Here is a 115,343-nt window from a genome sequence, read left to right on the forward strand (position 1 = left end):
ACATCATCAGGCCCTCGGCCTCGAGCCGGCGGAACTCCGGCCAGGTGGCCCAGTCACCCACGAGGTTTGAGTTGGCCAGCAGCACCCGCGGAGCCCACGGGTTGGTGCGGAAGATGCCGACAGGCTTGCCCGACTGCACCAGCAGGGTCTCGTCGTCCTCGAGGTCCTCAAGGGAGCGCACGATGGCGTCGTAGGCCTCCCAGCTGCGGGCGGCCCGGCCGGTCCCGCCGTACACCACGAGGTCCTCGGGGCGTTCGGCGACCTCGGGGTCGAGATTGTTCATCAGCATCCGCAGAGGAGCCTCGGTCTGCCAGCTCTTGGCCGTCCGGGCCGTGCCGCGTGCGGCCCGGATCTGCCGGGACGGATCGGAGGTGGTAGCGCGGGGAGTCGGGGCAGTGGCCTCGGGTGTGCTCATGCTGATTCTCCTTCAGGGGTTGCTGAGGTGACGGGCAGGATGGCTGCGGCCTCGCGGGCCACATGCATCCCGATCCCCGCGGATTCGTTTTCACTAATGCGGTAGCTGGGCACGACGACGCTGAGCGCCGCGGCGATGCGCCCTCCGGCGCGGACGGGGGCGGCGATGGCGGTGACATCGGCTTCGACGCCGTCGCGCACCACGACGTATCCCGTGGAGGGCGTCGCGCCCGAAAGGACGGCGCCGACCGCCGTCCCCTCAAGGGGGATACTGCGGCCGACCCAGCTCGCGTGGCGCACCGAGTGGGTCCCTTCGCGCACGGCGAGGTAGACTCCGTGGCCGTCGTGGGAGGGCACGCTGAGGTAGGCCGATTCCCCGGTCAGGCCCACCAGCCGGTCAAGGGCCCCCTCGGCGAGGGAGACCAGGGATTCGGAGCTCAGCGCCTGGGCGCCCAGCTGGACGACCCGCAGCCCCGGCCGGTAGCCGCCGGCGCCGTCCCGGCGGACGAAGCCCGTGGATTCGAGGGTGCGCAGGAGCCGCAGCGCCGTCGAGGCGGAAAGGCCTGCGTCCCGGGCGGCCTCGGCCAGGGTGACCGTGCCCCGCTCGCACACCGCGCCCAGGAGCAGCAGCGCCCGCTCCACTGAGCGGGTTGAGGTATCTGCCACGCGTATCCCCTTGCGTCTCGGTCGGATTTGTATTTCACTTATTGAAACCCCATTTTCACTCAATGGCAATAGTCCGGTGGAACCCCGGAGGCCATGCGAAGCGAGGCTCCCCATGACTGCAGAGCACACAGCCCCGGGCACCACCGGCACCCTTCCGGCCGTCCCGGCACCCGGGTCCGCCGCCGGCAGCGGCGGCGGACCCATCCGGATCGGCACCGGCCCCCTCGCTCCGGCCGAGGTGGTGGCGATCGCCCGCCACGGCGCGCAGGTGGAGCTCGGCGGGGACGCCCTCGAGGCGATGGCCGCCTCCCGCCGGGTCGTGGATCAGCTCGCCGGGGACACCACCCCCCACTACGGAGTCTCGACCGGTTTCGGAGCCCTGGCCACGAAGCACATCCCGCCCGCCCAGCGCACCCAGCTCCAGCGCAGCCTGATCCGCAGCCACGCGGCTTCCTCGGGGGCGGAAGTGGACCGTGAGGTGGTGCGCGGGCTGATGCTCGGGCGGCTCTCGACCATGGCCACGGGCCGCACCGGCGTCCGGCCGGTGGTCGCCGAGACCTACGCGGCGATGCTCAACGCCGGAATCACCCCGGTGATCGGCGAGTACGGCTCCCTCGGGTGCTCCGGAGACCTCGCCCCGCTCTCCCACGTGGCACTGGCCCTCATGGGTGAGGGCACGGTGCGCACCTCCGACGGCTCCACCGCCTCCGCCGCGGATGCCCTGGCGGCCGCCGGCATCGCTCCGGTCGAGCTGCGCGAAAAGGAGGGACTGGCGCTGATCAACGGCACCGACGGCATGCTCGGCATGCTGGTGCTGGCCGCCGAGGACCTCCACCGGCTGCTGAAGACGGCCGACCTCGCCGCCGCCATGAGCGTCGAGGGGCTCCTGTGCACTGACGCCGTCTTCGCCGCCGACCTGCACGAGCTGCGCCCGCACCCCGGACAGCACGACTCCGCCGCGAACATCCGTGCCCTCCTCAAGGATTCCCCGCTCATCGCCGCGGAGCTGACCGCCGAGACCGGACGCCACCGCTTCACCCGGGTCCAGGACGCTTACTCGCTGCGGTGCGCCCCGCAGGTCCATGGGGCGGCCAGGGCCACCCTCGCCCACGGCAACTCGGTGGCGGCCATCGAACTCGGTTCGGCCATCGACAACCCGGTGATCACCCCCGACGGCAGGATCGAATCCAACGGCAACTTCCACGGCGCCCCCGTCGGCTACGTGCTCGACTTCCTCGCCATCGCCGTCGCCGACGTCGCTTCGATGAGTGAACGCCGCACCGACCGGTTCCTCGACAAGGCACGCAACCACGGCCTCAACCCCTTCCTGGCCGACGATCCGGGGGTCGATTCGGGGCACATGATCGCCCAGTACACCTCGGCCGGGATTGTCTCGGAACTCAAGCGGCTCGCCAACCCGGCCTCGGTCGACTCCATTCCGTCCTCCGCCATGCAGGAGGACCACGTGTCCATGGGCTGGGCGGCCGGACTGAAGCTGCGCCGCTCCCTCGACGGGCTGACCCGGGTCCTCGCCATCGAGATCCTCACCGCTGCCCGGGCCCTCGATATGCGGGACGGCGGCCTCGCCACGGCGCGCAGCTCGGAGCCCATCACCGCGGTGCGCCGGGTGCTGCGCGCGCACATCCAGGGCCCGGGCACCGACCGGTACCTCGCGCCGGAGATCGAGGCCGCCCGGGTGCTTGTCGACAACGGCTCGGTGATTGCCGCCGCCGAGGATACCCTCGGGGTCGTACTGCTGTAGATCCAGGAAATGGCCGCGCGCGGGGGTTTGTTAGGGTTGGCTTACCAACCTCTTCCGGAAGTGAGCCGTACCCCCATGAGCGCACCCGCCATTCGAAAGCCCCGCCCCCAGGTGGTGCTCAGTGTCCTCGAGACGATTCGGCTCAGCCCGCACATGGTCCGTGTCGTCGCCGGCGGCGAGGCCTTTCCCAAGCTCCTCGAGAACGAGCACACCGACCGGTACGTCAAGCTGCTCTTCGCACGGCCGGAACTCGGGCTCGTTCCCCCCTATGACCTCGAGGCCCTCGCGGAGCAGCTTCCGCCCGGAGACCTGCCCATCAAACGGACCTACACGGTGCGGTGGATGGACCGGGAACGGCAGCTGCTCGCGATCGACTTCGTGGTCCACGGCGACGAAGGAATCGCCGGCCCGTGGGCTGCCGGCGCCCGGCCCGGGGACCCGCTCGTGCTGATGGGCCCGTCGGGCGCGTGGACGCCGAGGCCCGACGCCGGCTGGTATCTCTTCGCCGGGGACGAGGCCGCCCTTCCCGCCATCTCCGCAGGCCTTGAAGCGCTCCCGGAGGACGCCACCGGCACCGCCTGGCTCGAGGTGGACGACGAGGCGGATGTCCTCCCGCTTCAGGCCCCGGCCGGCGTCGAGCTCCGCTGGCTGTTCCGGCGCGGCCGGCCGGCCGGCACGACGACGCTGCTCGCCGACGCCGTCGCCTCCGCGCAGTGGCCCGGGGGCCGGGTCGAGGCGTTCGTCCACGGCGAGCGGGGGGCCATGAAGGCGCTGCGCGATGTCCTGTTCGGCCAGCGCGGGCTCGAACGCGCACAGGTCTCCCTCTCCGGCTACTGGGCCTACGGCCGGGCCGAGGACCGGTTCCAGGCCGAGAAACGGGAGCCGATCGGCAAGATCCTCGACTGACCGCGGGCCCGGCTGCCGGGCCAGCGGGGCTCACCGCCCGGCCGGCGGCCCAGCCGCGGGCCGCCCGGCCGTCCAGATCAGCGGCCCGCGGGGATCCCATCGGCACGGCCGGTCGTCGGACCGGTGCGGCGCATCAGCAGGTCCATGACAGGCTCGGCGATCCGGGCCAGGATCGGTCCGAGGATCGCCATGATCAGCACGTACGTCGTCGCCAGCGCTGCAATCTCCGGGACCACAGCACCCGAGGCCACAGCAAGCCCGGCAATGACAATCGAGAACTCGCCGCGGGCCACCAGCGCGGCCCCGGCCCGCGCCCGGCCGCGGGGCTTGATCCCCTGGCGGGCCGCGGCCCACCAGCCGGTGGCGATCTTGGTGGCGGCCGTGACCACTGCGAGCACCACGGCCCAGCCCAGGACGGGCGGGATGGACGCCGGATCGGTGTTCAGGCCGAAGACCACGAAGAAGATCGCAGCGAAAAGGTCCCGCAGCGGTTCAAGCACCCGGGACGCGTTCTCCGCCGTCGCGCCGGAGATCGCGATGCCCAGCAGGAAGGCGCCCACGGCGGCCGAGACCTGAAGGGTCGAGGCGAGCCCTGCCACCAGCAGCGCGGCCCCGATGAGCGTCAGCAGGAACACCTCGCGGTCCTTGCTGTCCACGATGGCCGAGACCACGTTGCCCCAGCGCAGGGCGACGACCAGGACGAGCGTCACCACGACGAGGGAGACGCCCACGGCCTGGAAACCTCCGACGAAGCTGAGCCCGGCGAGCACCGCCGTCAGCACCGGCAGGTAGATGGCCATGGCGAGGTCCTCGAACACGAGGATCGCCAGCACCGTCGGGGTTTCCCTGTTGCCCAGGCGCCCGAGGTCGGAGATCACCTTCGCGGCGATGCCCGATGAGGAGATATAGGTGACCCCCGCCATGACCAGGGCGCCGACGGGCCCCCAGCCGAGCAGGAGCGCGACGGCAGCGCCGGGAAGGGAGTTCAGGACAATATCGAGGATGCCGGCCATCCAGGACTGCCGCATCCCGGTGACGAGTTCCTTGGCCGAATACTCGAGGCCCAGCATCAGCAGCAGGAGCACGACTCCGATCTCGCTGGCCACCTCACTGAAGCGTTCGAGGCCCTCAAGTTCGAGGAACCCGCCCTGGCCGAAGAAGAGCCCCCCGACCAGGTACAGCGGGATCGGCGACAGTCCAAAACGTCCGGCCAGGCGGCCAAGGGCGCCAAGGCACAACAGGACAGCGCCGAGTTCAATCAGCGTTACTGCGGTTGTGTGCACCGATCAGCCGTGCCGGAGAATCTTCGCGGCGGTGTCCAAACCTTCGGAGGTGCCGACAACGACCAGGAGGTCGCCGGCGGCGAGGACGAAATCCGGAGTCGGCGAGGCCTGGACCTCACCGGAGCTGAGCACCGCCACCACCGACGCGCCCGACCTCGAGCGCATGCGCGTCTCGCCGAGGGAACGTCCGTCGAAGGGAGAGCCACGCTCCACCAGGAACTGGCGGGTGGTCACCCCGGGCAGGTCGCGGTGTTCCTCGGTCAGCCGGGCCACGAGGTGCCGTGCGCCCAGCAGGTTCCCGATCGTCGCGGCCTCATCGGGGGTCAGGGGGATCGAGGCGACACAGGCGTCGGGGTCGTTGGCCGCCGAGATAATGAGGTCAAGGCTCCCCTCGCGGTGCGCAACGATGCCGATCCGGCGGCCTGACGAGGTTTCGATATCCCTGCGGACCCCGATCCCGGGCAGTGGGACTTCATCAACGTTCATTCCACAATCCTATGCCTGTCCCGCGGTGCCGCTGCCGACCCCTCGAACGGGCTGCTCCGCGCGGACTGCGGCGGAACCTCCAGGTGCAGCCCGAGGCGGATCATCGGCCGGAGGATGCGGCGGCGGGGGCGAGTTCTGCCGCGGCCTGCGTGTCCCCCGGCTCCTGCCCGCTCAGCTGCGCCGCGGCGAGCTCGGCGATGGCCGAGGACGTCTGGAAGCCGTAGCCGCCCTGGCCCGCCAGCCAGAAGAAGCCTTCGGCGTCCGGATCGAAGCCGACGATCGGGATCCCGCTGGGCGGGGAGGTCCGAAGCCCGGTCCACGACCGGAGGACTCCGGTGATGCCGAGGGTGGTGAGTGTGTTGAGCCGGATGATCAGCGCCTCGACGTCCCCGGGGTTGGGGCGGGCGTCCTCGGCGGCGCTGGGCACGCTCTCGCACGGCGAGATCAGGACGCCCGCGTCATCGCGGCGGAAGTAGAAGGAGTCATCGGCGGAGGCGACCATCGGTGTGCCCGGGACCGGCTGCGACCCGACCCGGACGACGGCGGCGGTGCGCCGGTAGGGCACCAGGTTCCGGGGTGCCGCCCCGCACAGCTCCGCGAGCCGGTCGGCCCAGGCACCGGCGGCGTTGACCACCACGCCTGCATCGATCTCCTGTTCTCCTGCCCGCACGCGCCACCGGCTCCCGCCGCGCTCGGCGGCCGTGACCCGGGCGCCGGTCAGGATCGCAGCCCCGGACGCCGCTGCCACCGCCCGGTGGTGTTCGAGCAGCGCGTCGGTGTCGGTGCCGACGCAGGTGGTGTCGAGCCCGGCCGCCTCAAAGGTATCCGGAAGCAGCTGCGGACACAGCCGAAGGGCCTCGGAGTGGGTCACCCGGCGCATCGAGCCGGCAGCCCTTGCCGCGACGTCGGCCTCGCTGCCGATCAGCAGGTAGCTCCGCGGCGTGGTGAGCACGAGGCGGGTCCGCTCCTGCACTCCGGCAAGGAGGCCGAGGGTGCGGGCGGTGAGCCGGCGCACCACCGGCGGGCCGTAGCTGGGGTTCAGCTGCCGGGCGGACCGTGACGACGTGTGGTACCCGAGGGTCGGTTCGGCCTCGACGAGTGCCACTGTCGGGCCCCCGCGGGACGCGAGTTCCGAGGCCAGCGACAGGCCGGCGATGCCGCCGCCGACAATGAGGACATCGCAGCTAAGGTTCATGGCGCCATCGTAGGCACATCCGCTGCGCCGGGCACGGTGGGTCCGCCAGGTGTCAGGCAGGACCTGACGCCGGGCGCTTCAGTTCCGGTGGGCCCGGCCGGGCCCTCAGGGGTCCCGGCCGGAACGCGCCGCCCTTCGGGACCCTAGCCGGCTGCGGTTTCGGAGCGGGCTGCGACGAACGCCCGGACGCAGGCCTCGATGTCCTCGCTGCTGTGCGCGGCGGAGAGCTGGACGCGGATGCGCGCGGCGCCCTTGGGCACCACCGGGTAGCTGAAGGCGGTGACGAAGACCCCGTGGGCCAGCATGGCGTCGGCGGTCTTCGCCGCGAGGACCGCGTCGCCGAACATCACCGGGATGATCGCGTGCTCGCCCTCGAGCAGCTCGAAGCCCTCCTCCGTCATCCGGCGGCGGAAGTGGGCCGCGTTTTCGACGAGGGTGGCGCGCAGCTCGGCGCTGTTCTGGACCAGGTCCAGGGCGGTCAGGGTCGCGGCCACGATCGAGGGTGCCAGGGAGTTCGAGAACAGGTAGGGCCGGGCGCGCTGACGGAGTACCTCGACGATCTCGCGGCGGGCGGCGACGTAGCCGCCCGACGCCCCGCCCAGGGCCTTGCCGAACGTTCCGGTGTAGATGTCGACGCGGTCCCCGACACCTGCGTGTTCGGGGGTGCCGGCGCCGGTCGGGCCCATGAAGCCGACGGCGTGCGAGTCATCGACCATGACCATCGCGTCGTACCGGTCGGCAAGGTCGCAGATGGCTTTGAGCGGGGCGAGGTAGCCGTCCATCGAGAAGATCCCGTCGGTGACGATCAGGCGGCGCCGTGCCGAGGACGCCTCCTTGAGCTTCGCCTCGAGGTCGGCCATGTCCCGGTTGGCGTACCGGAAGCGCTGTGCCTTGCTCAGGCGGATGCCGTCGATGATCGAGGCGTGGTTCAGCGCATCGGAGATGACGGCGTCCTCCGCCGAGAGCAGGGATTCGAAGACTCCCCCGTTGGCGTCGAAGCAGGAGGAGAAGAGGATGGTGTCGTCGGTTCCGAGGAACTGCGACACCCGCCGCTCCAGCTCAAGGTGGAGATCCTGGGTGCCGCAGATGAAGCGCACCGAGGCCATGCCGAACCCGCGCTCGTCGAGGGCGCTCTTCGCGGCCTCGATGATCTGCGGGTGGTCCGCAAGGCCCAGGTAGTTGTTGGCGCAGAAGTTCAGGACCTCGGCGGACCCTCCGGTGCGCAGCCCGGCCCGGATGTGGCTTGACTGGGGCGAGGAGATGGTGCGCTCGTGCTTGAACAGCCCCGCGCTGCGGATCTCCTCAAGCTCACCGGTGAGCTGGTCGCGGATGGAGGTGTACATGTCGCTGCTCCTTGAAGGATGGGACGGCTGGAGGTGGAACGGCTGGGGTTGGCGGGGACCGCGGAGGTCCGGGAGGCGCCGGAGGTTAGAGGGAGGTCCAGTCGAGGACCACCTTGCCGCTTGCTCCGCGGCGCGCGGTGTCGAAGCCTGCCTGCCACTGCGACGCCGGCAGGGTGTCGGTGACAATGTCCGCAACCGCCTCCCGCAGGACGGGGTTGGACTGAAGCATTGCACTCATGGCGTGCCAGGTCTCGAACATTTCGCGGCCGTAGATGCCCTTGATCGTCAGCATGTGGGTGACGACCTTGGCCCAGTCGATGGTGATGGGCGCGGACGGCAGGCCGAGCATGGCGATGCGCCCTCCATGGGTCATGTTGTCGATCATTTCGGGGAGGGCGGAGGCGTGTCCCGACATTTCCATGCCGATGTCGAAGCCCTCCTTCATCCCGAGTTCCTTCTGCGCTTCGCTGATGCGCATGCGGCTGACGTCGATGGCCATGTCGGCCCCGACGGCGCGGGCGAGCTCAAGGCGCGGCGCTGCGATGTCGGTGATGGCGATCTTCCTCGCCCCGGCATGGCGGGCGACGGCGACGGCCATGAGTCCGATCGGGCCCGCCCCGGTGATGAGGACGTCCTCGCCGACCAGCGGGAAGCTCAGGGCCGTGTGGACGGCGTTGCCGAAGGGGTCGAAGACGGCCCCGAGCTCGGGGGTGATTTCGTCGTGGTGCACCCAGACGTTCGTTTCGGGGAGAACGACGTACTCGGCGAAGGCGCCGTCGCGCTGGACGCCCACGCTTGAGGTGCGGATGCACATCTGGCGCCGCCCGGCGCGGCAGTTCCGGCAGATGCCGCAGACGATGTGCCCCTCGCCGGAGACCCGGTCGCCGATCTTCACGTCGCGGACGCCGCCGCCGAGTTCGACCACCTCGCCGTAGAACTCATGGCCGGGGATCAGTGGGGCATTGATCATGCCCTGCGCCCAGGAGTCCCAGGACTCGATGTGGAGATCGGTTCCGCAGATCCCGGTGGTCATGACCCGGATCTTCACTTCTCCGAGGCCCACCGTCGGCTCGGGACGGTCGACCAGTTCGAACCCGGGATGCGCCCCGGACTTGTACAGCGCCTTCACTCCATCTTCCTTCCGCGCCAATTCCGCACAGCCGGCTGGATCCGCCGGCGGCGAGCTGGTGCAACTCGGGTGGCTGTTGTGACAACCACCGCAAGATTATCAGTGGTCACCGGCCCCGAGGCGGGCCGCCGGTGGCGGCGGCCTCCCGGAAAGCCGACTGCCCACCGACAGGGTGCTGTCGGTGGGCAGTCGCCGGTGCACAGGGACGCCGTGCGTCAGCCTTCGACGCCCAGGCGCTGCAGGATCAGCTCGCGCACCCGGCCGGCGTCGGCCTGGCCGCGGGTGGCCTTCATGACGCCGCCCACGATGGCGCCCACGGCCTGGACCTTGCCGCCGCGGATCTTCTCCGCGACGTCCGGCTGGGCCGCCAGGGCGCCGTCGATGGCCTCGAGGAGGGGGCCGTCGTCGGAGACAACCGCGAGGCCGCGCGCCTCAACGACCTCGGCCGGGGTGCCCTCGCCGGCCAGGACGCCGTCGAGCACCTCGCGGGAGAGCTTGTCGTTGATCTTGCCCGATTCGATCAGTGCGTTCAGTTCGACGATCAGCTCGGGGGTGACGCCCAGTTCGGCGGGCTCGACGTCGGCGATCTTGGCGCGGCGGGAAATCTCGCCCATCCACCACTTGCGGGCGACGGCGGGGCTGACGCCGGCGGCGACGGTGTCCTCGACCGAGGACATCACGCCGGCGTTGACGACGTCGCGGAACTCGGCGTCGGAGTAGCCCCAGTCGGCCTGAAGGCGCTTGCGGCGCTCGGCGGGCGGTTCGGGCAGCTCCGAGCGCAGCTTCTCGATCCACGCGTCGTTGGTGACGACGGGAACCAGGTCCGGCTCCGGGAAGTACCGGTAGTCGTCGGCGTCGGACTTGGGCCTGCCGGCGGTGGTGGAGCGGGTGTCCTCGTGCCAGTGGCGGGTCTCCTGCACGATCACCGCACCGGAGTCCAGGACCGCGGCGTGCCGCTGGATCTCATAGGTCACCGCGTGCTCGACCGACCGCAGGGAGTTCACGTTCTTGGTCTCGGTGCGGGTCCCCAGGGTGGTGCTGCCCTTGGGCATCAGGGAGACGTTCGCGTCGCAGCGCACGTTGCCGCGCTCCATGCGGGCGTCGGAGACCCCGAGGTTCTTGACGATCTCCCGGATGGCGGCCACGTACGCCTTCGCCAGCTCCGGTGCGCGCCGGCCCGCGCCCAGGATGGGCTTGGTGACGATCTCCACCAGCGGCACGCCCGCCCGGTTGTAGTCGACGAGGGAGAACTCGGCGCCCTGGATGCGGCCGGTGGCCCCGCCCATGTGGGTCAGCTTCCCGGCGTCCTCCTCCATGTGCGCCCGCTCGATCTCCACGGTGAACACGGTGCCGTCGGCCAGTTCGATGTCGATCGCGCCGTCGTAGGCGATCGGCTCGTCGTACTGGGAGGTCTGGAAGTTCTTCGGGGTGTCCGGGTAGAAGTAGTTCTTCCGGGCGAAGTGGCTGCGCTCGGCGATCTTGCAGCCCAGGGCCAGCCCGATCTTGATCGAGGACTCCACGGCGACGCGGTTGACCACCGGAAGCACCCCGGGCAGGCCGAGGTCCACCGGGGTGATGTTGGTGTTCGGGGTGTCCCCGAAGCCGTTGGGGGCCGAAGAGAACATCTTGGTCCGAGTGTTCAGCTCGACGTGCACCTCGAAGCCGAGCGCCGGATCGTACTTCTCCATGGCCTCGTCGAAGGACAGGACCTCGTCGTGTACAGCAGTCATTACTTCACTCCCGCAATCTCGGGGGCCTGCGCGAGCAGCGGTCCGCCCCACTTGTCTTCAAGCAGTGATTCGAGCACGGCGCCGACCCGGTAGAGCCGGGCGTCCTGGCGCGCAGGGGCCAGCAGCTGGATGCCGACCGGCAGGTTGTCCTCGTCGGCGAGCCCGTTGGGCAGGGACAGCCCCGGGATGCCGGCCATGTTCGCGGGGATGGTGGCGACGTCGTTGAGGTACATCGCCAGCGGATCGTCGAGCTTCTCGCCCAGGCGGAACGCCGTGGTGGGCGCCGTCGGGGAGATCAGGACGTCGGCCTGGGTGAAGGCGGCGTTGAAGTCGCGCTGGATCAGGGTGCGCACCTTCTGGGCGGAACCGTAGTAGGCGTCGTAGTAGCCGGCGCTCAGGGCGTAGGTGCCCAGGATGATGCGGCGCTTGACCTCGTCGCCGAAGCCGGCGGCGCGGGTGGCGCCCATGACGCGCTCGATCGTCGGGGCACCCTCGGGCACCACGCGCAGCCCGAAGCGCACGCCGTCGTACTTGGCGAGGTTGCTCGAGGCCTCCGAGGGCATGATCAGGTAGTAGGCGCCCAGGGCGTACTTGAAGTTCGGGCAGGAGACCTCGACGATCTCGGCGCCGGCGCCGCGGAGCAGCTCAAGGGATTCCGCGAAGCGGTTCAGGACGCCGGTCTGGTAGCCCTCGCCCGAGAGTTCCTTGATGACGCCGACCCGCAGGCCCTTCACCTCGCCGCGCCGGGCGGCCTCGACGAGGGCGCCGACGGGGTCGGTGAGGGAGGTGGAGTCGTGCGGGTCATGGCCGCCGATGACCTCGTGCAGCAGCGCGGAGTCGAGCACAGTGCGCGAGACCGGGCCGATCTGGTCCAGGGAGGACGCCATGGCGATCGCACCGTAGCGCGAGACGCCGCCGTAGGTCGGCTTGACGCCGACGGTGCCGGTGACGGCGCCGGGCTGGCGGATCGAGCCGCCGGTATCGGTGCCCAGGGCCAGCGGCGCCTCGAAGGCGGCGACGGCGGCGGCGGAGCCTCCGCCGGAGCCGCCCGGGATGCGGTCGAGGTCCCAGGGGTTGCGGGTGGGCCCGTACGCTGAGTGCTCGGTGGAGGAACCCATGGCGAACTCGTCGAGGTTGGTCTTGCCCAGGATCGGCATCCGCGCCTCGCGCAGCCGGCGGATCACCGTGGCGTCGTAGGGGCTGTGCCAGCCCTCGAGGATTTTCGAACCGGCCGTGGTGGGCTGGCCCTTGGTGACGATGAGGTCCTTGACCGCGATCGGCACACCGGCCAGCGGGTGCAGGGTGTCGCCGTCGGCCCGGGCCTTGTCGACCTCGGCGGCCACGAGGAGCGCCTCCTCGGTGTTGACGTGGAGGAACGCGTTGATCGAGCCGTCCACGGCGGCGATCCGGTCGAGGTGCGCCTGCGTGGCGTCGACGGCGGAGACCTCGCGCGACTGCAGCTTCTGCGCGAGCGCGGCGGCGCTCAGTCGGATGATTTCACTCATTGGGTTACTCCCCGTCCAGGATTGCAGGGACCCGAAAGCGTCCGTCGGCGTTGTCGGGGGCGCCGGCGAGGGCCTCCTCGTTGCTGAGCGTCTCCCCCGCGACGTCGTCGCGGTAGACGTTGCTCAGCGGAATCGGGTGGCTGGTGGCGGGGACGTCGTCGCCGGCCACCTCGCTGACGCTCTTGATCGAATCCACGATGACGGCCAGCTCGCCGGCCATGCGGTCGAGTTCCTCGGAACTCATGTCGATGTGCGCCAGCCGCGCCAGATGCGCGACGTCCTCACGGTTAATCTCAGCCATGGATCTCCCCTGGAAGTGGATGGGTGTCTGCCTCTAGTCTACGGGCGGACAGGGCCTGGGCGGGCACCGCGGAAGCCGCCCGAAGGGCTCTCAGGAGACCGGCCCTAGAGCTCCAGGCGGAAGACCCAGAGCAGGATGTCTTCGTTGGGCACGAGCCAGTCGCGCTCGGGGACGCGGTGGAAGCCCATGGACTCGTAGAGCCGGTGCGCGCGCACCATGTTGGATCCGCTGGTGAGGCTGACGGCGTTGATGCCGGGCAGGGTCCGGGCGTGGGCGATGATCGCCTCGACCATGGCCCGGCCGATGCCGCCGCGCTGCACGGCGGGGTCGACGGCGAGCATGCGGAACTCGAGCTCCCCGGCGATGGCGATGTCGGTGTACCGCTGCCCTTCGAAGGTCAGCGCCACCGAGCCCACCACCCGGCCGTCGCGCTCGGCGACCCAGATCTGGGCGTGCTCGGCCCGGTGGGCGACGTCCGAGAGCACCGCCATGTAGGGGTGGTCCTCGTCGGCGAAGTAGCCGGCCTCGAGGTAGGCCGTGCGGGTGATGCGCGCCACCTCGTCGTAGTCGCTGGGCAGGACCGGGCGGATCGAGAGGGTGTCGGCGGGGCGGGAGGAGTCGGTGCGTGCGGTTTCCACGGTGTCCTTCATCGAGAATAAAAAGTCGATTTTACTCCCGGCGCCACTGCACCACGCCGGACCGCGGTGTGTTTTCAGGCACGGTCCCCGGCCCGGCGTGTCTGGAATTCAGTTACGTTGACTTAGCCTGTGACGGAGATTACTTTCACTCTATGGGCCGTGGCAGATTCCGATGCCGCCGCCTTCGCCGCGATGGAGGGGACAGCAAGTGAGAAAGCTCAAGCGTTCAATGGCCGTGACTGCAGTGGCAGCACTGGCGCTGACAGCATGTGGAAACGGCGGCGGTTCCGACGCCGAGGGCGAGACGCTCAGCGTCTGGATCATGGAGGGGACAAATCCCGACGCCGAAAGCTTCTTCGAGGGAGTGAAATCCGAGTTCAAGGAAGAAACCGGCGCCACCCTCGAGGTGCAGTTCGTTCAATGGGCCGAGGCCCACGACAAGTTCGTCACGTCCATCGCCGGGAACACGACCCCGGACGTCGCCGAAACTGGAAGCACGTGGACCGCGGAGTTCGCCGAAGCCGGCGCCCTGGCCCCGCTCGACGAGCAGATCGAGAAGGCCGGGCTGAAGGACGACCTCGTCGAAGGCCTGGTGGAAGCCGGCACCCTCGAGGACAGTCTCTACGGCATGCCGTGGTACGCCGGAGTCCGCTCCGTCGTGTACCGCACGGACATCTTCGAAAAGCACGGCCTGACCCCTCCCACCTCGTGGGACGAGCTGCGCGAGGCCGGCCTTGCCCTGAAGGAGGCCGAGCCCGAGATGACGGCGTTCGCCGTTCCCGGAGACTCCGCCTACCTGGCCTACCCCTTCATCTGGGGGGCGGGTGCCGAGCTCGCCGAACAGGAGGGCGATACCTGGTCCTCCGGCCTTGACTCCCCCGAAGCCCGTGAGGGCGTGAAGTTCTACACCGACCTCGCCCTGAAGGACGGCCTGTCCTCCGCCGGGGCCACCACCTGGAACGAGAAGGACGTGCTCGACAACTTCGTCAAGGGCAACCTCTCAATGGCCACCATGGGGTCCTGGGCGATGCCGGCGATCCTTGAGCAGAACCCCGACCTCGAGGGCAAGATCGGCGCCTTCCCGATTCCCGGCCCCGAGTCCGGCTACAGCCCCTCCTTCCTGGGCGGCTCCCACCTGAGCGTGTTCGAGGGATCCGAGAAGCAGGAACTGGCCTGGAAGTTCGTCGAGATGATGACCACCGGTGAGACGGCGGCCGAGTGGGCCGAACAGACCAACTACTTCCCCGGCCAGGCCTCCCTGCTCGAGGAAGCGGCCAAGTCCGACGACCCGCTGGTCAAGCCGTTCGCCACCCAGATGGTCGAAGCCGGAACCTCGGTTCCCGTCGCTCCGGGCTGGGGCGCCGTGGAAGCGAAGAAGACGGTTCCGGCGATGATCCAGTCAATCCTCTCGGGCGACAAGAGCGTCGACCAGGCGACCGAGGACGCCGCCACCGAGATCGAAGAACTGCTGAACGGAAAGTAGTTCTTTGACCACCCCCACCAAGGCTGGAGCCGCACGCCCGGCACCGCGTGCGGCCACCGGCCCGACCCCGCCCCAGCGCCGCCGGCCGGGCAGGCTGCGCCTGTCAACGGTCCGGCCGTGGCTGCTCCTGGCCCCTGCCCTCGCGGTGCTCGCCGTGCTGCTGCTCTGGCCGCTCGCCCGGGTTGTGCTCATCTCCTTCCAGGACTACGGGCTGCGCGAAATCGTCAGCGGACGCTCGAACTACATCGGCTTCGCCAACTACGCCGAGGTCTTCGCGGACCCGGCCCTCTGGACGGTCGTCCTTCCCAACACCGTGGGATTCGCGGTGGCCGCCGTGGGCGGAACCGTGATCCTCGGCACCCTGGTGGCCCTGCTGCTGGCCAGCCTGGACCGCCTCTGGCGCACCGTCGTCAGCAGCGCCGTCATGGTGGCGTGGGCGATGCCCGCCGTGACCGGCACCTATGTGTGGATCTGGATCTTCGACGCCGACCGCGGCATCGTCAGCCAGTTCCTGCAGGGCGTGGGCCTGCTTGATGAGCCGCACAACTGGTTCACCGACCGCTGGTCCTTCTACGCCGTGGTCCTGGTCAACATCATTCACCACGGGTTCCCCTTCGTGGCGATCACCGTGCTGGCCGGCCTGCTCGGGGTCTCCAAGGAGATGCTCGAGGCGGCAACCGTCGACGGCGCCGGCGCCGTCCGCCGCTTCTTTTCGATCACCTTCCCCACCCTTCGGCCCGTCTTCGCGGTCGTGGTGATCCTCTCCACCATCTGGGACTTCAAGGTGTTCGCGCAGATCTACCTCCAGCCCGGCGGATCGGGCTCGAACCGTTCCGTGTTCAACCTCGGCGTGTGGTCCTACGTGGAGTCGTTCGCCCAGAACCGGTACGGGTTCGGCTCGGCCATCGCCGTCCTGCTCACCGTGCTGCTGCTGGCCATCAGCGTCGTCTACGTCCGCACGCTGTTCAAGGAGGAAAAGTGAAAGCACCGTCGGCACCCTCGACGCCGGACGCCGTGCGCATCCCGGCCCGCCGGCCACGCAGCCGCCGGGCACGGTGGCTGCTCGCCTGGAAGGCGGCCGCCGTCGCTGCACTGCTGCTGTTCACCCTCTTCCCGACCTACTGGATGATCAGCAGCGCCTTCGACGGGCGCGCCACGGGCGGGGCCCAGTCGCTGTTCCCGGCCGAGCCGACGCTTGAGAACTTCAGCTACGTTCTCTCCGAGGCGGGCTTTGGCACCTTCCTGCGCAACTCCGCCATCGTGGCGGTGTCAACGGTGGTGCTCTCCGGGATCCTCGCCCTCTTCGCCGCCGTCGCCGTCGCCCGGTTCCGGTTCCGGTTCCGCACCGGCATCCTCATGCTGATCCTGATCATCCAGATGGTGCCGCTGGAGGCCCTGGTCATCCCCCTGTTCATCCAGGTACGGGACCTGCAGCTGCTCAACTCCTTCCTGGGCCTGATCATCGTCTACGTGGCGTTCTCCCTCCCCTTCGCCATCTGGATGCTCCGCGGCTTCGTGGCGGCGGTGCCCGTTGAGCTCGAGGAGGCCGCGTACATCGACGGCGCCAGTTGGGGGCGCATGTTCTGGTCGGTGCTGCTGCCCCTGGTCGCGCCCGGGCTCGTGGCCACCAGCGTGTTCGCCTTCATCATCGCGTGGAACGAGTTCATCTTCGCCCTGACCTTCATGGACAGCCCCTCCACCTACACGGTCGCCGTGGGCCTCCAGCAGTTCTTCGGGGAGAACTCCAACGAGTGGGGCTACGTGATGGCCGGCTCGACCCTGATCACCCTGCCGGTGATGATCTTCTTCATCCTCGTGCAGCGCCGGCTCAGCGGCGGACTGGTGTCCGGGGCGGTGAAGGGGTGAACGCCGCCGACCGCCTCCGCCTGGTCAACAGCGTCATCCTTCCCGGGTTCTTGGGCACTGCCCTGCCCGCCTGGCTGGAGGAGGCGCTGCGGAACGGGCTGGGCGGCGTCGTGTACTTCAGCCAGAACATCGACCCGGGTTCACCGGGCGCGGTGGGCCGGCTCTCGGAGGCGGTCCTGGCCGCCAACCCGGACGCGGTCATCGGCATCGACGAGGAGGGCGGCAATGTGACCCGCCTTCAGTCCGCCGCCGGCTCCGGCATCCCCGGCGCCGCCGTCCTCGGTGTCCTGGACGACACCGGGCTGACCGAGGACGCCGGCCGCGACATCGGCGTCCTCGCGCGCGCCGCCGGGGTGAACCTGGTGCTGGCTCCGGTAGCGGATGTGAACACCAATCCGCTCAACCCCATCATCGGGGTGCGGTCCTTCGGGGCCGACACCGCCCGCGTCTCCGCGCACACGGCGGCGTTGGTCCGCGGCCTGCAGTCAGCCGGCGTCGGGGCCTGCGCCAAGCACTTCCCCGGCCACGGCGACACCAGCACCGACTCCCACCTCGAACTGCCGCGGGTGGAGCTGAGCCTCGAGGAGATGCGCCGGGACCACCTTCCGCCCTTCGCCGCCGCGGTGGAGCAGGGTGTGGCTGCGGTGATGAGCGCCCACATCGTGATCCCGGAGCTCGGCGAACTGCCTGCGACCCTCAACCCCGCCGCCGTCGCCCTGCTTAGGGAACTCGGCCACGACGGGCTCCTGGTCACCGACGCCCTCGACATGGCGGCGGTCCGGGCCGGTGTCGGCTCCGGCCCCGGCGCGGTGCTGGCGCTGAAGGCCGGGGCCGACCTGCTGTGCGTCGGCAATCCGTCGAACCTCGGCCCCAAGGCCGGCAGCACCTCGGACGAGGACGACTACCTCGAGGTGCGTGACGCGCTCCTGGCCGCCCTCGACGACGGCACCCTGACACCCGCCTCCATCGAGGCGGCCTCCCGGCGCATCCGGCGCTTCGCGGAGGCGGCGCGGCGAGCCCGCGCCGGGGCACCGGATTCGACCGGCGCTCCCACGCCCTCCGGGCGGGACTGGGTGGAGGCCGCAGGGCGCGCTCTCACCGGCGTCTTGCCGTCCTGGTCGCGGAACGGTAAGACGGCGGACCCGGTCCAGCTCCTGGACGGGCGAGGCCGAGCCAATATCGCCGCGGGCCCGCTCAGCGACGTGTTTTCCGCGGCCCTCGCCCGGCGCACCGCCGTCCGGCGGTCTGCCCTTCCGGACCCGGCCGGGACAGCGGACCTCATCGGCTCGCTCGGCCTGACGCCAGAGAGCCGGGTGGTGGTGCTGACCGACGATCTCTCCCCCGGCGGCGTGCAACTCGCGGCTGCCCGGGCGGTTCACTCCCTGCTGCCCGGGGCGGCCTGGGTCCACACCGGAACCGTGCCGGCCGGCGGACAGGACCTCCCGGCCGTTTACACCCACGGCACCTCGCGGGCCAGCGCCGAGGCGCTCGCGGCCCGGCTGCTCGGCTGAGGGCGGGCGCCCACCTCCCACGGGGATCCCACCGCCGAAACTGCAGCTCACCACGCTTCCCCGCGTCGAAAGGGTGGTGAGCTGCCAACTCGCTAGGGATCGGTAGCCCCGCGCATCCGCCGAAACTGCAGCTCACCACGCTTCCATCCGCCCGAAGCGGGGTGTGCCGCACACTCGACGTCTAGTCTTCGGCCGGCTCCAGGGGCACGTGCACGGCGTCGGCGGCCGGATCACCCGCGCTTTGACCTTCTGCTTCCTGACCTTCTGCTTCCTGACCTTCTGCTTCCGGGCCATCTGCTTCCGGGCCATCTGCTTCCGGGCCACCCGCACCCGGACCGCCGGCGTCCTGAGCACCCGCGTCGGCGCCGGGCAGGCCCGCGGGACCCTCGGCCAGCAGCCGGTCGAAGCCCTCCTCGTCCAGCACCGGAACGCCCAGCTGTTCGGCCTTGTCCAGCTTGGTGCCGGCGTTCTCCCCGGCGACCACATAGCTCGTGTTCTTCGACACCGACCCCGAGGCCTTGCCGCCGCGCGTGATGATCGCCTCCTTCGCCTCGTCCCGGTTGTACCGCTCCAGGGAACCGGTGACGACGACGGTGAGGCCCTCGAGGGTGCGCGGCACCGACTCGTCCTGCTCGTCCTCCATGCGCACCCCCGCCGCGGCCCAGGAATCGACGATCTCGCGGTGCCAGTCCTCCTCGAACCACTCCTTCAGCGCGGCCGCGATGGTCGGGCCGACGCCGTCGACGTGGGCCAGCTCCTCCTCGCTCGCGGCGCGGATGCGGTCCATCGACCCGAAGGCCGTGGCGAGCGCCCGCGAGGCGGTGGGCCCGACGTGCCGGATGGACAGGGCCACGAGGACCCGCCACAGCGGCTGCTTCTTCGCCTTTTCGAGCTCCACGAACAGCTTGCGGGTGGTGACGCTGGGCTCGGAGGGTTTCTTCGCCGTTCCCTTGGAGTAGAAGTAGGGAACGAGTTCGCGTCCCACCACCTCCCCCTTGACCTTCTTGTCCCTCTCGATCTTCACATCGGCGAGCATCTCCGGGGTCAGGTCGAAGATCTGTGCCTCGGTGGTGATCGGCGGCACCGCCGGCTCGGCGGGCCGGGTCAGGGCGATGGCCGCCTCCCAGCCGAGGGCCTCGATGTCGAACGCTCCACGGCCGGCGAGGTGGAAGACGCGCTCGCGCAGCTGCGAGGGGCAGGACCGGGCGTTGGGGCAGCGGATGTCGACGTCGCCCTCCTTCGCCGGCTGCAGGGGCGTGCCGCAGGAGGGGCACTCCGTGGGCATGACAAAGTCCCGGACCGGCGGGTCTTGGCTGTCGCGCAGCGCGATGACCGGCCCGACGATCTCGGGGATGACGTCACCGGCCTTGCGCAGGACCACGATGTCGCCGATCTTCACGCCCTTGGCCTTGACCACCTCCTGGTTGTGGAGGGTGGCCATGCTGACCGTCGAGCCGGCCACCTTGACCGGTTCCATCAGCCCGAAGGGCGTCACCCGCCCGGTCCGGCCGACGTTGACGAGAATGTCGAGCAGCTTGGTGTTGACCTCCTCGGGCGGGTACTTGTAGGCGACGCACCACCGGGGCACCCGCGAGGTGTGCCCGAGGGCCCGCTGCAGGGCGAAGCTGTCGACCTTCACCACGATCCCGTCGATCTCGTGGCGCAGCGAGTGCCGCTTGTCGCCGTAGCGTTCGATGAACCCGACGATCGCTTCCTCGTCGTCGAGCACCTCGGAATAGGGCGAGACCGGCAGGCCCCAGCGGCGCAGCAGCTCGTAGGTCTCGGACTGGGCTTCGGCGGCGAGGCCGGTGCGCGCACCGATGCCGTGCATGTAGGCGTCGAGGGGGCGCTCGGCCGTCAGGGCCGGGTCCTTCTGCCGCAGGGATCCGGCGGCGGCGTTCCGCGGGTTGGCGAAGGGTGCCTTGCCGGCGGCGACCATGCGCTCGTTGAGCGCGGCGAAGTCCTTGGAGGGGATGAACACCTCGCCGCGGACCTCGACCTCTTCGGGGACGTCGTCCCCGGTGAGCTGCCGCGGGATGGAGGCGATGGTGAGCACGTTGTGGGTGATGTCCTCACCGGTGACGCCGTCCCCGCGGGTGGCCGCACGCACCAGTTCCCCGTTGCGGTAGAGCAGGTTAACGGCCAGGCCGTCGATCTTCAGCTCGGTAAGCCAGCGGACGCTGCTGCCCGGGCTGCGCTGCTCGGTGCCGGCCAGGGCGCGCCGGAGCCAGACGGTGAGCTCCTCGAGCGAGAAGACGTCCTCGATGCTGTACATGCGCTGGAGGTGCTCGACGGGCGCGAAGGCCGAGGAGACGTCCCCGCCGACCTCCTGGGTCGGGGAGTCGTTGGCGACCAGCTCGGGGTGCAGGGCCTCGATGGTTTCGAGCCGGCGGAACAGTTCGTCGAACTCGGCGTCGGAGACGGTCGGGGCGTTCTCCTGGTAGTACGCGTACCGGTGAGCCCGGATGGTGTCGGCAAGGTTCCGGTATTCCTCGCGGAGGTCCTCGCTGGGAGTGCCGTCCGCGGGGCCGGAGGTGCTGAGAGCGTGTTCTGTTCCTGAGGTCACCGTCCCATCTTGCCCTAAGGCCGCCGGGCGTTCTAGCACGCCTCAGGGCGCCGCCGGGACTCCCGTGGCGTCGATGACGATGACCGAGACGTTATCCCGCGCACCGGAGCGCAGGGTGGCCTCGATGAGGGTGTCGGCCGCCTCCTGGGGGTCCGCGACGGTGGCGAGGATCCCATAGATCTCCTCGTCGGTCAGTTCACCGCTGAGCCCGTCGGAGCACACGAGGATCCGGTCCCCCTCCTCCACCGGCAGCAGCCAGAAGTCAGGCTCGGCGTCGTCGCCCGTGCCCAGGGCGCGGGTGACCACATGCCGGCGCGGGTGGGTGCGGGCCTGTTCCTCGGTGATCTGCCCGGTGTCGACCAGCTCCTGGACCTCGGAGTGGTCGACGGTGATCTGGCCGAACTGTCCCTGGCTCAGGCGGTAGGTGCGCGAGTCTCCAACATTGAAGAACAGCCAGTGGGGGGTGCCGGCCGCCTCGACGAGCACCACGCCGCTGAGGGTGGTGCCGGCGCGCCCGCTGGTCTCCTGCCGGATGCGGGCGTCGGCCTCCTGCACCAGCTCGTCAAGGTCCTCCGCCGTGAGCCGGGGCAGCCGGGTGCCGGCGACCGCGCTCATGCCGAGGGTCTGCACGCACAGGCCGCTGGCCACCTCCCCCGCCTCGTGGCCGCCCATTCCATCGGCGACGGCGAAGATCGGGTCCGCCGCGATCAGCGAATCCTCGTTGTTGTCACGGCGCAGCCCGGTGTGCGTGGCGTACCCGCACACTACCCGCAGGCCCTGGCCGGCGTCCGCAGGAACCTCGATCGAACCGCTCATCGAGCCGCCCCGGCCAGGATCCGACCGGTGCGGGGAGCGGGGAGCGGGTTCCTGCCTGCGGGGATGTTCAGCTGGTCGGTCATCTGTCCATTCTGCACTGGAGTGCGGTAGGCCACCAGCGGCGGCTGTGCCGGGCGCCGTCGTGCGGTCGGGCGGGGGCTCAGTCGAGCACCAGCCCGCTGCCGGTCCCCCGCGCCAGGGTCACCGGGTGGACCTCCCCGAAACCGCGCACGGTGCGTGCCTGCTGCGGAATCAGGACGAACTTCTCATTGCCGCTGAGCGTGGCGGCGGTGGTGGCGTCGATCAGCACCGTGCCGGGCTCGGCCAGGGCGGTCAGGCGCGCGGCGAGGTTCACCGTCGGGCCGTAGATATCCCCAAGCCGGGACAGGATCCTCCCCCAGACCATCGAGACCCGGGCCGAGGGCAGCAGGTCGTCCTCGGTGAAGGCCTTGGCTAGGGCCAGGGAGATCTCGGCGCCGGCCTCGGGCGATTCGGCGATGTAAAGGACTTCATCGCCGATGGTCTTCACCAGCCGCCCGCCGCCGACCGAGATGATCTCGGCGCACTTGTTCTCAAACCGCTGCACCAGCTGGGCGAGGGTGCGCTCGTTCATCTGCCGGGACAGGCTGGTGTAGGACACCAGGTCCGCGAAGCCAACGGCGCGCGCCAGCGGCAGGGGTGCGTCGTCCTCGTGGCCGTCCCGGCCCTCCTCGCTCGCCCGCAGGCCCGACTCGGCCCGCAGTGCCAGGCGCTGGACGGCGGCGTTCATCTGGCGCCGCCACGCGTACACCAGCATCTTCTCGAGGGGCTCGATCAGGTCGGGGAGCTCCGAGACGAGCGCCTTGCGGGCGACGGCGTCGGGGATGCCGCGCTGGACGACCATCTCCTCGACGATGGCCTCGATCTGCCACACCACCATGCGGTCGGTCATCTGGCCGACCGCCCGGGTGATAGAGATGGCGGCGTCCTCGGTGAGCTGTTCCTGCCGGACCAGCTCGATGATGGTCGTCAGCGCTTCCTTGTCCTTCTCGGTGAACGCGACATCCTCGTCCCCGATGTTGGGGAAGCCCATGGCCCGCCAGAGCTTGCGGGCCGACAGGAGGGAGACCCCGGCGCGGGCGGCCACCTCGCGCCGGCGCAGGGTGCGTTCCGCCCCGAGGAGTTCAATCTCCAGCGCCCGGATCGCTTCGCGGTGCGGGTCGGCGGTGGCGGGCGCGGGGGCAGGCACGGGCGCGCGTGCGGGAACAGGGTCCGGGCGTTCGCCGGGGTGCCCGTTTGATCCCGGCAGTTCCTGCGGCTGCCACACGGCCTTGGGCGGCGGGGGCACGGCGGCGTCGGGACGGCTTGCGGTGGTCATACCGTCCCCCTCCAGGCCCCGCCGGGGCCCTCCTGCCGCGCTTCCGGGGGCGCGGGCTGACCCTGGTCCGGCCACTGGTCCGGCCACTGGTCCGGGCCGGGCTGACCCATCATGGCACGGCCATTGAAGAGTGCCGACTGCGGGAGCTGTCCGATCGCTTCGGCGACGTGGTCCCGGAACACGGTGGCGCAGGGCACGTCGCGGTAGCTGACCGAGCGGCCGAGACCCAGGTCAAGGGTGAGCGTTCCGCTGCCGAAAGGCCGCTGCACCAGGGACTGTGTCACGCCCACCTGGTGGACGGCGGCCAGCGGCACTTCGTACAGGCTGCGCCGGGTCATCCCGCGGCGGTGGATGAGCCGCTGGGTGGTGAGGATATAGCGGCCGGCCAGCCAGCGCAGCAGCGGACGGAGGAACATCCTCAGCAGCAGCAGGGCGCCGCCGACGGCCGCCACCGTGACGAGCAGGGGCTGCCACTGCTGCAGGTCCGGCGGCAGCGCGGCGCGGCTGAGCCAGCCCAGGGCGTAGCCGCCGGCGGTGAGTACGGCCAGGGCGCCAATCGACGGCCAGACAAGGCTCCGCGGCGTCGCCCTAGTCCGGGTGAGGACCTGCTCGCCGGGGGCGAGTTTCACCTTCATCGCAACGGCCCCGGGGCGGTGCGCCCGCCGGGGGCCTGCGCGGCGGCCGGGACGTTCCCGCCCGGGCCGCGCGGCGGCCGTCCGGCTCTGGCTGCCGCCGTCATCCGGCGTCCTGACCCGCGGGCCGCAGGTGCACAATGTCGCCGACGGAGACGGTGTGCCGCCCGCCGTCGTCGTCGCGCATCACGAGACCGCCTCGCTCATCGAGCATCAGCGCGTGGCCGGTCAGTTCGCGGCCGCCGGGAAGCTCCGCCCGGACGGCCCGGCCCAGGGTGTGCATGCGCCCGGAGACCGCGCCGGCGAGGGTGCTCCCGTCGGCGAAGGGAGCGGAGGCGTCGCCGTCGACGGCGCAGAAGGCCGCGTAGCGGGCGGCGAAAGTGCGCAGGAAGGACTTCAGGAGGATATTGCGGTCCGTGGTGCCCGCATACTCAAGGAGCAGGGAGGTGGCGGTGGGCACCGGCAGTTCCGAATCGGTGAGGCTGACATTGAGCCCGACCCCCACCACCAGGGCCGGCGGCGAGCCGTTGGCTCCGGGAACGAACCGTGCGAGCACCCCGGCCAGCTTGCGGGAATCGACGATGACATCGTTGGGCCACTTCAGCTGCGGGCTCACCTTGGTGCGGTCCTCGACGCTCTCGGCCAGGGCCAGGGCGGCGAGCAGCGAGAGCCAGGAGTAGCTCTCCGTTGGGAGGGGCCGGCCGCCGGCGTTGACGGGCCGCAGCAGCAGGCTCACAATCAGGGAGGACCGCTCGGGGGCCACCCAGCTGCGGCCGAGCCGCCCGCGCCCGGCGCGCTGCATCTCCGCCGTCAGCACCGAAAGGTCCGGCCACTGCGCGGGTTCCAGTTCGGCCAGCCCGGCCAGATCGTCGTTGGTGGAGCCGGTCTCCTGCACCAGCTCCAAGCGCGCATACGGTCCGGCCGGCGCGCACAGGGCCACCGACAGCGCCGCCGCGTCCAAACCGGGTCGCTCCAGGTTTGAGTAGCGGTTGGTCATGCCTCCGATTCTACCCAGCCGGGCAGCCCCCACCGGCTCACAGGAAAATGTCCTGGACGAGCCGGTCCTCCGGTGCGCCCAGGCTGTAGGGGGTGAAATCGCTCACTCCCTCCTCCCGGAGCACCTCCTCGTCGGTGAAAAAGTTGCCGGTGCAGCTGCGTGAGCTGCGCGAAAGCACCGCGTGCGCCGCGTCGGCGACGATCTCCGGGCGGCGGGCGGCCTGCACCAGGGTGCCGCCGCCTGGCATATTGCGGATCGCCGCGGTGTCGATCAGGGTCTTCGGCCACAGGGAGTTCACGGCGATGCCCTCCCCGCGCAGTTCCTCCGCCAGGCCGAGCGTGGTCAGGCTCATCCCGTACTTGGCCAGAGTGTAGGCGAGGTGGGCGCCGGCCCACTTCGGGTCAAGGTTCAGCGGCGGCGAGAGGGTCAGGATGTGCGGGTTGTCGGAGCGGCGCAGCGCGTCGAGCGAAAACTTGCTGAGCATAAAGGTGCCGCGGACGTTGACGTCGGCCATCAGGTCGTAGCGCTTCATGTCGACCTCGGGGGTGCGCGAGAGGTCGATGGCCGAAGCGTTGTTGATGACGGCGTCGATCCGGCCGAAGCGCTCGAGCGCGGCGTCGACAGCGCCGCGCACGTCCTCGTCGCGGCGGACGTCACCGACGAGGGGCAGGGCCGTTCCCCCGGCCTCCTCGATAAGGCGCGCGGCGCTGGAGACGGTTCCCTCAAGCTTCGGGTGCGGCTCGCCGGTCTTGGCCAGGAGCACGATATTCGCTCCGTCCCCGGCGGCGCGCAGGGCGATTGCCAGGCCGATGCCCCGGCTCCCGCCCGACATCAAAAGGGTGCGCCCGCGCAGGGGGGCCTCCGGCGGGTCTGCGGCCGTCGTCGGGACTGGATTCTCTGCTGCGTTGCTGGCGGTCATGCGGCAAGAATACGCAGGCGGGAGCGCCGCAACGCCTTCGACGCACCGAATGTTACCGACCGGTAACCCAAGGGGTCGGACTAACTGTTCGCGCCGGAACCTGTAGGAGTCCTACAGTCGGAGGGGCCCCTTGGCTCACTAGACTGGGACGGTCGCTCGTTTTTTTGGAGGATTCCTCACAAGGAGCCCTCCGGAGGCGGCAGCGCCAGACGCCCGCCCTACCCCCTGCACTCGGAGATTCAATGAAGCAAGACGTGGAACCCGACCTCAAGACGACCGCCGGCAAGCTCGCCGATTTCCGTCGCCGGCAGAGCCAGTCGCTGCTGCCTTCCGGCCCCGAGGCCGTCGAACGCCAGCACGCCCGCGGCAAGAACACCGCCCGCGAGCGCATCGACCTCCTCGTCGATCCCGGGTCCTTCGTCGAGTTCGACGCCCTGGCCGTCCACCGCTCGAACGCGTTCGGCATGGACAAGAAGCGGCCCCTCGGGGACGGCGTGGTCTCCGGCTACGCCACCGTCGACGGGCGCCTCATCGGGATCTACAGCCAGGACTTCACCGTTTTCGGCGGCTCCCTCAGCCAGGTCAACGGCGAAAAGATCGTCAAGGTCCAGGAGTTCGCGCTGCGCAACGGCTGCCCGGTGGTGGGCATCAACGACGGCGGCGGGGCCCGCATCCAGGAGGGCGTCGCCTCCCTGGCCATGTTCGCCGACATCTTCCGCAACAACGTCCATGCGTCCGGCGTCGTGCCGCAGATCTCCCTGATCCTCGGACCGTGCGCGGGCGGGGCCGCCTACTCGCCGGCCCTGACCGACTACGTGGTGATGGTGGACAAGACCTCCCACATGTTCATCACCGGCCCGGACGTCATCAAGACCGTGACCGGCGAGGACGTCGATATGGAGACCCTCGGCGGCGCACGCCAGCACAACACCACCACCGGCACCTCGACCTACCTCGCGGCCGACGAACAGGACGCCGTCGGCTTCGTGCGGGAACTGCTCGACTACCTCCCCTCGAACAACCTCGCCGAGGCCCCGCTCGGGGAATTCACCGAGATGCTCGAGACGACGCTCGAGGACGAGGCGCTCGACACGCTGATCCCGGACTCCGCGAACCAGCCCTACGACATGCACGCCGTCATCGCCGCGATCGTCGACGACGGCCACTTCCTGGAGATGCAGGCGCTCTACGCGCCGAACGTGCTCATCGGGTACGCCCGGGTGGAGGGCCACACCATCGGCATCGTCGCCAACCAGCCGATGCAGTTCGCCGGGACCCTCGACATCAACGCCTCAGAGAAGGCCGCCCGCTTCGTGCGCCACTGCGACGCCTTCAACATCCCCATCCTGACCCTCGTCGACGTGCCGGGGTTCCTGCCCGGCAAGGACCAGGAGTTCAACGGCATCATCCGCCGCGGCGCGAAGCTGCTCTACGCCTACGCCGAGGCGACCGTGCCCAAGGTAACGGTGATCACGCGCAAGGCCTACGGCGGGGCATACATCGTGATGGGATCCAAGAAGCTCGGCGCGGACCTCAACCTGGCCTGGCCGACGGCGCAGATCGGCGTCATGGGCGCCCAGGGCGCCGTGAACATCCTCTACCGCGGCCACCTGAAGTCCGTCGCGGAGGCCGGCGGCGACGTCGAGGCGGCACGCGCCGAGGTCGTCGCACAGTACGAGGAGGAGCTGCTCAACCCCTACCAGGCGGCACAGCTTGGCTATGTCGACGCCGTCATCGCCCCCTCCGACACCCGGGTACAGGTGGTGCGGGCGCTGCGGGCGCTGCGTGACAAGCGGGCCACCCTGCCCGCCAAGAAGCACGGGAACATCCCGCTGTGAGCACCGGCGCCCCGGAGGAGGAACCCCTGCTGCGCGTGGTGGCGGGGAACCCCACGGACGAGGAAGTGGCCGCGCTGACCGCCGTCGTCCTGGCCATGGCGGACTCAGCGGAGTTCAACGACCGGCGCCACCCGGGCCGGGCGTGGCTGCGCCGGACCCTGCTGCGCCTGCACCCGCTGCCCGGGCCAGGCTCCTGGCGGCGCAGCGGCAGGTAGGCCTGGGGCACGCCGCTGCGTACCTGCCCACTGTCCGCCGCGGGTCGCTCCCGCCGGGTCGCTCCCACCTCCGGCGGTGCCCGTCGCCAGGCCCGGGTCGCCGCGCCGGTCGCAGCCGCGGTCCGGTGCCCGCCGGCCGGCGCGGGCCGGTCAGCGCGGGTCGGTGACGGTTCCGAGAAACAGGGGCAGGCCGGTGGCTTCGTGGAGCACGGCGTAGAGGAACGGCCGATCGATCTCGAGCACCAGTTCCGGATCAACCGGTGCCGAGGTGACCATCAGGTCGAACTGGGTCACCGCCGCGGCGACCGTCCCCTTCTCCCCCACGGTGATCGAGGCGGCCTGCGCCGCCGCCGCGACGGCCGCGTCGGGCTGGATTGCGGAAAGGTCAGGTGCGCTGCCAAGGGTTTCCCGCAGGCCGAGCCTGCGCAGCAGCGGCAGCAGGTCGAAGGCGCTGTCGGACTCCCAGCGCGGCAGGCCAAGCCCCAGGAAGACCTCACCGGCCTCCTCCATCACCCCTGAGACCTCAAGCAGCGCCTCCTCCGAGCACGCAGGCAGCGCGGGCCCGGCGCCGGCGCCGGACCCCGCGTCGCCGTCGGCGAGCACGATCCGCAGCACGAAACCCTCGGTGTAGGGGACGTCGACCGCCACCCACCGGGGCCCGGCGGCGTACCGGGCCGGGGTGCGGGTGTGCATTCGATCAACCGCCACGGTGGTGCCGTCGGGCAGCCGGAAGTCCTCGGGGCAGGTGCCGGACGGGTCGAAGGGCTCCGCCCAGGCGGCCGCGAAGTACGCGGTGTTGAGCAGCGACAGGGTCGTATCCGGATTGTACTCAAGGGGCGCCTCCGTCATGCGCCCGCCGGTGGCCTCCGACACCCAGCGGTTCAGCACCGCCTCCGTTGCGGGATCGGCGAAGTCAACGGGATACACGCCGGCGCCGGAATGGCGGGCCAGCGTCGCCAGGAAGGCGTCCCCGGTGGGCGTCCGCCGGTCCACGAATACGCCGTTGGCCAGGTGCAGCACCGGGACGGCCGGCGGCTCCTGGGCGTTCACCGCCCCGGGATCGCCGTCGTACGGCGCGAGCCGGGCCAGCAGGGCCTCGAGGGCCGTGTCGCCGCCCTCCGCCGGCAGACCGAGGACGCCGTCGAGTTCGGCGGCCGTAGTGGAGCCGGCCCCGGCCCGCAGCATCAGCAGGGCGCACAGGGCACTGACCGGGCTCGTGACGGGGTTCTTTCCGGGCGCTCCGGCCAGCAGCGCCGCGCCGAGCCGGTAGGCACTCCGGCGCAGGGCCTCGGAAACCGGCTCCGGCCGGTCATCCCATCCAGGGCGCCGGTCCTGAGCCAGGTCCTGTCTCTGTCCCGGGTCCTGTCTCCGTCTCTGTCCCGGGTCCTGTCTCTGTCTCTGTCCCGGGTCCGGGTCCTGGTCCTGGTCCTGGTCCTGGTCCTGAAAATTCCTCCGCGGGTCCCCCGCCGCCGTATTCATGCCCTCACCCTAGGTGCCCGGCGGAAGGGAAGGGGCTTTTCGCGCGCCGCCGCGCTGGGGCGCCGGACCTGCCGCGGATATTTCGGCCGAACCGTAGCCCGGGGCAACGGACGGCGCTAGGCTCGGGCTGTGACCAACGAGACTCCCCCTGCCTCCACCCCTTCCACCCCGTCCTCCGGCTCCGGCGCCGACGGTGCCGCCCGGCAGCCAACGGCCATTGACGCCGTCGCGGAGACCTACACCGCCACCCTGACCCGGTTAGACCCCGGATTCGCCACGGTCCTCGGCGTGCCCGGCCGGGAGACCGAGTTCCGGGACTACTCCCCCGCCGGCATCGAAGCCTTCGCCGAAGCGGCCCGCTCCGCCCTGGCCGACCTCTCCGGACTCGAGCCGGTCGACGACGTCGACGCCGTCACCCTCGACGCGATGCGCGAACGCCTCGGGCTTGAACTTGAGATCCATGAGACCGGGGCGAACCTCTCCGAGCTCAACAACCTCGAAAGCCCCGCCCAGAGCATCCGGGCCATCTTCGACCTCATGCCGACGGCCACGGAAGAGCACTGGACGCACATCGCCGGCCGCCTGTCGAACGTCACCGCCGCCCTCTCGGGCTACATCACCTCCCTGCGCCGCGGACGGGAGCTGGGCCTGGTCGCCGCCGCCCGCCAGATCGGCATCGTCATCGAGCAGGTCACCCGGTACGCCGAGGACGGCGGCTTCTTCGACAGCTTCGCCGCCGGCGCGGCGACGGACGACGGGCCGGTGACCGGGCCGCTCGCCGCCGAGCTGCGCAACGGAGCCGAGGCCGCCCGCCGGGCCTACCGCGGGCTCGCCGCGTTCCTTCAGGAGGAGCTGCTGCCCGGCGCCCCCACCAAGGACGCCGTCGGCCGTGAACGCTACGCCCTGATGTCGCGCCTGTTCCTCGGGTCAGCCGTAGACCTCGAGGAGACGTACCGGTGGGGCGTCGAGGAACTCGACCGCATCATCGCCGAGCAGGAGGCGGTCGCCTCGGAGATCCAGCCCGGCGCCTCCATCGCGGAGGCCATCGCGGTCCTCGACGCCGATCCGGCCCGCCAGCTCCACGGCACCGACGCGCTGCGCGAGTGGATGCAGGAACTGTCCGACGGCGCGGTGCAGGCCCTCGCCGGCGTGCACTTCGACATCCCCGAGATCATGCGCACCCTCGAATGCCGGATCGCCCCCACCCACGAGGGCGGCATCTACTACACCGGCCCGAGCGACGATTTCTCCCGGCCCGGACGCATGTGGTGGTCCGTGCCCGAAGGCGAGGACTCCTTCACCACCTGGAAGGAGACGACGACCGTCTACCACGAAGGCGTCCCGGGCCACCACCTCCAGGTCGCCACCGCCGTCTACCAGCGGCGGCTGCTGAACTCCTGGCGGCGCAACGCCGTCTGGGTCTCCGGGCAGGGCGAGGGATGGGCGCTGTACGCCGAACGCCTGATGCAGGAGCTCGGCTTCCTCGACGATCCGGGTGACCGCCTCGGGATGCTCGACGCCCAGCGGATGCGTGCCGCCCGGGTGGTCTTCGACATCGGCGTCCACCTCGAACTCGAGGTGCCGCAGCGGTGGGGCTCGGGCACCTGGACCCCGGAGAAGGGCTACGAGTTCCTCCGCAGCAACATCGCCATCAGCGAGGGGCAGCTGAACTTCGAGTTCAACCGGTACCTCGGCTGGCCCGGACAGGCCCCCTCCTACAAGGTGGGGCAGCGGCTCTGGGAGCAGATCCGCGACGAGGTCAAGGAACGCGAGGGCGCGGCCTTCGACCTGCGGGCCTTCCACACCCGCGCGCTCAACCTCGGCTCGGTGGGGCTGGACACGCTCCGCCGGGCGCTGCTGAGCTAATACTCCGGGGCGGGCCTCCGCCCGCCCCGGTTCCCGGCCGGCCCGCCGCCTGCATAGGGTAGGGAGATGACTCCGCACCTCATCCTCGCCTCGGCCTCCCCCGCCCGCACCAAGCTCCTTCGGGAGGCCGGCATCCGGCACACCCCCCTCGTCTCGGACGTCGACGAGGCCGCCGTCGCGGCCGGGTACGGTGAGCTCGACGCCTACGACACCTCCCTGCTGCTCGCGCGGGCCAAGGCCGAAGCGGTCGCCTCCCTGCCCGAGGCCGGGGACGCCCTCGTGGTGGGGTGCGACTCCATCTTCGAATTCGACGGTGAGGCGCACGGAAAGCCGTACGAGCCCGACGTCGCCCGCGCCCGGATCCGGCGCATGAGCGGGTCCTCCGGGGTGCTTCACACCGGGCACTGGCTGGTCGACAACCGGGAGGACGGTTCCGGTGCGACCATCGGCGGAGTCAACTCCGCCACCGTCCACTTCGGGGTGATGTCCGAGCAGGAGGTGGACGCCTACGTCGCCAGCGGAGAGCCCCTTCACTGCGCCGGGTCCTTCACCATCGACGGGCTGGGCGGGGCCTTCATCGAACGGATCGAGGGCGATCCGCACACCGTGGTCGGGCTGAGCATCTCCACGCTCCGCGCCCTGCTGGCCTCGGCGGGCGTCCCGGTGACCGACCTGTGGGAATCTTCGGACCCCGCCTGAGCGATTTGTAGGACCCCTACAAAGGAAGGGCCGGCAACACGCAACGACGGCACCGTTTATGGGCGGAATCAACAATTAGACGCTAGGCTCCGATCAGACCCGAAGGAGCATTCCACCCCATGAGCACACCACCGCCAGGCGCTGTCCCCGCGCCCCTGCCGCCCGCCGCCACCCCCGACGCCGTGTCCACCTCGGTGACGAAGGTGCTCGTCGCGAACCGCGGCGAAATCGCCGTCCGCGTCATCCGGGCCGCACGCGATGAGGGCATCGCCTCGGTCGCTGTGTACGCGGATTCGGACCGGGAAGCCCTCCACGTGCGCCTCGCCGATGAGGCCTTCGCCCTGGGCGGCACCACCGCCGCCGAGTCCTACCTGGTGATGGACCGCATCCTCGATGCCGCCCGGCGCAGCGGCGCCGACGCCATCCACCCCGGCTACGGTTTCCTCTCCGAGAACGCCGACTTCGCCCGGCGCGTGCAGGAGGCCGGACTGACCTGGATCGGCCCGTCCCCGGACGCCATCTCCAAGCTCGGCGACAAGGTGCAGGCCCGCCACATCGCGGACAGGGTCGGCGCCCCGCTGGTCCCCGGCACGAAGGACCCCGTCGCCTCCGTCCAGGAGGTACTCGACTTCGCCGACGAGTTCGGCCTGCCCATCGCCATCAAGGCCGCCTTCGGCGGCGGTGGCCGCGGCATTAAGGTGGTGCGCGAACGGGAGGAGATCCCCGAGCTGTACGATTCGGCGGTCCGCGAGGCGACGGCCGCCTTCGGGCGCGGCGAGTGCTTCGTCGAGCGCTTCCTCGACGCCCCGCGCCACGTCGAGACCCAGTGCCTGGCCGATGCGCACGGCAACGTCGTCGTCGTGTCCACCCGCGACTGCTCGCTGCAGCGCCGCAACCAGAAGCTGGTCGAGGAGGCGCCGGCGCCGTTCCTGACGCCGGACCAGAACGAGCGCCTCTACGAGGCCTCCAAGGCGATCCTGCGCGAGGCAAGCTACCAGGGCGCCGGCACCTGCGAGTTCCTCGTCGGCAAGGACGGCACCATCTCCTTCCTCGAGGTCAACACCCGGCTCCAGGTTGAGCACCCGGTCTCCGAGGAGGTCACCGGCATCGACCTGGTGCGCGAACAGTTCCGCATCGCCCGCGGTGAAGCCCTCGGCTACGGCGACCCCGAGGTGCGCGGCCACTCGTTCGAGTTCCGCATCAACGGTGAGGACGCCGGCCGGGGCTTCCTTCCCTCCCCCGGCACGGTCGAGACGCTGAAGCTGCCCACCGGCCCCGGCGTCCGCGTCGACTCCGGCGTGGAGCAGGGCGAGGTGATCGGAGGAAACTTCGACTCGATGCTGGCCAAGCTCATCGTCACCGGCGCAACCCGGGAACAGGCCCTGCAGCGGGCCCGGCGGGCCATTGCCGAAATGGAGGTCGGCGGGATGCCCACCGTGCTTCCCTTCCACGCCGCGGTGGTCGCCGACCCGGCCTTCGCCCCGGCGGAGGGGACCTTCGCGATCCATACCCGGTGGATCGAGACCGAGTTCGACAACCGGATCGAGCCGTGGGTGCCCACCGGCGCCGACCCGGCTCCCGAGGAATCCCGGCAGCGGGTCACCGTCGAGGTGGGCGGACGCCGCCTCGAGGTCGTGCTCCCGGCCGGGCTCGGCGCGGGCAACGGCCGGCCGCCCGCAGCAGGCAAGCCCAAGAAGTCCCAGCGCCCCCGGGCGGGTACGGCCGTTGCCAACGGTGACGACCTGACCTCGCCCATGCAGGGCACCATCGTGAAGGTCGCCGTCTCCGACGGGGACAAGGTGGCCGAGGGCGACCTCATCGTGGTCCTCGAGGCGATGAAGATGGAACAGCCGCTCACCGCCCACAAGTCGGGCACCCTGTCTGGCCTCTCCGCCGCTCCGGGGGACACCGTGTCGGCCGGATCGGTCATCGCAGCCATCCGCTCCTGAGCGGCGGGGTCAGCCGTCCTTCTGTGACCCCTCCGACTTCCCCTTACCGGGGTCGTCGTTGCCCTTGCCGGGGTCGTCGTCCTTGTCGTCCTTGTCGTCGTCTTCCTTGTCATTGCCCTTGCCCGGATCCTCGGGGTCCTTCGGCGCCTCGGACGCTGGTTCCTCCGGCTTCGGCTCCTCGGGGGCGGGCTCCGCGGGTGCCTCCGTCTCCGGTTCCGGCGCGGCCGGTGCGGGTTCAACCGGTGCGGGCTCGACCGGCGCGGGCTCGACCGGTGCGGGCTCGACCGGAGCCGGAACCACCGGCGCGGGCGGAGCGGCGGAGGTCGCCGGCGCGGGGGCCGTTCCGGCCGGGGGCGTCGTCGACGCCGAAGGGGTCGGCTCCTCCCCGGCCTCCTGGAGGGAGTCAACGACGGCGTCGATCCTCGCCGAGATCAGCGCCGCGCGGTCCTCGGACATCGCGCCGTCGGCGGCCGCCGCCTCAACCTCCTGCCGCAGGGCCCCAGCGCGGTCCAGGGCCGCCTGTGTGTTCCCCGCGGCGGTGAGACTTGCGATTTCGCGCACCGAGGCCGAAAGCTCCCGGGCGGCCTCCGCGTCCAGCGCGCCGGGCGCTCCGCAGCCGGCCAGGGCCAGCGACCCGACGACGGCGGCCACCAGGACCGGGCGGGATACGGCCCGCCGCAGACTCAGCATCATGGGTTCACGCTTTCGTAGAGTTCCTCAAGCCGTTCGCCGGTGGTTCCCCCCACCGACGGGAGGGGTTCAGGGTCGACACCCGATCCTGCGGGCCGGTTCAGCAGCACCGCGGCCAGCACCGCCAGCGCCGCCAGGACCACCGCTCCAACGATCAGCCAGCCCGGAACGCGCCTGCGCCGCGTTCCGCGGTTGCCGCCGGGCAGAGGAGGCCGGTCCGGATCGACGACCGGGGAGGCGCCCACCGGTCCGGGAACCTCTGCGGGCTCCGGGTCCCGGCCGGGACCCCCGGTGGTGGGCGGGGCCGCCGGGGCGGCACCGGCGGGGATGGCCCTCGTCGGGGCGGCTGCCGCGGTCGATACCGCCGCAGGTGTCGCCGTCGTGGAGGCTGTCGCCGCCGTGGCTGCTGCCGCAGGCAGGGCCACCGTGTGTGCCGCCGCTACCGGCACGGCAGCCGTGGGCGCATCCACCCGCGGCACCGGCGCCGTCGGGCTCTCCGCCGCAGCATCGGGCGCCGCGCCCGGGCCCGAAACCGGGCCTTCTGCGGTGGGCACTGCCTGCGTGGGTTCGAGGGGCGCCGGGGCGGCGTTCACAGCGGCACCCGGCGCGCCGCCGTCGAGCTCGGCCAGCGCCGTCGCGACGGCACGGGCGTCGGGGCGGGCACCGGGATCGTCGAGGGTCATGGCGGCCAGGAGTTCGCCCATTCGGGCGCCGGCGCGTGCCGGGATGGAGGGGCTGCGGTGCAGCCGGGCCAGGGCGCTTTCGACCCCGGTCCCGGGGAAGGCCCGTTCACCGGTCAGGCACTCGATCAGGACCAGGCCCAGGGAGTAAATGTCGGTGGGCGTTCCCACCATTTCGCCGCGGGCCTGCTCGGGGCTGAAGTAGGCGGCGCTGCCGATGACCTGCCCGGTGGCCGTCATGCCGCCGCCGTCGAAGAACCGGGCAATGCCGAAGTCGGTCAGCAGGTAGGTGAACACACCGCTTCCGGGCTCGGCGTCGCGGGTGAGGATGTTCGAGGGTTTGATGTCGCGGTGGATGACGCCGCGGTGGTGGATATGGTGGAGCGCACGCGAGAGGTCGAGGCCCGCGTGGCGGGCACCGGCGGGAGTGAGCGGGCCGGTGCGGAGCACAGCTCCCAGGTCGGGCCCCGGGATGTACTCCATCACGAGGTAGGCGCCGTCGCCGGAGGCGTGTTCGGTGTCCATGTCGAGCACCCGGACCAGCCCGGGGTGGTCGAGCCCTGCGAGGAGCCGCGCCTCGACGGATCCGCGTTCGATGCCGTCGGCGGTGCCCGGCCGGAATACCTTAATGGCGACGTCGCGCTCGAGCCGGGTATCCCGGCTCAGATACACCTCGGCCATGCCGCCGGCGCCCACGCGCCGGCCCAGCGCGTAGCGCCCGCCCGCAAGTGTAGAAACCGCCATCGCTCCGCATCCAGTAATCGTAAGTACGCTTCGTTTAGTCGATTGTACGGGCAACCCGGCGCCGGCGCGGCACCTGCGGGAACGCTGATACCACCCGGAGAACGGCCCGCCGGGGATTAAACGACGCCGGCGCGGCCCCCGAGGGGAACCGCGCCGGCGTCGTTGGCTGGGCAGGAATCAGGCGGTGTGGTTTTCGTAGTCCCGGTCGCGGGTCTCGCGCGAGATCCACAGTGCGACGAAGGTCAGGACCGCCGCAATGCTGAGGTAGAGCCCCACCAGGAAGGTGCTTCCGTCGGCGACCTTCCACAGCGCAATGGCCACGAAGGACGCCGGCGCCGCACCGATCACGCTTGAAAGGTTGTAGGCCACGGCGGACCCGGTGTACCGGACGTTTGCCGGAAAGAGTTCAGGCAGGACGGCGGCCATCGGCCCGAAGGTCAGGCCCATGAGGATGAACCCGATGATCAGCAGCGCCATGGCACCGGTGCCGCCGGCACCGAACAGCGGAACCCAGGTGAAGCCGAAGACGGCGATACCCGCCGTCACTGCCAGGAGCATCTTGCGGCGGCCGAACCGTTCGGCCAGCGGACCCGAAACCAGGGTGAAGATCCCGAAGAACACGACGCCCAGGATAAGCATCCAGAGGAAGTCGCCGCGGGCAATGCCGAGTCCCGGCACGAATCCTTCCGCGCTGAACGGCTTGCCCGCCGTCTCGGCGGCGGCCTGGGCCTGCTCAACCGTCGCAGGGCTGGTCCCGAACGTGAGGGTGAAGGAGGTCATCAGGTAGAACAGCACGTAGGTGGCGAACATGATGAAGGTGCCCAGCAACAGCGGGCGCCAGTGCCGGCGGACGACCTCGCCGAGGGGAAGCTTGACGACCTTGCCCTCCTCCTGGACCTTCTGGAAGGACGAGCTCTCGATGAGCTTCAGGCGCACGTACAGCCCGACGATCACCAGGACGGCGCTGAGCAGGAACGGCACGCGCCAGCCCCAGCTCAGGAACTGCTCATCGGTCAGCGTGGTGTTGAGGACGACGAACAGGAGGTTGGCGAGGATGAAACCGATGGGTGCGCCAAGCTGCGGGAAGGTCCCGAAGACGGCACGCTTGCCCTCGGGGGCGTTCTCGGTGGCCAGCAGAGCAGCACCGCTCCACTCGCCGCCAAGTGCGAGGCCCTGGAAGAAGCGCAGCACGACGAGGAGCAGCGGGGCGAGGATGATCCAGCCGGCGTTTTCCGCCGTCGGGAGCAGCCCGATCAGGAAGGTGGCGATGCCCATGGTGAGCAGGGAGGCCACCAGGGTGGCCTTGCGGCCGATCTTGTCGCCGTAGTGGCCGAAGATGATCGAGCCGAGCGGGCGGGCGACGAAGGCGACGCCGAAGACGGCGAAGGAGCTCAGGAGCTGGTTCGCCGGGGTGGCGTTGGGGAAGAACAGGGCCGGGAACACCAGCACCGACGCCGTGGCGTAGATATAGAAGTCGTAGAACTCGATGGTGGTGCCGATGAGGCTTGCGAAGATGACGCGGCCGCGCGGATTCAGCGGCTTGGTGGCCCCGCCCAGTGCTGCGGGTGACGAAGAGGACATGAGATCGGCTTTCTCTTGCGGGGCTTCAGGAACGGCCGGGGCTCCTAAACGATCCCGGCGGCCGATCCGTTCGGTGAATCCACATATTGGACCACTTGCGTCCACCCCGTGGAGAGCCGTGTCCAATCCGTGGACACGGTATCCGGTGCCGATCTCCCGCCAACCCGCTGCTGTGTCCTCCTCCGCGGCCCCGACCGCCGCCGTTACAGCCGCACGTGGAGCCGGCGGGCCGCCTCGGAGATCGATCCGGTCAGCGAGGGGTACACGGTGAAAGTGTTGGCGACGTCGTCGACGTGGAGTTTCTTGGTCACCGCGATCGCCAGCGGGAAAATCAGCTCGGAGGCGCGTGGACCGACGACCACCCCGCCGATCACCGTGCCCGAGCCGGCGCGGGAGATGACCTTCACGAAGCCGTCCTTGACGTTCATCATCTTCGCCCGCGCGTTGGTGTGGAGGGAAAGCTTGATGACGTCGCCCTGGTACTTGCCCGAGGCGATGTCGGCCTCGGTGACACCGACCGTGGCGATCTCCGGCGTGGTGAAGATGTTCGAGGCGACCTGCTTGAGCTTGAGCGGGGTGACGGTGTCCCCCAGCAGGTGCGCGATGGCGATCCGGCCCTGCATGGCGGCGACCGAGGCGAGGGCGAACACCCCGGTGCAGTCGCCCGCCGCGTAAACGTTCGGTGCCGTCGTGCGGGAGACCCCGTCCACGACGATGTGGCCCGACTCGGTGACGGCCACCCCGGCCTCTTCAAGTCCAATGTCGGCGGTGTTCGGCACCGCGCCGACGGCCATGAGGCAGTGGCTGCCCTCGATGACCTTACCGTCGGAGAGGTGGACCTCGACGCCGGTCGAGGTGCGCTTGACCTTGTCGGCGCGGGTCTTCGAGAGGACCGTCATGCCCCGGTTGAGGAAGACGTCCTCGAGGACGGCGGCGGCGTCGGCGTCCTCACCGGGAAGCACCTGGTCGCGGCTGGAGACGAGCGTGACCTTGGCACCCAGGCCGTTGTAGGCGGAGGCGAACTCGGCGCCGGTGACGCCGGAGCCCACGACGATCAGGTGCTCGGGGACCTCCGTGAGGTTGTAGACCTGGGTCCAGTTGAAAATCCGCTCCCCGTCCGGCACTGCGGTGGAGAGCTCGCGGGGGTGGGATCCGACGGCGATCAGCAGGGCGTCGGCCTCGATCACTGAGGTTTCCCCCTCGGACACGACCTCGATGCGGCGGTTGTCCAGGAGCTTGCCGGTGCCGATGATGATCTGCACGCCGTTGCGCTCAAGGGTGGCGCGGATGTCGGCCGACTGCTCGACCGCGAGGTTCAGGAGCCGCTGGTTGACCTTGTGCAGGTCGGCCGCGACGGAGGTGTCCGTGAAGTTGACGCCGAGGCTGTGGGCGTCGGTGAAGCGGGTCATGGTGTCCGCGGTGGCGATGAGGGTCTTTGATGGCACCACATCTGTCAGCACCGCCGAGCCGCCCAGCCCCTGCCGTTCGACGATCGTGACGTTGGCGCCGAGGGAGGAAGCGACCATCGCCGCCTCGTATCCGCCCGGGCCGCCGCCGAGGATGGCAATACGCAGGGAGCTGAAATCAAGTTGATTGGTCACAGCACCTTATTGTCCCCCATCCCGGGCGGCGGCCCAAACGATTTGGCGGGCTTCAGCCGGCGCGCGTCGGACGGCAGGATCTCCACCCAACACCGCGGTGCAGCCCGGCGTCGGCGGCACACTATGCGACCCGCGGACCACAAAACGACGTGCGGACCGGATAAAGCGGGTACATCCGTCGCTTTCGGGTCCACAGGACGCCTTCGGGTCCGGCGCAGCCATCCCCGCACGCCGGGACGGCCGCACACCACAAGCGGCACGGACGCCCGCGACCAGCACACCAGACGCCGACGGCGGCACCACAACACGACGAGCGGGCCACAAAACGACGGGCGGACCGGATAAAGCGGGCAAACCAGTCGCTTTCGGTTCCACAGGACGCCTTCGGGCCCGGCGCCGCCCTTCACCGCCCCGCACACCGGGACTCCCCGCGGTGCTCGGCCCGCAGAGGGCTGCCCGCTGGAACGGCCCCAATCCACGCGGTAGGTTTGTGCGGTGACGAATGATCCTTTTGACCTTGCCCGCAGTGCCGCCGACTACATCGCCGAAAAGACCGGGGTGGAGCGGCATGACACCGCCCTCGTCCTGGGCTCCGGGTGGGGCGGCGCCGCCGGCCTGATCGGGGAAACGACAGCCTCCGTCGACGCCTCCGACATCCCCGGCTTCTCGGCACCCGCCGTCGTCGGACACGTGGGCACAATCACTTCGGTGCTGACCCCGGCGGGGAAGCGTGCCCTGGTCCTTGGCGCGCGCACCCACTTCTACGAGGGCAAGGGCGTCCGCGCCGTCGTCCACGGGGTCCGCACCGCGGCGGCCACCGGCGCGAAGACCCTGGTGCTGACCAACGGCTGCGGCGGGCTGCAGGAGCGGTGGACCCCGGGCACCCCGGTGCTCATCAGCGACCACATCAACCTCACCGCCACCTCCCCCCTCGAGGGGGCGACCTTCGTCGACCTCACCGACCTGTACTCGGCCCGGATCCGCAAGATCGCCCTTGAGGTCGACCCGACCCTGGATGAGGGCGTCTACGCCCAGTTCACCGGCCCGCACTACGAGACCCCCGCCGAGGTGCAGTACGCCAAGCGGATCGGCGCCGACCTCGTGGGCATGTCCACCGCACTTGAGGCGATCGCCGGCCGCCACGCCGGCATGGAGGTCTTCGGGCTGTCCCTGGTGACCAACCTCGCCGCCGGCATCAGCCCGGTCCCGCTGAGCCACACCGAAGTCCTTGAGGCCGGACAGGCGGCCGGACCGCGCATCTCCCGCCTGCTTGCCGACATCGTCGCGAAGCTCTAAACACACCCCTCCCGACTCACCCAGGCAGGTTCTCCCCATGACTTCCCCCGAACAGCAGCTCCTTCTGTCCTCGGCCGCGGCCTGGGCGCAGGCCGACCCGGATCCTCAGACCGCCGCCGAACTTGAGGCCCTTCTCGACGCCGTGCGGCAGGGCGATGCCGCGGCCGAAGCGGAGCTGCGCGACCGGTTCTCCGGGCCGCTGCTGTTCGGCACCGCCGGGCTGAGGGCCGCACTCGGCGCCGGGCCGAACCGCATGAACCGGGTCGTGGTCCGGCGCGCCGCCGCCGGCGTCGCGGCGCACGCCCTCGACCTGGCCGCGGCAGGGGCCGGCGGCGCTTATGTGCCGCGCGCCGTCATCGGCTACGACGCACGCCACAACTCGCGGGTCTTCGCCGAGGAAACCGCCGCCATCTTCGCCGCGGCGGGCCTTCAAACCTTCCTGATGCCCTCGGAGCTTCCCACCCCGGTCCTCGCCTACGCCGTGCGCGCCCTCGAGTGTGAGGTGGGCATCATGGTGACCGCCAGCCACAATCCGCCGCAGGACAACGGGTACAAGGTCTACCTCGGCGGCCGCGCGGTCGCCCCGGAGGCCCGCGGGGTGCAGATCGTCGCACCCCACGACGCCGGGATCGCCGCGCACATCGCGGCGGTGGGCAGCGTCGATTCAATCCAGCTGGCCGCGGAGGGATGGACTGTCCTGCCCGAAAGCATCGAAAAGGACTACGTCACCGCCGTGGCGGCCCTCGCCGACCCCGCGTTCACGGACCGGGACCTAAACATCGTCCTCACCCCGATGCACGGGGTGGGCGGGCGCACCGCGCGGGCGGTGCTGGAGGCGGCCGGTTTCGGCAGCGTCACGATGGTGGAGCGCCAGGCCGAACCGGACCCCGACTTTCCAACCGTCGCCTTCCCCAACCCGGAGGAGCCGGGAGCCCTTGACCTCGCCCTGGAAACGGCGCAGGAGACCGACGCGGACCTGGTGATCGCCAACGACCCCGACGCCGACCGCGTCGCGCTGGCTGCCAAGGACCCCGCCACCGGCGCCTGGCGGATGCTGCGCGGCGACGAGGTGGGAACCCTCCTCGGAGCCCACCTTGCCGCCCGTGCCGCGGCCGGAGGGTCGACGGGCGGCGCGGTATTCGCCAACTCGATCGTTTCCTCCCGCCTGCTGGGCCGGGTGGCGGCCGCGGCGGGCATTGCCCACGTGCAGACCCTCACCGGGTTCAAGTGGATCGCCCGGGTGCCCGGCCTCAGCTACGGTTACGAGGAAGCCCTCGGCTACTGCGTCGCACCCGCGGCGGTCCGCGACAAGGACGGCATCTCCGCCGGGCTCCTGCTCGCCGAGCTCGCCGCGGCTACCAAAGCCGCGGGCCGCACGCTGTTCGACCTGCTCGATGACGCCTTCCTCGCCCACGGGCTGCACGCCGCGGACCAGCTTTCCGTCCGGGTCGCCAGCCTCCCGCTGCTGGGCGAGATGATGGCCCGGCTGCGCTCGAACCCGCCGCAGGCGTTCGCCGGGTCGCCGGTGGCCACCGCCGTCGACCTCTCCCAGGGCTCCGAGAACCTGCCGCCGACCGACGGCCTGCTCTACCTCACCGCGGACTCGACCCGGGTGATCATCCGTCCGAGCGGCACCGAGCCCAAGCTCAAGTGCTACCTCGAGGTGATCGAGCCGGTCGCCTCCGCCGAGGGACTCCCCGGCGCGAAGGCCACGGCCCGTGTCCGCCTCCAGGCGGTCCGGGCCGACGTCGGCGCCGCCCTCGGGCTCTGAAAGCCCCTCCCCGGCCCCGGCCGCGCCGCCCGTTCCCCATCTCGTGAAAAGATAGCCCTATGCCTAGCGACGTCTCCCTTGCCTCCTATATCGACCACACCCTCCTGAAGCCCGAAGCCAGCCGCGAGCAGATCCTCGCGGTCTGCGCCGAGGCCGTCGAACACTCCTTCAAGTCGGTCTGCGTGAACCCGATCTGGGTCAGCACCGTCCACACCGCCGTCAAGGACAGCGGCGTGCTGACCTGCTCCGTCGTCGGCTTCCCCTTCGGCGCCACCCCCACCGAGGTGAAGGTCTTCGAGGCCCGGGGCGCCGTGGCCGACGGCGCCGACGAGGTTGACATGGTCATCGACCTCGCCGCGGCCCGTGCCGGGAACTACGAGGCGCTGGTGCTCGACATCCGCGCGGTGGCCGAGGCCGTCCACGAGGGCGGGGCGATCCTGAAGGTCATCCTGGAGACCTCCCAGCTGAACGACGACCAGAAGGTCCTCGCCTGCAGGGCCTCGGTCGAGGCCGGCGCCGACTTCGTGAAGACCTCGACCGGGTTCAACGGAGGCGGCGCCACCGTCGAGGACATCGCCCTGATGCGCCGCACCGTCGGCCCGGACATCGGTGTGAAGGCCTCCGGCGGGGTGCGCACCCTGGCCGATGCCCGCGCCATGATCGACGCCGGCGCAACCCGGATCGGTGCCAGCTCCGGAGTCGCTATCCTTAAGGGTGAACAGGGCGCCTCAGGGTACTGACGGACAGCGCGACACCCACGATTTCCCTCTCGAAGGAGTACTAATGTCACATCCGGTAGATCCGGGCAGCCTCCCGTCCGACCGTGAGCAGGCGCAGCACGAGCAGGCGGACAGCGACCGCGCGCACCGCCCCGCCGGCAAGCAGCCGGCCCACGCCGGCGTCGGCCACCTCGGCGAGAACATCCTGGTCTTCACGATCATGTTCGTGCTGTTCCTCCTCGGCCTGTGGGCCATCAGCTTCTCCAATGGAGACAACGTCTGGCCCTTCGCCGTGTGCATCGGCCTGGCCTTCATTGCGTTCTTCATCCCGCAGGGAGTGATCGGCCGTTCGGATACCGGCGCCGACCTCGCCGCCGGCAACCGCACCAAGGCGAAGAAGCGCTCGGCGGCCGTCGACTCCTAAGGTCCGCCCGTGACCGGGCCTCCGGTCACCCGCAGTATCCTCAGAGGCCGCCCCCGGATCGGGGCGGCCTCTGCTGCGTCCGGGGTGCGCTCGACGCTACCTACCGCCCCAGCGCAGTCCGCCGAGCTTCCCCGCGCCACTTCACGACCGACGCACCCGGAAACGACAAACGCGCAGCATTTCCGGGGTCCATTCGTCGTTTTGTGGCCGGCTGGTCGCTGTGAGGCGCGCTGGTCGCTGTGAGGCGCGCTGGTCGCTGTGAGGCGCGCTGGCCGCCCCGGAGCGCGCTCCCCCTAGGCCGCGAACACCGCGTCGACGACGTTCTGGGCCCACTCGAGGATCTCGGCGTCGACGAGGTCCCGTCCGCCGATCCGGGCGGTCTTCGGCTTCGGCACGAGCACCGCGTTCAGCGCCGGCTTGACCGAGGCGCCCGGGTACATGCGGTTCAGGCGCATCTGCTTCGACTCCGGCAGCTCGGCCGGCGCGAACTTGATGAAGTTGCCCTGCAGCGCGACGTCGGTCAGTCCGGCCGCCCGGGCCGAGACGCGGAAGCGGGCGACGGCAATGAGGTTCGCCACCGGCGGCGGCAGCTCCCCGTAGCGGTCGGTGAGCTCCTCGACGACGCCGTCGATGGCCTCGGTCGTCGCCGCTCCGGCGAGCTTGCGGTACGCCTCGAGGCGCAGCCGCTCCCCCGGCACGTAGTCGTGCGGCAGGTGCGCATTGACCGGCAGCTCGATCTTCATTTCGGCGGCCTTCTCCTCGGCCTCGCCCCTGAAGCTGGCCACCGCCTCGCCGACCAGCCGGATGTACAGGTCGAAGCCGACGCCCTGGATGTGGCCCGACTGCTCCCCGCCGAGCATGTTGCCCGCCCCGCGGATCTCGAGGTCCTTCAGGGCCAGCTGCATGCCCGCGCCGAGCTCGTTGTGTGAGGCCACGGCCTTGAGGCGTTCCAGGGCCACCTCGCCCAGCGGCTTTTCCGTGGGGTAGAGGAAGTAGGCGTAGGCCCGTTCCCGGCCGCGGCCGACCCGCCCGCGCAGCTGGTGCAGCTGCGAGAGCCCGTAGTTGTCGGCGCGGTCCACGATGAGGGTGTTGGCGTTGGAGATGTCCAGACCGGTCTCGATGATCGTGGTGCACACCAGCACGTCGAAGCGCTTCTCCCAGAAGTCGACGATGATCTGCTCCAGGCGGGACTCGCTCATCTGCCCGTGCGCGACGGCGACCCGCGCCTCCGGCACCAGTTCGCGCAGCTGCGCGGCGGTGCGGTCGATGGAGGAGACCCGGTTGTGCACGAAGAACACCTGGCCCTCGCGCATGAGCTCCCGCCGGATCGCCGCGGAGGCCTGCTTGTCCGTGTACGGGCCGACGTAGGTGAGCACCGGGTGGCGCTCCTCCGGCGGGGTCGCCAGCGTGGAGGTTTCCCGGATGCCCGTCAGTGACATCTCGAGGGTCCGCGGGATCGGGGTGGCGCTCATGGCGAGCACGTCGACATTGGTGCGCATCTTCTTGAGCGCCTCCTTGTGCTCGACGCCGAAGCGCTGCTCCTCGTCGACGATCACCAGCCCGAGGTCCCGGAACGCGATCTCCTTGGAGAGCAGCCGGTGCGTGCCGATGACGACGTCGACGGCGCCGGAGGCAAGCCCCTCCGCCGTCTCCCGGGTCTCCTTGGCGGTCTGGAACCGGGACATCGGCCGGACCGTGACCGGGAAGCCGGAGAAGCGCTCGGAGAAGGTCTCGAAGTGCTGCTGCACCAGCAGCGTCGTCGGCACCAGCACGGCGACCTGTTTGCCGTCCTGGACCGCCTTGAAGGCGGCGCGGACGGCGATCTCGGTCTTGCCGTAGCCGACGTCGCCGGAGACGAGGCGGTCCATCGGGACCTCGCGCTCCATATCGGCCTTGACCTCGTTGATAGTGGTGAGCTGGTCGGGGGTCTCCACGTAAGGGAAGGCCTCCTCGAGCTCGCGCTGCCAGGGCGTATCCGGGGCGAAGGAGTGCCCGCGCGATGCCATCCGCGCCGAGTACAGCCGGATCAGTTCCCCGGCGATCTCCTTGACGGCCTTCCGGGCGGAGTTCTTGGTCTTGGCCCAGTCCGAGCCGCCCATCTTGCTCAGCGCCGGGGTGTCCCCGCCGACATAGCGCGTCACCTGGTCGAGCTGGTCGGTGGGCACGAAGAGCCGGTCCCCGGGGGCGCCGCGCTTGGAGGGGGCGTACTCGAGGACAAGGTATTCCCGGGTGGTCCGGGTGGGCCCGGCACCGGTGGAGCGCTGCATCAGTTCGACGAAGCGGGCCACGCCGTGCTGCTCGTGCACCACGAAGTCGCCCTCTTTGAGCTGCAGGGGGTCCACGGCGTTGCGCCGGCGGGAGGGCATCTTGCGCATGTCCCGGGTGCCCTGGGCGCTGGTGCGCCCCAGCAGGTCCGCCTCGGTGAGCAGCCCCAGCTTCAGGCCGTCGAGGACGAACCCGCGCCCGGCCCGGGCCGTGGTGATCTCGATGATGCCCGGCTGCGGCTCGGACTCCAGGGAGTCGACCCGCCGGGCCGGGATGTTCGAGTCGGAAAACAGTTCTGCAAGGCGCTTGGCCGGGCCGGGGCCCTCGGTGGCGACGACGACGCGCCAGGAGTCGCGCACCCGCCCGCCGATGAAGTCCATCATCTCCGCGACGTCGCCCTGGTAGCCGCGCGGTTCGCGGGCGTGCAGGGAGAAGCTGTCGACGTCGGCGAGGAGGTCCTCCCCGGCGCCGAGGGAGGTGATGCCCCACCAGGCGACGTCGTGCCCCAGGGCCGTGGCACGGGTGTCGGTGAGGGAGCGGAAGCTCGCGGCCTGCAGGTCCGTGCCGAGGCCACCGCTGAGGTCAAGAGGCGCGGCTCCGCCGTCGGAGGCCGTGGACCAGGCCGCGGCGAGGAACTCCTCGTTGGTGGCGGCCAGGTCGTGGGCGCGGGTGCGGACCTTCTCGGGTTCGATCACGACGGCGATCGAACCGGCCGGAAGCTCACCGGCGAAGGGCACCATGGCGTCAACGAGCACCGGAGCCAGCGACTCCATTCCCTCGACGGCGATCCCGCCGGCGATCTTCTCGAGCATCCCGGCCGCGGCCGGCAGCTCGGGCAGCAGCTTCGCCGCACGGGACATCACCGAGGGGGTGATGAGGATCTCCCGGCACGGCGGCGCGTACAGCACCGTGGGGTGCTCATCGGCGTTCAGGGAGCGCTGGTCGGCCACGGCGAACCAGCGCATCGAGTCGATCTCGTCGCCGAAGAACTCGACGCGCACCGGGTGGTCCTCCGTGGGCGGGAACACGTCGATGATGCCGCCGCGCACCGCGAACTCCCCGCGGTGGGTGACCATGTCCACCCGGGCGTAGGCGGCGTCGGCCAGGGACTTCACCACCTCGGTGAAGGCCACCTCGTCGCCGACCTTGACCGAGACCGGCTGCAGCTCCCCCAGGCCCGCCACGAGCGGCTGCACGACGGCGCGGATCGGCGCCGCGATGACGCGCACCGGGGAGCCTTCGGGGTGGGCGAGGCGGCGCAGGACGGAGAGCCGGCGCCCCACGGTGTCGGAGCGCGGGGAGAGGCGTTCGTGCGGGAGGGTCTCCCAGCTGGGGAACTCCTCGACCTCGGCCGCCGGAAGGTAGCTGCGCAGCGCGGCCGCAAGATCCTCGGTTTCCCTGCCGGTGGCGGTGACCGCGAGGACCACCGGCACGGCCGAACCGGATCCGGCGTCGCCGTCCCGGCGCAGGCCGTCGACCATTTCGGCAAGCAGCGCCGCCCGCATTCCGGCCGGGGCGCCGATCTGCAGGTCGGTGCTGCGCTGGCCCACCGGGCGCGCGGCGTTTGCCCGCACCCGCGCGTAGGACGGGTCCTCGGCCAGTGCGGCCCGCAGTCCATTGAGGCTCATGGGTATCTGGTTCCTCACATCGGTGACGCGTTGGATGATGACCGTCCGGCGCTGGACGTCCTCTGGTGCCGCGGCCGCCGCTGGGGATCCGGCGTCGGCTGCGGCCGGTTGGAGCCGCAGGACAGCACAAAAGGCCGGAATCCGCTGCGGATCCCGGTGACAGTTCCCCAGTTTACCGGCTTCCCCGGCCGGGCCCGGCGCTTCCCGGGACGGGTTGGACCGGCCGCGGGCACGTAGGATGGCACAAGCGACCCACGACCCCCGATCTGCAACCCCGACCTACAACACCCGGAGGAACTATGGCACTGAACGCCTCGACCACTCTGCCCTACGACGCCGCGGCGGTGACCCGCGTGTTCACCGACGAAGGCTTCCTTCAGCACATGAGCCGCCACGTCGGGGGAGCGCTCGAATCGCTCACCGTCGACGGCGAGATCACCGGGCCCTTCACCCTCACCGCTGTGCGGACAATGCCCACGACGCGGCTGCCGGAGATGGCCCGCAAGTTCGTTGGGGAGACGCTGACGGTCACCCAGACCGAGCGCTGGGCCGCTCCGGCGGCCGACGGTTCGCGTGAGGCGCGGGTCGAGATGGCCGTGGCAGGAGTTCCGCTGAGCGTCACCGCCATCCAGCGCCTGGTCGTTGACGGCGAGAAGACCCGGGTCGACCTCCAGGGGTCCGTCAGTTCATCGATTCCCTTCCTCGGCGGAAAGATCGCCGGCGCAGCCGAACCCATGATCGGCAAGGCGCTGAACATCCAGGCCGCCGAAGCCCAGCGCTGGCTGGAAACCCACTAAGCCCCCGCACCCCCACCCCGAAAGACTTCTCCGTGTCACTGCCTGCACCACTTGCCCTCGTCCTGATCCTCGCCGGCGTCTGGACCCTCATCGTCTGGCCGCCGTTCCTGCGCCGCATCCTCAAGGATCCGCGCGCCCGGGATGAGAAGGGAGCGCCGACCCGCTTCCTGACGGTTCACTTCATGCTCATTTCCACCTCGATGATCCTCGGCCTGGCCACCGCGATCATCGGGGTCCGGGCGCTGGCCGGCTAAGCCCGCCGGTCCCGTTGCGCCGGCCCGGTCCGGGCCGGCGCCCAACCTTTCAGCCTTCGACTCCGATTGTCCGGACAGCGGAGAACCGCATCCCGGCAGCGTCAACGCCAGAGGAGCAGCACATGAGCAGCGAACGCAGCGGAAGCACTGCGGCGAACCGGGTGCTGCAGCGCTCAAGCTATCCCGAGTGGCTGCGCATCCACGAAATCCTGCGCAAAGAGACTGTCGGCGGAATCATCCTCCTCGTCGTCACCGTCGCCGCCCTCATCTGGGCCAACTCACCCTTCGCCGGCAGCTACTTCGCGCTGCGCGACTTCGAGTTCGGCTATGAACCCTGGCACCTGAAGCTGACCGTCGGTGAGTGGGCCGCCGACGGGCTCCTCGCCATCTTCTTCTTCCTCACCGGCCTCGAACTCAAACGGGAGTTTGTCGCCGGCGACCTGCGCCGGCCCAGCAGGGCCATCGTCCCGGTCGCCGCAGCCGCCGGCGGCGTCGTCGTTCCGGCCCTGGTCTACACGGCGATCAACCTCTCCTCGCCCGAGACCCTGCGCGGCTGGGCCATCCCGACGGCGACAGACATCGCGTTCGCCCTTGCCGTGCTCGCGGTGATCAGTTCCCATCTTCCCGGCGCCCTGCGGATCTTCCTGCTCACCCTCGCCGTGGTGGACGACCTCATCGCGATCGCCATCATCGCCTTCTTCTACTCCACCGACGTGCACGTTGAGTACCTGCTGTGGATGCTGCTGCCGCTTGGCCTCTTCGGCTTCCTCGCCCAGCGCAACCCGAAATTCTTCGGCCGGCGCGTTACAGCGGCCTGGCTGATCCTGCTGCCCCTGGGCATCGCCGCCTGGGCCCTGATGCACGCCTCCGGCGTCCATGCCACGGTGGCCGGCGTCCTGCTGGGCTTCCTCGTTCCGGTCCTGCGACGCCGCAGGGATGGCTCCGTGAAGCCTCCCCGGCCGGGGAAGCCGGGCCTTGCCGAGATCTTCGAGCACCGGTTCCGGCCGCTGTCCACCGGGGTGGCGATCCCCCTGTTCGCCTTCTTCTCGGCAGGCGTTGCGGTCGGCGGCGCCGAGGGGTTCGTCTCGGCGCTGGGCGACCCGGTGACTCTCGGCATCCTCGCAGCCCTCGTGCTGGGAAAGCCTGCGGGGATCCTGCTCACCACCTGGGCGGTCACGAAAACCACGAAGGCGAGCCTCGATCCCGGGCTCAGCTGGTGGGACGTCCTGGGGGTCGGAATCCTCGCCGGGGTGGGCTTCACTGTCTCCCTGCTGGTGAACGACCTCAGCTTCGACGCCGGCAGCCCGTCCAATGACCATGCCAAGGTGGCGATCCTTACGGCGTCCCTCACCTCGGCGCTGCTGGCCACGGTGGTGCTGCGGCTGCGCAATCGACGCTACCGGGCCATCGAGGCGGAGGAGAAGCTCGATCGGGACCGGGACGGAATTCCCGACGTGTTCGAGGACCGGAACCACTAGCGTCAATGACAAACATGGGGGCAGGCATGGCAACGGGCACAGCTGCCGAAACGGCAGGGACAGCGGCGGGTGCGGCGGCAGGCACAGGCACGGCGGGCAGGACGGCGGGCACCGGACCGCGCGGACCCGAGGTCCCGCTGCTGCGCCGCGGTGACCGGCGGCGGAAGGTCATACTCAGCCAGGGCGCCCTGTCGATCGTCGTCGTGCTTGTCGTGGCGGTCCTGTGGCTGCTCGACCCGAATTCCCTCTTCGCCAATCCCCTCTTCCCGGCGGGCATCCTCCTTGAGGCGGGCCTGCTCCTGCTGTGCTTTGTCGTGCCGTGGCAGCGCCTGCCAGCCTCGGCGGCGCTCGCGGTTCCGCTGCTGAATTTCGCCGCACTGGGGCTACTGCGGGCCGGGGCCGGTGACTACCTCTCCGGGGTAGGGTTGCTCGCCGCCTTTCCGGCCGCCTGGATTGCCGCCTCCCGCATCCCGACGGCCGCGGCGGCGGCCCTGACCGCCGGCGGATCCCTGTGCATCGTCTGGGGGCCCCTGCTGTTCGCCGAGGGCAGGCCCGGCCCGGCCGAATTCCTCGGGCCGTTCCTGCTGCCGGTGGTGCTGACGGGACTTGCGGCATTCATTTCGATCCTCACCACGGAGCGCCGCGCCCAGCAGGAGGCGGTCAGCCGGTCCCAGGCCGCCCTGCGCAGGGCGGCGGCAGAGGGGGTCGAACGCGAACGGCTCCTGGCCACCGTCCTCGACACGGCGGGGGTCGGCCTGGTGGTGGTGGACCGGGACGGGCACGACGTGCTGATGAACGCCCGCCAGCGGATCTCCCACGGGTTGGCCGCCCCGCCCGGCAATGACGACCCCAACGAAGGGCAGCTGCTGATTTTCGGCCCCGACCGGGAAACCCCGATCCCGGCCGAGGATCGCCCGGTGCGGCGTGCGGTGCAGGGCGAGAGCTTTGACGACGTCCAGATCTGGCTGGGCAGCGGCCGTGCGCAGCAGGCGGTGTCGGTGTCGGCGCGCGCCATGACCGACGACGACGGCGCGTTCGCCGGAACGGTCGTGTCCTTCACGGACATCACCTCGCTGCTGAGGGCGCTGCATGCGAAGGATGACTTCCTTTCGAACGTCTCCCATGAATTCCGCACACCGCTGACCTCGGTCCTGGGATTCCTCGACCTGATCCTTGACCGCAGGGACTCCCTTGAGCCCGATGTGGTGCGCTACCTCTCGGTGGCGCGGCGCAACGCGCTGCAGCTCGAGGCCCTGGTGGACGACCTCCTCGCCATCAACGCGGGCACCTTCCGGGTGAGGCCGGTGCCGTGCGATGTCGGCGAGCTGATCGGTGCGTGCATCGCCTCGGCGCAGCCGGCGGCCAACGCCGCGGGGGTCCGGCTGATCAACACCGCCCCTGCCGCCCTGCCCGCCGTCGCCGACCCCGTCCGGCTGGGTCAGGCGCTCGACAACCTTGTGTCGAACGCCGTGAAGTACAACCGCCGGGGCGGCACGATCACCGTGGGCGCCGAACTTACCGATGGGCTGCTCCGGCTGGGGGTCGAGGACACCGGCATCGGCATCGAGGCCGAAGAGCTCAGCCAGGTGTTCGACCGGTTCTTCCGGTCCCCCGCAGTGCGCGTCTCGACCGTGCAGGGCGTAGGCCTCGGCCTGCTGATCACCAAGAGCATCGTCACCGAACACGGCGGCACGATCAGCGCGGTCAGCGAGCCCGGCCAGGGCAGCACCTTCACCATGGCCCTGCCGCAGCCCAGCTGAGCGGCCGACCCGGGCTCCGCAGGGGCGTCGGGCCGCTAGCTGTTGGCCGCCAGGAGCGATTCCTCGAGTGCGACCCAAGCGAGCATCGCGCACTTCACCCGGGCCGGATAGCGGGAGACGCCCGAGAAGGCCGCGGCATCGCCGAGTACCTCCTCGTCGGCCGGGATGGTCCCGCGCGAGCGCATCACCTCCCGGAAGGCGTCGATGAGCCGGACCGCTTCATCCCGCTCGAGCCCCTCCATCAGGTCGGTCAGCACCGAGGCGGAGGCCATGGAGATGGCGCAGCCGGCGCCGTCCCAGCTGAGGGAGGCCACCGTGCCGCCGTCGACGACGGTGCGCAGGGTGATCTCGTCCCCGCACACGGGGTTGAGCTGGTGCGACTCCCCGACCGACCCGGGGCCGGTCTTCTCGAGCAGCCCCGAACCGTGACGCTCGCGGGCGTGGTCGAGGATGATCTGCTGGTAAAGCTGTTCGAGGTTGGTTGCCATGTCAGCGCGCTCCAAAGAAGGGACGGACGCCGGCGACGGCCTCCAGGAAGAAGTCAACCTCGTCCGTGGTGTTGTAAAGGTAGGTGCTGGCGCGGGTGGTGGCCGTCAGCCCCAGGCGCCGGTGCAGGGGCTGGGCGCAGTGGTGGCCCACCCGGACGGCGATGCCCTGCTCGTCAAGGAACTGCCCGACGTCGTGGGCGTGGACACCGGCGACGTCGAATGCGGCCAGGCCGATCCGGGGCTGGCCGGCCTGCGGTCCGAGGACGCGGATCCCCTCGATGGCAGACAGCCCCTCCACCAGGCGCGCCCCGAGCTCGCTTTCCCACGCGTCGATGCGGTGCATGCCGGTCTCGGAGAGGTAGTTCGCCGCGGCGCCGAGGGCGATGGCCTGCGAGATGCGCTGGGTTCCGGCCTCGAAGCGGTTCGGGGCCGGGAGGTACTCGGCCCGCTCCATCGTCACGGTGGTGATCATCGAGCCGCCGGTGAGGAAGGGCGGCATCGCATTGAGCAGTTCCGAGCGGCCGTAGAGCGCTCCGATGCCGGTGGGGCCGAGCATCTTGTGCCCGGAGAGCACAAGGAAGTCCACGTCGAGTGCCTTCACGTCGACGGGAAGGTGGGGTACGGACTGGCACGCGTCGAGCAGCGTCAGCGCCCCGGCCTCCCGGGCCAGCCGCACCAGGTCCGCCACGGGGTTGATGGTGCCGAGCACGTTCGAGGCGTGGGTGAAGGCGAGGATCTTCGTCGCCGGAGTGATCACGCCGGCGGCGTCCTCGAGCCGGAGGGCGCCGTCGTCGTCCACGGGGAGGAACCGGAGTTCGGCGCCGGTGCGGGCCGCCAGTTCCTGCCAGGGGATGAGGTTGGCGTGGTGTTCCATTTCGGTGACGACGATGGTGTCGCCCGGTCCCACGCGGAAGCGTTCGGCCTCCGCTCCCCCGCGCCCTGCGGTGGCGTTGGACATGGCGTAGGCGACAAGGTTGATCGCCTCGGTGGCGTTCGACGTCCAGACCAGTTTGTCCGGGCGCGCGTTGATCAGTCCGGCGACGGCGGCACGTGCCGCCTCGTAGGAGTCGGTCGCCTCCACGGCGAGGGTGTGCGCCCCGCGGTGCACTGCGGCGTTGCGCTGTTCGTAGAACTCCTGTTCCGCCTCGAGCACGGAGACGGGGTTCTGGGAGGTCGCTCCCGAGTCGAGGTAGACCAGGGGCCGGCCGTTGACCTCGGTGCCGAGGATCGGGAAGTCATTGCGGATGCGCAGCACTTCGGCGTTGGCGAGCGGCGCCTCGGCGGGCAGCAGGGTGACGGGCGGGGAAACCACGGCCAAAGCGGAAGCTCCTTAGGAACGGCAGGCGCCGGCCCGGCATGGGCCAGTTAGATCACACGGATCTATCCTAATTCTCGCACGGCGCCACCGCCGGCGCTGCGCGGGGCCTCAGAGCCACCCATCGTCCCCGGCAGGGTTGGAGGGCCGGGTGAAGATGTGGACCGCCCAGATCATCATCAGCGTCATCGCTCCCAGCTCCCCGGCGATCTCCAGTTGGTTCATTGCGCTCAGCGCCAGGCTGGGCAGGAGGTCACCCAGGATGAAGTGAAGCATGTCCATCCCGACGGCGAAGAGGGCGAGGAGGACGGCCAGGCCGATGAAGACGTAGGAGTCCCGGCGGGGCCGTCCGCGGCTGATCAGGTGGGCGATGAGCAGCGGGGCGCCCAGCGCCGCGGCGACTCCCGCCCAGACCAGGAGCTCTCCGAGGTCCTGCGAGCGCAGCCCGAACAGCGCGGGAAGCTCGAGCCGGGTGTCGATGGCGCGGCCGACCTCCTCGTGGATGCGGAAGAAGTCATCGGCGCTCATGGCAAGCAGCACCAGCGCCCACGCCCCGTACACGGCCGTGTCCCGGAACTGTTCCGCCTTGCGCGCCGGAGCCGCAGCGATGCACAGCAGCAGGACGGAGGCGAAGAGGAGTTGGAGATCGCCGAAGAGCTCAGCCAGGGTCCGGTCCTTGTTGCCGTCGAAGAGCTCAAGGTGGAGGAACCCAAAGGCTCCGCCGGCGTCGACGTAGTTGCGGAGGACGCTCGCCGCGACCAGCAGCAGGTCCGCTGCGAGGACGGCGCTGCCGGCGACCAAAGCGATGGGAGTCAGGTGACGGACCGTGCGCCCTCGCGTCGGGCGTAGTCGTGAGAGCATGCACTTTCCCTTCCCCAGGCAAAGGGTTCCCGGTGGCCGGGAATCGGACTCCATTATGTAGTTGCCTTCTCCGCCTTTGTCCACAGCTGGAGCGCTCCGATCTGTCCGGTCTCCGGCCCGGACGCGGCCGCCGGGAAGGGGCGCGCACTGCCCACCGGACCTTCGGAGCAGTGAAGCTCCCGCATCTTTTCCGCGGATCCCCCCGCTCGGCTTAAACTTCCGGCACAATGGCACTACCGGAGCACCGGCTGCCGACATCGGCAGGAAACCCAACGCAGAGGGGACTTATGGGGAAGGGCGCCAGCGGCCGCATCATCACCGGGCGGGGGGACTCCCCTCTCGACTCCCTCGTGGAGCAGCTGTGGCGGGAGCCCGTCGCCACCGGATCCGTCCGGATTGTCCTCGATCCCGAACCGGACAGCGGATGGGAGGACGCCGAGGACTACTGGGTGGTCCCCTCGGCCGCACGGCCTACGATCCTGATCCCCCGCGGACACCCCGCCGTTACCGCCGCGGCGCTCCTTTCCTACCGGGGTCTGCGGCCCGTCCGGGTGCGGGCGGCCCGCACCCTCCTGGGCGTGCCGTCCCGGTTCGGGCTGCCGCCCGCGCCGCACCGGCTTGTCGTCCAACGGCGCACCGGCGCCGCCGCCGGCGGGGCCCTCCCGCTCCCCCTCGAGGAACTGATGGCGTGCCTGGACCAGGAGCGCCTATACGCCGCCGTCGGCATCCGGCTCGGTGACAACCGCAAGCCCACGCTCCAGCTCTTCTCACCGGCCGGGGCGCCCGCGGGGTACGCCAAGCTGGCCTGGGACGATGCGAGCCAGGAAGCCATTTCCACCGAGGCCGCCGCCCTTGCCGAGGTCGGCGGCGGTACAGGCCCGATGCGCGCTCCGCGCCTTCTCGGAACCGGCAGCTGGCAGGGACGTCCCTACCTCATCACCGAGCCCCTCCCCGGCAAGGTTCGGGGTGTCCGGGGCCGCATCCCGATGCCGACCCCGCAGGAGATGTTCGCGCTCTGCCCGGTTGAACGCGTCGATACCCTTTCCTCGACCCTCCACTACACCGCCCTCACCAAGCGGGTGGAGGTGCTCGGCACCACCGGTGACGGGGAGGTCGCCCGCGCCGCGGGCGCGCTGGCCTCCCTGCTCTCCGAGCGGAACGCGCGCGTGCCCGTCACGGCACGCTGGCACGGCGACCTGGTGCCGTGGAATACGGCCCGGGAGCCGGACGGCCAGCTCTGGTGCTGGGACTGGGAGTCCTCCGATGCCGACGCCGCGGCGGGCCTTGACGCGCTTCACTGGACGATGAGCGTACGCCGGGAGTCCGCGGGAATCCCGGCGGCCGACAGCCTTGACGCGGCCCTGGCCGAGGCCGTGCCCTTCCTGCGGGCGGCCGGTGCGCCGCCGTCGAGCTGGGCCGACATCGCCGCTGTCTATGCCCTCGTTGTGGCCGAAAGGGCCTGGTCTCTCGCACTCCGCAACGGTGGCTGGTCCGCTTCGCGGATCAGCCGCAGCCAGAGCCTTGACCTGCTGGCCAAGGCGGCGGGACTGCTGTCCGGGCCCGGGGCCCACGCCCTGCGGTAGGCGTCCGCCCTCCGACGTTCACCGCGGACGCCACCGCACCGCCACGGCGGGCACAACCGGTCCGGCTGCGTGCCACCGGCGATTCCCCGCCCGGAGCCCGGCCGCCACCGGCCCCGGGCTAGGAAGCCGCCGAGCTGGAAGCCACAGGCTCCGGTGCGCGGCGCCGGGCCTTCTGCTCGGCGCTGCGCGGCTTGCGCGGCATCCTCCGCCCTCCCCGCACGAGGAGGGTCCCGAGCAGCTCCGCGTGGACTCCCGTAAGTTCCGTAGCGGTCAACTCCACCTCCTCCCTCCGGGTCCTGCCCCCTTCCACCGTCAGTACGGCCGCTCCGGCAAGCCGGGCCGCCGCCATCCTGCTGGCGCTTGGAGCGTCCGCGGGCAGGGCCAGGACCACCACGGGCGATGAGTCCTTCCGGTTCCGGGCGAGGAAACGCCGCCGGACGGCATCTGTCACGTAATCGTCGGCATCGAGGTCGGTCCCACGTACGGTCTGAACCACTTTCAGCCCGGGGATTGACTCGGAGGTGAGGACCTCGGCGCCGCCATCGTTCGCGCCGAAACGGAGCTGGAGGGCTTCGGTCATCAGCTCCATTTCCTCCGGCGGAGTGCCCATGAGGACAAGCTCGACCTCGAACCCTGCCTGCGCCAGGACCACCGAAAGATTCGGTGCGACCGGGTAGAAGGCGCGGCCGCTCGTCGCGTCGATGACCGCGAGAGCGGTCACCGGGCCCCGGCCGGCGAAAAGCCGCTCGCGGACCGCCCGGTAGGCGTCGAGTTCCGCCCCCCGCGCGGGCAGGGTCGGTTCGGGTGACACAAGCTCCGCGAGCACGGGGCCGGTTCCCGCCTGCTCGACGTCGTAGCCGTCGTTGACCCTGCGCCTGACCGCGTGGGAGAGGAACGCCAGCAGGACGCCCGCCACCAGCCCCCCGGCGAGCCCCGACCCGAGCACGCGGGTGTAGTTGGTTGACACAGGGCTTTCGGCGGCGGGGGTGATCACGGTGCCGCCCGTTGTGTCGATGGCGTTGAGTTCGTTAATTTCGGATTCGATGTTCGAAATCCGGTTGGTGAGGGTGACCCGGTCTGCACCCGGGGCGGCCAGGGCGGTGTTCAGCGCCGCCAGCTGCTGCTCGAGCTGGTTGCGCATCGCGGTCCGCCGGGCATCGGCCTGGTCCTGCCGGTACGCGAGGTAGGAGTTGGCCATCGCGTCGGCGCCGTCGACGGCACGGGCCTCCGTGCGCGAGGAATAGGAAATCAGGGCCGTTGTCCCGTCGCTCCCGGTCTTGACATCGACGTTGTTCCGAAGGTCCGCCGTGCTGTCTCCGCCGGGCACCTCCTTGGAGGCCTCGCTCGCCACGACGTAGGAACTGGCGATCTCCCCCTCGGTCGCAGTGTCGAGAAGCCCCGACGCGGGCCGGGACGGATTGAACGGATCCGAGACGATGACGTTGACATTCACCAGTGCGCTGGCGGTGACGCGTGCACCCCCGGTCAGCAAATAGGCGAGGGCCAGCAGAAGCCCGATGAGCATGGCCGCTACGACGGTTTTCCAGTGCCTTCTGAGAACGGCGAGGTAATGTCCCATTCCCAGCGATGATTTCTCGTCCATTTTCGTCTCATTCTGTTGCTGTATCGGCCGGTTTGCGTCCTAGATTCCATGTCCATGTCGTTGCAGGCGGTCAACGATCCGCCGGTCGGAGACCACCCCTCCGGCCACCCCCAGCGCGAGAACTGCCCGGGGTTCCCGCCAGTTGGCCCGCAGGGATCGCCCGGCCCACCGGAAGGCTTCCCTGCGGTTCCCGAGGGCCGCATGTCCGAAGGCAAGCTGCCCGAAGACGCGGCTCTTCCCTACGGGGCTGGAAAGGATGTCCGGGTGGTGCTCCAGCATCCACAGGTGGGCGCGGTTCTTGACCTCCCACTGCTCGTAGAAGTACGACGATCCACCCCAGAACACCCGCACCAGCGGTGAATCGACGTGAAGGATCGGTTTCCGCCGGGCGGCCCGCAGCAGCAGGTCCCAGTCCTCGCACATGCTGTTCGGAATCTCCTCATCGACGAGTCCGATGGTGGAGAGGAGTGCGTCGCGGCGGATGACGAAGGAGGAGGAGTGGACCATGGCCATCCGCGACCGCAGCAGATCCTCGTAGGTCACCTCCGCTTTGCCTGCGAGGCGGACCGAGGCCGTGCCGGAGTAGTCGACACTCATCGCCGTCGAACAGAATTCTGCCTCCGGGTTGTCCTGGAGGGCGGCGATCTGGCGGGTCAGCTTTTCGGGGAACCAGGTGTCATCGTCGTCGCAGAAGGCGACGAAGTCCGTCGCCAGGCCCAGGATTCCCGTATTCCGGGCTCCCGCCAGGCCCGGCGTCCTCGAGTTCGCCACGGGCATGACCTGCCGCCGGTCCCCCTCCAGCGCAAGGGATTCGTCGGGGTCGCACTTGTCGTGGACCACCAGGACGGTGATGGCGCCCGGATAGTCCTGTTCGAGGATTGACTCAAGGGCCCGGCGCATGAGCTGCGGCCGGCGGTGGGTGGCGAGCACGACGCCCACGTGCGGGGCGGGCAGCACCAGCGTCGGGGCATCAAGAGATTGAGGTTCCCGCCCCAACGGTCTCCTCGTGGCTCTATCTGTCACGTTCCGCCGTCCCTCTGCAGTGCGTTTGATGGGTCACTGTACCAGCGACGGCGCCACCCGCAAGAGGTTCTTTTCCTCGGGACACCGTCGACGCGATTCGACTTCCCCAAATAGTTCACGGCTCCCCCTACCAAAAAGAGCAGGGTCCTTTACCATCGAGGGAACGCCCACGATGGGAGGCACGGTGCGTGTGAGCAACAGTGTGGAAGGCCGGAAGGCACAGCCTGGCTCTGCCCCCGGCACCGCGGCGGCCTCCCGTCCCGGGTCCGACGTCGGCCGCCTGCCCGCCTGGCCGATCGTCGCCGCCTTCGCGGGTTTCCCGCTGTGGTGGGCGCTGGGGCTCGGAGATATGGCCTGGCCGGTCTTCGGCGCGGCAATGGTGCTCATCCTTGCACGGGCAAGAAAGGTCCGGGCTCCGCGGGGCTTTGGAATCCTGCTGCTCTTCCTGCTCTGGGTGCTCTGTTCGCTGATTCAGATCGACGAGCCGCTGCGCATCCTCGGCTTCTTCTACCGGTTCTTCCTCTACGCCGCGGCAACCGTCGTCTTCGTCTACGTCTACAACGCCCGGCAGACGCTCACCGACCGCCGGATCTTCGGGGTCCTGACCGTCTTTTGGCTCGTCGTCGTCGCCGGCGGGTTCGCCGGTCTTGCCTTTCCCCTCTTCGAGCTCAAGACGCCTTTGGCCTACATCCTCCCGCAGGCTCTGCTCGACAATTCCTACGTCGATGAAATGACCACCCGGGACCTCACCCAGTACAACCCGGACCCGAACGCCACCGTCATCTCCGCGCCGCGGCCAAGTGCGCCGTTCCTCTACGCCAATGGATGGGGAAACGGCTACTCGCTCCTCACCCCCGCGGTGGTTGCCTACCTCTCCATGGTGCGCGGCGAGAGAAGGTTCTGGTGGCTCGTAGCGGCCCTTCCCATCTCCTTCATCCCCGCCTTCCTCACCCTGAACCGGGGCATGTTCCTGGGCCTGGGAATCGCACTTCTCTACCTGGGGTTCCGGGCGGCGCTGCTGGGCCGCACCCGGGTTATAGGCTCGATCCTCGCACTCTCCGTCGTCGCCGGGGTGGCCCTGGTGCAGCTTCCCGTCATCGAGCGGCTCGAGCAGCGCACCTCCCGTGTCTCAAGCATCGACGACCGCGGGGAGCTCTACCAGGAGACCTTCCGGCGCACACTCGAATCCCCGGTGTTCGGCTACGGCGCGCCCCGGCCGTCCGAGCGGTCGGGGCAGCCCTCCGCCGGCACGCAGGGGCACGTGTGGCTCGTCCTCTTCTCCCATGGGTTCGTCGGGCTCGGGCTGTTCCTGGCCTGGCTGGTCCATGCCTTCCTCTCGACCCTCCGCCGCACCGACCTCGTCGGCCTGGTCTGCAACACGCTCCTGCTCGTGGGGCTGGTGGAGATCTTCTACTACGGCATCCTCGGTTCGGGCCTGGTCATCCTCATGGTGATCGCCGCCGTCGGACTGCGGGGACGCCCGCAGCTGCCCCGGCGGGAGACCCGCAGCAGTCAGGTAGGCGGCTAAAAAGTAGGGTATCGGTCCGGCCTTTACAGGTACCGAAGTCGTCCTCGTTTGGGTTCTGCCCGCGCGCTCCCCACAGCTACTCTTTGTGCACTCTGCGGGATTCCGAAGGAATTGCCGCCCCGGGGGACACCGGGGAAAACCGTGCTTGCGCAAGTGCTAGGGGCGAACGTGAGAACACACGCGAACGTGGGAATCCAACGGCCATTACTCAAGGTCCTCGGCTCGGCGGTCGCGTCGCTCATGGTACTGACCAGTCTGGCCGTGCTGTCGGCTCCGGCATCGGGCGCCGTCGCCCGGACGGGAGCCGACGCGGCAACGGCGGCCGCCTCCTGCTGGGAGATCAAGCAGAACAACGCCGCGGTGCCCTCGGGCACCTACTGGCTGTTGACGCCGAAAATGGCAGCGCCCGCCCAGTTCTACTGCGACATGGTCACCGGCGGCGGCGGCTGGGTCCTCATCGGTAAGGGCCGGGAGAAATGGATGCCCGGCTACGAGGGCACCGGGAACCCGACCGCCCTCCAGACCGCCGGCGTCAGCCCCATGTCGGGAGCCACTACCCAGTATTCATCGACAGTGGTGGACGCCCTGCTGGGCGGCGGGCGGGTCGACGGGCTCGCCGACGGCATCCGGCTCAAGCGGGCGAAGAACACCACCGGCACGGCCTGGCATGAAACCCGCATCGCCCTCGCCAAACGCGACCGGTGGGTGTGGACCTTCAGTGCCCTGCACCCTATCGGGTGGTATTCCTTCGACGGAGTGCGGGCACCCAGCGGAGGAGTGACCGCCAGTTTCGGTGTCGACGACGCGTACCGGAAGGTCAAGTCGGATGCGCGGTCCGACTCCGGGCAGAACTACACCATGGGATTCGCCTACGGCAGCGGGGTCAAGGGGTCCAACAGCGCAAGCACCTACCTGTGGTCGGCCACTGAGGGCCTGGGCGGAGCCCGGCCCTACACCGAGGTCTTCATCCGGCCCAGGATCGTCTCGACCACCGGCTTCACCGCGATCGGCGATGCCGGAACGCCGGAGAAAACCAACCTTCCCGTGGCCGAGTCGGTCGCCCTCGACAGCCCGTGGGGTGTCGCCGGTTTCACCACGCGCCGGCGTGAGGGGGACGTGGAGGTCCAGGCCTTCGCGCAGAGCGGGAACCGGATGTTCGTCGGCGGGAACTTCACCGCCGTCCAGCGCACCTCGACCGGTACCGACAAGGTCCCACGGAGCTTCCTTGCGGCCTTCGACGTCACGACGGGCGAACTGCTCACCGATTTCGCGCCGAAGCTCAACGCCCCGGTGATGTCCCTCGCCGTGCTCCCCAACGGAAACCTGGTCGCGGGTGGCTACTTCACCACCGCCAACGGAGCCGCCGCGACGTCAATAGTGGCACTGAACCCGACCACCGGCGCAACTGTTCCCGGCTGGACGGTGAAGGTCGAAGACCGGACAACCTCGGGCATCCTGCGCGTCAGCGACCTCGCCGTCAAGGGCAACTGGCTCTACCTCGGCGGGGCCTTCACCCACGTGGCAGGTGGCAGCAATCCCACCACGTTCAAGTACTCGCGGAACGCCGGGCGGGTCGCAATCACGAACGGCACCCCCGCTGCGAACTGGAACCCGGCTTTCAACGGCACGGTGGTCTCCATTGACCCCAGCGACGACGGGACCCGCCTCTACGCGGCCGGCTACTTCACGGCGAAGGGCTCCACGCGGGCGAGCAAGGCAGCCGCGGTGCAGACGGTCGACGGCGCACCCCTTGCCACCCCGGCCTGGAACCCCACCTGGAGCAGCAACTCGAACTACCAGCAGACGATCGGCCAGGTCGGAAACCGGGTCTGGGTCGGAGGCTCCGAGCACAGCTTCTTCAGCTTCTCGACGAGCACCTTCGCGCGCCTCTCGGGGAACATCGGCCAAAAGAACGGCGATTTCCAGGCCATTGCCGAGAGCCCGCGCGGCATCGTCTACGGCGGGTCCCACGGCCACCACTTCAACTACTCGAACGCCTTCTTCTGGCCAAACATGGGCACCGGCTGGACCCAGGCCGACGCCTACGAGTGGACGGGGGCGTGGAACGCGGCGACGGGAGACTACATCCCCAGCTTTACGCCCGCCATGAAGTTCCGGTCCGGATCGGGTATCTGGGCACAGATCGTTGACAGCAATGGAACCCTCTGGGCCGGCGGCGACATGACCACTGCCCGCACCCGCACCTCCGGCAGCAAATGGGCCGGCGGATTCGCCCGGTTCCCGCAGCGGGATGCAGTGGCCCCCACCCGGCCCGGGACACCCACACTCTCCGAGAACACGGCATCGACCGTTCGGCTGACCTGGGCCGAGTCCTCGGATGCCAGCGGCAGGGTGACCTATCAGATCCTGCGCGATGACCGCGTTGTCGCCACCACCACCGGAACTACTGCTGTGGTTCCCAAAGACGGCAACAACCGCTTCTTCGTCCGCGCGGCGGATGCGGCGGGGAACCTCTCGGCCAGCACACCGGTGGTGACGGCCACAGGAGGCCTCACGTCCGCGAATTCCGCGCCGGCTGCGGCCTTCACCTCCAAGACGACAGGGCTGGCCGCCACCTTCGACGGCAGCGGTTCCACCGATCCTGACGGCACCATCGCCTCCTACGCCTGGGACTTCGGCGACGGAAGCACGGGCACCGGAGCCACCGCGGCGCGCACCTACGCGGCGGCCGGAACCTACACGGTGAAACTGACGGTCACCGATGACAAGGGTGCCACCGGCGTCACGTCCGCCCCGGTCACCGTCAGTGCGGCGGCTGCGAATTCCGCCCCGGCTGCGGCCTTCACCTCCAAGACGACAGGGCTGACCGCCACCTTCGACGGCAGCGGTTCCACCGATCCTGACGGCACCATCGCCTCCTACGCCTGGGACTTCGGCGACGGAAGCACGGGCACCGGAGCCACCGCGGCGCGCACCTACGCGGCGGCCGGAACCTACACGGTGAAACTGACGGTCACCGATGACAAGGGTGCCACCGGCGTCACGTCCGCCCCGGTCACCGTCAGTGCGGCGGCGGGCCAGGAATCGGTGCTGATCGCGGCGAAGTCGCCCTGGAGCTGGCGCTATGAGGCAACAGCTCCGCCGACGTCCTGGAAGGCCAAAGGATTCGACGCCGCCGCCTGGAAGTCAGGGCCCGCGGTGCTGGGCTTCGGGTCGACGGGGCTGGGGACCGACGTCGACTTCACCCCCGAAACAACAACCGACAGGCCATTGACGGCCTACTTCCTGCAGCAGTTCTCCGTTCCCTCAGCGGCCTCGGTGACGAAACTTACCCTGCAGACTGTCGCCGACGACGGTGTGGTGGTCTACGTCAACGGGACCGAGGTCGGCCGGAAGAACCTGCCCACCGGCACCATCTCCCACGGCACCTATGCGTCGAGCGCTGTCAGCAGCTCGACGGCCAACACGACACCGTTCGTCATCGACGTCCCGGTATCCCTGCTGGTCGACGGCGTGAACTCGGTCGCGGTCGAAACCCACATCAACTACCGCGCCACCCGGGACATGAGCATGGACCTGACGGCGAAGGCGACGATCACGAACTAGGGCCGCGAGACAGTGGCCCAACGCCTTTCCCCGTGGCCAAGGCCCTGCGGGGTGGCGTGGCTGACCCGGCCGGGGGCGGCATCCCGGATTTCACCGGCCCGGCGCCGGCTGCCCCGCCGGCCCGGGCGGGTGGGCGGATCAGCAGCTGGGGTCGTCCGGGAAGCTGATCTCTTCGACCAGCCATGTGCCGCCGTCACCGCGCACCAGGGACAGAATGTTCAGCGACCGGTTGCCGTCCGAGCTCTCCCTCAGCACCACTCCTTCGTCCGTCACGACTCGGACCTTCGAGGAATCGATACAGGCGTTCACTGTCATCCTCGCCGGGGTGGCCGCTCCGTCGTAGGCGACGATCTCGAGCCCGGCGATGGTCGGCACGCCCTCCTGGCGCCAGTTGTTGCTCTCGAACTCGGCCGCCTGGGCGAGGATCGCTCCCTGCGCAGGGCCTACGGCGAGCGCCTTGAGCTCATCGGCGGTCGGAGTCTTGGCGGCCGCGAGGACCGACGCCGTCTTACCGACGTAGTCCCTCGACACTGTCGACGCTTTCTCCTTTTCGGCCGCCGGCACCGGAACCCGGGCGGAGGCCGCCGGTGCGGGCACTGCGTCGGCGGCGCCGCCACCGGTTTCGGCGTCCGGGGCAGCCGGCGCTGCGGTGGTCGGCGGTTTGGTGGCCGGCTTCGGCCCGGCCGGGGCTGTCTTCGCCGGAGCTGCCTCTTCCGATGCCTTCCCTCCGGTGGCCCGGGTGGCCTCCGGGGCCGTCCCGGGTGCTTCACTTTCGGTTCCACCGGGGGCGGTGCGCGCAGTATCGAGGCTGCCACCCGGAGGGGAGATGATCAGGAAGGCGCACAGCGCAACACCGGCAACCGGGAGCAGGACCCGAAGCGGACGGAAGCGACCCGATGGTTTCTGCGATGACGCCATGGCCAGCCTCCTTGGCGAAGAGAAAAAACGATACAGTGCGAGGGATTCACCCAATATCTTGTCCTAGGGCATCCATCTATGCTCAAGTATCGTACAAAACAGCGCCGCCTGGGTTGGATTCGCCTAGCGATGTGGTAGAGCATTGTCCGGTCGGTCTGAAGGGGGACGGGGTGGCGAAGTTGCCGGGACTGGGGGCGGCGTGAAGGCGGAGCATGCCTCGGAGGCCCGGCGCGCGGCCCGCGGCGGACTCGTCAGCGGGTTGGGCGCCGGCACCAGCGCTGTCATGGGCCTGCTGCTCATCCTCGTGCTCGGCCGGTCGTTCGGTGAGTATGGGGCCGGCATCGTCCTTCAATCCATTGCGGTGTTCTCCATCGCCCTGGGCATCGCCAGGACGGGCATGGACACGACGAGTGTGTGGATCCTCCCCCGGCTTGCCTCCTCGGCGCCTGGAAGGATCCGCGGGGCGGTCCTGGCGCTGCTCCTGCCGGCCCTCGCCGTCAGCATCGCCTTGACGCTGATGCTTTACTTTTTCCTTCCGCCGCTGACCGAGAACCTCGTGCCACTGCCGCCGGAGGTCGTTGAAGCCGTCCGGACCATAGCCCTGTTACTGCCGTTCGCGGCGGTGATGATGGTTGCCCTGGCCGCCACCCGGGGGCTGGGGAGCATCCTCCCGTACACGGTGATCGGGGCCGTGGCCGTTCCGGCGGCGCGGCCGCTGGCCGTCCTGGCGGTGGTCCTGCTGGGTGGTTCCGCCGCGATGGGAGCCCTGGCCTGGGCGCTTCCGCTGCCGGTGGCCATGGCCATTGCGCTGCTGGTGCTCGCCGGGCGGGTGCGCGAGCATGAACTGCGCGCGGGGGTAAGCGGCCGCTGGCGCCCCTCGCCAACGGTCTCCGCGGGCGTGCGGCGGTTCGCCCTGCCCCGCTGGTATTCCTCCGGCGTCGAACAGGCGATCGTGTGGTTCGACGTGATCCTCGTCGGCGCCATCGCCGGTGCCGGAGCCGCGGGCATCTACGGAACAGTCAGCAGATTCGTCACGGCCGGGCTGATCGTCTCGACGGCAATGCGGATGGTGATCTCGCCCCGCTTCAGCGCCCTCCTCGAGGAGCGCAAGGTCGACGCTGTCCAGACCCTTTACTCAACGACCCTGACCTGGATCGTGCTTTTCGGAACGCCCATCTACGGGCTGTTCATGTTCTTCGCCCCCACGGTGCTGAGCTGGTTCGGACCGGGGTTCTCGGAGGGCGCCACGGCCCTGATCATCCTCTGCGCCGGGGCTGTCTGCTTCCTCTTCGGCGGGAACATCGACTCGGTGCTCACCATGAGCGGCCGAAGCGGCTGGATGGCCTTCAACAAGTCCGTGGTGCTCGCCGTCAACATCGCGGCGAACCTCGTCCTCGTGCCCCGGTGGGGCATTCTCGGCGCGGCCTCCGCGTGGGCGTTCAGCATGTTCCTCGATGCGCTGCTCGCCTCGGTTGAGACCCGCATCTTCGTCGGCATCCGGTTCGACGCCGGCCGGGTGGCCTACGCGCTGATGGTGGCGGCGGTGAGCGTGGTTCCCGGAAGCCTGCTGGTGCTCTCGCTTCTGGGCAGCTCAACGGCCTCCCTGGCGGTGGCAGGACTCATTACGGTGACAATTCTCGCTCTCTGGTGCTGGTTCGACCGGTACAGGCTCAGACTGGATGGACTGCGCCGTGCCGCCCGGAAACCGGCAGTGGCCGGGTCGCGGACGGCCGAGTCGAAAGGAGTTTGAGTGGTCACGCTGACGGACATCAAGGACGCTTCCCCCCGATGGCTGAAGGACGTGGGCGACACCCTCACCCGGTCCTACGGCCGGGGGACCGCTGCGGCGCGGCCGGTTCCCGATTTCCTGATTATTGGCACCAAACGCGGCGGGACCACCTCCCTCTTCAATTACCTCCTGATGCATCCCGGCGTCCTCGGGCTTTTTCCCCAGATCCGGGGCAGGAAGAGCACCGACTATTTCTTCAAGGAGTTCCACCGGGGCGAGCGCTGGTACCGCTCGCATTTCCACACCGACTCCTACCGCAGGCTGGTGGCCCGGTCGGCGGGTCACCGGCCGGTGAGCGGTGAAGCCTCGCCCTACTACCAGTGGGATCCCCGAATCGCCGAACGGGTCCGTGCGGTGGCCCCCGACGTCCGGGCCATCGCGTTGCTCCGCGACCCCGTCGACCGCGCCTGGTCCCACCATCAGGAACGGGTCGCCAACGGCGTGGAACCGCTCGGCTTCGAAGCGGCACTGGCCGCCGAGGAGGACCGGCTCGCCGGTGAGCTCGACGCCATGCTGGAGGACCCCGCCTACTACAGCGCGGCCTACGATTTCTACTCCTACCGCAGCCGCGGCCTCTACCTTCCCCAGATCCAGAACTGGCACGCGTCCTTTCCCGGGGGCCAGCTGCTGGTCCTGCGCAGCGAGGACATGTACTCGGATGTCCAGGGAACCTTCGACACCGTGTGTGGTTTCCTCGGCCTTCCGCGCTTCGCCCTTCCCTCGACCAAGCCGTTCAATGCGATCACCCGCTCCCGCATTCCGCTCAACGCCCGGAAGGAGCTCGAGGATTTCTACTTGCGCCCCAATCAGGAGCTCGCCGACTATCTCGGCCGGCCCCTCCTCTGGACCTGAGGGGTCCCCGGTGCCCCAGGGATGCCCCGCTCCCGGCCGGAGACGGCGTCCATGACCGCCTGGCAGGAGGTGCTCCACCACCCGGTGCTCCAGTTGCGCGGGAGCAGCCTTGACCTGCTTGAGCTTCTGCTCGGCGGGCTGTACGCCCCGGCCGACGGGTACTGTCTTCCCGGCGGGAAACCGGCATCCTGGCCGGTGGAACCGACGCTGGGGGTTGCTGCCGCGACGGCGCGGGCAGCGCTCGCCCGGGGCGGGCTGCTGCTGGCCGATCCGGACGGCACTCCCCTGGCCCACCTGGCCGTCGACGGAACCGCCGGGGGCACCGGCGAGGATGAGGTCTATGTCTCCGGGGTGCTCGGGCCGCTCCAGCCGGCCGAGCACGGCCCCTTCCGCAGGCTGCGGCTGACAGCGCCCCTTGCGGCGCAGGAGGTCCGCGGCGCAGACCGGGCGCCGCTCGTGGTGGCTGCCTTCGCTGGGACCCCTTCGCTGGAGCAGCTGACCCGGACACTTGTCGGCGCCCGCGGAGGGAACCTGATCCTCCTCGCCGTCGCGGACAGCGACACCGCCCGTCAGGAGGGAACAGCCCGGCTGATTGAATCGCTGGAGGCGGTTGCCGCGCACGTGCCCGGCGGCCGCGTCCGGCTCCTCGTTGTTCCCGCCGGCAGTGGTCCTGCCGGCAGCGGTCCCGCCGGCAGTGGTCCCGCCGGGGACGCCGCGCCGCTGCTGGCCCGCCTCGGTGCCGACACGCTCCTCGACTTCACCGCCGAGGCGGAGGGAGGGTCCCCCGCGGCGGCGGGGACGGGACCCACTGACGGACGCTGGAGCCCCGCCGGTGCCACCCGCCCGAGGGGCCTTGTCGTCCTCTTCACCGGCCTCTCAGGCTCCGGCAAGTCGACCCTGGCGCGGGAGACCGCCGAACGCCTGCAGCGGGCGGACGGACGGCGCACGGAGCTCCTCGACGGTGACGACGTGCGGACCCTGCTCTCCTCAGGGCTGGGTTTCTCGCGTGCGGACCGGGAACTGAATGTGCGGCGCATCGGGTGGGTGGCCGCCCGCGTTGCCGAGGCGGGCGGCATCGCGCTGTGCGCCCCCATCGCCCCGTTCGAGTCCTCGCGCCGGGAGGTCCGGGCAATGGCCTCGGCCTCAGGCGACTTCCTGCTCGTCCACGTGTCAACGCCGCTTGCGGTGTGCGAGGAGCGTGACCGGAAGGGCCTCTACGCCAAGGCCCGCGCAGGACTGATCCCCGAGTTCACGGGCATCTCATCCCCCTACGAGGAGCCCGGCGACGCCGACGTCGTCGTCGACCTGGCACACGTGGGTGTCGCCGAGGGTGCCGCCCGGATCCTTGACGCCATGCGGCGCCTTGGTGGAGGGGAGGAACGCGGCTGACGCGGGCTGAGCCTACTCCGCTCCGACGATCATGCCGGCACCGACCGTTGCGTTCGTTGCCTCGTCGATGAGGACGAAACCGCCGGTCGCGCGGTTCCTGCGGTACTCGTCGGCCATCAGCGGAGCGGTCGTCCGGAGGCGCACCCTGCCGATCTCATTGAGCCGCAGATCAACTGCCTCAAGGTTGCGGTGCAGCGTATTGATATTGAGCTCGTACTGCAGCTCCTTGACCAGGGTGCGGGCGGTGCGCGTGGTGTGCTTGATCGCGAGTTTCCGGCCCGGGACCAGAGGGGCGTCGCCCATCCAGCACACCATCGCATCGATGTCCTGGGACACGGAGGGACGGTTGTTGGGCCTACAGATCATGTCCCCGCGGGAGACGTCGAGGTCATCCTCGAGCCGGAGCACAACGGACATGGGCGCGAAGGCCTCCTCGACGGGGCCATCCGCCGTCTCAATCCCCGCGATGCGCGTGCCCAGTCCGCTGGGCAGGACAACCACCTCATCCCCTGCCTTGAGGACCCCTCCGGCGACCTGCCCCGCATACCCGCGGTAGTCCTGGTTGCGGTTCTGGTGGGGGCGGATGACGTACTGCACGGGGAACCGGACGTCCACGAGGTTCCGGTCGCTGGCGATATGGACGTTCTCGAGATGGTGGAGCAGGGGCGCGCCCTGGTACCAGGGCATGTTCGCGGACCGCTCGACGACATTGTCGCCTTTCAGCGCCGACATCGGGATGACTGTCAGGTCGCTGATCTGCAGCTTTGAGGCGAACTCGACGAACTCGGCGCGGATCGATTCGTACACCTCCTCGGACCAGTCGACCAGGTCCATCTTGTTCACGGCCAGCACGAGGTGGGGTACCTGGAGCAGGGAGACGAGGAAGGCATGCCGCCGGCTCTGCTCAATCAGCCCCTTGCGGGCGTCGGCGAGCACGATGCCGACGTCAGCCGTCGAGGCCCCCGTGACCATGTTGCGGGTGTACTGGATGTGCCCGGGGGTGTCCGCGACGATGAATTTGCGCTTCGGCGTGGAGAAATACCGGTACGCGACGTCGATGGTGATGCCCTGCTCCCGCTCGGCCCTCAGCCCGTCGGTGAGCAGTGCGAGGTCGGTGTAGTCGTCCCCCCGGTCCCGGCTGGTCCGCTCGATCGCTTCAAGCTGGTCGGTGAAGATGGACTTGGAGTCGTAGAGCATGCGCCCGATCAGCGTGCTCTTTCCATCGTCGACCGACCCTGCCGTGGCAAGGCGCAGGAGATCCATCAGAAGTACCCCTCTTTCTTTCGGTCCTCCATGGCCGCTTCGCTGACCTGGTCATCCCCCCGGGTCGCTCCCCGTTCGGTGAGGCGCGTGCCGGCGACCTCCTCGCGTACCTGCGCCGGCGTCGCGGCATCCGAGAGGACGGCGGCAGTGAGTGTGGCGTCCCCCATGGTGCGGTACCGGACGTCGGCCTCGAACACCTCTTCGGAGGGGCGCGGCTGGCAGAAGCGGTGGACGGCGAAGAGCATGCCGTTGCGCTTGAACACCGGCCGCCGGAGCGAGTAGTAGAGGGAGGGCACCTCGATGTTTTCCTGCTCGATGTAGCTCCAGATATCGAGTTCCGTCCAGTTGGAGATGGGGAACACCCGGATGCTCTCCCCGACGTGGACGCGCGTGTTGTAGAGGCCCCACACCTCCGGCCGCTGGCTCTTGGGGTCCCACTGCCCGAACTCGTCCCGGAAGGAAAAGACGCGTTCCTTGGCCCGCGCCTTCTCCTCATCGCGCCGCGCGCCGCCGAGCAGTGCCGTGAAGCCGTGTTTCTCGGCGGTCTCCAGGAGCACCGCCGTCTGGATCCGGTTCCGCGACCCGTTCGGTTCCTCCCGAACCACCCCCCGGTCGATGGCTTCCTGCACCGATCCGACGACGAGCGTCAGTCCGAGGCGCTTCACCACCCGGTCCCGGTGCTCGAGCACCTCGTCGAAGTTGTGACCGGTATCGATGTGCAGCACGGGGAATGGGATCCGGGCCGGCGCGAACGCCCTGCGGGCGAGCTCGAGCATCACGATCGAGTCCTTTCCCCCGGAGAACATCAGGGCGGGCCGCTCAAGTTCGGCGGCCACCTCCCGGATGATGAAGATCGCCTCCGCCTCGAGCGTCTTCAGGTGGCTCAGGCCGTACCGCGGAGAGCGTGCCGTGCGGGCCGTTGAATCCTTCTCTCCTGCCGCCGGGTTCATGGCAGTCCTCCTGTTTCGACGCTCAATTGCCTCAGGGCGGTAAGGAGCGTCCCGGCGAGCTCCGGCCGGCACAGGAGGAGGTCCGGCAGGTAGGGGTCGGCGCGGTTGTAGGTCACGGGCGACCCGTCGATCCGGCTCGCGTGCAGGCCGATGCCGGTGGCGACGGCGACGGGCGCCGCGGAGTCCCACTCGTACTGGCCCCCGGCGTGGACGTACGCGTCCGCCTCGCCCCGGATCACGGCGGCGGCCTTGTAGCCTGCGGAGCCCAGGGGAACGAGCTCGCCCCCGACCTCGCGGGCGAGCGCCGCGGCGAAGGACGGCGCGCGGGTCCGGGACACTGCGATCCGCACTGGATGCCCGGGGCGCGGGGGAACGGGCCGGGCTCCGGTGGCAAGCACCACGCCTTCGGCCGGCAGGGCGAGCGCACCGGCGGTGAGGCCGCCCCCGCCGGGCCCGGACTCCCACAGGGCAACGTGCACGGCCCAGTCGGGCCGCCCCTCGGAGTATTCGCGGGTCCCGTCCAGCGGATCGAGGATCCAGACTCGGCGGGCTCCGCGCCGGGAGGGGTTGTCCACGGATTCCTCGGAGAGCACGGCATCCCCAGGGCGGGAGCGCCCCAGCGCGGCCAGCAGGTATTCGTGGGAGCGCCGGTCCCCGAGGGTTCCGAGCCGTCTTCGCTCCGTGCCCTTCCGGCGCTCCGACACCCGGAGTTCAACGAGCATGCGGCCGGCCGCCGCTGCGAGATCCGCCGCAAGCGCCGAGTCGCTCTGTGCCGAGTCGCTCTGTGCCGAGTCGCTCTGTGCCGAGTCGCTCTGTGCCGGCGTCGGTTCACTCATCTGGTCCATCGTCGTCCCTCTGCCCCTCGAATGCTGAATACGCCTGTCAATCGGTGAATTGCCTCCTGTTTTCCCGTGCCGGGCCGGACAGGCGATCAATAGGCTCCTACGGGCCGGAAGACCACCTTGAAGGTGCGCCACATCACGAGCAGATCGCCGGTGACGGACCAGTTCTCGACGTAGTAGAGGTCAAGGCGGATGCTTTCGTCCCAGTCGAGGTCGGACCGTCCGCTGATCTGCCACAGCCCGGTCAGGCCCGGCTTGATGAAGAGGCGGCGGTGGGCGTGCCCGTGGTAGCTCGACACCTCACTGAGAAGCGGAGGCCTCGGGCCGACCAGGGACATGTCCCCCTTGAGCACGTTGTAAAGCTGCGGCAGCTCATCGAGCGAGTACTTCCGGATCCACCGCCCCACGTCCGTGACCCGCGGGTCGTCCTTCATCTTGAACAGGACGCCGTTGCCCTCGTTGTACTGCCTCAGGTTTTCAAGATCGGATTCGGCGGAGGTCACCATCGAACGGAATTTGTACATCCGGAACAGCTCCGAGCCGCGGCCGGCGCGGTCCTGTGCGAAGAACACCGGCCCGGGTGAATCAAGCCGGATGAGGACCGCCAGGAGCAGGAACAACGGGGCCAGGGCGAGAAGCGAGGCGGCCGAGAGGGAAATGTCCATCGCCCGCTTGATGACGTGGCGGCCGCCGGTGAACTGCGGCAGCTCCACGTGCATCAGGGGAAGTCCCTCAACCGGACGCATCCGGATCCGCGGGCCGGCGACGTTGGTCAGCGAGGAGGCGAGCACCAGCTCAGTCGAGGTGCGTTCAAGGCGCCACCCGAGCTCCCGGATGTACCTCGTGCCCTTGCGCAGGTGCCCGGCGACAATGACCGCGTCGGCCCCGGTGTGGAGCACGAAGTCCTCGACGTTGCCGAGCCCGCACACGGCCGGCACGAGCTTGTCCCCGACCCGGAGGGTGGAGTGGTTCCCCTTGCACTCGAGGACCGCTCCCACGACGTCGTACACGGGCCCCGACTTGCGCGCCAGCTGCCCGGCGACGTAGTCCACGTCGTGGCGCCGGCCGACAACGACCACTTTGGAGAGGAAGTGGCCGTAGCGCCGCTGCTCGTTGAGCCACAGCCGCCACAGCCACCGGCTGGCCACCAGCAGTGCCACCCCAGCCGCGAAGGTGAGCACCAGGAACCGCCGGAAGTGTTCGATATCGAGGACGACGACCGAGACGGCGAGCGCCCCGAAAGTGGCCGTGCCGGCGTGGAGGACCTTCTTGTACTCGGCGGCACCGACGCCGATCAAACGTGGATCCCTGGTGCGGAAGAGGTACATCGCGCTCAGCCAGCCCCCGGCACAGCCGAGGAGCAGCCCGAAGGTGATCTTCAGGCCTTCATCCTCAAGCGCAGTCCCGGTGAAGAGACGTCCACAGACCAGGACGACCAGGAGGATCAGGAGCGTATCGGTGACCCGCAGCGACTGCTGGTACCGGCGCCGCCAGGCGATTCCCGAAAGGACCCGGCGCGTGCTGCCCACCGCGGTCCGCGCGGGAAGCGCGCTGATCCTCCCCGGCGACAGGGCGGGGTTCGCCCCCGTCATGCCGCCGCCCCCCGACGGCCGGCCGCCCGAGGGGCGGCAAAGTGGGGAGCCGACGGCGACTGGGGACGAACCTCGGTCTCGGGAGGTTCTGACACCGCCGGCTCCGCTGAAGGGTGCCCCACCGACGCCGGGGCGGGCCCGGATCCGGTGGTGCAGATGACCGACTGGGGCGCCGCAGCGCCGCTTCCAAGCATCGGCCGGAAAGGATGAACTCCTGGTAAAACAGCCTTCGATGTGCGGTGAAAGCCGCAGCAACCACGTCCGCCCATCATGAGACCCTGTTCCTCTGAAGTTCACCCCAAGCTTGCTGTTCTTCTTGGATTGAGCCTAGGAACAGGCCGCTGCCGCTGCACGAGTAGGGGTTACGCTACTTCGACGGGCGCGGGGCACCGCGGTACTCGGTGGCGGTGGTGAACTACGTGGGCTCGTTGCCCCGAGTACCCACAGGGTGCCGTGCTCCACTCACCTACGGCCGGGGTGCAGGGATTCCGGGGGTCGGAGACGGGCGGGAGGAAGCCCTCACCGGTCCTGACTGTGCTGGAGTTCCTCGCGCCGGCTGATTCCGAGTTTCGCGAAGATCCGGTAGAGGTGCCCCTCGACGGTGCGCACCGAAACGTTCTGGCGCTCGGCGATGTCCCGGTTCGAGTAGCCTTCGGCGACGAGGGAGACGATGTCCTGCTCCCGCCGGGTCAGGCGGGCGCCGGGGGCGGAGCCGGCCGTCCCGACCGCGGGCTGGTCCGTGCGGGAGAGCACCGCCGTCAGACGGGTCTGCGCGCTTCGGGCTTTCTGACCGGCGCCCCGCGAGGTCCACAGCTCCGCCGCGAGCCGGAGGCAGGCTCCGGCCAGGGGGAGGTATCCCGCGTCCTCGGCCGTTGTGGCTGCCTCGGCCAGCCGCACGGGATCCGAGTCCCGCGCCGCCGCAGCGAAGGCGTTCAGGACTGCTCCCTCCCGGCCCTCAAAGTGCCCGGTCAGGGCGGCAAGGGGCGCGAAAGCCCCTGAATCTCCGAGCCGCGCTGCCTGTTCCAGCGCTGTCGCGGCCACTTCGAGCATGCCGTCGGCCGCGGCGCTGTCCGCGATCTGCCTCAGCTCGGCCGCCACCCCGTGGGGCTCGCCGAGCAGCGCGCCGGTAACGAGGGCGTAGATCCGTCCGGTGAGCCGCATCTGTCTGCTCCCCCGGTTGGGAACCGTCGTGTATTCGTCGATGAGCGCCCTGGCCCGCGCGGTGTCCGACGCCGCGGCGCAGGCGAAGGCGGCGAGCCCGGTGGCCATGGTGAGCACCTGGGTGACGTCCGATTCGCGGAGCCCCTCCACGGCGAGCAGGAGCCGGTCGCGGGCCGCGCCGGTTCGCCCGCTCCTCAGCGCGGCGATGCCCTCGAAGAGATCGGACCACCCGGCGAAATAGGAGGGGTTCCGTGAGGAGTGCCGTGCGTAGTTCTCGAAGACCGCGCGGGCGGAGCTCCACTCCCCCGCATGCACGAGGGACAGGATGTGCCGGGAGGCAACGAACTCCCGATAGGTCAGCAGCTGGTGATCCTCGGCGTCGATCAGGGCCAGGGCCTCGGCGGTGCAGGCCGCGCCCGACACCGGCCGTCCCGTAGAGGCGAGCAGTTCGCCGAGCAGTGCCAGGGCTCCGGTCCGGGTTTCGGCACTTCCATGCGCGCTCGCCACTGCCTCCCGCAGTGGCCTCTCGAGGCCGTGGAGCTTCCCCTCGAGCAGCAGGACGTAGCAGCGGAGCAGCCGCGCTCCGAGGTGGGAGGTTCCGGCGGCGGCCGTGAGCGCCCGGCTCCTGCCCGTCGACTCGATCGCCTGGATCAGGAAATCCCACTGGTCGATGTCCCTGCGCAGGTCCTCGGATGACTCTCCCAGACGGAGCCGGATATCGAAGGAAAGGAGGGTTGCTTCCTTCGCGACGAGCAGGTTGGTGCACCGGAGACGGGCTTCGTCGACGAGCTCCCTGGCATAGCCGAGGTTGCCGCGGGCGATCTGGGCGCGGGCGATTTCGACAAGTGCCCTGCCGCGGAGCCCGGGCGCCGAGACGGCCCGTGCCGCCCTCAGGGCGAAGCCGGGGTCATTGAGCCGGTTGGCGACAACGGCGGCCCGGAGCAGGCTCGGGTCGTCAGGGGGCACGCCGCAGTCGAGGCCCCAGGCCACACTGCGCAGGAATCCTTCGAGCGATTCGGTCCGGGGATCGAGGACCTCGAGGACGGCGCGGCGGATGGCCATGCTGCGGGCGGTCGGGACGGAGGTACGGAGGACTTCGCTGTAGAGCGGGTGGCTGAGGGAGACGAGGCGCTCGGGTGCCGGGCCCACAGTGATCAGCTGGTCGTCCTGGAGGTTCCGGACGCTGTCGGGATCGGCGCAGCGCGAAAGCGCCTTCAGGGCGATGGGCTCGGCCAGGGCGACCACTTCAAGGGCCGCCAGATCGGGAGCACTGCGTTGGCGCAGCTGGCTTTGGATCAGGTCCACGAGACGCAGGTCGACCGAGGGCTGGCCGACCATACGCCAGACGCCGTTGCGTTCGACGAGGTATCCCTGCCCGCGGCCCTGCGTCAGCAGCGTGAGCAGGAACAGGGGGTTTCCGCCCGTGGCGCCCGCGAGCAGGTTGCTTGTGCCTGTCAACACATTGCCGCCGAGGACCTGCCGGCACAGCTCGTCCACCGCCGAATCGTCAAGCGGTTCGAGATCGAACCGCATCAGGAGGCCGTCGCGGCTCAGGGCGAGGAATTCCGCGGGCGGGTGGGGTGCAGCCCTCGACAGGATGAGCAGCCGGGCCCGGCGGGCGCTGACGAGCTGCGCCAGCAGGGCGCAGGTGCTCTCGTCGAGCTCGTGCGCATCGTCGACGACGAAGAGTGGGAGGTGCGGGGACCGGCCCCTGGGCGCGGGGAGGTGTTTCATCAGGCTGCGCAGGATGGCCACGGGTGAACCCACCTCTTCGACCGACAGGCCCTGGAGGTACGGGGAGAGGGCGCCGAAGGGGATACGGCGCAGGGACGAGCCGCCGGTGATCGGGAAAACCTCGGCCGCCCCTCCGAGCTGCTGCACCACCGCGCGGGCGAGCGCGGTCTTGCCGACACCGGGTTCACCCACCACCATCGCGCCGAAGCCTGCCGGGTCGTGGAGCGCGGTGAGAATCCCGTCGATGATTTTCGACCGTCCGACGAGGGGGACGCCCTCCTGGATTCTCATCATGAATATCGGCTGTCCGTCTACTTGAAAATCAGGGCAAGCTGCTTGCGGCTTGAGAGACCGAGCTTCGTCAGGATCTGGTGAACGTGGCCTTCGACGGTCCGCACCGAGACGTGTTCGGCCTCGGCGATGACCTTATTGGACGCACCGCGGGCCACGAACCGTGCGATCTTCCTTTCCCTCTCGCTGAGGATCGTCCTGCTGCGCGCCGGCCTCCGGCCCGGTGCGGCGGCCCGGCGGAGGATCTGGTCCGCGTAGATGCCGATCATCGCGTCGCCGTCCTCGAGGAACTCGATGGCGCGCTCCGCCGCGTGGGCCGCGAGCCCATCATGCCCCGAATAGAGGGCGGCGCTGGCAGCGTCGAGAAGGACCTCGGAATTCCGTGCGGCGATCCCCTTGCCCAGCAGCTCCAGGACCCGGGCGAGGGGCCCCTCGCAGGTGGCCGCAGCGGCACACAGCCGCTCCACGAGCTCATCGGAGCCAAGCTGCACCGCCTGGGAGAGGAAAAGGAGTTCCTGACCCTTGTTGCCGGCGGCCGCGTTTGCCTCCGCCCGGGACCGCAGCAACTCCTGCGCCGCGCCGGGCCCGTCCAGCGCGGCCCCGGCGAGGATCCGGAAGTACTCGGCGCTGTCCCGGTAATGCCAGGAACGGCGTTCCGACTCCAGGTCGACAGCGTCCACGTGCTCCCGGGCCGCGGGCAGGTCCCCCCGGAGCGCGAGGACGTAGGCACCGGCGGCCTCCGCGAGGGGCAGCAGTCCGTGCCTGTCGCTGGCCCGCAGCTGGCTGATGGCCGGAACGAGCCGGTCCAGCGCGTCCTGGCTGCGGCCGGCGAAGGCGTGGAGCAGACCTTCGGTGAACTCCGAGGCCGAACCGTCGTAGACGCTTGCATCGGCGTCGCGTTCGGGGGCCTCCGCCATCGCCAGTGCCTCGTTCCAATACCCGGCAGCCAGCAGCGCGGTGAAGAGGTGCGTTCCGGCCCGCTCGATCTCGAGCGGGTCCCGCTCCGCCCCGACGAGCCGGGTGACAAGGGAACGGGCGGTTTCCACGGCGGCCTCCTGGCGGCCGGCCATGGCCAGTGCCGAGGCGAGCAGTCCCTGGAGTCGAGAGGTGGGCCGGCCGTGCGCCGACCGCGCCTCGATCCGTCCGGGGAGGGACTCGGTGAGCCCGGCCGAGCGGCCCTCGAACAGTTCACGCTCCGCGGCGAAGTCCTCAAGCTGTTCCAGGAGGTCCTGCACCTCTTCTGCAGGGGCGGAGGACAGCCTCGCACCGGCCGCGTCGAGCAGCGGAGCCGTCTCGGTGTGCCGCTGGTGGCTTCGCATCGTCAGCTCCGCCTTCGTGAGCATCAGCTCCACCTCCAGCCGCAGTCCGACCGGTGGAGCGTCGTCGCCGAGCAGGGGGTCGATGGTCGCCAGGGCGGCATCGACCCGGCGCTCCAGGGCCAGCGCGCGCGCCGTCGCAAGGACGGTCGCCGGGCCGCGCTCGGCGTCTGGCACCGCTGCGAGGAAGCTCAGTGCCGCCGACGGCTCGGACCGCAGGTTGGCCTCCCGCGCCGCCTCGACCAGCGCCGGGGCGTCGACCTGGATCCCGTTGTCGAGGCTCCACCGGATCAGGGACGCACGGCTCGGCCCGGGCATGGAGCTGTCGGTGCGCATGCCGTTGAGCGCTGCGAGCGCGGCGCGTCCCGGTACGGACACGAACTGGGAGCGCAGCGACTCGGCCAGCCCCTCGTCGGACACGCGCACCAGGGGAGGACCGCCCTGTTCCGCCCAGAGGATGCCCTGCTCCTGCAGGGCATTGACCGGCTCCGGCGGGAACACCTTGAGCAGCAGGTCCAGGGGAACCACGCCGACGACGGCGACGGTTTCAAGCAGCGGACGCTGGTCCGGGAGGATCCGCTCGAGCTGGCCGGTGACGCACTCGGCCATCGGCTTGCCCGCACGGGCTCCGCCGCCGCCGCCGGAGACCCAGACCCCGTCGCTCAGGGCGAGGTGCCCCGATTCCACGTCGGCGAGGGTGATCGCCTGAAGGTACCGGGGGTTACCGCCGCTTGCCTGCCACAGCCCGAGGGCCACCGAGCGGGAGACGGGGCTGCCGAGCGCGGCGGTGAGCAGTTCGGTTGTCTCCTCGAGGTCGAGTGGCTGGACGTCGAGCCGGCGCACGACGTCGTCCTTCCACAGGTTGAAAAGCTCGAGCGGTGCACGCTGCATGTCCCCGCAGATACCCAGGACCCGGACCGATCCCGCGCGGACGAGGTGGGCGATGACCATCGCCGAAAAGTCGTCGAAGTCCTCGATATTGTCGAGGACCATCAGGGTGCGGGCGCCCTCGGTGCCGGGATGGAAGCGGCTCTGGAGTGAGCTCAGGAGCATGAGCGGGTTGGCCGAGGTTTCCTCGTCAAGCTGGGCAAGGACCATGCTGAGCACTCCGTAGGGGGTGTCCGCTATGGCCGTCGAGCCGCGCAGGTAGAGCACCTCGAAGTCCCGGGCAAGCTCACTGCTGACCCGGCGGGCAATGAGTGTCTTCCCCACCCCGGCCTGTCCGACGAGGACCACTCCGCCACCCGGGCCCTGCACGAGGGCATTCCGGGCATAGTCGATCTCCTCGGAACGCCCCACGAGGGGCCAACTGCTGTCCAGCCCCATCATGTGCAGCGCCCCATCGCGCTTTCCCCGGCCCCAACCGGCAGCCCCGGTTCGAAACCGGGACTGGTACCACAAGTCACCATTGAGTCCGCCCCGCAACGATTGTCTTGGAGCCTCACACTACCTCGCCGTGTGAGGAAAGCCACTGAAGCGGCGACCAAGGTTTAATGCTGTAGTGTTCGCCCCCGCGCCGCCGGGCCCCGTCCCGCGGGGCCCGGGGCCGGCGGCGGCGGGAACGGTGCTCATCCGGCAGGAGCGTGGAATTTCTGCTGCGCGGCAACGAGTCCGGTGCGGATCACGGCCTCGACGGCGTCTGCTGCATCCTCAAGGAGGAAGGGCAGTTCCTTCTTTTCCGCGGTGCCGAAGTCTTTGAGGACGAAGTCTGCGGTGTCCTGCCGGCCGGGAGGGCGCCCGACGCCGACCCGGACCCGGAGGTAGTCCTTCGTGCCCAGGGCCCTGCTGATGTCCCGGAGGCCGTTGTGCCCGCCCTCGCCTCCGCCTGCCTTGAGCCGGACCGTGTTAAAGGGAATGTCGATCTCGTCGTGCACCGCGAGCACCCGCTCGGCGGGGATTCCGTAGAATTTTGCCAGCGCGGAGACGGGTCCGCCGGAGAGGTTCATATAGGTCAGCGGTTTCATCAGGACCACGCGCGGGCCGCCGGGTCCAAGCCGTCCCTCGAGGGCCACTGCCTGCGTCCGGGTTGACCGGAACCGCCCGTTGAGGCGTGCTGCCAGGAGGTCAAGGACCATCGAACCCACATTGTGGCGGTTGCCGCTGTAGCCGGGCCCGGGGTTTCCGAGCCCGGCTACGAGCCATGCGTCAGTTGGCACAGCCGGGAAGGGCTAGCTGTCGTCTGAGGACGTTGCGCCTTCGGCGGAAGCCTCGGTGTCGGCAGAGGGGGTTTCGCTCTCGCCGAGGTCCTGGACCGTCGGCGCAGCGAGGTTGACGATGAGCGTCTCGGGGTCGACGAGCAGGCGGACGCCGGAAGGCAGCTGGATGTCGGAGGCGTGGATGTGCTCGCCGACCTGGCGGCCCTCGATGTTGACGGTGAGGCTTTCGGGCAGGTGGGTGGCCTCGGCCTCGACGAGCACGGTGTTGCTTTCGAGGTTGACGACGACCTCGGCGGCCGGCTCGCCCTCGATGTGGATAGTGACGTCGACTTCGACCTTCTCACCGCGGCGGACCGTCAGCAGGTCGATGTGCTCGATGATCTGCTTCAGCGGGTTGCGCTGGATGTCCTTTGCGAGGGCCAGGTGCTCGGTGCCGTCGACCTCGAGGGTCAGCAGGGCGTTGGGGGTGCGCACGGCGAGGGTAGTGGCCTTCGCGGGGAGCAGGACGTGGAGCGGATCCCCGCCGTGCCCGTAGATCACTGCGGGGATCTTGTTGGCGCGGCGGGCCTGGCGGGCCGCGCCCTTGCCGAATTCGCTGCGTACTTCTGCTGGGAGCTTCTGCTCTGACATGGGGTTCTCCTCATGGAACGCTGGATAGCTGGTGCGCCGGAGGCGGGGCCAGCCTGTGGACGTTGCCGGGGCGTTGAGGAGCGCGTCTAGAAACCGCTCACTGCTGGTGGAAGCACCAGCCGCTGAAAGTCGCTAGCCACCGTCGATCACGGAGTCCGCCCGATTTCTCGGGCCGCTCCCTCGCCTAGGCATCGCAGACTATCCTACAGCACCCCCAGAGCTCCCCTGACCCTCCCCGGGCGGAGGCCTGGACTGCCTCAGGTGCTGAGAATCCGCCGGGACGCCGCGGCCTCAAGGACACCGCGGTCGGGCCGCGCCAGGTCCAGCACCCCCACCACCCCGCGCGCCACTGCGGCCGACGCGATTTCGTTCTGATGGCCGTCGACGTGCTCCCGGTGGGCCGGGTCCCGCACCGCAAGGACGGGCATCTTGCCCAGGCTCATCAACTGGAGGATCGTTCCCACCCCGGCGTGGGTGATGACGACGTCGGCCGCTGCGGCGCACCGGCCCAGGTCGCCGAAACCCATCTCCTGATGCACGGTCCCCGGAAGGCCGGAACGCCGGGTGGAACCAAGCTGCCAGGTCAGCTCATCCCCGGGCTGGAGGATCGACAGCACCGCATCGACCGCCCGGTCGAACGAGTACGGCCGGATCGTCCCGAGGGTGACGAGGATTTTCCGCACCCGGGCAGGCTCCGTCCCGGAGGAGCAGGAGAAGGAATCCCAGATGGTGCCGGCGTAGGGCCAGCGGCGGGACCAGCCCTCGTACTGGGCATAGGTCCGTACCCGCGGCGCACGCTCGAGGATTCTGCCGGTGAAGGATGGAGCGGAGACCCGGGCGAGGCTTTCAACGTAGTAGGTGGGAATTCCGAACAGTGCCGCCAGGGGAAGCCCCGACACCGCCACGGCCGCCCCGGTGCTGATGCAGGCGTCGAAGGACTCACGGCGCAGGATCGACAGGATCCGGCGCGCCGCCCTGAGGGTGGCCGGCCCATCACGGGGCGCGACGTAGTCGACGAACTGGCTCCGCCGCGCACTCAGCATCGAGACCGTCTGCTGGGTTTCGAAGGTTACCCACAGCGAATCGTCCGACGCCTGAACGGTGCCGTCGATTCTCAGGAGTTCCGAGAGGTGCCCGCCGGCAGAGGACACCCACAGCACTTTGGCACCCCGCGGCAACATGTCGAATTCGATTGGCGCTCCCAGCCTCGTGCCCGGCATTTTCAGCCCATTGTGCCATTCGACACGGTATTGCGGCACTGCCGGTTCGGGTCACGCCGCTCCCGGGGCGTCAGCCCGCAAAGAAAGCCGGGCCGGAACGTCAAGGTTCCGGCCCGGCCACCTGCAGGTACTCCTGCCGAGGTTAAGGGTCGGCGGCGGCTGGGGATGAAGTCCTGGTCTCAAGAAGACTTCGACACCGCCGACCCGGTTCGGTGAAGCCGGCTCCTTCTCTGGGTTCCGACTTGTCAAAACTCTATGTCCCCCGGGAGGACGGCAACACAAGTAATCGCGCCCGAATTCCCCCGTTCTGCTACCTGTTCCCGGGCAGGGCACTACCTCATCGCCGAGGCTCCTACTCGGCAGGCCCTACTCCGGCCGGACGATCGATTCATACTCCGCCGTCAGCTCCTCGCGCCGGGTGATTCCGAGCTTCGCGTAGATGCGGTAGAGGTGACCCTCGACGGTCCGGGGAGAGACCGTCAGCGCGGCGGCGATCGCACGGTTCGATGCGCCGTCCAGGGCGAGGGAGGCGATCTCCCGCTCACGGGCGGTCAGCTTCGTCGGCTCCTCGGCGTCGCCCAGGAGCGCGAGTGAGCTGCCCTCGAGGCGCTGGCGCCGGCGCCGGGCCACCTGGAGCAGTTCGCGCTGGGTCCGGCGGTCCCCCGCGCCCGACAGCAGGCGCATGGCGCGGTAGGCGGCGTCGGCCGCCACCAGGTGCTTCTGGGAGAGTTCCGCCTTGTCCCCCGCCGCGGCCAGCCGCTCCGGCTCCCCGGAGACCACAGCGGCGGCGTATGCGTTGAGCACCGCCGCCTCACGGCCGTCCATCGTGCCGGTGAGCACCTCGAGCCGGACGGCCGACTTTTCGTCGCCCAGCGCCACGAGGATTTCGAGGATGTCCTTTTCGACGGCGGAGAGGCCGTTTCCGGCCGCCGCGGCGGCCAGCCCCTTCAGCCGGTCGAGGTGGTGCTCCCGGTTGGAGGAGGGCAGCAGGGCCGCGTGGGTGAAAGCCTGTCCCAGCAGCGCGAGAGGGCGGCTGCCCCGGTGGGCCTGTGTGGCGAATTCGGCCGTCAGCGCCTCGGCATGGCCCGTCCGGCCCAGCGCGCTGCAGGCGAGGGCGGCGACGGCGAGGGTGTACGGGAGCAGTAGTTCCTTGTCGGACCGGCGGAGCGCTTCGAGCGCAGGGCCCAGCTTTTCCATCCCCAGCCGGAACCTGCCCCGGCGCACCTCGAGCAGAGCATCAAGGGCGGCGAGCGCCCCGCCGGTGAAGGCGTAGTCGCGGGCCGGCCGGCGGGCATAGTCCTGGAGGGCCGCCTCGGCTTCGGCGAACTCCCCGGAGTGGATCAGCACCAGGAGGTGGCGGGTGAGGGTGAAGGCGTGGAAATCGTTGAACAGGCCGGGATCGGTGCGCACCAGGGCCAGTGCGGAGGCCGTCAGCGCCTTGGCCTCGGTTGCCCGGCCCGTCGCCCCGAGGGCCTCACCGAGCAGGGACTGGGCGAGGGCGAAGTTGAGTTCACCGGCGGCCTCATCCTGTCCGATCGCCCGGAGCCGCGTCTCGGCGTCGGCGTAGCGGCCCTCGAGGTTGTAGACAAAGCAGCGCAGCAGGTCGACCTCCGGGGGGTCCGCCGGAAAATCGTGCTTCGACTGAAGCACGGCGCTCCACCGGTCGGCCAGGGTATGGATGTCCTTCAGCGGCCTGCCCTGGAACAGCCGCAGGCGCACGGTGAGAACCGCCGCGGCGGCAAGCACCTCGACCTGCCCGGCGGCCTCCAGGGTTCCGCGCAGCAGGTCTTCGGCTTCGGGAAGGTGCATGCGGGCCAGTTCGACCCGCGCCCGCTCCACCCGAGCCGCGGTGGCGTGTTCCGGACCTGCCACCGCCGAGGCGAACCGGACCGAGGAGGACAGGTCGAAGTAGCGGTGGGCGAGACGGGCTCTCTCGATGAGCTCGGCGTCCGAAACCGTTTCCCCGCAGTCCAGGGCCCAGTTGAGGTGCCGGATCCTGCCAGGACCTACCGTGGGGATCGGGGTGGAACCGGCGGCCAGTTCGGCCCTGAGCACGGCGCTCCGTCCTGCCGGGACGAGTCCGCGCACGATCCTTCCGTAGAGCCGGTGGGTGGGAACCGCGAAGGCCGGATGGCCGGGCATGCTCATGATGAGCCCGGCCTCGAGGAGGTTTGGCACGGCTGTGGCATCGGTGATGCCGGAGAGTGCCGAGAAGGGCACAGGTTCTGCGAGGGCGAGCGCTTCGAAGGCCTTCCGTTCCTGCGGCGGCAGCCGCAGGCAGATGCCCCGCACGAGGTCGGCGAGGGAGGCGGGCACCCTCAGCTCCTCCCCTGACAGCTGCCATACCCCCGCGGTTTCGGTGAGCGCCCCATCGGCGAGGGACTGGTCGAGCAGGGTCCGCAGGAACAGCGGATTTCCGCCCGATTCCTCCCAGAGGCGCTCCCCGGTGCCGCGCACGAGTTCGCCGCCGAGCACTTTCGTGCACACCTCCGCCACCTCGGCCGCGTCGAGGGGCCCCACCTCGAAACGGGCGAGCAGTCCTTCCCTGCAGAGGGACACGAGTTCCTCGGAGACCGGTTCCTGCGGCCGCGAGAACGCGACAAGGCGCACGGTGCGGGAGGAGACGAGCTGGGAGAGCACGTGGCTGCTGTCGTCGTCGACCTCGTGGGCGTCGTCGACGACAAGCAGCACCGGGCGGCCCTTCGACTCCTCGCGGAAGAACGAGATCAGGATCCGCAGCACGGAGAGCGAGGACTCGATGTCGCGGGCTGTTGCCCGTCCCAGGAACGGGGCCAGCGCCGCGTAGGGTGCGTTGCTCAGGGCCGGACCCGGGTGGATCAGGAAGGAGGCCGCCGAGTGCAGGGTCCGCTCCACGAGGTGCCGGGCGAGCGCCGTCTTGCCCATCCCCGCTTCACCGAAGACGAACGCCCCGTGCAGGTCCGAGCGGGTCACTGCGTGCTCGAGGGCTTCGAGCAGGGGGTTCCGGCCGACGAGGTCCCCGTCCACCAGCGAAGCGGTGGTCCTCATGAGCGGGTTTCGGTGGGGATGAGCTCTCCAAGCTCGCTCCGGGTCGAGACGTTCAGTTTCGAGTACACCTGGTAGAGGTGGCCCTCGACCGTGCGCACCGAGACGAACATCTGTGCGGCGATCGCCTTGTTGCTCGCCCCCGCCGCCGCAAGCCGGGTCACCTCGCGTTCCCTGGCGGTGAGTCGTTCGAGGCCCGACCCGGCCGAGCTCCAGGCTGCGGCCTCGGGAAGGATCTCCCGGACCCGGCGCTGCAGCTGGCGGAGGGTGTTCTTCTCCCGCGTTCCGGCGGCGCTGCGGAGGGCGGCCTGGGCGGCGTCGGAGGCGAAGCGGCGGTCCCCCTGCGCGGAGGCGAGTTCGGCGGCCTGCACCAGCAGTTCGGCATCTCCGTTGCCCAGCCCCTTGGCGTAGAGCTCGCAGGTCCGGGCGAACGCCCCCTGGAGCGACGCGGACACCGCGGTCAGCGGATCGAGCGCCGTCCTGTCGCCGAGGCGCACGGCCCTGGACAGGGACAGGAGCGCCCACGCGCCGGTGCCGGCCCGGCGGTCAACCTCCCCGAGGGCGTGAAGGCCGCGGGCTGCCTCGGCCTTCACCTCAAGGAGCGAGGACACCAGGAGCTGAATGTGCCGGGACGCGCGCCGGACCTTCCACGGGCTTGCGGGGCCGGCCTCCGTCACCGGAAGGTGGGCGATTGCCTGTTCGAGGTTGCGCTCCTGGGCGTGGCAGTAGGTGATGCCGGCCGCGGCCAGGGGCAGGAGGCCCTGCGGGTCGCGGACGCGCAGCTGGTTGAGCGCGGGAGCGAGCAGTTCCAGGGCGGGACCGACCCTGCCCTGGAGTGCCTCGGCAACACCTTCGGCGACGGCGCCCCATGATCCGCGCCCGGCCTCCGGGCCTCCCCTCGGCAGTCCGGCGGCGGCCAGCATCCGTTCGCCCTCGGCGCCCGAGCCGGCGAGCCGGTACACCTCCCCGATCTGCTGGACGGCGAAGGTCCGGGTGGTCCTGCTGATGCCCGGTCCTCCGAGGCGGCGGGCGAGGTCGGCGGCCAGTTCCATTGCCTCGAGCTGCCGGGCGGTCATCGCCCAGGCTTCGCACAGCCAGCCCTCGACGCGCGCCCGGAACTCGGCGTCGAGTCCGTCGTCGGAGGCGAGGACCGCCGGAAGCTCCGCCGCGTTGCGCAGGAACCTGCCGTCCCAGGAGGCCTGCTCGGCGCGGGCCAGCAGCGCCTCCTTGCGCAGTTCCGCGGCCTCCGGCAGGGGCTGCTCCCCGGTGAGTTCGTCGTCGGCCCGGTCGAGGAGGGCCGCGCTGCCGGGCTGGCCGAGGTGACGGAGGATGCGCGCCTGCAGCAGGCGCAGCCGGAAGAGGTCGGCACCGGCGGGGCTCTCCGGGCGGCCCGTCAGGGCTGCCGCGGTCGAGGCGGCCTGTTCGAAATCCCCCTGCCCGAGGTCGGCGATGACCGACTCGAGCACCAGGGCGGCGGGTGCGGAGCGGCCTTTTCCGCTTGCCGCAATCTCCGCGGCCGCCGCGAAGTCGCCGGCGCGGTTGGCCGAGCGGGCGCCGGCCAGGGCGACCTCCGGAGGCAGCGGGATTCCGGCGTGGAGCAGCCACAGGGCATGCCGGGTCGGTTCGGCCTCGAGGACCGCCTCGAAGCCCGGCAGAGAGGCGAAATCGGCGTAGAGCGCCCCGGCCTCCTCCGCGGGAACACTTTCGGCGACGGCGTCGGCCAGGGCGGGTGCGGTGCAGCGTGCGGCCGGCGCCGGCCCGTGGTCGACGCTGATCACGCGCGCCTCCTGCACGGTGTCGAGGTCTTCCGGGCTGAACCGCTGGAGCGCCATCGGCCAGGGCAGGTGGCCGGCCAGGGCGGTCAGGCGTACGATCCTGCGCTGTTCGCGGCTCAGCTCGGGCAGGGCCGATCCGGCTTCCGCGAGTTCCTCGCCCAGGACCAGCCGGCCGGGCAGCAGCACCCAGGAGGCGTTGCTCCGGGCGAGGAGGTTGCGCCGGGCCATCCCCCGCAGCGCCGTGCGGAGGACCCTCGGGTTGCCGGCGCTGAACTCCCACAGCGCCTGCAGGCATTCCTGGGATGCCGGCGCCCCCAGTTCGGCCTCGACGAAGCGGGTCGATTCGTCGAAGGTCAGCGGCGGAACGTCGAAACGCTGGAGCGAACCGTCGCACCACATGGCCATGAAGGCGGCGTCGGCGAGGGCGAAATCCTTGACGGCCAGCAGGACGCGCGCGTCGCCGTTCTGGACGAGCTGGCTGATGACCCCGGAGGAGGCGGCGTCGAGCTGCTCGGCATTGTCGACCGCGATGATGACCGACTCGCCACGGGCATGACGCCGCAGCGCCGCGCTCAGCGCCTGGAGGACCATCACCGGATTGCCGAGCACCTCCCGTTCCACCTCGGAGAGCAGGAAGCTCAGGGCTCGGTAGGGGATGCGCCGGGAGGCGGCCGATCCCCGCACGTTGACGATATGGACCCCGGACCCCGACTGGAGGACCTGCTGCAGGAGCGCCGTCTTGCCGACCCCCGTCCCGCCGACGAGGACGGCTCCCGAGGATCCCTGCCGGCGGAGGGCCGTGTTGATCCCGGCGAGCAGTTCGGTGCGCCCGATGAAGAAGCTGCCGGGCAGCAGCGGGGTCATTTCGGGCCGCCCTGGCTGATCGGCGCGCGGACCGGCGTGTCATGACGCGAATAAATCACTCTGTGAGACCGCATTGAGACCAACTTCTTCCCCGGGCTGTGAGTTCTCCTGATACACAGCCTAGAAACGAGTGGGCCCGCGGACACGAGTGGTCACTACGGATTTCTCCGCGAAGCTACCTGTTTTGGTGCGGCAGATGCGTGCACGCCTACTCAGTTGGCCGTCGCTCACTACCTAGCATCGGGGCCTCCGGGCCCTTTACCCTACTGGGGTGGAGCCGGTCCGCCCCACCTAGGTTGAGGGAATCCTACCGTCCCGCAGCAGACTCAGGCGATCCCGTCGAAGAGGCTCGTAACGGATCCGTCGTCGAACACCTCCCGGATCGCACGGGCGATCAGCGGCGCAATGGAAAGCACCGTCAGCTGCGGGAAGCGTTTCTCGGCGGGAATCGGCAGGGTGTTGGTGACAACCACTTCCCGCGCGCCCGACTCGGCGAGCCGGCGCGATGCCGGTTCGGAGAAGACAGCGTGCGTGGCGGCGATGATAACATCCTTGGCGCCGGCATTCTTCAGCACCTGCACGGCTCCGGAGATCGTTCCTCCGGTGTCGATCATGTCGTCGATGAGCACGCAGGTGCGTCCCTCGATCTGGCCGACGACCTGCTTGGACACGGCCTGGTTGGGCACCGTGAGGTCCCGGCTCTTGTGGACGAACGCCAGCGGTGCTCCGCCGAGCCGTTCGGCCCACTGCTCGGCCACCCGCACCCGCCCGGTGTCCGGCGAGACCACCGTGACATTGTCTGCATCGACGCGGGAGCGGATGTATTCGGCAAGCAGCGGAATCGCCATCAGGTGGTCCACCGGACCGTCGAAGAACCCCTGGATCTGTGAGGTGTGAAGGTCGACCGACATCAGCCGGTTGGCTCCGGCCGTCTTGTAGAGGTCGGCAACCAGGCGCGCCGAGATGGGCTCGCGGCCCCGGCCCTTCTTGTCCTGGCGGGCATAGGGATAGAACGGGGATACAACGGTGATCCGCTTGGCGGAGGCCCGCTTCAGCGAATCGACCATGATCAGCTGCTCCATCAGCCAGTTGTTCAGCGGGGCCGGATGCGCCTGGATCACGAAGACGTCGGTGCCGCGCACGCTCTCCCCCGACCGGACATAGATCTCCCCGTTGGCGAAGTCGTAGGCGGAGACGGGCAGGAGTTCGGTGCCAAGCTCCGCGGCGATCTCCTCCGCGAGTTCGGGGTGGGCGCGCCCGGAGGCCAGGACCAGCTTCTTCTCGCCGTGTGCCGTGATTTCGCTCATGCCTGGCTGCTCTCTTCTGTTGGTGTCGCCACTGTGCCGGGGGTGGTGCTGGTGGAGGAAGGGCCGGTGGCCGCGGCGTCGGAAGCAGGGACACCGGCCGATGCCGAGGCGGCACGTGCGGAGGCGGTGCCCGGCCGCTTCGCGCCGACCCACCCTTCGGCGTTGCGCTGCGGGGCGATGCTCAGGGCCAGGGCACCGGCGGGGACGTCCTTGCGGATCACCGCCCCGGCTCCCGTGTAGGCGCCGTCACCGACGGTGACGGGCGCGACGAAGACGGTGTTCGAGCTCGTGCGCACATGGGAGCCGATGACGGTGCGGTGCTTGTTCACGCCGTCGTAATTGGCCGTGATGTTTCCGCAGCCGATGTTCGTGTAGTCGCCGATCTCGGCGTCGCCGGCGTAGCCCAGGTGGGACAGCTTCGAGCCGCGCCCGATGGTGACATTCTTGGTCTCGTAGAAGGCCCCGATCTTGCCTTCCTCACCGAGCACCGTGCCGGGGCGCAGGTAGGTGAAGGGGCCGACGGAGGCGCCGGCACCGATCCGGGCGCCGCTTCCATGGGTGCGCACCACCGAGGCGTCCTCACCGACGAGAACGTCGGTGAGGGTGGTGTCGGGACCCACCACCGCACCGCGTTCGAGCCGGGTTGACCCGTGGAGCTGGGTGCCCGGCAGGATGGTGGTGTCCTCGCTGAGCACGGCCGTGGCGTCGATCCAGGTCGTTGCCGGGTCGATGATGCTCACTCCGGCCCGCATCCACGCGGTGACGATCCGCCGGTTCAGCTCGGCGCCCAGGCTCGCCAGCTGCACGCGGTCATTGACCCCCTCGACCTGCCAGCGGTCCTCCGAGACGACCGCGGCGACCCGGCCCCCCGCGGCACGGCAGAGGCCGAGGACATCGGTCAGGTACATCTCGCCCTGGGCGTTGTCGGCACCGACCTGCCCCAGGGCGGTGCGGAGGAGCCCGGCGTCGAAGGCGTAGATTCCGGAGTTGATCTCGCGGATCGCGCGCTCGACGTCGGTGGCGTCCTTGTGCTCGACAATGGCCGTGACCGTGCCGTCGGCTCCGCGCAGGATCCTGCCGTAGCCGTCAGCGTTGTCGAGGACCGCCGTCAGGACGGTCACCGCGTTCGCTCCTGTCCGGTGCTCGGCCAGGAGGTTTTTCAGCGTTGCGGGGGTGAGCAGCGGCACGTCACCGTAGGTGACGACGACTGTGCCCTCGAGGGGGGCTCCCTGGCGGGCGTCGAGCGCCTCGAGGGCGACCTGGACGGCCCTGCCGGTGCCCGGGATCTCGTCCTGGTCCACGAGCAGCGCGTCGGGGTCCAGGGCGGCGATGTGGCCGGCGACGAGGTCGCGTTCGTGGCGGACCACCACGGCCAGCGCCTCCGGTCCGAGTGCACGGGCCGCGGCGAGGGCATGGCCCACGAGGGAGAGACCGCCCAGCGGGTGCAGGACCTTCGGGGTCCTCGACTTCATCCGGGTGCCTGCTCCGGCAGCGAGGACGATCACTGCGGCCGGTGGGGAGGATTCCAATGGTGCCGTCGCAGCAGCGGCGTCCTGATGGCTCACGAAGAAGCGCTCCTACCTGTTGGGGGTGTGACCGGCGGGTGGCCACCCGGTCATAGTACCGGGCCGTTTCCACCGTTCCGCCCATAGGATTCGAACCTATACTCCGCAGCTCCAAAGGCTGGGGTGCTGCCATTACACCAGGGCGGACCATGCGCGCCCTGCCGTACGGCAGCACGTGCACACGGTTATCAAGTCTGCCACGAACGGAATCCATCGGCGACCCGGCCCGGTCCGTAGGATGGAGGGGTGAGCCAGCCTTCAGCACCCGGCGACGGGGCCGTCCGACCCCGCATGACGGGCGCCCAGCGGCGCGCCCAGCTCATCGACGTCGGCCGGGCGCTGTTCGCACTTCGGGGCCTCGACGGGACCACGATCGAGGAGATCGCCGCGGCGGCAGGGGTGTCCAAACCGGTGATTTATGAGCACTTCGGCAGCAAGGAAGGCCTTTACACCCAGGTGGTCGACGTCGAGTTCCACATCCTGCTGCGCAGCGTTACCACCGCACTCGCCGGCGATGCCGGGTCGCGGGAGCTGCTTGAGCGCGCCGCACTTGCGCTCCTCGACTACATCGAGAACAGCACCGACGGTTTCCGCATTCTCATGCGCGACGCCGCCCCGTCCCAGCCCGAGGGCGCCTTTTCGACCCTGCTGTCCCGGATCGCCGCACGGGTCGAGCACATCATGGCGGCCGAGTTTGAGAAGCGCGGATATCTGCCCCAGGACGGTGCCATCTATGCTCAGATGCTTGTCGGGATGGTGGCGATGACCGGCCAGTGGTGGCTCGACGCGCGCCAGCCGGACAAGCGGACCGTGGCGGCGCACCTTGTAAACCTCGCGTGGAACGGGCTCAGCGGGCTGTCGATCGATCCGCAGCTGCGCAGCGCCTGAGGTTCCCGCCCGGGTACCTCCGCGGGACGTGGAATCTGATGGGCACTCCTGATCGAACCGGGCACCCGACCTGGCCGGGGCGCATGATCGAACCGGGGCGCATGATCGAACCGGGACTCCTGATCGAACCGGGACTCCTGATCGAACCGGGACTCCTGATCGAACCGGGACACCTGATCGAACCGGCGGCCCCGGAACCGACCGGCACAGGCCGGTGGCGGCCCTGCCCGCCGGCACGCGGGGCCGGGTGTCAGAAGAGGATGATCAGCAGGACGAGGACCACGATGACGGCAAGGCCCGTACCGAGGCCCACCCGGCGGCCGGTTGCCGGCCGCGTGTCCTGCTTCCTGCGCCGGCCATGGACTGCGTTTCCACTGTTGCTGCTCATGGCTCCTACGGTAGGACCGGCTTCTCCCACCAACCACAGTAGTAACTACTCGTTCCACTCCGGGAGGTACTCGGAGAAGGCATCTCCTGCGGCCGCCGGGGACCGGTGCTAAGTTACCCCCATGTCCAACGAACCTGCCGAGGAAGGTCCCGGGCGCAGGCCGGGGACCCCGGACGATCGGCGGCGGGAGCCGGCGCTCCACCCCGCTCCGCCGCGGCCGGGACTCGCCCGGAGCACTCCCGCGCCGATAGTTGCCACGGTGCCGGCGCCGGGCCCGGTAGGGGCCGCCCGGTCCCTCTGGCTCGCGAGCTTCGCCGCCGGGATCGTGGCGGCCCTTCTTGCGTTCCTCAACCGCCGGTCCCAGCTGGACCGGCTGCGCGAGGCGGCGGCCGGAATCGGGACCGAACGTGATCCGATGACCCTTGACACTGTTGCCTCGGTGGCGTGGTGGGGCGGGCTGGGCGTGTTCCTCGTGCTCATCGGCATCGAGGCGCTCCTGCTCGCCGTCCTGCTGCACCGGCGCGGCTGGCCGCGGTGGGTACTGCTGGCGCTCCTGCCCGTGCACCTCGCGGTGCTGGCCGCAGGCGGCTCGATACTTGCCCCTCCGGGCACGGAGACCTACTTCATCCTGCTCCTGGTGGCGCAGGCTCTGCTCGGCGCTGCGGCGCTGGCCGCAAGCCTGCTCCCCCGCGCCAACGCGTGGTTCCGTCACGGCTGAAACCGGTCAGTTACGGCCCGCGGGCCCTGCTCCGCGGGCCGGGACGCAGGGGCTCAGAGAGGGGCTGCCGGCTCCTGGGTAGTGTCGGCAAGCAACGCCTCGCAGCTGCGGATCACCGTCTGGCAGAGATCCATGGCACTCCTGTCGGTCAGCGGGTTTTCGGCCACCGCGCGCCAGCGGCGCAGCTGGAGCACCGCCTCGGACCGCACCTGATCCGCCGGCGTATCCCGCCGCAGTCCCAGCCTGCGCGCAGGTGTCACCCCGCTGCCGCCGATGAGCCGCTCCGCGTCGGCCGCCAGGTCCGGCGCGAGGGGCACCCCGGCGGTGTGGAGCACCCCGAGGAGGCGCAGCTCCCGGTACTCATGGGCACCGGCAAGGATCCGCTCAATCGACGCGGCCAGCGCGGCGGTGCCGGGCCGGGGCCGGGCACGCACGAGCGCGTCGACGCCGATCAGGACGTTTCGAGCCTTGAGCTGGGCCGCCCGGGCCTGGAACTGGCCCGAGAGCGCACGGAGGACGTCGTCGAGGCCGCTCCGCCGGGCGAGTTCGCGGGCCAGGACCGTCGGCTCGCCGATGCCCCCGCCGAGCAGCACACACGCGAGCCGGACCCCGAACAGGCCGAACCGTTCAAGCAGCGCGGCACGCTCCCCCACGGGAACGCCTCCCGGTGCGTCCGCCCGGACGAACCGGTCGGCCGAGAGGAGGAGTCGCTCGCGGTCCCCGCGCTCGAGCCGTGCAAGCGCCGCGAGGGCGGCGAACTCGCTCTGGCGCAGGGTCCGCGCGCTCTGGGCGAGGAGGCCGGCAACGGGGACGACACCCAGGGCCAGGCGCCGCAGGCCGGCGTCGTTCCGGTAGCGGGCGGCCACCTCGCGGGCAGCCAGCAGCGCATCGATCCGGCCCGCTCCGACCTCATCGGCGCGCGAGAGGACCGCCAGCGCGTTGACCGTGCCTGACTGTCCCGCCGCGGTGTCCTGAAAGGACTCAAGGAAGCCGAGGTCACTCGCATGGAGGTGGCGCATCAGGTAGATCAGGGCGTCGGCCTCCGACGGCGCGTCGCCCGGGGTGAGGAACCGCACCGAGCGCGCGGAAACCTCCCGCGACAGCGACGCGATCCCGGGGGTGTCGATGAGCGTGAGCTCCCGCAGGGCCCGGGCCGGCCATTCCACCACGAGCCGGTCCACCTCGTCGGCTGGGGTCCCGCCGAGGTCGAGCTGCAGCCGGCCCTCCACCCGGCGCACGGGCAGTGACCGCGGGGGACCGTTCAGCGGGTGCAGGGTCACCCGGGGGGTGTCCCCGTGGCGGTACCAGGTGATGACCCGGGTGCATTCCCCAGTGTCGGTGGGGGCGATCTCTTCGCCGATCACCGCATTGAGGAGGGTTGATTTGCCCGCCTTGACCATCCCGGCGACGGCGACGCGGAGCGGTTCGCGCAGCCGCCGGTCATAGCCGGAGAGCACGGCCAGCGCCGCAGGGTCAGCCCCGTACACCTCCTGGGCGTCCCGGACGAGCGCAGCCACCGCGGCGCCCACGCCGTCGGTCACGGCCGGGCCGCCGCGGGGTCACCTTCCAGTGCGCGGGCCTGGGCGTGCAGGGCGTCGACGCGCTTCAGTTCGGCCCGGATCTGCTGTATCCGCTGCTCCCGTTCGAGGGCGTAGGTGGCTGCGGCCTTCTGCGCCGCCGCCACCGAATCGCCCAGCGAACGGTGATGCTCTTCGGCGATCTCGGAGAAGTGGTCGCGGGTGGCGCGCTGGATCAGGCGCAGCCGGTCCTTGAGTTCCTTCCCCACCTGGAAGACGACGTCGTCGATCTGCCGCCGCACGAGCGCCTTCGCCTCGCCCTGCCGGCGCTTGAGCCGCGCCTCCTTGTCCTCCCGGTAGGCCTTGCGTCCCAGCAGGAGCCCGGCTCCCACCGAGAAGGGGTTGATCAGGGACATGCCCACGATGCCGGTGAGCAGCCCGAACATCAGGACGCCGCCGTAGGATCCGCGCATGCCGATCAGGACCTTCTGCAGGGGGCCCACCCTGCCCGGGTCGAGAGTCGGCACCTTCTCGACGGGACTCAGGACGTCTTGGGTGTCGGAGACCGAAAGCACCGGCAGCCGCACCTCGTCCTGCTGGAAATGCTCGGCGACCTGCTCGGCCAGCCACGCGGAGCGTTCACTGGTCCAGACGAAGGTATCGGACACCGCCGAGGCGACCCGCTGCTCGAGCCACTGGGCGAACTGGTCCCAGGTCGGCCCCGGGTCCCCTTCGTCGATCGCCTGCTCCGCTTCGCGCTGGATCCTGCGCAGCCGGTCGCGCAGGTCGTACTCCATGTCGGCGATGAGGTCGCTGATGCCGTCGTTGAGGGTGACCTGCCACCGGGCCGACCGCCGGCGCTGCTCATCGGCGCGCTCCTTGGCGGCCTCAAGCCCGGCGATCATCAGCGGGCTCCGTTCGGGGTCCTCGAGCGCGCCGAGTTCCGACGTCAGCGACAGACGCAGGTGCTCGGTGATTGAGAGCAGATCCTGGGCGACGGAGCGGCGTTGGAGCCTTTCGGCGGAGCCGAGGATGTCCTGGCGCAGGTAGGCCACCAGCGCAGGGAAACCCGACTCCGCATTCAGTTCGTTGTCCTTGAGCCGGGCCGCGTGCAGGCGAAGGTCGGAGGACACCGGGATCAGCGGGATCCCGGGGCGCACCCGGTCGAGGTGGGCCCGGTCGAGTTCGGCGACCCGCCGCCACTGCGGGTAGAGGTCGGTCTTGGTCAGGACGCAGCCGATATTTGGGGAAACCCGCAGGGCCTGGCGCAGGAAGCGGATTTCCGGTTCGGTGTATTCCTGGGAGGCGTCGGAGACCAGCAGCATCGCATCGGCCGTCGGCAGCGCGGTGAGCGTCGTCAGCGAGTGGGCCGAATCGAGGCCGCCGACCCCGGGCGAATCGACGAGGGAAAGCCCACCGGTCAGGACCTTGCGCGGAAGGGCAACCTCGGCAGCCGCCAGCCGGCGCTCGTTGCCGGGGTTGCCCTTCTCCGAGACGTAGGAGGCGATGTCGGCAAGGTCGACCGGCTGCCGCTCCAGCGCCGGCCCGCCGTCAGCCGCCGGGTCGGCGTCCCGGGGCACCACGAGGACGGCCGAGGGCTGCTCGCCGTAGCGCACCACGGTCGGCACCGAGGTGGCGATGTCATCATCCACCGGACACACGGGCGCATTCACCAAAGCGTTGATGAGCTGGCTCTTGCCCTGTTTGAACTCTCCGACGACGATCACTCGAATGTTTGCGTCGAGGAGGCGGCCGCGGGTCGATTCGAGACGGCGGCGCAGATCCGCCCTGTCTCCGGCCTGCACCAGTTCGATGCCGCGCTCCACAAGTTGAACCAGCTCGGCCACAGGTGCACCTCCCGGGAAAGACGATGACTCGAGACTACAGAGCGGCCCGGCGGGAAGCACGCTTCCTGCCGGGCCGGGCCGTTCTTCTTGAGACAAACTTGCGGGAGGCTGCTATGAATCGGCCTCCAGGTCCACCTCGCCGCCCTCGTCGGCGGTGACCACGGTGTCGGTCAGGACGACCGACTCGTCGATCGAGGTGAACTCGGTGGTGATGTCGTCCACGACAACCTCGGTGGAGGTGTCGTTGAAGGACTCGTCGAACTCCGCGTCGACGGCGACGGAGTTGTCGGTGTTGAAGGATTCGTCAACGGTGACAGACTTGTCGGTGTTGAACGATTCGTCGATGACGACCTCGGTCTCGGTGGTCGTCGTGGTCTCGTTGTAGGAATCCGTGACGTCGACCTCGTTGAACGAGTCCTCGATCTCGACGTCCAGGTCCGTGTTGACCGTGGTGTCGGTGACGGACTTGTCGACCTCATTGAAGGAGTCGTCGATCTCGACGGTCGTCGACTCGTCGTTGTACGAATCCTCATTCTTCGTCGTCGACTGGTCCGAGTTGTCGTTGAAGGAGTCCTCGAACTCGACGTCAACGTCAGTGTTGTACGAATCGTTGATGTCGTTGTCTTCGTCGTTGTCCTCGTTGTAGGAGTCGTTGATCGACTCGTCCTCGTTGTACGAGTCGTTGACCGAGTTGTCCTTGTTGTAGGAATCCTCGGTGACGTCGTTGTCCTCGTTGAAGGAGTCATCGATCTCGACGTCGACGTCAGTGTTGCCGATGCCGATGTGCGCGTCATCCCCGGCATGGACCGTGGTGGAGTTGTCAGTGGATTCGTCGACGGAGTTGTCGACCTCGACGTCGCCTTCGGCCGCGATCGCGTCGTCGCCCGAGGCGACGATGGCGTCATTGTCGAAGAACTGGGTGACATCGCCGTCGGCCCAGATGTTCTGGTTCACCGACTGGTCGGTGATGGTGTCCCGGTCATCGATGGTCGACGTGTAGGAGTAGTTGTTCATCACGTGGGTCAGGGTCTGGACCGCGTGGCCGTGATCGTTGTAGTCATCGTGGCCATTGTCGTCATCATCATCGTCGTCATCACGGCCGCGGCCGCCGCCGTGGCCGTGGTCGTGGTCGTCGTCATCGTCATGGCTGTGGCCCGGGCCGGTGATCGGGCCGACGTTGACCGAGCCGGCGTTGCCGCTCATCGGCGCCTCGATGGTGGAATCGTTGCCGCCGGTGTTGTACTCGCGGTCGAAGGAGGAGGTCACGGCGACGGGAGCGTAGTCGAGGATGACCGGCAGGACCGCATCGACGTCTTCCATGCAGACACCTCCGAGCCCGGCATCGGCGAGGGCCCCCTCGGGGTCCGCCTTGAAGGCTGCCGCAGCCTCGGGGTCCTTGAACAGATTCATCAGGAATTCGAGAAGAGTCGTTGCGAGAGTTGGCATTTTGGGTTCCCCTGCTTTGGTGGTGATGATCGGTTGTTCTGAGAGCGCCGATGCTTTGGATCGCCTGAATTCAATCTAGGACCGGCGCCGTCCGCTGCCATCGGGGATTCCTCCCCTGCCGGGGGCTCCCCCGTTAGGGGTTTGAGCATCGCCGGACGGTAGGGGTACGGGGTATTCGGGCACGCCGCGTACCGGAGGAGGGGGATCGTGCGAGCACCGGGACGGGCGCCGGCCGGAAGACTGCAGCTTGGCGCGACCTGCTCGCCCGGAAACGACCTGCTCGCCCGAAAACGACCTGCGCACCCGTTATATCCGGCGCCGGAGTCGCAATCGGGTGCGATTTTGCCCCTACGCCCGCCGGAGCCCCTATGCCCCGCCCGGTCCCTTCTCGGACCGGGCCAGGGCGACGCGCAGCTGGTCGAGCAGATCGGCACGGGTGGTGACACCGAGGCGGCGCCGGATGCGTGCGATGTGGTGCTCGGCGGTGCGCGGAGAAATGAAGATCGCCTGACCGATCTCCCGGTAGGTCCTGCCCTCGAGCACGAGCCGGGCGACCTCGCGCTCGCGGGCACTCAGCCCGGACCCGTCGGATCCCGCGGCCGCACCGGGCCGCGGCGCCGGCGGACCGGTGGTACCGGCTGCGGGCCGGGATGACGGCATGGCCGCGGTGTCGGTGACCGGGTGCAGGTCCCGGGCACAGGCCATCAGGCGGGCCATGTCTTTCCGGTCGTCGGCCCGGGACGCGGCCTGGCCCGCCAGCCGCGAACCGTCCCAGGTGTAGCCGGCCGCCGCCAGCCCGCGCGCCGCGTTCTCAACGGCGGAGACCTCGAAGCGGCCGGCCAGCACCGAAATCCATACCCGGCCCCCGGTGGCGAGCACCGAGGCCAGGGGATAACGTCCGGCGCTGCGCACCAGGGCCGCCGCATGCGGGGCAAGGTCCTGGGGCCGGTCCGAGAGGAGCGCGGCCTGGACCGCCGCCCAGTGCAGCGGGACCGACCACAGCGGCGGGTTGCCCAGCCGCTCCAGCAGCGCCCAGGCGTCGGCGAGCTGGAATTCGAGGCGGCCCGCGTCGCGCAGGCGGGCGCCGGCGACAAGGAGTTCGCCAAGGGGCAGGAGGAGGTAAAGGTCGATCGAAACGCGCAGGATGCCCTCGCGGGCCCGCTGCCAGGCGCCCACGAGGGCCGGGACATCGCCGGTCCGCCGCGCCAGCGCCACCTCGAGCGCGGTGAGGAAGAACTCGTCGCGAGGTACGAGCGGGCCGGGGCCGGCGACCGCCTCGGCGGCGAAGGACCGGGCCTCGCCGGGCAGGTCCCGCTGCAGTGCGGTCCAGGCCCGCAGCAGCAGCAGCCGTGGGCGGGCCGCCGGTCCGCCCTGCCCGCCGGCGAGCGCCGCGTCGAGGACCGATTCGGCGAGCTCGAGCTCGCCGCTGCTGAGTGCAGCGAGGGCGGCGAGGGCGGCCGGCAGGTCTGGCAGGGGAAGCGTCTGGCCCGAGGCGGTCATCATGTCGGAGGCGCGGATCAGTCCGGGCAGGGCCTGCCCCGGAGCGGGCCCCAGCGAGGTGTGCACGCCCCGCCCCATCAGGGCGACCGAGACGGCGCGCACCGTTGGGGAGCCGTCCTGCGCGGTTTCCCCGAGCATCTTCTCCGCTCCGTCCCGGTCCCCGCTGCCGATCATTGCGACGGCGGCCAGGGCGGCGGAACTCCCGGCACGCCCCTCCCCCAGCCATCGGTACACGTCGGCGCCGCGGGCGAGCATGCCGCGCTGGGCCCACACGGACGCGGCCACGTCGGCGGCGCGGGCGATGTCCGGCGCCTCCTCCTGGGCGAGCAGATGGTCAAGGATCCGGCACGCGCCGTCGAGGTCCCCCATCGCTGCGGCGGCCTGAGCCCGGCGCGCCGCCGTGGAGAGCCCGTCGTCGCCGGCGGCGCCCGCCTCCTCGTACAGCGCCGCCGCGGCCTCCGGTGCGTCGGGCAGCTCCGCATCGGCCGCGGCCACGAGCGCAGCCGCCACCCGGGGGTGCTGCAGCCCGTCGCGGGCCAAGCCGCGGGCAACCTCCCCGAACCGCAGGTCCGCGTCCGTCAAGAGGTCCACGAGGGAGTGCTGCAGCTCCCGGACGCGGTAGGCGGGAGTGGCTGCGAGCAGGGCGCGGCCGATCAGGGGGGCGAGACGTCCATCGGGAAGCAGCATCCCAGCGGCCCGGCCCCGGGCGAGCAGGGTATCGACGGACGTACCGGCCGCGGCCAGCCCGGGCGGGACCTGCCGCGGCGGGACGAAGCCGACGGCCATCGCCAGCAGCAGCTCGCGCAGCGCGGCGTCGACGCCGTCGAGGTCGTAGCCGAGCTGGTCCATGACGCCGCGGGGAACCTCCGGGGCGGAACCCGTTCCGCCGGGCTCCTGCTGCAGGCCAGCGGTGACCCGCTGCACGAGCCACGGCATCCCGCCCGTGAGGTCCGCCACCAGTCCAAGGGTCGCCGCCGGCACCGGGTTGCCCAGGGCGGCACCGAGATAGCGGGCGAGATCGTCCCCGCCCAGCGGACCCAGCACCACCGGCGGATGGCGCTGTTCAAGGACGGCGGCCAGGCGCTCGAGAGCCGGGCTCCGGGGCCAGCCCCGGTAGGAGACGATCACATCGTCGGAGCGGTCCTCAAGAATCGAGATGATCCGGGCCAGCGCGTCGTCGTCGAGGAGGTGGGCGTCATCGACGAGGACCGCCCGGCGGGCGCCGTCCGGTTCGGTTTCACCGAAACCGGTGTCGAGGGCGGCGGGACCGCGCACCACGTCGATTCCGGCGTCCCGGTAGCGCTCCTCGGCAAGGTCGAGAAGGGCGCTCTTGCCTGATCCGCCGGCGCCGGAGATCCCCGCAACGAGGCGTCGCTGCGGATCGGCTGCGGACCGGCCCGCGGCCTCGAGGAAGGACGCGGCAACCGTTCTCCTCAGCGGACACGGCAGTGAGACCCCCAGACTTCCTCCCTGCACCTCCGGTCAGCCTTCCGGGGCTGCCGGCGGTGGGGCCGGGGCCGTCTCGATGGCCGCGCTGGGCTCCGGGCTGGGATCAACCGGGGCGGACTGCGAGGGCACCGGACCGGCCGGCGGCGGCGGCGCCGGCTCGGTCGTCGGCGACGGAGGCGGCTGGGTCACCGGCGGCGGCGCCGGCTCGGTCGTCGGCGACGGAGGCGGCTGGGTCACCGGCGGCGGCGCCGGCTCGGTCGTCGGCGACGGAGGCGGCTGGGTCACCGGCGGCGGCGCCGGCTCGGTCGTCGGGGACGGAGGCGGCTGGGTCACCGGCGGGGGTGTCACCGGCGGCGGTGTCGGCTCCGGCACCGGGGACGGCGAATTGGGCGGGGTGACCGCATCCGGACCGGGGGTTTCGGGGGCCGGCCCGGTGGACGGTTCCCCGCTGCCGTCCGTGCCCGCCGTCCCGGGGTCAGCGGAGGTGGTGCCGGCGGATCCCTTCCCTTCGGTGGGAAGGGAATCCTCATCGCCCGCCCCGGAATCCTTCCCCTGCGTCGTGCCTGCATCGGATCCGCCGGGTCCGAGCGCGGCAATACCTGCCGGGACCGCCTTGACGGGGGCTGGGGGCGCCGCCGGATCCGTCAGCTGAGAGAACCAGTTCCTCTCCGGTGTGTCGGGATTCCCGCCGCCGCCCGTCGGCTCTCCGGTCGGGGAACTGGGCGTGCCCGTGCGCGAATCGGCCTCCGCGGCGGCGCTCAGGCCCCCGAAGAACCGCGGGCTCTGTGCCGCCGTCGCCGTAAGACCGGTGAGCAGCGCGACGGACACGGCCACCGCCCCGATCCGAACGCCCGTCCGGGAGCGCGCCGTTCCGGCGCCGGCCGGTGCGAGGGCCGGCGGCGCACCGGAGGCCAGAACGGGCCGCTCGGGACTCCCCGGCGCGCCGGCCGGCGCTCCGCCGTCGTCCCCGTCGAGGTCCTCCTCCACGAGCCCGGCGGCGGCGAACGCGGCTCCCAGGGAGATCGATGCCTTGGGGTCGGCGTCGATGGCGATCGGCCGCTCGAGCTCCTCCGAAAGCAGTTCGGCAACCAGGGGAATCCTTGAGGAGCCGCCGATCAGCAGGATCGCGTCGAGGTCGGCGGCCTCAACACCGGCGGCCTCAAGGACCCCGGCGAGCACCTCGACGGTCGAGCGCACCGGATCCTCGATCATCGACTCGAACTCGGACCGGACGAGCCGCACGGAGGTGTGCGCCCCAGGCAGCAGCACCGGGATGGTCGCCTCGGAATCGGCGGACAGGGCCTCTTTTGCCTCGGTGCATTCCCGGCGGACCCGTGCGAGGGCCGAAAGGACCCCGGGGTCGGAGACGTCGAGGTCCGCGAAGGCCGGTCCGGCCCCGGCGGCCACATGGGCGAAGACGGCCTGGTCGAAATCGGCTCCGCCGAGCCGCTCGATGCCGCCCGGCCGCCCGAGCACCGTGAAGGTTTCGGTATCATTCTTGCGCAGCACCGCGGCATCGAAGGTTCCGCCGCCGAGGTCGTAGACGGCAATCGTGCTGCCCGGCTCGATCCGCTCCTGAGAGGCATAGTGGAGGGCAGCCGCCTCCGGTTCGCTCAGGAGCACCACATCGGCAAGCCCCACGCCGGCCAGCGCGGCCCGGACCAGGCCCGTCCGGTGGTCGCCCCAGCCCGCCGGGTGGGAAATGGTCACCGCCACGGGAGGCTCGCCTTCGCGCTCCCCGGCACGGTCCACCACCCAGCGCGCCATCGTGGCGAACAGGTCCTCGGCGGCGACGCTCACCCCGCCGACCACGAAGGGAACCGGGTCGCCGATCCGGCGCTTGAATTCACGCACCATGCGCTCGGGGCACTCAAGCCCGCGCCGCTCCGCGGCCTCCCCCACGAGCATCCGTCCGTCCTCGCCGAGGAACACCACCGTGGGCACCGCGCCTCCGCGCAGCCCCAGGCCAAGGGCCGACGGCGTCGCTACCGAGTCACCGCCAAGGCGGGTGATCGCGGCGGCCGTGAAACTCGTTCCGATATCAACGCCTAGGACGTACGGCATACAGAATTCCTAAATAAATGAGCGTATTCGGTCACCACGGGGTTCCATCAAGCTAACACCGGGCTTCCGCGGGTTACGACGGAAATTCCGCGTAACCGCTACTCATATTTAGGCGCGTGCTACTCGCCCAGGACCTCCGCGGCGAGCAGCCACTGCTCTTCCAATCCCTCGGTCTCTTCCTGGAGTGCCTTGAGCTTCGCATTGAGGTCCGCGAGGTACTCGAAATCGGCGTCGGCCTTCGCGCCCGCCTCCTCCATCTGCTGGTGAAGCCTGCCCTTCTGGGCATCGATCTTCGTGATCTGCCGCTCGATCCGGGCGAGATCCTTGCGGGCCTGGCGCAGATCGGCCTCCGACGATCCGTTTCCCGCACCGCTGTCCTTTGACACCGCGGGGGACGCCGAGGAGCCGGTCACCGCCAGGGACGGCGCGGCCCGCCTCAGCTCGAGGTACTGGTCCACCCCGCCGGGAAGGTCCCGCAGGCGCCCGTCGCCGAGCAGCGCCATCTGGGTGTCGGTGACCCGTTCCAGGAGGTACCGGTCGTGGGAGACCACAATGAGGGTGCCGGGCCAGCCGTCGAGGACGTCCTCGATGGCCGAGAGGGTGTCGGTGTCCAGGTCGTTCGTCGGTTCGTCGAGCATGAGGACGTTCGGTTCACCCACGAGCAGGCGCAGCAGCTGAAGCCGCCGGCGTTCCCCGCCGGAGAGTTCGCTGACGCGGGTCCACTGCTTCTCGTTGGTGAAGCCGAGCTGCTCGACGAGCTGGCTGGCCGAGACCTCCTTGCCGCCGACGCTGAAGACGCGCTTTTCGGCCTCGATCACCTCGATCACCCGGCTGTCCCCCAGCTCGTCGAGCTCGCGGACCTCCTGGGACAGCACGGCGGTCTGCACCGTCTTGCCGCGCTTCAGCCGCCCCTTCGTCGGTGCCACCTCGCCGTTGAGCATGCGCAGCAGCGTCGTCTTACCCGATCCGTTCACCCCGACCAGGCCGAGGCGCTGCCCCGGTGCCAGGCGCAGGGTCACGTTGGAGAACAGCTGGCGTTCCTGCCCGCCGGCATCGATGGTGAGGCTGATGTCCTCGAGGTCGAGCACGTCCCTGCCGAGACGGGACATCGCCATCTTGTTGAGGGCGAGCGTATCGCGGGGCTCCGGGACGTCGGCGATCAGCTCGTTGGCCGCCTCGATGCGGAACTTGGGCTTCGCGGTCCGGGCGGGCGCGCCGCGGCGCAGCCAGGCGAGCTCCTTCTTGACGAGCTGGACGCGCTTGCTCTCGATGACCGAGTTCATCCGGTCCCGCTCGGCGCGGGCGAGGACGTACGCGGCGTAGCCGCCGTCGAATCCGTCGACGATGGCGTCGTGGACCTCCCAGGTGCGGGTGCTGATCTCATCGAGGAACCAGCGGTCGTGGGTGACGACGAGGAGCCCGCCTTCGGTGGGGCGCCAGCGCTGCTTCAAGTGCCCGGCGAGCCACGCCACCCCCTCGACGTCGAGGTGGTTGGTGGGCTCGTCGAGCATGATCACGTCGTGGTCGCCGATCAGCAGCTTCGCCAGGGCCACCCGCCGCTTCTGGCCGCCCGACAGCGAGGAGACCGGCGCGTGCCAGTCCACCTCGGAGACCAGCCCGCCCATGACGTCGCGGATCTTGGGGCTTGAGGCCCATTCGTGGTCGTCCTGGGTCCCGACGATCGCCTCGCCCACGGAGAGGGAGCCGTCGAGCACGTCGGTCTGGTCCAGGTAGCCGACGCTCACGTCGCGCCGGCGGGTGACCCGGCCCGAGTCGGGGGTGGTGCGCTGTGCGAGCAGGCGCATGAGCGTTGACTTGCCGTCGCCGTTGCGCCCCACCATTCCGATGCGGTCGCCGTCCTCGAGGCCGAGGGACACCCCGTCGAGGATGGTGCGGGTAACGAAGGCGACGCCGAGGTTTTCAGCGCCGAGAAGGTGTGCCAATGCGAACTGCTTTCGGTAAGGGGTGTCGGCCGGCTGGCTCAGCCGGCGGTGTCGGTGGCGATCCGCGCGCCGTGCGCCGGGCCGTGGACCGCGGTGGCGGCCATTCCCGCGGCCTCGAGCCGGGACTCGAGCTCGACGGCATGCCCCGCGCTGCGGGCCAGGAACGCGACGGTCGGTCCGGAGCCGGAGACGATCCCCGCTAGGGCGCCGGCCTTTGTTCCTGCTTCAAGGATATCGCCCAGGCCCGGCGCGAGTTCCAATGCCGGCTCCTGGAGGTCGTTGGAGAGCAGCGGCGCCAGGGCCGGGGCGTTTCCGGCCCGCATCGCGCCGAGGATGGCCGGGTCGATTTCGGGCTGGAGCGGCGCGTGGGCCCCCGTGCGCAGCCGGATCTCATCGAGCAGCCGGTACACCTGGGGGGTGGACAGGCCGTAGTCCGCGGGCACCAGCACCCAGTGCAGCGGTGTCTTGGAGATCGCAGGGGTCAGCTGCTCGCCGACGCCCAGGCCGACGGCGGTGCCGCCGAGCAGCGCGAAGGGGACGTCGGCGCCAAGGCTCACGGCGATCTTCGCGAGTTCGTCCCGGGAGAAGCCGCTGCCCCAGAGGGCGTCGCAGGCGAGCAGCGCCGCGGCCGCGTCGGCCGAGCCGCCGCCCATCCCGCCGGACACGGGCACGCGCTTGGTGATGTCGAGGTGCACGCCGGTCGAGCCCGGGCTCACCTCGGCGAGCAGCTGCGCGGCGCGGACGGCGAGGTTGGTGGCATCGAGGGGAACCGCGCCGAGAGGCAGGTTGAGGGTGCCCTGCCCGTTGACGCTGACGGTGACGCCGTCGCCGTCCACCCGGGTCGCCGTGACCTCCTCGTACAGGGAGACGGCGAGGAACACGCTGGCGATCCCGTGGTAGCCATCCTCGCGGGGAGGGCCCACCCGCAGGGAGACGTTGATCTTGCCCGGAGCCCGGACCCGGACCCTGCGCGGGCCACCCCGCAACTGTCCAGCTCTTCCCGACTCCATAGGGTCCAACTTAGATCACCGGCTTCCGTGCGGAAAATCGCGGGCGTCAGGCGGTTGGGGCCTTCCCCTCGGCGATCCGCGCGTAGGCTGCGATATCGAGCACCTCGCCGCGGGCCGTCGGGTCGACGCCGGCCCGCACGAGGGCCTGCTCCGCGAGGACGGGGCTGCCGGCCCAGCCGGACAGGGCCGCCCGCAGTGTCTTGCGGCGCTGGGCGAAGGCGGCGTCGATGACGGCGAAGACTTCCTCGCGGGACGCCGTCGTGGCCGGCGGGTCGTGCCGGGTGAAGCGCACCAGCCCGGAGGCGATCTTGGGCGCGGGCCAGAAGACGTTCATGCCGATCACCCCGGCCTTGGTCATCCGCGCGTACCAGGCCGCCTTGACGGAGGGGACGCCGTAGACCTTCGATCCGGGGCCCGCCGCGAGCCGGTCGGCCACCTCGTCCTGCACCATGACCAGGCCCGAACGCAGCGACGGGAAGCGGGCGAGCAGGTTCAGCACCACGGGCACCGCGACGTTGTACGGGAGGTTCGCCACGAGGGCGGTGGGCGGGTGCGGCAGCTCGGTGACGCGCAGGGCGTCGGCCAGCACGACGTCGAGGGCGTCCGCCCGCTCCGGGCGCCACTGCCGTACCGTCGCCGGAAGCCGGCCGGCCAGGACGGGATCGATCTCCACGGCCACGACGCGTTCGGCGGCGTCGAGCAGGCCGAGGGTCAACGAGCCCAGCCCGGGGCCCACCTCGAGCACAGTCTCGCCCTCGCCCAGCTGGGCCGCGGCGACGATCCGGCGGATGGTGTTGCCGTCGATCACGAAGTTCTGGCCGAGCGTCTTGGTGGGCCGGATGTCGAGCTCCGCAGCCAGCCGGCGGATGTCGGCTGCACCGAGCAGCGGTGCGGGCGGCGGCGTTATCGAAGGCGTTGTCACCTAGTTATGGTAGCCGCCGGGCGGCCTCCGCCGGTCCAGCAGGGCCCGGCAGCGCCGGGGCCCCCGCGCCCTGAAGGGCGCGTCCCGGGCTCAGCGCAGGCCGAGCTTCGAGGCGCAGGAAGGCCAATGACCCCAGCCGCCGCTGCCCTTGAGCACCTCGGCCGTGGCGATCTGCTCCGCCGGCGAGGCAAGGTGCGGCAGCGGCGCGTACTTGCCGCCGCCGGCACCCAGCCAGCTCGACCTGCTGAACTGCAGCCCGCCGTAGTAGCCGTTGCCGGAATTGATCGACCAGTTTCCCCCGGACTCGCACTCGGCCAGCGCGGCCCACACGTTCCCCTGCGGAGCCGGTTCCCCGGCGGGCCGGCCGGCCTCCTTCGCCGGGGCGGCCTCCGGCCGGGGTTTGGCGGCGGGGCGGGTTCCGACGCTGATCTCCTCCGGAACCGGTTCCCGGCTGACCTTCCGGCTGAGCAGGCGGCGCGAGACCTCCCTGCCGTCCTCGAGGCGGACGGCGTAGACGCTGGTGCGCTCCCCGTCGACGCCCGCGACGGTGATTTTGCGCTCACCGCGGGCAAGCCCGGGGTCCTCGGTCTCGACCCTTTCAAAAGCGATGGGTTCGGTGAGCGTGCGCGTGGCCCTGCTCGTAATGCGGGTGATCTTCACGCCGAGGCCGTCGATGACGGCGGTGGAGGCCGGGATGGAGACGCGGTCCTCCGCCCCGAGGGTGATTCCCGCTTCGGCGAGCAGTTCCGGGAGCCAGACGGCCGAGGTGGTGTGCACGGAGGAGGCTCCGCCCACGGTGAGGGTCACCCTTTTCTGGGTCCGGACGGTGATGGCCGAATCGACGGTGGAGAGTTCGGTGGCCCGAGGCAGCGACACCGCCGCGGTGCGGGCCAGTCCCAGCTCGGCCAGCAGGTCGTCGACAGTCCGCACCGTCGTGGGGTGCGTTGAGCGCACGCCGTCGAGGATCAGGTCGATCTCCTGCGCCCTGTGAACCTCGATGGCGGCGCCGTCGGGCACCTCCGCCGTGCGGGCGGGGACGACGTCATCGTGCGGGCCCAGGGGCACCTCGGCCTTGGCCAGGATCTCCTCGACCGTGCCGCCGTAGGTCTGCACCGTCGAGGTGCGGCCCTCGACGGTGAGTTCGACCTGTTTGCCGTTGCCGACGAAGGCGACGAGCCCCGAGACGAGGCTCATCATCACCACCGTCTGGCCCGTCCGCTTCAGCCAATGCCTGCGCACCCTTTTCCCCACCGAGTCCCCCATGTACGAAGTCTCCGGGCACGGGGAATCGCAGCGCGGGATTCGGAGCCTGCTGACAGCGCGGGGCGCACGGATCACCACCGGGCACGCGGTCGGCCCGGAGCTGCTGGAGGCGCCTGCGGGGGCAGCGGCGGAGCACGGGTGCCCCGCCGGTGCAATGCTGCAGGCGGCGTTAGTCCGAATGCCTTCCCCGACCCCGGCTAACAGCTGCTAACCGTAACCGTGCCGTGACCTTAACTTCAAACCCTTCCGTTCCACCCGTCCCACCGGTTCCGGCAAGCGTCAGGCGGGACGGCCGCGGTCGGCTCAGGTAGCGGTCGGTACCAGGAGCCGGTCAGTCCCAGGAACCGATCAGTCCCACGAACCGTAGACGGCGGTCGTGTTCGCCAGGATCCGCCCGCACAGCTGCTCAAGGTCGGCGCTGAGCACCTCCGCCATCGCCCGCACGGTGTACGGCACCACGTAGGACGCGTTCGGCTGGCCCCGGTACGGGTGCGGGGTGAGGAACGGGGAGTCCGTCTCGGCGAGGATCAGCGAGGGGTCGGCGATGGCCAAAGCCTCCCGGAGGTTGCCGGCGTTCTTGAACGTGACGGTGCCGGCGAATGACATGTACCAGCCGTTCTCGTTGCAGGTCCGGGCCAGGGCCGCATCGCCGGAGAAGCAGTGGAGCACCACGCGCTCCGGCGCCCCCTCCTCGAGGACGGTGGCCACGACGTCGTCGTGGGCGTCCCGGTCGTGGATCTGCAGGGCGAGGCCGAGGCGCTTGGCGATGTCGAGGTGACGCCGGAAGGAGTAGCGCTGGCGCTCGATGCCCTCCTGGGGGGTGCGGAAATAGTCGAGGCCGGTCTCGCCGATGGCCCGGATGCGCGGGTGCGCCGCGAGCTGCTCGATCTCCTCAAGCGCCTCCTCGAGCGAACCCTCGGCCGCGAGTTTCGGGGCGTCGTTGGGGTGCAGGGCCACGGCGCCGAGGATCCGCGGATCGGCATCGACGGCCTTCACGGTGAAACGGGAGGACTCGAGGTCCGAGCCCACCTGGACCACCCCGGCCACCCCCGCAGCCTCCGCCGCGTCGAGGGCGGCGCGCAGGCTCACCTCGACCAGCCCGTCGCGGAAGTCGAGGTGGGTGTGGTTGTCGATCACCGGAACCGGCAGCGGTTCGGGCAGCGGCGGGTAGTCGAGTTTCCGCCGCTGGCCCCCATCGCCCTCCGACTTCCGTGCCCTCACCGGGGCCGGACCGGCACCGGTGGCGTCATCGGGAGTGTCATCGGGAGTGTCATCTGGAGTGTCATCGGGTCCGTCTGCCGGCCGGTAGGGCCCGGGGATGGAGCCTGCTGAGTACGCGGAACTGTTGCTCATGGCCCCAGCCTATCCAGCCCGGGAACTTTCCACCCGCGCGGGAGGTTGACCTAGTAATCTAAGTATCTAGTCAGCCAAAGCACGCCCACCGCGGCGGTCGCCGAGGTCATCGCCTGCGCGTCGTATTCTCCGGCCGCTCTCCGCCGGACTCCGACCCGTAGCTGCCCTGCGCGGAAGGCACCCATGGACGTCCAGAACACGACCGTCGAGGATTCCCACCTGCCGGGCGCGGCGGGACCAGACCCGGCGGTTGAGTCCTTTGCCGCGGTGGCGTCGGGGATCCTCGGCTCGATCAACACGGTGATCGACGGCAAGCCTGATGCGGCGCGGCTGGCCCTGACGGTGCTGCTGGCGCAGGGTCACCTGCTGCTTGAGGACGTGCCGGGGGTCGGCAAGACGATGCTGGCCAAGACCCTCGCGCGCACCATCGACTGCACCGTGAACCGCATCCAGTTCACCCCGGATCTGCTGCCCTCGGACGTCACCGGGGTGTCGATCTACAACCAGGATTCGCGCCGCTTCGAGTTCCGTCCCGGCCCGGTGTTCGCGAACATCGTGATCGGCGACGAGATCAACCGGGCCTCGGCCAAGACCCAGTCGGCCCTGCTTGAGTGCATGGAGGAACACCAGGTCACCGTCGACGGGCGCACCCACGCCCTGGGGGATCCGTTCATGGTCGTCGCCACCCAGAACCCCATCGAGATGGAGGGGACGTATCCGCTGCCGGAGGCCCAGCGGGACCGCTTCATGGCCCGGATCTCCATGGGCTATCCCGACGCCCGCTCCGAGATCGAAATGCTCGAAACCCACCAGTCCCTCTCGCCACTGGCGGAGGTCCGGCCCTCCACCACGGCCGCGGGCATCGCGGCTCTGATGGCTCAGGTGCGCTCCGTCTTCGTCTCCCCCGCGGTGAAGGAGTACACCGTGGCCCTGGGCGCTGCGACCCGCACCCACCAGCGGCTGCGCCTGGGCGCCAGCCCGAGGGCCCTGCTTCAGCTGCTCCGCGCGGCCAAGGCCACCGCGGCCCTCGAGGGCCGGGACTTCGTCCTTCCCGACGACATCACGGCCATGGCCGGACCCGTGCTCGCCCACCGCCTGATGCTCGACCGGCGGGCCGCGAGCGCCGGGGAAACCACCGCCTCCGTCGTCGAGAACGTGCTCTCCAAGGTGCCGGTTCCGCGTGATGCGCGCGGGGCCGGGACCCGGGGCCGCTGACGGGTTCCGGCCGGCCATGGCGCTGCTCGACCGACTCCCCACGAACGTCCTGACCCAGCGCGGGTGGGGCTTCGTGATTGCGGGCGGCACGGCGCTGCTGGCCGCGCAGATCCTGGGCCGCCGCGACCTGCTCTACGTTGGGGTCTTCCTGGCCTGCCTGCCGGCCCTGTCGGTGCTGATGCTGCGGCTGATCAAGCCGCGGTTCACCATCGAACGCAGCTTCGCCCCCTCGACCATGGAGACCGGCTCCACGACCACCGTCTCCCTGGCCGTGGCCTCCAACGGCCCGCCGGGGCCGCCGGTCACCATGGAGGAGCACGTGCCGCCGCGCTTCGGGCGCGCCCCGCAGTTCACCTTTCCCTCCCGCAATCCGACGCGCGACGGGGTGAGCCTCTATGAGTACCGCCTCCGGTCCTCAACCCGCGGCCTCTTCGAGATCGGCCCGGTGACCGCGCAGTTCACCGACCCCTTCGGGCTGGGCACCTCCAGGCACCTCCTGGGCCACCCCGACCCCCTGGTGGTGACCCCGGCGCCGCTGGATCTCGTGGCGGCCCCGCTGTCGGGATCGCGCGGCACCGACGGCACGGCCGCCACCCGCCGCCAGGCGAACCCCAGCGACGATGACGTGATGACGCGCGAGTACCGGCACGGGGATTCGATGCGCCGCGTGCACTGGGCCGCCACGGCCCGGCACAACGAGCTGATGGTGCGGCAGGAGGAGTCTGTGACCACGCCCGAGGCCACGCTCCTGATGGACCAGCGGCAGTCGAGCTTCAGCTACGGCTTCAACGCCGTGTTCGGCGCCGATTCCGGCCACGGCGGGGCGGGCATCAACACGATCCCAACCTTTGAGTGGGCCGTGACGGCGGCGGTGTCGATCAGCGCGCATCTCCTGGAGCGCAGCTACGCGCTGCGGTTCCTTGACCATCACGGGGCCCCCGCCCTGCTGCGGTCCCCCTCCGCGCCCTTCCCCGGGGATGAGGAATTCCAGGGTCCCGGCGCGCTGGCTGCCATCGCCGAGGGGCTCGCGGCGCTCGGCCCCGCGCACGACGGCGGCCGGCGCAGCGGGAGCACCGCCGCCGGGGCCGGCCCCGCCCGCCGGCCGGTGCAGCGGCGCAGCGGGAGCAGCCCGGCAGGATCCGCGGTGCCGCCGGGCCGCGGTTCCCGCCGGGAGGATCCCCACCAGCACGACCCCGGCTCCCCTTTCGGCGACGACCTGCTCGACCGGCTCGCGTCCACCCGGCACCGGGGCCCGCTGATCGCCGTCCTCGGACTGCTCACGCCCGAGGAAGCGCGGAGCCTCGCCACCGCCTCCGGCTATGGATCGGCGGCCCTGGCGCTCGTGGTTGTCGACCGGCCGGCAGAGGCCGCCGCCCAGATCGACATCCTGCGCACCGCCGGCTGGTATGCGGCCGCCGCTTCCCCGCGCGCCGACATGCCGGCTGTCTGGGCGGGCCTCGGGCACTCCGCACCGCCCGCACCGGCAGGCCCGCGCACCTCCATTCCCCAGGAAGGTCTCCGGTGACAGCGACGCTCGAACGCCCCGTGGCCGACTCGCGGCAGACCCCCGGCACAGCCGCCGAGGGCCCGTCCCGTCCCGATTATGCGCACTGGGCGGTCAGTGCGGCCGTGGGCGCCGGCGTTCTCGCCGCATCCACCAGCCTCAACGGCGTCATCGAGCCCTGGACCTGGTTCGGGCCGGTGTTCAACACCGTGCTTCCCGTGATGATCGCCATGTCGCTGGCGCGTACGCTGCGGCTGCCCGGGCTGGTCACCCTGCTCGCGGGCCTGCTGACTCTGGGCGGCTGCCTGACGTCGCGGTTCGTCCCCGACCAAAGCATCCTCGGGGTGATCCCCGGGCCAGGAACCGGCGTCCAGCTGCAGATTCTGCTCAACCATGCCGAGGACACCGTCACGTCGCAGGCGGCACCGGTCCTCCCCGGGGCGGGCATCTTCCTGGTGACCTGCGCGGCCATCGGACTGATCGCCATCGCCGTCGACACCCTTGCCACCACCCTGCGGATGCCCGCCGTCAGCGGCATCGGGCTGCTGGCCCTGATGGTGGTTCCGGCGGTGGTCAAGCCGCTGGGCGTCGGGATGGTGCCGTTCCTCCTGACGGTGGCCGCCTACCTGCTGCTCCTGGGCTGCGCGCAGTGGCGTGAAGGCCTCCTGGCAGCCTCGGCGGCTTCGGGTTCCACCGGGTACCTCGGGCGCGGCCTGGCGGTGGGCGCGGCGGCGGTCGCGGTCACGGTGCTCCTGCCCCTGGCCATTCCCGGGTTCAACAGCGGGGCCTTCCCGCAGGGTGCCCGGCTGAACGTGTGGGGCAGCTCCTCCGGGCTCAATCCGGCGGTGACCCTGGGCAATGACCTGCGCAACCCGGCCGGCTTCGGTCGGGTCACCTATGCCACGAACTCCCCCGAGCCGGTGTACCTGAGGGCCGTGACGCTTGAGGACTTCGCCGGGCAGCGGTGGGAACCCGATCAGCGCCGGGATGAACGCGAGCCCGGGCTCCAGGGCATGGGCTCCGAGTCGGTGCGTTCGGCCGGGGAGTTCGGCGCTACGGCGTTCACCCGGATCAACACCGACAGCTACACCAGCCCGTGGCTGCTGGCCCCCTACGCGCCGGTCAGTGTCGCGAGCCTCAACGGGCGCTGGACCTGGGACCCGAAGAACCTCAGCATCCTCTCCTACGACGGCGGCACCTCGGTGCGCCAGGAGTACGAGGTGATCAGCACGCTGCCCGACCTCACCGAGGAGCGCCTGAGTGCCATCCGGCCGGCACCGAAGGGGGCGGTGGCCCCGGTCTTCACGGAGCTGCCCGAGGATACCCCCGACATTGTGCTCGAGACCACCGAAGCGGTCACCGGGCGGCTGCGCAACCCCTACGACCAGGCGATCGCCATCCAGAACTTCCTGAGGAGCCGGGACTTCACCTACTCGGTGGATGCGCCGGTCGAGGGCGGCTACGACGGAAGCAGCATGGGCGTGATGGCCCGGTTCCTGGAGACGCGCGCCGGCTACTGCGTCCATTACGCCGGCACGATGGCGGTGATGGCGCGGGCCGCGGGCATCCCCAGCCGGGTCGCCGTCGGCTATACCCCGGGCACCACGACGGGCGATCTGGCGGCCGGGCCCGACGGCATGGAGCTGCGCGAGTTCGCCGTGGATTCCCGCAACGCGCACGCCTGGCCCGAACTGTACTTCAACGGGGTCGGCTGGGTGCGGTTCGAACCCACTCCCTCACGCGGCGTCGTTCCGGACTACGCGCAGACCATCACCTCGCCGTTTAATGTCCGCGTCGACGACTATGACAACCTCAACCCCGGCGCGGCGGACGTGCCGCCGGGAACGGCCGCCGACCCGGAGGAGACCCCCGCCGGCGCCGCCGATCCTGCCGCTGCACAGTCCCGCGCCGCCGCCGCCGGAACCGCAGCGGCCGCTGGGATGCTGCTCGCGCTCCTGCCCCTGCTGATCCGCTCGGCACGCACGGCGGCACGGCGGCGCCGGGTGCTCTCAGGAGAGGGACCCGGTACTGCGGCCGCCGCCTGGGCCCAGACGACCGAGGTCGCCGGGGACTACGGACACCCGGCCCTGCCAACCGACACCCCACGCGGGTTCTCGCAGCGGCTGCAGGCCGAGGCCGGCCTGCGCGGGCCCGCAGCGGACTCGCTGCAGCGGCTCCAGCGGGCCTTCGAACGCGAGGAATACGCCGGCCCTGCGGCGGCCCCGGCCGCCGGGGCAGGTGTTGCCCTCCTGGCTGCTCCGGCCGCCAGCTGGGACGACGTCACAGCGGTGACCGCTGCGCTGCGGGAGCAGAGCCGCCTGCCGGCCCGGCTGCGGGCTCGATTCCTTCCCCGGTCCCTGCTGCGCCCGACCCGGCAGCGGCCCGGTCAGGAAGCGGTGGACTAGGAGGCGGTGGGTTACGAGGCGGTGGGCTAGGAGGCCGCGGGTTATGAGGCGGTGGGGTCGGCGATGCCGATGTACTGGGTGTAGAGGTACTCCTCGATCCCCTCGGAGCCGCCCTCCCGGCCGAGCCCTGACTGCTTGATCCCGCCGAACGGAGCCGCCGCATTGGAGATGACCCCGGCGTTGAGGCCAAGCATCCCCGTGTCGAGGCGTTCGCCCATGCGAAGGCCCCGGTTCAGGTCGCGGGTGAAGACGTAGGCCACCAGCCCGTACTCGGTGTCGTTGGCGAGCTGTACGGCCTGGTCCTCGGTGGAGAAGGTGACGATCGGGGCGACCGGGCCGAAGATCTCCTCCCTCAGGATGCGGGAGGACCGGTCCACGCCCTTGAGGACCGTGGGCTGGTAGAAGTAGCCGGGGCCCTCGACCGGCGCGCCGCCGGTCATGGCCTCGGCCCCGTCGGCGAGCGCGTCGGTGACCAGGCTGTGGACCTTGTCCCGGCTCTTGCGGTCGATCAGCGGGCCGAGCTTCGATTCGTCCTCGGTGCCGCGGGCGGTCCGCATGCCGGCCATCCGCTCGGCCAGCCGGGCGGCGAACTCGTCGGCGACCGATTCGTGAACGAGGAAGCGGTTCGCAGCGGTGCACGCCTCGCCCATATTGCGCAGCTTCGCCGCCAGCGCGCCGGTGACGGCGGCGTCGAGGTCGGCGTCCTCGAACACGAGGAACGGCGCGTTGCCGCCGAGTTCCATCGAGGTGCGCAGGACGTTTTTGGAGGCGGCGGCCAGCAGGCTGCGCCCCACCGGGGTGGAGCCGGTGAAGGAGAGCTTGCGCAGGCGCGGATCCTCGACCAGCGGACCGGTGACGCCCTGTGCGTCGGTGGTGTGGATGACGTTCAGCACGCCGGCCGGCAGCCCGGCCTCCTCCATCACCTGGGCAAACAGGGAGGAGGTCAGCGGCGTGAGGTTTGCCGGCTTGAGCACCATGGTGCAGCCGGCGGCGACCGCGGGGGCGATCTTGCGGGTGGCCATGGCCAGCGGGAAGTTCCACGGCGTGATCAGCAGGCACGGGCCCACGGGCTTCTTGGTGACGAGCAGCCGGGACTTGCCGTCCGGGGCCATGGAGTACCGCCCGGAGGCCCGCACCGCCTCCTCGGAGAACCAGCGGAGGAACTCGGCGCCGTAGGTGACCTCCCCGCGGGCCTCGGCCAGGGGCTTGCCCATCTCGAGGGTCATCAGCAGCGCGAAGTCATCGGCGCGCGCCGTCACGAGTTCGAACGCCCGGCGGAGGATCTCGCCGCGCTCGCGCGGGGCCGTCCGGGCCCAGTCCTCCTGCGCGGCGACGGCGGCGTCCAGCGCGGCCGCGCCGTCGGCCGGGGTGGCGTCAGCGATCGTGATCAGGGTCTTGCCCGTCGCGGGGTCCTCGATGTCGAAGGAGGCGCCGGTGGAGGAATCGCGCCACTGCCCGCCGATCAGCAATCCGGTGGGAACCCGCGCCAGCAGGTCCTGTTCGCGCTCGACGGTGACAGTCATGATGAACTCCTCGACGGTAAGGGGCGGTGGAAGCGGCACTGGAGCTGCGGCGGACGCGGCCCGGATTCCCGCTCACGGTAGCGCCGCGCGCCCGGGCCTGTCCATACTCCGCTGCACCACCGCATACCGGAGGTGTTGTTCAGATGCACAACCCGCCGATCCGGGCGGCGCGGGCCCCCGAAGCTACCGGGAGGCGACGACAGCGGCGTAGAGCTCGCGCTTGCTGACGCGGGCGTCCTCGGCGACGGCAGCCACTGCCTCCTTGAGGCGCAGTCCGTTCCCCACCAGTTCGTGCACTGCCGCCACGTGATCCTCCGGGCGGGAGGGCGGCGCGGCGGGGGCCCCGCCGACGACGACGGCGATCTCCCCGCGGACCTCGCCGTCCTGCGCCCATTCGAGGAGCTCCAGCAGGGAACCGCGGAGGACCTGCTCGTGCACCTTTGTCAGTTCGCGGGCCACCGCGGCCGGCCGGTCACCACCGAAGGCCGAGCGCAGGGACCGCAGCATCGCCTCAAGGCGGTGCGGCGCCTCGAAGAAGACCAT

85 protein-coding genes and 1 tRNA gene (2 of these 86 only partly in view) are annotated in these 115,343 nt (G+C 70.2%); 30 read left to right on the forward strand and 56 right to left on the reverse strand.

Features of this window, described 5'->3' with window-relative positions:
• Both hutU and GVV86_RS07560 read right to left on the reverse strand, forming a co-directional pair.
• Positions 1 to 415, reverse strand: the 5' end (the start) of a protein-coding gene (gene hutU, locus GVV86_RS07555) for a urocanate hydratase (protein WP_159802343.1). Its footprint begins 1,283 nt before the window's first position; the window shows 415 of its 1,698 coding nt (coding positions 1-415); the start codon lies at positions 413 to 415; its stop codon lies beyond the left edge, outside the window.
• Positions 412 to 1,080, reverse strand: coding sequence for an IclR family transcriptional regulator (locus GVV86_RS07560; protein ID WP_159615863.1), 669 nt, complete (start codon positions 1,078 to 1,080; stop codon positions 412 to 414). Before GVV86_RS07560 ends, hutU begins: the two co-directional genes overlap by 4 nt.
• A gap of 112 nt (positions 1,081 to 1,192) precedes the next feature.
• Here GVV86_RS07560 and hutH point away from each other — a divergent pair, with 112 nt between their 5' ends.
• Complete coding sequence (gene hutH / locus GVV86_RS07565; protein WP_159802345.1) at positions 1,193 to 2,842, forward strand: histidine ammonia-lyase; 1,650 nt, start codon at positions 1,193 to 1,195, stop codon at positions 2,840 to 2,842.
• A gap of 60 nt (positions 2,843 to 2,902) precedes the next feature.
• Entirely contained in the window at positions 2,903 to 3,748 is an 846-nt protein-coding gene (locus GVV86_RS07570) for a siderophore-interacting protein (protein WP_425513923.1), read from the forward strand.
• Positions 3,749 to 3,825: 77 nt separating this feature from the next.
• Here the strand turns inward: GVV86_RS07570 and GVV86_RS07575 are convergent, their stop codons facing one another.
• The 9 genes from GVV86_RS07575 to GVV86_RS07615 form a co-directional block, all read right to left on the reverse strand.
• Positions 3,826 to 5,031: a cation:proton antiporter gene (locus GVV86_RS07575; RefSeq protein WP_159802349.1), complete on the reverse strand. Its 1,206-nt coding sequence runs from the start codon at positions 5,029 to 5,031 to the stop codon at positions 3,826 to 3,828.
• A 3-nt stretch (positions 5,032 to 5,034) separates the two neighbouring features.
• Positions 5,035 to 5,517 carry a cation:proton antiporter regulatory subunit gene (locus tag GVV86_RS07580; RefSeq protein ID WP_159615855.1) on the reverse strand — a complete coding sequence of 161 codons (483 nt, stop codon included), beginning with the start codon at positions 5,515 to 5,517 and terminating at the stop codon, positions 5,035 to 5,037.
• A 100-nt stretch (positions 5,518 to 5,617) separates the two neighbouring features.
• A complete protein-coding gene (locus GVV86_RS07585; RefSeq protein ID WP_159615853.1) occupies positions 5,618 to 6,712 on the reverse strand; it encodes an NAD(P)/FAD-dependent oxidoreductase in 1,095 nt (364 codons plus the stop codon).
• A 143-nt stretch (positions 6,713 to 6,855) separates the two neighbouring features.
• Complete coding sequence (locus GVV86_RS07590; RefSeq protein WP_159615851.1) at positions 6,856 to 8,055, reverse strand: glycine C-acetyltransferase; 1,200 nt, start codon at positions 8,053 to 8,055, stop codon at positions 6,856 to 6,858.
• An 85-nt stretch (positions 8,056 to 8,140) separates the two neighbouring features.
• Positions 8,141 to 9,184 (reverse strand): L-threonine 3-dehydrogenase, encoded by a 1,044-nt coding sequence (gene tdh / locus GVV86_RS07595; RefSeq protein WP_159615849.1) that lies wholly within the window; start codon positions 9,182 to 9,184, stop codon positions 8,141 to 8,143.
• A 215-nt stretch (positions 9,185 to 9,399) separates the two neighbouring features.
• Positions 9,400 to 10,914: an Asp-tRNA(Asn)/Glu-tRNA(Gln) amidotransferase subunit GatB gene (gene gatB / locus GVV86_RS07600; protein WP_159615847.1), complete on the reverse strand. Its 1,515-nt coding sequence runs from the start codon at positions 10,912 to 10,914 to the stop codon at positions 9,400 to 9,402.
• Entirely contained in the window at positions 10,914 to 12,419 is a 1,506-nt protein-coding gene (gatA, locus tag GVV86_RS07605) for an Asp-tRNA(Asn)/Glu-tRNA(Gln) amidotransferase subunit GatA (RefSeq protein ID WP_120166792.1), read from the reverse strand. The genes gatB and gatA overlap by 1 nt, the downstream gene beginning before the upstream one ends.
• Before the next feature lie 4 nt (positions 12,420 to 12,423).
• Positions 12,424 to 12,720 carry an Asp-tRNA(Asn)/Glu-tRNA(Gln) amidotransferase subunit GatC gene (gatC, locus tag GVV86_RS07610; protein WP_159802351.1) on the reverse strand — a complete coding sequence of 99 codons (297 nt, stop codon included), beginning with the start codon at positions 12,718 to 12,720 and terminating at the stop codon, positions 12,424 to 12,426.
• A gap of 104 nt (positions 12,721 to 12,824) precedes the next feature.
• Positions 12,825 to 13,358, reverse strand: coding sequence for a GNAT family N-acetyltransferase (locus tag GVV86_RS07615; RefSeq protein WP_246199568.1), 534 nt, complete (start codon positions 13,356 to 13,358; stop codon positions 12,825 to 12,827).
• A 208-nt stretch (positions 13,359 to 13,566) separates the two neighbouring features.
• On the opposite strand from GVV86_RS07615, the gene GVV86_RS07620 reads away from it, so the two are divergent.
• The 4 genes from GVV86_RS07620 to GVV86_RS07635 all read left to right on the forward strand — a co-directional run bounded on the left by GVV86_RS07620 (position 13,567) and on the right by GVV86_RS07635 (position 18,218).
• Positions 13,567 to 14,841, forward strand: coding sequence for a sugar ABC transporter substrate-binding protein (locus GVV86_RS07620; RefSeq protein WP_246669908.1), 1,275 nt, complete (start codon positions 13,567 to 13,569; stop codon positions 14,839 to 14,841).
• A gap of 94 nt (positions 14,842 to 14,935) precedes the next feature.
• Complete coding sequence (locus GVV86_RS07625) at positions 14,936 to 15,823, forward strand: carbohydrate ABC transporter permease (RefSeq protein ID WP_201291398.1); 888 nt, start codon at positions 14,936 to 14,938, stop codon at positions 15,821 to 15,823.
• 38 nt (positions 15,824 to 15,861) lie between these two features.
• Positions 15,862 to 16,707 (forward strand): carbohydrate ABC transporter permease, encoded by an 846-nt coding sequence (locus GVV86_RS07630; RefSeq protein WP_425483331.1) that lies wholly within the window; start codon positions 15,862 to 15,864, stop codon positions 16,705 to 16,707.
• Positions 16,704 to 18,218 (forward strand): glycoside hydrolase family 3 protein, encoded by a 1,515-nt coding sequence (locus GVV86_RS07635; RefSeq protein WP_159802355.1) that lies wholly within the window; start codon positions 16,704 to 16,706, stop codon positions 18,216 to 18,218. The genes GVV86_RS07630 and GVV86_RS07635 overlap by 4 nt, the downstream gene beginning before the upstream one ends.
• A 181-nt stretch (positions 18,219 to 18,399) precedes the next feature.
• Here GVV86_RS07635 and ligA read toward each other — a convergent pair whose 3' ends face one another.
• The 6 genes from ligA to GVV86_RS07665 all read right to left on the reverse strand — a co-directional run bounded on the left by ligA (position 18,400) and on the right by GVV86_RS07665 (position 25,505).
• Positions 18,400 to 20,784, reverse strand: a complete 2,385-nt coding sequence (gene ligA, locus GVV86_RS07640; RefSeq protein WP_159802357.1) for an NAD-dependent DNA ligase LigA — start codon at positions 20,782 to 20,784, stop codon at positions 18,400 to 18,402.
• A 42-nt stretch (positions 20,785 to 20,826) separates the two neighbouring features.
• Positions 20,827 to 21,600, reverse strand: coding sequence for a PP2C family protein-serine/threonine phosphatase (locus GVV86_RS07645; RefSeq protein ID WP_159615833.1), 774 nt, complete (start codon positions 21,598 to 21,600; stop codon positions 20,827 to 20,829).
• Between the two features lie 160 nt (positions 21,601 to 21,760).
• Positions 21,761 to 22,957, reverse strand: a complete 1,197-nt coding sequence (locus tag GVV86_RS07650; protein ID WP_159802359.1) for an adenylate/guanylate cyclase domain-containing protein — start codon at positions 22,955 to 22,957, stop codon at positions 21,761 to 21,763.
• Positions 22,954 to 23,592: a PH domain-containing protein gene (locus tag GVV86_RS07655; protein WP_159802361.1), complete on the reverse strand. Its 639-nt coding sequence runs from the start codon at positions 23,590 to 23,592 to the stop codon at positions 22,954 to 22,956. Before GVV86_RS07655 ends, GVV86_RS07650 begins: the two co-directional genes overlap by 4 nt.
• A gap of 100 nt (positions 23,593 to 23,692) precedes the next feature.
• Complete coding sequence (locus tag GVV86_RS07660) at positions 23,693 to 24,586, reverse strand: biotin--[acetyl-CoA-carboxylase] ligase (protein WP_159802363.1); 894 nt, start codon at positions 24,584 to 24,586, stop codon at positions 23,693 to 23,695.
• A 37-nt stretch (positions 24,587 to 24,623) separates the two neighbouring features.
• On the reverse strand, positions 24,624 to 25,505 hold the full coding sequence (locus GVV86_RS07665) for an SDR family oxidoreductase (protein ID WP_159615825.1): 882 nt from the start codon (positions 25,503 to 25,505) through the stop codon (positions 24,624 to 24,626).
• 254 nt (positions 25,506 to 25,759) lie between these two features.
• Between GVV86_RS07665 and GVV86_RS07670 the strand changes: the two genes are divergently transcribed.
• Together GVV86_RS07670 and GVV86_RS07675 are read left to right on the forward strand one after the other, a co-directional pair.
• On the forward strand, positions 25,760 to 27,343 hold the full coding sequence (locus GVV86_RS07670; protein WP_159616173.1) for an acyl-CoA carboxylase subunit beta: 1,584 nt from the start codon (positions 25,760 to 25,762) through the stop codon (positions 27,341 to 27,343).
• Positions 27,340 to 27,558 (forward strand): acyl-CoA carboxylase subunit epsilon, encoded by a 219-nt coding sequence (locus GVV86_RS07675; protein WP_159615823.1) that lies wholly within the window; start codon positions 27,340 to 27,342, stop codon positions 27,556 to 27,558. Before GVV86_RS07670 ends, GVV86_RS07675 begins: the two co-directional genes overlap by 4 nt.
• A gap of 150 nt (positions 27,559 to 27,708) precedes the next feature.
• On the opposite strand, the gene GVV86_RS07680 is transcribed toward GVV86_RS07675, so the two are convergent.
• Positions 27,709 to 29,037 carry a serpin family protein gene (locus GVV86_RS07680; protein WP_159802365.1) on the reverse strand — a complete coding sequence of 443 codons (1,329 nt, stop codon included), beginning with the start codon at positions 29,035 to 29,037 and terminating at the stop codon, positions 27,709 to 27,711.
• A 216-nt stretch (positions 29,038 to 29,253) separates the two neighbouring features.
• Here GVV86_RS07680 and GVV86_RS07685 point away from each other — a divergent pair, with 216 nt between their 5' ends.
• The 3 genes from GVV86_RS07685 (at position 29,254) to GVV86_RS07695 (ending at position 33,551) form a co-directional block, all read left to right on the forward strand.
• The gene (locus GVV86_RS07685; RefSeq protein ID WP_246199601.1) at positions 29,254 to 30,903 is read left to right on the forward strand and encodes a DUF885 domain-containing protein; all 1,650 of its coding nucleotides are present in this window, start codon (positions 29,254 to 29,256) and stop codon (positions 30,901 to 30,903) included.
• A gap of 66 nt (positions 30,904 to 30,969) precedes the next feature.
• Positions 30,970 to 31,602 (forward strand): Maf family protein, encoded by a 633-nt coding sequence (locus tag GVV86_RS07690; protein ID WP_159802367.1) that lies wholly within the window; start codon positions 30,970 to 30,972, stop codon positions 31,600 to 31,602.
• Between the two features lie 119 nt (positions 31,603 to 31,721).
• Positions 31,722 to 33,551 carry an acetyl/propionyl/methylcrotonyl-CoA carboxylase subunit alpha gene (locus GVV86_RS07695; protein WP_159802369.1) on the forward strand — a complete coding sequence of 610 codons (1,830 nt, stop codon included), beginning with the start codon at positions 31,722 to 31,724 and terminating at the stop codon, positions 33,549 to 33,551.
• 9 nt (positions 33,552 to 33,560) lie between these two features.
• Here GVV86_RS07695 and GVV86_RS18450 read toward each other — a convergent pair whose 3' ends face one another.
• From GVV86_RS18450 to GVV86_RS07715, 4 genes are all read right to left on the reverse strand, one after another.
• On the reverse strand, positions 33,561 to 34,244 hold the full coding sequence (locus tag GVV86_RS18450; protein ID WP_201291390.1) for a hypothetical protein: 684 nt from the start codon (positions 34,242 to 34,244) through the stop codon (positions 33,561 to 33,563).
• Positions 34,241 to 35,665, reverse strand: coding sequence for a serine/threonine-protein kinase (locus GVV86_RS07705; RefSeq protein WP_159615811.1), 1,425 nt, complete (start codon positions 35,663 to 35,665; stop codon positions 34,241 to 34,243). Before GVV86_RS07705 ends, GVV86_RS18450 begins: the two co-directional genes overlap by 4 nt.
• 177 nt (positions 35,666 to 35,842) lie before the next feature.
• On the reverse strand, positions 35,843 to 37,246 hold the full coding sequence (locus GVV86_RS07710; protein WP_159802371.1) for an MFS transporter: 1,404 nt from the start codon (positions 37,244 to 37,246) through the stop codon (positions 35,843 to 35,845).
• A gap of 203 nt (positions 37,247 to 37,449) precedes the next feature.
• Entirely contained in the window at positions 37,450 to 38,847 is a 1,398-nt protein-coding gene (locus GVV86_RS07715) for an NAD(P)H-quinone dehydrogenase (protein ID WP_159615807.1), read from the reverse strand.
• A 495-nt stretch (positions 38,848 to 39,342) separates the two neighbouring features.
• Between GVV86_RS07715 and GVV86_RS07720 the strand changes: the two genes are divergently transcribed.
• From GVV86_RS07720 to GVV86_RS07735, 4 genes are read left to right on the forward strand one after another with little or no spacing between them, the layout of a single operon-like run.
• Positions 39,343 to 40,143, forward strand: coding sequence for a purine-nucleoside phosphorylase (locus tag GVV86_RS07720; protein WP_159802373.1), 801 nt, complete (start codon positions 39,343 to 39,345; stop codon positions 40,141 to 40,143).
• Between the two features lie 37 nt (positions 40,144 to 40,180).
• The gene (locus GVV86_RS07725) at positions 40,181 to 41,914 is read left to right on the forward strand and encodes a phospho-sugar mutase (protein WP_159802375.1); all 1,734 of its coding nucleotides are present in this window, start codon (positions 40,181 to 40,183) and stop codon (positions 41,912 to 41,914) included.
• Between the two features lie 59 nt (positions 41,915 to 41,973).
• Entirely contained in the window at positions 41,974 to 42,654 is a 681-nt protein-coding gene (gene deoC / locus GVV86_RS07730; RefSeq protein WP_159802377.1) for a deoxyribose-phosphate aldolase, read from the forward strand.
• A gap of 43 nt (positions 42,655 to 42,697) precedes the next feature.
• Positions 42,698 to 43,057, forward strand: coding sequence for a hypothetical protein (locus tag GVV86_RS07735; RefSeq protein WP_159615799.1), 360 nt, complete (start codon positions 42,698 to 42,700; stop codon positions 43,055 to 43,057).
• Positions 43,058 to 43,350: 293 nt separating this feature from the next.
• Here GVV86_RS07735 and mfd read toward each other — a convergent pair whose 3' ends face one another.
• The gene (gene mfd, locus GVV86_RS07740) at positions 43,351 to 46,950 is read right to left on the reverse strand and encodes a transcription-repair coupling factor (protein ID WP_159802378.1); all 3,600 of its coding nucleotides are present in this window, start codon (positions 46,948 to 46,950) and stop codon (positions 43,351 to 43,353) included.
• 299 nt (positions 46,951 to 47,249) lie between these two features.
• Between mfd and GVV86_RS07745 the strand changes: the two genes are divergently transcribed.
• The 4 genes from GVV86_RS07745 to GVV86_RS07760 all read left to right on the forward strand — a co-directional run bounded on the left by GVV86_RS07745 (position 47,250) and on the right by GVV86_RS07760 (position 51,239).
• The gene (locus tag GVV86_RS07745) at positions 47,250 to 47,747 is read left to right on the forward strand and encodes a DUF2505 domain-containing protein (RefSeq protein WP_159615795.1); all 498 of its coding nucleotides are present in this window, start codon (positions 47,250 to 47,252) and stop codon (positions 47,745 to 47,747) included.
• Between the two features lie 32 nt (positions 47,748 to 47,779).
• Positions 47,780 to 48,001, forward strand: a complete 222-nt coding sequence (locus GVV86_RS07750; RefSeq protein WP_120166842.1) for an SCO4848 family membrane protein — start codon at positions 47,780 to 47,782, stop codon at positions 47,999 to 48,001.
• Between the two features lie 122 nt (positions 48,002 to 48,123).
• Complete coding sequence (gene nhaA / locus GVV86_RS07755; protein WP_159802380.1) at positions 48,124 to 49,479, forward strand: Na+/H+ antiporter NhaA; 1,356 nt, start codon at positions 48,124 to 48,126, stop codon at positions 49,477 to 49,479.
• A 26-nt stretch (positions 49,480 to 49,505) separates the two neighbouring features.
• Positions 49,506 to 51,239, forward strand: a complete 1,734-nt coding sequence (locus GVV86_RS07760) for a sensor histidine kinase (protein WP_159615791.1) — start codon at positions 49,506 to 49,508, stop codon at positions 51,237 to 51,239.
• Between the two features lie 35 nt (positions 51,240 to 51,274).
• Here GVV86_RS07760 and sufU read toward each other — a convergent pair whose 3' ends face one another.
• From sufU to GVV86_RS07775, 3 genes are all read right to left on the reverse strand, one after another.
• On the reverse strand, positions 51,275 to 51,727 hold the full coding sequence (gene sufU / locus GVV86_RS07765; RefSeq protein ID WP_133403191.1) for a Fe-S cluster assembly sulfur transfer protein SufU: 453 nt from the start codon (positions 51,725 to 51,727) through the stop codon (positions 51,275 to 51,277).
• 1 nt (position 51,728) lies between these two features.
• The gene (locus tag GVV86_RS07770) at positions 51,729 to 53,045 is read right to left on the reverse strand and encodes a cysteine desulfurase (protein ID WP_159802382.1); all 1,317 of its coding nucleotides are present in this window, start codon (positions 53,043 to 53,045) and stop codon (positions 51,729 to 51,731) included.
• A gap of 108 nt (positions 53,046 to 53,153) precedes the next feature.
• Positions 53,154 to 53,903: a hypothetical protein gene (locus tag GVV86_RS07775; protein WP_159802384.1), complete on the reverse strand. Its 750-nt coding sequence runs from the start codon at positions 53,901 to 53,903 to the stop codon at positions 53,154 to 53,156.
• A 287-nt stretch (positions 53,904 to 54,190) separates the two neighbouring features.
• Here GVV86_RS07775 and GVV86_RS07780 point away from each other — a divergent pair, with 287 nt between their 5' ends.
• Positions 54,191 to 55,486: a hypothetical protein gene (locus GVV86_RS07780; protein ID WP_159802386.1), complete on the forward strand. Its 1,296-nt coding sequence runs from the start codon at positions 54,191 to 54,193 to the stop codon at positions 55,484 to 55,486.
• A gap of 118 nt (positions 55,487 to 55,604) precedes the next feature.
• Here the strand turns inward: GVV86_RS07780 and GVV86_RS07785 are convergent, their stop codons facing one another.
• Positions 55,605 to 57,089, reverse strand: a complete 1,485-nt coding sequence (locus GVV86_RS07785) for a hypothetical protein (RefSeq protein ID WP_159615783.1) — start codon at positions 57,087 to 57,089, stop codon at positions 55,605 to 55,607.
• 39 nt (positions 57,090 to 57,128) lie between these two features.
• Positions 57,129 to 58,085, reverse strand: coding sequence for a glycosyltransferase family 2 protein (locus GVV86_RS07790; RefSeq protein ID WP_246199566.1), 957 nt, complete (start codon positions 58,083 to 58,085; stop codon positions 57,129 to 57,131).
• A 217-nt stretch (positions 58,086 to 58,302) separates the two neighbouring features.
• Here GVV86_RS07790 and GVV86_RS07795 point away from each other — a divergent pair, with 217 nt between their 5' ends.
• Both GVV86_RS07795 and GVV86_RS07800 read left to right on the forward strand, forming a co-directional pair.
• The gene (locus GVV86_RS07795; protein ID WP_159802388.1) at positions 58,303 to 59,640 is read left to right on the forward strand and encodes an O-antigen ligase family protein; all 1,338 of its coding nucleotides are present in this window, start codon (positions 58,303 to 58,305) and stop codon (positions 59,638 to 59,640) included.
• 186 nt (positions 59,641 to 59,826) lie between these two features.
• Positions 59,827 to 63,207, forward strand: coding sequence for a PKD domain-containing protein (locus tag GVV86_RS07800; RefSeq protein ID WP_159802390.1), 3,381 nt, complete (start codon positions 59,827 to 59,829; stop codon positions 63,205 to 63,207).
• 138 nt (positions 63,208 to 63,345) lie between these two features.
• Here the strand turns inward: GVV86_RS07800 and GVV86_RS07805 are convergent, their stop codons facing one another.
• Positions 63,346 to 64,125 (reverse strand): hypothetical protein, encoded by a 780-nt coding sequence (locus tag GVV86_RS07805; protein ID WP_159802392.1) that lies wholly within the window; start codon positions 64,123 to 64,125, stop codon positions 63,346 to 63,348.
• A gap of 199 nt (positions 64,126 to 64,324) precedes the next feature.
• Here GVV86_RS07805 and GVV86_RS07810 point away from each other — a divergent pair, with 199 nt between their 5' ends.
• From GVV86_RS07810 to cysC, 3 genes are read left to right on the forward strand one after another with little or no spacing between them, the layout of a single operon-like run.
• Positions 64,325 to 65,875 (forward strand): oligosaccharide flippase family protein, encoded by a 1,551-nt coding sequence (locus GVV86_RS07810; RefSeq protein WP_159802394.1) that lies wholly within the window; start codon positions 64,325 to 64,327, stop codon positions 65,873 to 65,875.
• Positions 65,876 to 66,766 carry a sulfotransferase gene (locus GVV86_RS07815; protein WP_159802396.1) on the forward strand — a complete coding sequence of 297 codons (891 nt, stop codon included), beginning with the start codon at positions 65,876 to 65,878 and terminating at the stop codon, positions 66,764 to 66,766. It begins immediately after the preceding gene.
• 51 nt (positions 66,767 to 66,817) lie between these two features.
• Positions 66,818 to 68,155, forward strand: a complete 1,338-nt coding sequence (cysC, locus tag GVV86_RS07820) for an adenylyl-sulfate kinase (RefSeq protein ID WP_201291391.1) — start codon at positions 66,818 to 66,820, stop codon at positions 68,153 to 68,155.
• Positions 68,156 to 68,167: 12 nt separating this feature from the next.
• On the opposite strand, the gene GVV86_RS07825 is transcribed toward cysC, so the two are convergent.
• From GVV86_RS07825 to GVV86_RS07890, 14 genes are all read right to left on the reverse strand, one after another.
• Positions 68,168 to 69,418 carry a sulfate adenylyltransferase subunit 1 gene (locus GVV86_RS07825; RefSeq protein ID WP_159615771.1) on the reverse strand — a complete coding sequence of 417 codons (1,251 nt, stop codon included), beginning with the start codon at positions 69,416 to 69,418 and terminating at the stop codon, positions 68,168 to 68,170.
• Positions 69,418 to 70,368 (reverse strand): sulfate adenylyltransferase subunit CysD, encoded by a 951-nt coding sequence (gene cysD / locus GVV86_RS07830; protein WP_159615769.1) that lies wholly within the window; start codon positions 70,366 to 70,368, stop codon positions 69,418 to 69,420. Before cysD ends, GVV86_RS07825 begins: the two co-directional genes overlap by 1 nt.
• Complete coding sequence (locus tag GVV86_RS07835) at positions 70,365 to 71,204, reverse strand: 3'(2'),5'-bisphosphate nucleotidase CysQ (protein ID WP_159802397.1); 840 nt, start codon at positions 71,202 to 71,204, stop codon at positions 70,365 to 70,367. Before GVV86_RS07835 ends, cysD begins: the two co-directional genes overlap by 4 nt.
• 95 nt (positions 71,205 to 71,299) lie before the next feature.
• Positions 71,300 to 72,802 carry a sugar transferase gene (locus GVV86_RS07840; RefSeq protein ID WP_159802399.1) on the reverse strand — a complete coding sequence of 501 codons (1,503 nt, stop codon included), beginning with the start codon at positions 72,800 to 72,802 and terminating at the stop codon, positions 71,300 to 71,302.
• 519 nt (positions 72,803 to 73,321) lie between these two features.
• Positions 73,322 to 75,991: a helix-turn-helix transcriptional regulator gene (locus GVV86_RS07845; protein WP_159802401.1), complete on the reverse strand. Its 2,670-nt coding sequence runs from the start codon at positions 75,989 to 75,991 to the stop codon at positions 73,322 to 73,324.
• Between the two features lie 17 nt (positions 75,992 to 76,008).
• Positions 76,009 to 78,633, reverse strand: a complete 2,625-nt coding sequence (locus GVV86_RS07850; RefSeq protein WP_159802403.1) for a LuxR family transcriptional regulator — start codon at positions 78,631 to 78,633, stop codon at positions 76,009 to 76,011.
• 239 nt (positions 78,634 to 78,872) lie between these two features.
• On the reverse strand, positions 78,873 to 79,460 hold the full coding sequence (pth, locus tag GVV86_RS07855) for an aminoacyl-tRNA hydrolase (protein WP_120166877.1): 588 nt from the start codon (positions 79,458 to 79,460) through the stop codon (positions 78,873 to 78,875).
• Between the two features lie 12 nt (positions 79,461 to 79,472).
• The gene (locus tag GVV86_RS07860) at positions 79,473 to 80,090 is read right to left on the reverse strand and encodes a 50S ribosomal protein L25/general stress protein Ctc (RefSeq protein ID WP_159615759.1); all 618 of its coding nucleotides are present in this window, start codon (positions 80,088 to 80,090) and stop codon (positions 79,473 to 79,475) included.
• Between the two features lie 257 nt (positions 80,091 to 80,347).
• Positions 80,348 to 81,241, reverse strand: a complete 894-nt coding sequence (locus GVV86_RS07865; protein ID WP_159802405.1) for a glycosyltransferase — start codon at positions 81,239 to 81,241, stop codon at positions 80,348 to 80,350.
• 435 nt (positions 81,242 to 81,676) lie between these two features.
• The gene (locus tag GVV86_RS07870) at positions 81,677 to 84,337 is read right to left on the reverse strand and encodes a helix-turn-helix transcriptional regulator (RefSeq protein ID WP_159615755.1); all 2,661 of its coding nucleotides are present in this window, start codon (positions 84,335 to 84,337) and stop codon (positions 81,677 to 81,679) included.
• A complete protein-coding gene (locus tag GVV86_RS07875; RefSeq protein ID WP_159802407.1) occupies positions 84,334 to 86,973 on the reverse strand; it encodes a LuxR family transcriptional regulator in 2,640 nt (879 codons plus the stop codon). Before GVV86_RS07875 ends, GVV86_RS07870 begins: the two co-directional genes overlap by 4 nt.
• A gap of 326 nt (positions 86,974 to 87,299) precedes the next feature.
• Positions 87,300 to 88,280: a ribose-phosphate diphosphokinase gene (locus GVV86_RS07880; protein ID WP_120166887.1), complete on the reverse strand. Its 981-nt coding sequence runs from the start codon at positions 88,278 to 88,280 to the stop codon at positions 87,300 to 87,302.
• Complete coding sequence (glmU, locus tag GVV86_RS07885; RefSeq protein ID WP_159615752.1) at positions 88,277 to 89,845, reverse strand: bifunctional UDP-N-acetylglucosamine diphosphorylase/glucosamine-1-phosphate N-acetyltransferase GlmU; 1,569 nt, start codon at positions 89,843 to 89,845, stop codon at positions 88,277 to 88,279. Before glmU ends, GVV86_RS07880 begins: the two co-directional genes overlap by 4 nt.
• A 75-nt stretch (positions 89,846 to 89,920) precedes the next feature.
• A tRNA-Gln gene (locus GVV86_RS07890) sits at positions 89,921 to 89,992 on the reverse strand.
• A 144-nt stretch (positions 89,993 to 90,136) separates the two neighbouring features.
• On the opposite strand from GVV86_RS07890, the gene GVV86_RS07895 reads away from it, so the two are divergent.
• Positions 90,137 to 90,733 (forward strand): TetR/AcrR family transcriptional regulator, encoded by a 597-nt coding sequence (locus GVV86_RS07895; RefSeq protein WP_120167315.1) that lies wholly within the window; start codon positions 90,137 to 90,139, stop codon positions 90,731 to 90,733.
• A gap of 250 nt (positions 90,734 to 90,983) precedes the next feature.
• Here the strand turns inward: GVV86_RS07895 and GVV86_RS07900 are convergent, their stop codons facing one another.
• The gene (locus tag GVV86_RS07900; protein WP_159802409.1) at positions 90,984 to 91,121 is read right to left on the reverse strand and encodes a hypothetical protein; all 138 of its coding nucleotides are present in this window, start codon (positions 91,119 to 91,121) and stop codon (positions 90,984 to 90,986) included.
• Positions 91,122 to 91,242: 121 nt separating this feature from the next.
• On the opposite strand from GVV86_RS07900, the gene GVV86_RS07905 reads away from it, so the two are divergent.
• On the forward strand, positions 91,243 to 91,839 hold the full coding sequence (locus tag GVV86_RS07905; RefSeq protein WP_159615748.1) for a hypothetical protein: 597 nt from the start codon (positions 91,243 to 91,245) through the stop codon (positions 91,837 to 91,839).
• Between the two features lie 53 nt (positions 91,840 to 91,892).
• On the opposite strand, the gene GVV86_RS07910 is transcribed toward GVV86_RS07905, so the two are convergent.
• From GVV86_RS07910 to GVV86_RS07955, 10 genes are all read right to left on the reverse strand, one after another.
• A complete protein-coding gene (locus GVV86_RS07910) occupies positions 91,893 to 93,380 on the reverse strand; it encodes a dynamin family protein (RefSeq protein ID WP_159802411.1) in 1,488 nt (495 codons plus the stop codon).
• Positions 93,377 to 95,203 (reverse strand): dynamin family protein, encoded by a 1,827-nt coding sequence (locus GVV86_RS07915; RefSeq protein ID WP_159802413.1) that lies wholly within the window; start codon positions 95,201 to 95,203, stop codon positions 93,377 to 93,379. The genes GVV86_RS07910 and GVV86_RS07915 overlap by 4 nt, the downstream gene beginning before the upstream one ends.
• A gap of 111 nt (positions 95,204 to 95,314) precedes the next feature.
• Positions 95,315 to 96,649 (reverse strand): IniB N-terminal domain-containing protein, encoded by a 1,335-nt coding sequence (locus GVV86_RS07920; RefSeq protein ID WP_159802415.1) that lies wholly within the window; start codon positions 96,647 to 96,649, stop codon positions 95,315 to 95,317.
• 366 nt (positions 96,650 to 97,015) lie between these two features.
• Entirely contained in the window at positions 97,016 to 99,625 is a 2,610-nt protein-coding gene (locus GVV86_RS07925; protein ID WP_246669909.1) for a LuxR C-terminal-related transcriptional regulator, read from the reverse strand.
• A gap of 6 nt (positions 99,626 to 99,631) precedes the next feature.
• Positions 99,632 to 101,662, reverse strand: coding sequence for an Hsp70 family protein (locus tag GVV86_RS07930; protein WP_159802417.1), 2,031 nt, complete (start codon positions 101,660 to 101,662; stop codon positions 99,632 to 99,634).
• 119 nt (positions 101,663 to 101,781) lie between these two features.
• Positions 101,782 to 103,605 (reverse strand): ABC-F family ATP-binding cassette domain-containing protein, encoded by a 1,824-nt coding sequence (locus tag GVV86_RS07935; protein WP_159802419.1) that lies wholly within the window; start codon positions 103,603 to 103,605, stop codon positions 101,782 to 101,784.
• A gap of 38 nt (positions 103,606 to 103,643) precedes the next feature.
• Positions 103,644 to 104,615, reverse strand: coding sequence for a 4-(cytidine 5'-diphospho)-2-C-methyl-D-erythritol kinase (locus GVV86_RS07940; protein ID WP_159802421.1), 972 nt, complete (start codon positions 104,613 to 104,615; stop codon positions 103,644 to 103,646).
• A 46-nt stretch (positions 104,616 to 104,661) separates the two neighbouring features.
• Positions 104,662 to 105,537: a 16S rRNA (adenine(1518)-N(6)/adenine(1519)-N(6))-dimethyltransferase RsmA gene (rsmA, locus tag GVV86_RS07945; RefSeq protein WP_159802423.1), complete on the reverse strand. Its 876-nt coding sequence runs from the start codon at positions 105,535 to 105,537 to the stop codon at positions 104,662 to 104,664.
• Between the two features lie 90 nt (positions 105,538 to 105,627).
• Positions 105,628 to 106,800, reverse strand: a complete 1,173-nt coding sequence (locus GVV86_RS18855) for a resuscitation-promoting factor (RefSeq protein WP_201291392.1) — start codon at positions 106,798 to 106,800, stop codon at positions 105,628 to 105,630.
• Positions 106,801 to 107,148: 348 nt separating this feature from the next.
• Positions 107,149 to 108,153 (reverse strand): TatD family hydrolase, encoded by a 1,005-nt coding sequence (locus GVV86_RS07955; protein WP_159802425.1) that lies wholly within the window; start codon positions 108,151 to 108,153, stop codon positions 107,149 to 107,151.
• A gap of 183 nt (positions 108,154 to 108,336) precedes the next feature.
• Here GVV86_RS07955 and GVV86_RS07960 point away from each other — a divergent pair, with 183 nt between their 5' ends.
• From GVV86_RS07960 to GVV86_RS07970, 3 genes are read left to right on the forward strand one after another with little or no spacing between them, the layout of a single operon-like run.
• On the forward strand, positions 108,337 to 109,368 hold the full coding sequence (locus tag GVV86_RS07960) for an AAA family ATPase (protein WP_159802427.1): 1,032 nt from the start codon (positions 108,337 to 108,339) through the stop codon (positions 109,366 to 109,368).
• Positions 109,337 to 110,893 carry a DUF58 domain-containing protein gene (locus GVV86_RS07965; protein WP_246669915.1) on the forward strand — a complete coding sequence of 519 codons (1,557 nt, stop codon included), beginning with the start codon at positions 109,337 to 109,339 and terminating at the stop codon, positions 110,891 to 110,893. The genes GVV86_RS07960 and GVV86_RS07965 overlap by 32 nt, the downstream gene beginning before the upstream one ends.
• Positions 110,890 to 113,277 (forward strand): transglutaminase TgpA family protein, encoded by a 2,388-nt coding sequence (locus tag GVV86_RS07970; protein ID WP_159615726.1) that lies wholly within the window; start codon positions 110,890 to 110,892, stop codon positions 113,275 to 113,277. Before GVV86_RS07965 ends, GVV86_RS07970 begins: the two co-directional genes overlap by 4 nt.
• A 41-nt stretch (positions 113,278 to 113,318) precedes the next feature.
• On the opposite strand, the gene GVV86_RS07975 is transcribed toward GVV86_RS07970, so the two are convergent.
• Both GVV86_RS07975 and rsmI read right to left on the reverse strand, forming a co-directional pair.
• Complete coding sequence (locus GVV86_RS07975) at positions 113,319 to 114,800, reverse strand: NAD-dependent succinate-semialdehyde dehydrogenase (RefSeq protein WP_159802429.1); 1,482 nt, start codon at positions 114,798 to 114,800, stop codon at positions 113,319 to 113,321.
• Between the two features lie 183 nt (positions 114,801 to 114,983).
• Positions 114,984 to 115,343, reverse strand: partial view of a 16S rRNA (cytidine(1402)-2'-O)-methyltransferase gene (rsmI, locus tag GVV86_RS07980; RefSeq protein ID WP_281406941.1) — the 3' end only. Its footprint extends 462 nt past the window's final position; the window shows 360 of its 822 coding nt (coding positions 463-822); its start codon lies beyond the right edge, outside the window; its stop codon occupies positions 114,984 to 114,986.

Source organism: Arthrobacter zhaoguopingii (assembly GCF_009828595.1).
GTDB lineage: Bacteria > Actinomycetota > Actinomycetes > Actinomycetales > Micrococcaceae > Arthrobacter_D > Arthrobacter_D zhaoguopingii.

Bases quoted from the DNA above. Each gene is read 5' to 3' on its own strand.
- GVV86_RS07735 (WP_159615799.1), top strand. From the start codon at position 42,698: ATGTCACATCCGGTAGATCCGGGCAGCCTCCCGTCCGACCGTGAGCAG.
- hutH (WP_159802345.1), top strand. From the start codon at position 1,193: ATGACTGCAGAGCACACAGCCCCGGGCACCACCGGCACCCTTCCGGCC.
- GVV86_RS07895 (WP_120167315.1), top strand. From the start codon at position 90,137: ATGACGGGCGCCCAGCGGCGCGCCCAGCTCATCGACGTCGGCCGGGCG.
- GVV86_RS07860 (WP_159615759.1), bottom strand. From the start codon at position 80,090: ATGTCAGAGCAGAAGCTCCCAGCAGAAGTACGCAGCGAATTCGGCAAG.
- GVV86_RS07955 (WP_159802425.1), bottom strand. From the start codon at position 108,153: ATGAGCAACAGTTCCGCGTACTCAGCAGGCTCCATCCCCGGGCCCTAC.
- GVV86_RS07645 (WP_159615833.1), bottom strand. From the start codon at position 21,600: ATGAGCGGTTCGATCGAGGTTCCTGCGGACGCCGGCCAGGGCCTGCGG.
- GVV86_RS07660 (WP_159802363.1), bottom strand. From the start codon at position 24,586: ATGACCAACCGCTACTCAAACCTGGAGCGACCCGGTTTGGACGCGGCG.
- GVV86_RS07585 (WP_159615853.1), bottom strand. From the start codon at position 6,712: ATGAACCTTAGCTGCGATGTCCTCATTGTCGGCGGCGGCATCGCCGGC.
- GVV86_RS07880 (WP_120166887.1), bottom strand. From the start codon at position 88,280: ATGAGCGAAATCACGGCACACGGCGAGAAGAAGCTGGTCCTGGCCTCC.
- GVV86_RS07870 (WP_159615755.1), bottom strand. From the start codon at position 84,337: ATGAGGACCACCGCTTCGCTGGTGGACGGGGACCTCGTCGGCCGGAAC.
- GVV86_RS07960 (WP_159802427.1), top strand. From the start codon at position 108,337: ATGGACGTCCAGAACACGACCGTCGAGGATTCCCACCTGCCGGGCGCG.
- mfd (WP_159802378.1), bottom strand. From the start codon at position 46,950: ATGAGCCTCAATGGACTGCGGGCCGCACTGGCCGAGGACCCGTCCTAC.
- GVV86_RS07805 (WP_159802392.1), bottom strand. From the start codon at position 64,125: ATGGCGTCATCGCAGAAACCATCGGGTCGCTTCCGTCCGCTTCGGGTC.
- gatC (WP_159802351.1), bottom strand. From the start codon at position 12,720: ATGGCTGAGATTAACCGTGAGGACGTCGCGCATCTGGCGCGGCTGGCG.
- GVV86_RS07900 (WP_159802409.1), bottom strand. From the start codon at position 91,121: ATGAGCAGCAACAGTGGAAACGCAGTCCATGGCCGGCGCAGGAAGCAG.
- GVV86_RS18855 (WP_201291392.1), bottom strand. From the start codon at position 106,800: ATGGGGGACTCGGTGGGGAAAAGGGTGCGCAGGCATTGGCTGAAGCGG.
- GVV86_RS07825 (WP_159615771.1), bottom strand. From the start codon at position 69,418: ATGGATCTCCTGCGCCTTGCCACGGCAGGGTCGGTCGACGATGGAAAG.
- GVV86_RS07840 (WP_159802399.1), bottom strand. From the start codon at position 72,802: ATGACGGGGGCGAACCCCGCCCTGTCGCCGGGGAGGATCAGCGCGCTT.
- GVV86_RS07930 (WP_159802417.1), bottom strand. From the start codon at position 101,662: ATGCCGTACGTCCTAGGCGTTGATATCGGAACGAGTTTCACGGCCGCC.
- GVV86_RS07975 (WP_159802429.1), bottom strand. From the start codon at position 114,800: ATGACTGTCACCGTCGAGCGCGAACAGGACCTGCTGGCGCGGGTTCCC.
- GVV86_RS07905 (WP_159615748.1), top strand. From the start codon at position 91,243: ATGTCCAACGAACCTGCCGAGGAAGGTCCCGGGCGCAGGCCGGGGACC.
- GVV86_RS07875 (WP_159802407.1), bottom strand. From the start codon at position 86,973: ATGACCCCGCTGCTGCCCGGCAGCTTCTTCATCGGGCGCACCGAACTG.
- cysD (WP_159615769.1), bottom strand. From the start codon at position 70,368: ATGAACCCGGCGGCAGGAGAGAAGGATTCAACGGCCCGCACGGCACGC.
- GVV86_RS07705 (WP_159615811.1), bottom strand. From the start codon at position 35,665: ATGGCGGTTTCTACACTTGCGGGCGGGCGCTACGCGCTGGGCCGGCGC.
- gatA (WP_120166792.1), bottom strand. From the start codon at position 12,419: ATGAGTGAAATCATCCGACTGAGCGCCGCCGCGCTCGCGCAGAAGCTG.
- cysC (WP_201291391.1), top strand. From the start codon at position 66,818: ATGACCGCCTGGCAGGAGGTGCTCCACCACCCGGTGCTCCAGTTGCGC.
- GVV86_RS07695 (WP_159802369.1), top strand. From the start codon at position 31,722: ATGAGCACACCACCGCCAGGCGCTGTCCCCGCGCCCCTGCCGCCCGCC.
- sufU (WP_133403191.1), bottom strand. From the start codon at position 51,727: ATGGCAACCAACCTCGAACAGCTTTACCAGCAGATCATCCTCGACCAC.
- GVV86_RS07780 (WP_159802386.1), top strand. From the start codon at position 54,191: ATGGGGAAGGGCGCCAGCGGCCGCATCATCACCGGGCGGGGGGACTCC.
- GVV86_RS07680 (WP_159802365.1), bottom strand. From the start codon at position 29,037: ATGAATACGGCGGCGGGGGACCCGCGGAGGAATTTTCAGGACCAGGAC.
- GVV86_RS07690 (WP_159802367.1), top strand. From the start codon at position 30,970: ATGACTCCGCACCTCATCCTCGCCTCGGCCTCCCCCGCCCGCACCAAG.
- nhaA (WP_159802380.1), top strand. From the start codon at position 48,124: ATGAGCAGCGAACGCAGCGGAAGCACTGCGGCGAACCGGGTGCTGCAG.
- GVV86_RS07835 (WP_159802397.1), bottom strand. From the start codon at position 71,204: ATGAGTGAACCGACGCCGGCACAGAGCGACTCGGCACAGAGCGACTCG.
- GVV86_RS07725 (WP_159802375.1), top strand. From the start codon at position 40,181: ATGACTTCCCCCGAACAGCAGCTCCTTCTGTCCTCGGCCGCGGCCTGG.
- GVV86_RS18450 (WP_201291390.1), bottom strand. From the start codon at position 34,244: ATGATGCTGAGTCTGCGGCGGGCCGTATCCCGCCCGGTCCTGGTGGCC.
- GVV86_RS07920 (WP_159802415.1), bottom strand. From the start codon at position 96,649: ATGCCAACTCTCGCAACGACTCTTCTCGAATTCCTGATGAATCTGTTC.
- GVV86_RS07940 (WP_159802421.1), bottom strand. From the start codon at position 104,615: ATGGAGTCGGGAAGAGCTGGACAGTTGCGGGGTGGCCCGCGCAGGGTC.
- GVV86_RS07650 (WP_159802359.1), bottom strand. From the start codon at position 22,957: ATGACCACCGCAAGCCGTCCCGACGCCGCCGTGCCCCCGCCGCCCAAG.
- deoC (WP_159802377.1), top strand. From the start codon at position 41,974: ATGCCTAGCGACGTCTCCCTTGCCTCCTATATCGACCACACCCTCCTG.
- GVV86_RS07655 (WP_159802361.1), bottom strand. From the start codon at position 23,592: ATGAAGGTGAAACTCGCCCCCGGCGAGCAGGTCCTCACCCGGACTAGG.
- GVV86_RS07580 (WP_159615855.1), bottom strand. From the start codon at position 5,517: ATGAACGTTGATGAAGTCCCACTGCCCGGGATCGGGGTCCGCAGGGAT.
- GVV86_RS07785 (WP_159615783.1), bottom strand. From the start codon at position 57,089: ATGGACGAGAAATCATCGCTGGGAATGGGACATTACCTCGCCGTTCTC.
- gatB (WP_159615847.1), bottom strand. From the start codon at position 10,914: ATGACTGCTGTACACGACGAGGTCCTGTCCTTCGACGAGGCCATGGAG.
- GVV86_RS07590 (WP_159615851.1), bottom strand. From the start codon at position 8,055: ATGTACACCTCCATCCGCGACCAGCTCACCGGTGAGCTTGAGGAGATC.
- GVV86_RS07845 (WP_159802401.1), bottom strand. From the start codon at position 75,991: ATGATGAGAATCCAGGAGGGCGTCCCCCTCGTCGGACGGTCGAAAATC.
- GVV86_RS07760 (WP_159615791.1), top strand. From the start codon at position 49,506: ATGGCAACGGGCACAGCTGCCGAAACGGCAGGGACAGCGGCGGGTGCG.
- GVV86_RS07665 (WP_159615825.1), bottom strand. From the start codon at position 25,505: ATGACCGCCAGCAACGCAGCAGAGAATCCAGTCCCGACGACGGCCGCA.
- GVV86_RS07850 (WP_159802403.1), bottom strand. From the start codon at position 78,633: ATGATGGGGCTGGACAGCAGTTGGCCCCTCGTGGGGCGTTCCGAGGAG.
- GVV86_RS07745 (WP_159615795.1), top strand. From the start codon at position 47,250: ATGGCACTGAACGCCTCGACCACTCTGCCCTACGACGCCGCGGCGGTG.
- GVV86_RS07710 (WP_159802371.1), bottom strand. From the start codon at position 37,246: ATGTCCTCTTCGTCACCCGCAGCACTGGGCGGGGCCACCAAGCCGCTG.
- GVV86_RS07965 (WP_246669915.1), top strand. From the start codon at position 109,337: ATGCGCGCGGGGCCGGGACCCGGGGCCGCTGACGGGTTCCGGCCGGCC.
- GVV86_RS07775 (WP_159802384.1), bottom strand. From the start codon at position 53,903: ATGCTCTCACGACTACGCCCGACGCGAGGGCGCACGGTCCGTCACCTG.